This is a genomic window from Methylocaldum sp. 14B (assembly GCF_002005105.1).
GTDB lineage: Bacteria > Pseudomonadota > Gammaproteobacteria > Methylococcales > Methylococcaceae > Methylocaldum.
In genome coordinates this window covers 56329-171671 of sequence record NZ_MSCV01000009.1, presented here as the reverse complement: position 1 = coordinate 171671, position 115343 = coordinate 56329, and the positions used below count along the sequence as shown (strand labels likewise).

Annotated in this window: 91 protein-coding genes and 1 pseudogene (2 of these 92 only partly in view); 53 read left to right on the top strand and 39 right to left on the bottom strand. The window is 58.3% G+C overall.

The window, feature by feature from the left end:
* The 4 genes in view from B2A78_RS08910 to B2A78_RS08895 are tightly spaced (at most 10 nt apart) and all read right to left on the bottom strand, a layout consistent with a single transcriptional unit that may run on beyond the window.
* Positions 1–1225: the 5' portion of an NADH-quinone oxidoreductase subunit M gene (locus B2A78_RS08910; protein ID WP_077729633.1), read on the bottom strand. 305 nt of this gene lie to the left of the window's left edge; the window shows 1225 of its 1530 coding nt (coding positions 1–1225); the start codon lies at positions 1223–1225; its stop codon lies beyond the left edge, outside the window.
* 7 nt (positions 1226–1232) lie between these two features.
* On the bottom strand, positions 1233–2789 hold the full coding sequence (locus tag B2A78_RS08905) for a proton-conducting transporter membrane subunit (protein WP_077729632.1): 1557 nt from the start codon (positions 2787–2789) through the stop codon (positions 1233–1235).
* Positions 2782–6105 (bottom strand): DUF2309 domain-containing protein, encoded by a 3324-nt coding sequence (locus B2A78_RS08900; protein ID WP_077729631.1) that lies wholly within the window; start codon positions 6103–6105, stop codon positions 2782–2784. Before B2A78_RS08900 ends, B2A78_RS08905 begins: the two co-directional genes overlap by 8 nt.
* Before the next feature lie 10 nt (positions 6106–6115).
* A complete protein-coding gene (locus tag B2A78_RS08895) occupies positions 6116–7585 on the bottom strand; it encodes an NADH-quinone oxidoreductase subunit M (RefSeq protein ID WP_077729630.1) in 1470 nt (489 codons plus the stop codon).
* Between the two features lie 294 nt (positions 7586–7879).
* Between B2A78_RS08895 and gltX the strand changes: the two genes are divergently transcribed.
* The 4 genes from gltX (at position 7880) to B2A78_RS08875 (ending at position 12637) form a co-directional block, all read left to right on the top strand.
* Positions 7880–9280, top strand: a complete 1401-nt coding sequence (gltX, locus tag B2A78_RS08890; protein ID WP_077729629.1) for a glutamate--tRNA ligase — start codon at positions 7880–7882, stop codon at positions 9278–9280.
* The gene (cysS, locus tag B2A78_RS08885; RefSeq protein WP_077729628.1) at positions 9280–10719 is read left to right on the top strand and encodes a cysteine--tRNA ligase; all 1440 of its coding nucleotides are present in this window, start codon (positions 9280–9282) and stop codon (positions 10717–10719) included. Before gltX ends, cysS begins: the two co-directional genes overlap by 1 nt.
* A 134-nt stretch (positions 10720–10853) precedes the next feature.
* Positions 10854–12002 carry a PQQ-dependent sugar dehydrogenase gene (locus B2A78_RS08880; protein ID WP_077729627.1) on the top strand — a complete coding sequence of 383 codons (1149 nt, stop codon included), beginning with the start codon at positions 10854–10856 and terminating at the stop codon, positions 12000–12002.
* A 59-nt stretch (positions 12003–12061) separates the two neighbouring features.
* Positions 12062–12637, top strand: coding sequence for an NUDIX domain-containing protein (locus tag B2A78_RS08875; RefSeq protein WP_077729626.1), 576 nt, complete (start codon positions 12062–12064; stop codon positions 12635–12637).
* Between the two features lie 103 nt (positions 12638–12740).
* On the opposite strand, the gene B2A78_RS08870 is transcribed toward B2A78_RS08875, so the two are convergent.
* The 4 genes from B2A78_RS08870 to B2A78_RS08855 form a co-directional block, all read right to left on the bottom strand.
* Positions 12741–13253, bottom strand: coding sequence for an NUDIX domain-containing protein (locus tag B2A78_RS08870; RefSeq protein ID WP_077729625.1), 513 nt, complete (start codon positions 13251–13253; stop codon positions 12741–12743).
* A 78-nt stretch (positions 13254–13331) separates the two neighbouring features.
* Positions 13332–14756 (bottom strand): efflux transporter outer membrane subunit, encoded by a 1425-nt coding sequence (locus tag B2A78_RS08865; protein ID WP_086133155.1) that lies wholly within the window; start codon positions 14754–14756, stop codon positions 13332–13334.
* Positions 14757–14861: 105 nt separating this feature from the next.
* On the bottom strand, positions 14862–18059 hold the full coding sequence (locus tag B2A78_RS08860) for a multidrug efflux RND transporter permease subunit (RefSeq protein ID WP_077729623.1): 3198 nt from the start codon (positions 18057–18059) through the stop codon (positions 14862–14864).
* Positions 18060–18080: 21 nt separating this feature from the next.
* Positions 18081–19145 (bottom strand): efflux RND transporter periplasmic adaptor subunit, encoded by a 1065-nt coding sequence (locus B2A78_RS08855; protein ID WP_346425838.1) that lies wholly within the window; start codon positions 19143–19145, stop codon positions 18081–18083.
* A 295-nt stretch (positions 19146–19440) separates the two neighbouring features.
* Between B2A78_RS08855 and B2A78_RS08850 the strand changes: the two genes are divergently transcribed.
* Entirely contained in the window at positions 19441–20079 is a 639-nt protein-coding gene (locus tag B2A78_RS08850; protein WP_077729621.1) for a TetR/AcrR family transcriptional regulator, read from the top strand.
* A 139-nt stretch (positions 20080–20218) separates the two neighbouring features.
* Here the strand turns inward: B2A78_RS08850 and B2A78_RS08845 are convergent, their stop codons facing one another.
* Positions 20219–20455: a hypothetical protein gene (locus tag B2A78_RS08845; protein WP_077729620.1), complete on the bottom strand. Its 237-nt coding sequence runs from the start codon at positions 20453–20455 to the stop codon at positions 20219–20221.
* 336 nt (positions 20456–20791) lie between these two features.
* On the opposite strand from B2A78_RS08845, the gene B2A78_RS26285 reads away from it, so the two are divergent.
* Complete coding sequence (locus B2A78_RS26285; protein WP_205780714.1) at positions 20792–21166, top strand: hypothetical protein; 375 nt, start codon at positions 20792–20794, stop codon at positions 21164–21166.
* Positions 21167–21369: 203 nt separating this feature from the next.
* On the opposite strand, the gene B2A78_RS08835 is transcribed toward B2A78_RS26285, so the two are convergent.
* Positions 21370–21729, bottom strand: a complete 360-nt coding sequence (locus tag B2A78_RS08835) for a YMGG-like glycine zipper-containing protein (RefSeq protein WP_205780713.1) — start codon at positions 21727–21729, stop codon at positions 21370–21372.
* 131 nt (positions 21730–21860) lie between these two features.
* Positions 21861–23357 (bottom strand): glycerol kinase GlpK, encoded by a 1497-nt coding sequence (glpK, locus tag B2A78_RS08830; RefSeq protein ID WP_077729618.1) that lies wholly within the window; start codon positions 23355–23357, stop codon positions 21861–21863.
* 312 nt (positions 23358–23669) lie between these two features.
* Between glpK and B2A78_RS08825 the strand changes: the two genes are divergently transcribed.
* The 6 genes from B2A78_RS08825 to B2A78_RS08800 all read left to right on the top strand — a co-directional run bounded on the left by B2A78_RS08825 (position 23670) and on the right by B2A78_RS08800 (position 28343).
* Positions 23670–24008, top strand: coding sequence for a cupredoxin domain-containing protein (locus B2A78_RS08825; protein ID WP_077729617.1), 339 nt, complete (start codon positions 23670–23672; stop codon positions 24006–24008).
* A gap of 18 nt (positions 24009–24026) precedes the next feature.
* Positions 24027–24851 (top strand): FTR1 family protein, encoded by an 825-nt coding sequence (locus B2A78_RS08820; protein ID WP_077729616.1) that lies wholly within the window; start codon positions 24027–24029, stop codon positions 24849–24851.
* Positions 24852–24936: 85 nt separating this feature from the next.
* Positions 24937–26073, top strand: a complete 1137-nt coding sequence (locus tag B2A78_RS08815; RefSeq protein WP_077729615.1) for an ABC transporter permease — start codon at positions 24937–24939, stop codon at positions 26071–26073.
* Between the two features lie 2 nt (positions 26074–26075).
* Positions 26076–26843 carry an ATP-binding cassette domain-containing protein gene (locus B2A78_RS08810; protein WP_077729614.1) on the top strand — a complete coding sequence of 256 codons (768 nt, stop codon included), beginning with the start codon at positions 26076–26078 and terminating at the stop codon, positions 26841–26843.
* 1 nt (position 26844) lies between these two features.
* Entirely contained in the window at positions 26845–27759 is a 915-nt protein-coding gene (locus B2A78_RS08805) for an MlaD family protein (protein ID WP_077729613.1), read from the top strand.
* A complete protein-coding gene (locus B2A78_RS08800; protein ID WP_077729612.1) occupies positions 27756–28343 on the top strand; it encodes a hypothetical protein in 588 nt (195 codons plus the stop codon). The genes B2A78_RS08805 and B2A78_RS08800 overlap by 4 nt, the downstream gene beginning before the upstream one ends.
* A 720-nt stretch (positions 28344–29063) precedes the next feature.
* Here the strand turns inward: B2A78_RS08800 and B2A78_RS08795 are convergent.
* From B2A78_RS08795 to B2A78_RS08785, 3 genes are all read right to left on the bottom strand, one after another.
* On the bottom strand, positions 29064–31379 hold the full coding sequence (locus B2A78_RS08795; RefSeq protein WP_143735113.1) for a TonB-dependent receptor: 2316 nt from the start codon (positions 31377–31379) through the stop codon (positions 29064–29066).
* 79 nt (positions 31380–31458) lie between these two features.
* The gene (locus B2A78_RS08790) at positions 31459–32106 is read right to left on the bottom strand and encodes a response regulator transcription factor (RefSeq protein WP_077729611.1); all 648 of its coding nucleotides are present in this window, start codon (positions 32104–32106) and stop codon (positions 31459–31461) included.
* Positions 32103–33536, bottom strand: coding sequence for an ATP-binding protein (locus tag B2A78_RS08785; protein ID WP_240502454.1), 1434 nt, complete (start codon positions 33534–33536; stop codon positions 32103–32105). Before B2A78_RS08785 ends, B2A78_RS08790 begins: the two co-directional genes overlap by 4 nt.
* Before the next feature lie 580 nt (positions 33537–34116).
* On the opposite strand from B2A78_RS08785, the gene B2A78_RS08780 reads away from it, so the two are divergent.
* The 12 genes from B2A78_RS08780 to B2A78_RS08725 all read left to right on the top strand — a co-directional run bounded on the left by B2A78_RS08780 (position 34117) and on the right by B2A78_RS08725 (position 45896).
* Positions 34117–35922, top strand: coding sequence for a methanol/ethanol family PQQ-dependent dehydrogenase (locus tag B2A78_RS08780; protein ID WP_077729610.1), 1806 nt, complete (start codon positions 34117–34119; stop codon positions 35920–35922).
* A 170-nt stretch (positions 35923–36092) separates the two neighbouring features.
* The gene (moxJ, locus tag B2A78_RS08775) at positions 36093–36962 is read left to right on the top strand and encodes a methanol oxidation system protein MoxJ (protein WP_077729608.1); all 870 of its coding nucleotides are present in this window, start codon (positions 36093–36095) and stop codon (positions 36960–36962) included.
* A gap of 340 nt (positions 36963–37302) precedes the next feature.
* A complete protein-coding gene (gene moxG, locus B2A78_RS08770) occupies positions 37303–37776 on the top strand; it encodes a cytochrome c(L), periplasmic (protein WP_077729607.1) in 474 nt (157 codons plus the stop codon).
* 32 nt (positions 37777–37808) lie between these two features.
* On the top strand, positions 37809–38084 hold the full coding sequence (locus B2A78_RS08765) for a methanol dehydrogenase [cytochrome c] subunit (protein WP_077729605.1): 276 nt from the start codon (positions 37809–37811) through the stop codon (positions 38082–38084).
* A gap of 135 nt (positions 38085–38219) precedes the next feature.
* On the top strand, positions 38220–39239 hold the full coding sequence (locus B2A78_RS08760; RefSeq protein ID WP_077729604.1) for a MoxR family ATPase: 1020 nt from the start codon (positions 38220–38222) through the stop codon (positions 39237–39239).
* Positions 39240–39460: 221 nt separating this feature from the next.
* Positions 39461–40318 (top strand): vWA domain-containing protein, encoded by an 858-nt coding sequence (locus B2A78_RS08755; RefSeq protein WP_077729602.1) that lies wholly within the window; start codon positions 39461–39463, stop codon positions 40316–40318.
* Positions 40315–41298 carry a hypothetical protein gene (locus tag B2A78_RS08750; protein WP_077729601.1) on the top strand — a complete coding sequence of 328 codons (984 nt, stop codon included), beginning with the start codon at positions 40315–40317 and terminating at the stop codon, positions 41296–41298. The genes B2A78_RS08755 and B2A78_RS08750 overlap by 4 nt, the downstream gene beginning before the upstream one ends.
* Positions 41295–42287, top strand: a complete 993-nt coding sequence (locus B2A78_RS08745) for a vWA domain-containing protein (protein ID WP_077729600.1) — start codon at positions 41295–41297, stop codon at positions 42285–42287. The genes B2A78_RS08750 and B2A78_RS08745 overlap by 4 nt, the downstream gene beginning before the upstream one ends.
* The gene (locus tag B2A78_RS08740) at positions 42272–42838 is read left to right on the top strand and encodes a hypothetical protein (RefSeq protein WP_077729599.1); all 567 of its coding nucleotides are present in this window, start codon (positions 42272–42274) and stop codon (positions 42836–42838) included. Before B2A78_RS08745 ends, B2A78_RS08740 begins: the two co-directional genes overlap by 16 nt.
* Positions 42799–43785 (top strand): vWA domain-containing protein, encoded by a 987-nt coding sequence (locus tag B2A78_RS08735; protein WP_240502453.1) that lies wholly within the window; start codon positions 42799–42801, stop codon positions 43783–43785. The genes B2A78_RS08740 and B2A78_RS08735 overlap by 40 nt, the downstream gene beginning before the upstream one ends.
* A 102-nt stretch (positions 43786–43887) precedes the next feature.
* Entirely contained in the window at positions 43888–44421 is a 534-nt protein-coding gene (locus B2A78_RS08730; protein ID WP_133715940.1) for an SRPBCC family protein, read from the top strand.
* 257 nt (positions 44422–44678) lie between these two features.
* On the top strand, positions 44679–45896 hold the full coding sequence (locus B2A78_RS08725) for a PAS domain-containing sensor histidine kinase (RefSeq protein WP_077729598.1): 1218 nt from the start codon (positions 44679–44681) through the stop codon (positions 45894–45896).
* 112 nt (positions 45897–46008) lie between these two features.
* Here the strand turns inward: B2A78_RS08725 and B2A78_RS08720 are convergent, their stop codons facing one another.
* A complete protein-coding gene (locus tag B2A78_RS08720; RefSeq protein ID WP_077729597.1) occupies positions 46009–46665 on the bottom strand; it encodes a response regulator transcription factor in 657 nt (218 codons plus the stop codon).
* Between the two features lie 200 nt (positions 46666–46865).
* Here B2A78_RS08720 and B2A78_RS08715 point away from each other — a divergent pair, with 200 nt between their 5' ends.
* The 3 genes from B2A78_RS08715 to B2A78_RS08705 all read left to right on the top strand — a co-directional run bounded on the left by B2A78_RS08715 (position 46866) and on the right by B2A78_RS08705 (position 49136).
* Complete coding sequence (locus B2A78_RS08715) at positions 46866–47261, top strand: response regulator (RefSeq protein ID WP_168175378.1); 396 nt, start codon at positions 46866–46868, stop codon at positions 47259–47261.
* 323 nt (positions 47262–47584) lie between these two features.
* Positions 47585–48688 carry an ABC transporter substrate-binding protein gene (locus tag B2A78_RS08710; RefSeq protein WP_077729594.1) on the top strand — a complete coding sequence of 368 codons (1104 nt, stop codon included), beginning with the start codon at positions 47585–47587 and terminating at the stop codon, positions 48686–48688.
* Positions 48689–48737: 49 nt separating this feature from the next.
* A complete protein-coding gene (locus B2A78_RS08705) occupies positions 48738–49136 on the top strand; it encodes a hypothetical protein (RefSeq protein ID WP_077729593.1) in 399 nt (132 codons plus the stop codon).
* Between the two features lie 43 nt (positions 49137–49179).
* Here the strand turns inward: B2A78_RS08705 and B2A78_RS08700 are convergent, their stop codons facing one another.
* From B2A78_RS08700 to B2A78_RS08680, 5 genes are all read right to left on the bottom strand, one after another.
* Positions 49180–50967: a glycoside hydrolase family 15 protein gene (locus B2A78_RS08700; RefSeq protein ID WP_077729592.1), complete on the bottom strand. Its 1788-nt coding sequence runs from the start codon at positions 50965–50967 to the stop codon at positions 49180–49182.
* A gap of 84 nt (positions 50968–51051) precedes the next feature.
* Entirely contained in the window at positions 51052–52200 is a 1149-nt protein-coding gene (ugpC, locus tag B2A78_RS08695; protein ID WP_077729590.1) for a sn-glycerol-3-phosphate ABC transporter ATP-binding protein UgpC, read from the bottom strand.
* 15 nt (positions 52201–52215) lie between these two features.
* Entirely contained in the window at positions 52216–53052 is an 837-nt protein-coding gene (locus B2A78_RS08690; protein WP_143735111.1) for a carbohydrate ABC transporter permease, read from the bottom strand.
* Between the two features lies 1 nt (position 53053).
* Positions 53054–53917 carry a sugar ABC transporter permease gene (locus tag B2A78_RS08685; protein WP_077729588.1) on the bottom strand — a complete coding sequence of 288 codons (864 nt, stop codon included), beginning with the start codon at positions 53915–53917 and terminating at the stop codon, positions 53054–53056.
* Positions 53914–55245: an ABC transporter substrate-binding protein gene (locus tag B2A78_RS08680; protein ID WP_240502452.1), complete on the bottom strand. Its 1332-nt coding sequence runs from the start codon at positions 55243–55245 to the stop codon at positions 53914–53916. The genes B2A78_RS08685 and B2A78_RS08680 overlap by 4 nt, the downstream gene beginning before the upstream one ends.
* A 550-nt stretch (positions 55246–55795) precedes the next feature.
* Between B2A78_RS08680 and B2A78_RS08675 the strand changes: the two genes are divergently transcribed.
* From B2A78_RS08675 to B2A78_RS08650, 6 genes are all read left to right on the top strand, one after another.
* Positions 55796–57718, top strand: coding sequence for a PrkA family serine protein kinase (locus B2A78_RS08675; RefSeq protein WP_077729586.1), 1923 nt, complete (start codon positions 55796–55798; stop codon positions 57716–57718).
* Between the two features lie 23 nt (positions 57719–57741).
* Positions 57742–59004, top strand: a complete 1263-nt coding sequence (locus B2A78_RS08670; protein ID WP_077729585.1) for a YeaH/YhbH family protein — start codon at positions 57742–57744, stop codon at positions 59002–59004.
* The gene (locus tag B2A78_RS08665) at positions 59001–60491 is read left to right on the top strand and encodes a SpoVR family protein (RefSeq protein WP_077729584.1); all 1491 of its coding nucleotides are present in this window, start codon (positions 59001–59003) and stop codon (positions 60489–60491) included. The genes B2A78_RS08670 and B2A78_RS08665 overlap by 4 nt, the downstream gene beginning before the upstream one ends.
* A gap of 154 nt (positions 60492–60645) precedes the next feature.
* Positions 60646–62163 (top strand): R3H domain-containing nucleic acid-binding protein, encoded by a 1518-nt coding sequence (locus tag B2A78_RS08660; protein ID WP_077729583.1) that lies wholly within the window; start codon positions 60646–60648, stop codon positions 62161–62163.
* Positions 62164–62184: 21 nt separating this feature from the next.
* Positions 62185–63117: a diacylglycerol kinase family protein gene (locus B2A78_RS08655; RefSeq protein WP_077729582.1), complete on the top strand. Its 933-nt coding sequence runs from the start codon at positions 62185–62187 to the stop codon at positions 63115–63117.
* 39 nt (positions 63118–63156) lie between these two features.
* Positions 63157–63999 carry a metallophosphoesterase family protein gene (locus B2A78_RS08650; protein ID WP_077729581.1) on the top strand — a complete coding sequence of 281 codons (843 nt, stop codon included), beginning with the start codon at positions 63157–63159 and terminating at the stop codon, positions 63997–63999.
* A gap of 70 nt (positions 64000–64069) precedes the next feature.
* On the opposite strand, the gene B2A78_RS08645 is transcribed toward B2A78_RS08650, so the two are convergent.
* Positions 64070–64372: a BON domain-containing protein gene (locus B2A78_RS08645; RefSeq protein WP_077729580.1), complete on the bottom strand. Its 303-nt coding sequence runs from the start codon at positions 64370–64372 to the stop codon at positions 64070–64072.
* 662 nt (positions 64373–65034) lie between these two features.
* Between B2A78_RS08645 and B2A78_RS08640 the strand changes: the two genes are divergently transcribed.
* Positions 65035–65391: a multidrug efflux SMR transporter gene (locus B2A78_RS08640; protein WP_346425837.1), complete on the top strand. Its 357-nt coding sequence runs from the start codon at positions 65035–65037 to the stop codon at positions 65389–65391.
* 424 nt (positions 65392–65815) lie between these two features.
* On the opposite strand, the gene B2A78_RS08635 is transcribed toward B2A78_RS08640, so the two are convergent.
* Together B2A78_RS08635 and pyrC are read right to left on the bottom strand one after the other, a co-directional pair.
* Positions 65816–67015, bottom strand: a complete 1200-nt coding sequence (locus tag B2A78_RS08635) for a transglycosylase SLT domain-containing protein (protein ID WP_077729645.1) — start codon at positions 67013–67015, stop codon at positions 65816–65818.
* A gap of 124 nt (positions 67016–67139) precedes the next feature.
* Positions 67140–68183: a dihydroorotase gene (pyrC, locus tag B2A78_RS08630; RefSeq protein ID WP_077729579.1), complete on the bottom strand. Its 1044-nt coding sequence runs from the start codon at positions 68181–68183 to the stop codon at positions 67140–67142.
* 429 nt (positions 68184–68612) lie between these two features.
* Between pyrC and parC the strand changes: the two genes are divergently transcribed.
* The gene (parC, locus tag B2A78_RS08620) at positions 68613–70847 is read left to right on the top strand and encodes a DNA topoisomerase IV subunit A (protein WP_077729577.1); all 2235 of its coding nucleotides are present in this window, start codon (positions 68613–68615) and stop codon (positions 70845–70847) included.
* A 248-nt stretch (positions 70848–71095) separates the two neighbouring features.
* Here parC and lysM read toward each other — a convergent pair whose 3' ends face one another.
* Positions 71096–71557: a peptidoglycan-binding protein LysM gene (lysM, locus tag B2A78_RS08615; RefSeq protein ID WP_077729576.1), complete on the bottom strand. Its 462-nt coding sequence runs from the start codon at positions 71555–71557 to the stop codon at positions 71096–71098.
* 101 nt (positions 71558–71658) lie between these two features.
* Here lysM and B2A78_RS08610 point away from each other — a divergent pair, with 101 nt between their 5' ends.
* The 6 genes and pseudogenes from B2A78_RS08610 (at position 71659) to B2A78_RS08585 (ending at position 79800) form a co-directional block, all read left to right on the top strand.
* Complete coding sequence (locus B2A78_RS08610; protein WP_077729575.1) at positions 71659–73377, top strand: autotransporter assembly complex family protein; 1719 nt, start codon at positions 71659–71661, stop codon at positions 73375–73377.
* Positions 73374–76823, top strand: a complete 3450-nt coding sequence (locus tag B2A78_RS08605) for a translocation/assembly module TamB domain-containing protein (RefSeq protein ID WP_077729574.1) — start codon at positions 73374–73376, stop codon at positions 76821–76823. Before B2A78_RS08610 ends, B2A78_RS08605 begins: the two co-directional genes overlap by 4 nt.
* A gap of 204 nt (positions 76824–77027) precedes the next feature.
* The gene (locus tag B2A78_RS08600) at positions 77028–78188 is read left to right on the top strand and encodes a hypothetical protein (protein WP_077729573.1); all 1161 of its coding nucleotides are present in this window, start codon (positions 77028–77030) and stop codon (positions 78186–78188) included.
* Positions 78189–78737: 549 nt separating this feature from the next.
* Positions 78738–78845: pseudogene (locus B2A78_RS26565) on the top strand (DUF2934 domain-containing protein); the annotation flags it as partial.
* Between the two features lie 262 nt (positions 78846–79107).
* Positions 79108–79416 carry a DUF2288 domain-containing protein gene (locus B2A78_RS08590; RefSeq protein ID WP_077729644.1) on the top strand — a complete coding sequence of 103 codons (309 nt, stop codon included), beginning with the start codon at positions 79108–79110 and terminating at the stop codon, positions 79414–79416.
* Between the two features lie 195 nt (positions 79417–79611).
* Positions 79612–79800: a hypothetical protein gene (locus tag B2A78_RS08585; RefSeq protein WP_077729570.1), complete on the top strand. Its 189-nt coding sequence runs from the start codon at positions 79612–79614 to the stop codon at positions 79798–79800.
* Positions 79801–79808: 8 nt separating this feature from the next.
* Here B2A78_RS08585 and B2A78_RS08580 read toward each other — a convergent pair whose 3' ends face one another.
* Positions 79809–80189, bottom strand: coding sequence for a DUF423 domain-containing protein (locus tag B2A78_RS08580; protein WP_205780711.1), 381 nt, complete (start codon positions 80187–80189; stop codon positions 79809–79811).
* A 327-nt stretch (positions 80190–80516) separates the two neighbouring features.
* A complete protein-coding gene (htpG, locus tag B2A78_RS08575) occupies positions 80517–82418 on the bottom strand; it encodes a molecular chaperone HtpG (RefSeq protein WP_077729569.1) in 1902 nt (633 codons plus the stop codon).
* 344 nt (positions 82419–82762) lie between these two features.
* On the opposite strand from htpG, the gene motA reads away from it, so the two are divergent.
* The 3 genes from motA to B2A78_RS08560 are packed head-to-tail and all read left to right on the top strand — an operon-like array spanning position 82763 to position 85345.
* The gene (motA, locus tag B2A78_RS08570; protein WP_077729568.1) at positions 82763–83617 is read left to right on the top strand and encodes a flagellar motor stator protein MotA; all 855 of its coding nucleotides are present in this window, start codon (positions 82763–82765) and stop codon (positions 83615–83617) included.
* Positions 83618–83638: 21 nt separating this feature from the next.
* The gene (motB, locus tag B2A78_RS08565; protein ID WP_077729567.1) at positions 83639–84583 is read left to right on the top strand and encodes a flagellar motor protein MotB; all 945 of its coding nucleotides are present in this window, start codon (positions 83639–83641) and stop codon (positions 84581–84583) included.
* Positions 84584–84595: 12 nt separating this feature from the next.
* On the top strand, positions 84596–85345 hold the full coding sequence (locus tag B2A78_RS08560; RefSeq protein WP_077729566.1) for a class I SAM-dependent methyltransferase: 750 nt from the start codon (positions 84596–84598) through the stop codon (positions 85343–85345).
* A gap of 26 nt (positions 85346–85371) precedes the next feature.
* Here the strand turns inward: B2A78_RS08560 and B2A78_RS08555 are convergent, their stop codons facing one another.
* From B2A78_RS08555 to B2A78_RS08545, 3 genes are all read right to left on the bottom strand, one after another.
* Positions 85372–86391: an FAD-dependent oxidoreductase gene (locus B2A78_RS08555; RefSeq protein WP_077729565.1), complete on the bottom strand. Its 1020-nt coding sequence runs from the start codon at positions 86389–86391 to the stop codon at positions 85372–85374.
* A gap of 71 nt (positions 86392–86462) precedes the next feature.
* Positions 86463–87179 carry a DUF2459 domain-containing protein gene (locus tag B2A78_RS08550; RefSeq protein WP_077729564.1) on the bottom strand — a complete coding sequence of 239 codons (717 nt, stop codon included), beginning with the start codon at positions 87177–87179 and terminating at the stop codon, positions 86463–86465.
* Positions 87180–87244: 65 nt separating this feature from the next.
* Positions 87245–88261: a tryptophan--tRNA ligase gene (locus tag B2A78_RS08545; protein ID WP_077729563.1), complete on the bottom strand. Its 1017-nt coding sequence runs from the start codon at positions 88259–88261 to the stop codon at positions 87245–87247.
* A 174-nt stretch (positions 88262–88435) separates the two neighbouring features.
* Here B2A78_RS08545 and B2A78_RS08540 point away from each other — a divergent pair, with 174 nt between their 5' ends.
* From B2A78_RS08540 to B2A78_RS08515, 6 genes are all read left to right on the top strand, one after another.
* Positions 88436–88735, top strand: coding sequence for a PilZ domain-containing protein (locus tag B2A78_RS08540; RefSeq protein ID WP_077729561.1), 300 nt, complete (start codon positions 88436–88438; stop codon positions 88733–88735).
* Between the two features lie 30 nt (positions 88736–88765).
* A complete protein-coding gene (locus B2A78_RS08535; protein WP_077729560.1) occupies positions 88766–89170 on the top strand; it encodes a 6-carboxytetrahydropterin synthase in 405 nt (134 codons plus the stop codon).
* Positions 89171–89189: 19 nt separating this feature from the next.
* Positions 89190–89639, top strand: a complete 450-nt coding sequence (locus B2A78_RS08530; protein ID WP_077729558.1) for a DUF1249 domain-containing protein — start codon at positions 89190–89192, stop codon at positions 89637–89639.
* 395 nt (positions 89640–90034) lie between these two features.
* Positions 90035–91060, top strand: coding sequence for a chemotaxis protein CheB (locus tag B2A78_RS08525; protein WP_077729557.1), 1026 nt, complete (start codon positions 90035–90037; stop codon positions 91058–91060).
* A gap of 932 nt (positions 91061–91992) precedes the next feature.
* The gene (locus tag B2A78_RS08520; protein WP_240502451.1) at positions 91993–94755 is read left to right on the top strand and encodes a SpoIIE family protein phosphatase; all 2763 of its coding nucleotides are present in this window, start codon (positions 91993–91995) and stop codon (positions 94753–94755) included.
* The gene (locus B2A78_RS08515; protein WP_077729556.1) at positions 94727–95866 is read left to right on the top strand and encodes a PhnD/SsuA/transferrin family substrate-binding protein; all 1140 of its coding nucleotides are present in this window, start codon (positions 94727–94729) and stop codon (positions 95864–95866) included. Before B2A78_RS08520 ends, B2A78_RS08515 begins: the two co-directional genes overlap by 29 nt.
* A 300-nt stretch (positions 95867–96166) precedes the next feature.
* Here B2A78_RS08515 and recQ read toward each other — a convergent pair whose 3' ends face one another.
* From recQ to purE, 3 genes are all read right to left on the bottom strand, one after another.
* Positions 96167–98320, bottom strand: a complete 2154-nt coding sequence (gene recQ / locus B2A78_RS08510; RefSeq protein ID WP_077729555.1) for a DNA helicase RecQ — start codon at positions 98318–98320, stop codon at positions 96167–96169.
* Between the two features lie 35 nt (positions 98321–98355).
* Positions 98356–99486 carry a 5-(carboxyamino)imidazole ribonucleotide synthase gene (locus tag B2A78_RS08505; RefSeq protein WP_077729554.1) on the bottom strand — a complete coding sequence of 377 codons (1131 nt, stop codon included), beginning with the start codon at positions 99484–99486 and terminating at the stop codon, positions 98356–98358.
* A gap of 113 nt (positions 99487–99599) precedes the next feature.
* Positions 99600–100088 (bottom strand): 5-(carboxyamino)imidazole ribonucleotide mutase, encoded by a 489-nt coding sequence (gene purE, locus B2A78_RS08500; RefSeq protein WP_077729553.1) that lies wholly within the window; start codon positions 100086–100088, stop codon positions 99600–99602.
* A 107-nt stretch (positions 100089–100195) separates the two neighbouring features.
* Here purE and ubiG point away from each other — a divergent pair, with 107 nt between their 5' ends.
* The 3 genes from ubiG to pntB all read left to right on the top strand — a co-directional run bounded on the left by ubiG (position 100196) and on the right by pntB (position 104202).
* Complete coding sequence (gene ubiG, locus B2A78_RS08495) at positions 100196–100936, top strand: bifunctional 2-polyprenyl-6-hydroxyphenol methylase/3-demethylubiquinol 3-O-methyltransferase UbiG (protein ID WP_077729552.1); 741 nt, start codon at positions 100196–100198, stop codon at positions 100934–100936.
* Between the two features lie 287 nt (positions 100937–101223).
* Entirely contained in the window at positions 101224–102786 is a 1563-nt protein-coding gene (locus B2A78_RS08490) for a Re/Si-specific NAD(P)(+) transhydrogenase subunit alpha (protein WP_077729551.1), read from the top strand.
* 15 nt (positions 102787–102801) lie between these two features.
* On the top strand, positions 102802–104202 hold the full coding sequence (gene pntB, locus B2A78_RS08485) for a Re/Si-specific NAD(P)(+) transhydrogenase subunit beta (RefSeq protein WP_077729550.1): 1401 nt from the start codon (positions 102802–102804) through the stop codon (positions 104200–104202).
* A gap of 195 nt (positions 104203–104397) precedes the next feature.
* Here the strand turns inward: pntB and B2A78_RS08480 are convergent, their stop codons facing one another.
* The 7 genes from B2A78_RS08480 to B2A78_RS08450 form a co-directional block, all read right to left on the bottom strand.
* Positions 104398–105666: an alginate export family protein gene (locus B2A78_RS08480; RefSeq protein WP_077729549.1), complete on the bottom strand. Its 1269-nt coding sequence runs from the start codon at positions 105664–105666 to the stop codon at positions 104398–104400.
* Between the two features lie 288 nt (positions 105667–105954).
* Positions 105955–106533, bottom strand: coding sequence for an ANTAR domain-containing protein (locus tag B2A78_RS08475; protein ID WP_077729548.1), 579 nt, complete (start codon positions 106531–106533; stop codon positions 105955–105957).
* Positions 106530–107855 (bottom strand): CmpA/NrtA family ABC transporter substrate-binding protein, encoded by a 1326-nt coding sequence (locus B2A78_RS08470; RefSeq protein ID WP_077729547.1) that lies wholly within the window; start codon positions 107853–107855, stop codon positions 106530–106532. Before B2A78_RS08470 ends, B2A78_RS08475 begins: the two co-directional genes overlap by 4 nt.
* A 506-nt stretch (positions 107856–108361) precedes the next feature.
* Positions 108362–111088 (bottom strand): nitrate reductase, encoded by a 2727-nt coding sequence (locus tag B2A78_RS08465; protein WP_077729546.1) that lies wholly within the window; start codon positions 111086–111088, stop codon positions 108362–108364.
* Positions 111089–111151: 63 nt separating this feature from the next.
* On the bottom strand, positions 111152–111472 hold the full coding sequence (gene nirD / locus B2A78_RS08460) for a nitrite reductase small subunit NirD (RefSeq protein WP_077729641.1): 321 nt from the start codon (positions 111470–111472) through the stop codon (positions 111152–111154).
* A gap of 5 nt (positions 111473–111477) precedes the next feature.
* Positions 111478–113916, bottom strand: a complete 2439-nt coding sequence (gene nirB, locus B2A78_RS08455) for a nitrite reductase large subunit NirB (RefSeq protein WP_077729545.1) — start codon at positions 113914–113916, stop codon at positions 111478–111480.
* Between the two features lie 359 nt (positions 113917–114275).
* Positions 114276–115343 carry the 3' portion of a bifunctional protein-serine/threonine kinase/phosphatase gene (locus B2A78_RS08450; protein ID WP_077729544.1) on the bottom strand. Its footprint extends 654 nt past the window's final position, so 1068 of the gene's 1722 nt are visible here — the last part of the coding sequence; its start codon lies beyond the right edge, outside the window; it ends in the stop codon at positions 114276–114278.

Sequence of the window (115343 nt, the reverse complement as noted above, 5' to 3'; positions counted from 1 at the left end):
GATGGGCAGCGTCGAAACCGGGAGTCCCTGGCATCGCCATGGTGCTCAATGCGGAGACCAGGAACGTGATACCCAATAGCGGCATGAGATCGAACAGTCCTCCGAGACGTGGCAGCAGGGAGCTTCCGGCGCGACGAAACATCAAGCCGGTGGCAAATAGCAGCCCGCTAGCCGCGATGCTGAAATTCACCGACAGCAGCAAGCTGCCCGCGAACCCCTCCGAGTTCAGGCAGAATACGCCTACCACCAGCATGCCGGTATGGCTGACCGCCGCGAAGGCCAAGAGCCGCCTCAGATTCAACTGCATCAGCGCCATCAGCGCACCGTAGAACATGCCCGCCAACGCCAGAACGATAACAGCCGGCTTCAGGGTTTGGACCGCATCAGGCAATAGCGGCAGCACGAAGCGCAATAATCCGTAGATACCGACTTTCGCTCCGATCACAAATACGCCTATGGTGGCCAGGGTTCCATGTTGAGAAACCTGGGGCAACCAGGCATGAAAAGGAAATTGCGCCATCCGTACGGCCAAGCCGTAAAAGAGAAGTACGAAAGCCGCGGATTGGGCCGCAGGGGAAACCGGCGTTTCGAGCAGGTTTCCGAGCGCGAAAGTCCATTCACCGGCGGCTCGGGCGTGATTCCACCCTAAGATCAAAATGCCGAGAAATAGCATCAGCAAGCCGGTGAACATGAATTGGGTATAAAGCCGGGTCGTTTTGGGAGCTTCCGCGGAAGCGGTACTCCACCGGAGCAGGATGAACGAAACCGGTACGAGTTCGAGACAGCTCAGTAACCAAAACTGGAGCAGATCGACGGTGAAGAAAAGCGCCGTGAGCACGGCCTGGAAACCGAACAGACTGGCGACGTACAGCCCTGGCGACCGACGTTCCGGCGTAATTTCCCCATACAGCATTAACAGAAAGCTCAACAGCGACGTGACGAACACGAACAGTATGCTGAGGCCATCGACACCAAGGTGATAATGAAGGAACGGCAGCAGCGCAAAGTCTTCGGTGAACTGCAAGTGAGTGGCGCTCGAATCGAAGGCTATCAACAGATAAACCGTTAGAGCGAGTTCGAGGCCGGAGCCGGCTAGCCCGATAAAAAACGAACGCTGCTGCGACTGGGCGAAATAAGCGGCGCCCATTGCAATCAACGGCAGAAAGATCATCGTGCTGAGGATAGGAAAGGCGGATTGCGTCGCCCAGTTGATTTCACCGACCATAGGGTTCTCACACAGTTGCTAGCAGGGTGAAAAGGACGAAAAGAATCAGATAGCGCGGTTGAGCCAGAATGGATTCCAGGCGGTTGAACCGCATGCCGAGACGGCGTCCCAGGGTCACGAGGTCCATACCCAAACCTTGTAAGACCAGGCGCTCTTCGAACCAGTGGAATGCGGAAGCGAAAAGATCGGTCACGATTCCGAGCACACCGCCGACCCGGCGTTCATTGGCGCCATAACCGGCGCCGAGCCGATGTTCCTCCCGCTCGGCCAACGCAGACAGTCCCCGCATGGCGGGCGCGGGTAGTCCGACGATTTCTTCCACGACACGGCGGTCGAAAACGTTCAAATCGGCGGCGAAGCGAGCTATTGGCTTGACGAGGGCTTGATGGCCGAAATGTTCCAGCCAAAAACGCTGTAACGAGGCCGTGTAGAGCCAGCGAGAACGACCCGCGAACTCCGGAACGGGCCGGGTCGGCTGACCGAAAATGCGATGCATTAGTGCCGGCGCGGCCAGGAATTGGTAGCCGCGTAACATCGTATGAGCAGCTAGATGCCAAGCCGCCAATTGCCACCAGCCGAGGCCACAAGCCAAAAACATCAGGCCGACCTGTGCGGTGGTGGAGAAAATCAGTGCGGACTTGACGTCGGTTTGCGTCAATCCGCATGCGAAACCATAAAGAGCCGTCACCAGACCCATGGCCGCCATGATGCCCATGGCGGCTGGCGCCGCTTCGAAGACCGGTTGCAGCCGCAACACCAGGAAAACACCCGCATGAATCATCACGGCGCCGTAAAAGATGGCACTGGATGGTGTTGGTCCTTCCATGGCGCGAGCGACCCAGGGCGCCAGAGGCACTTGGGCCGACTTGGCGGCGGCCGCCAGCAGGAAGCAGATAGCCATCAGACCGGCTTGGAGACCATCGAGACCTGCGGCACCTCGGGTAATCTGAGGCCATTCGACGCCGCCGGTCCAAGCGAAAGCCAAGAAAATCCCCAAGGTGAAACCGGCATCGCCGATCCGGTTGGTTACGAAGGCGTAGGTTGCGTTGGCGGAGGCCACCGGCCGGTCATAGGCGTAGGCGATGAGTAGATAAGAGCACACCCCGGCCAATTCCCAGCCGATAAAGGTAAAAACGGCGTTGCCGGCCAACACCAGCAACTGCATGGCGCCGGCGAAAAGAGACAGGACGAGAAAAAAACGATGGAAGCCGGCTTCGCGGTGCATGTAATTCACCGAAAATCTGGCAACCATCAGCGAAAACAATGCGAACAGAGATGACAATGCCAGGGCGAGACTAGTCAGTGCAAAGCTGACGTTGACGAGATAATCGCCACTAGCCAGCCAGGTGCCCAGAACGAGCTGATCCGGGATGAGGTCCACGTGACGGCACCAAAAGACCGCGATCGACACGACAAAAGACACTAGGGTTGCGCCGACTGCGATGGCTGCGGTAGAGCGCTCTCCCGCTTCTCCAGTGATAAATCCCGATATGATGCCAATGCCGATGGTCAAGGCCGCTAAAATCGGCAATCCCGGGATCAGTGTTACCAACCAATCAAGCATAAGAAATCCCCGAAGACTTTTGTTGAATCAATGCCGGCGGCAGTGGTCCCGCGTGTCCGGCATACCAGTCGGGGGAACGCTCGACGATAGGCAAGGGACGAAGCTCCCGATTCCACACCACAAAACCGGCGCCCGGCGTGAACATGGAAATTTCTCCGGTATCCGGATCGATAGCGGACAGAAGCACCCAGCCGTTCCCGATCAGTTCCTGCAATGAGGGCTGACGCTCGTAAATCGCGGTTAAAACTTCCGTTTTGTGCTCCACGACGATTTGCAGCCGCATCGCCTCGTGGATTTCGATCATCTGCCGGGGAAGCCCGGTTCGAAGATCGCTGGCCGCACCCTCCATAACGCCGAAAAGTCCGGTGACGTTATGGGGCACTTTGGTGCCGCAGCCGAAACGCTCGTTGTTCACGGTGGAAAAGTAATACTCGAGGTTGATGCCGGCACCAACGGGGCCCACCGCCAACAATACGCTTTCGAGAACATTGCCGAGGGGGTCCTGAGTCGGATCGTAAGAGATCAGAAATACCCGGCGGTCGAAAAAGCTTCCCTGACTGAAAGAGCGCCTCCCGACGAAGGCGGCGGCATTGGTGGCATGCCCGAGTTCAGGGCGCGCTTGGCTAAAGTCGGTGGCACGCTCGGCGATATGGGCGAGCGCCGTGTCCGGAGTCGGATTGCGCGGAGCGGAGGCAAGTCGCCGGCAACGCTCATGGGCCGAGAGGCGCCTTGCGGCATCCAGATCGTTCTTGAGCTTGCCGAATGCGAGGCGCGAGACTGGAGGGAGATCCGTCAGGTCGAACCAGAGGATGTCTTCATTGCAGGTATTGTGTTCCGCACCGACGAACCAGGTGTCAGCCGGAATGCTTATACCTTTTTCGGCGAGCAACCCGCGCACTTCCGGTCGGTTGGCCATGGCAGCAAAAGCGCGGGCATTGGGTCCTCCGTGGCGTCCGCTGCACGCACCGCAGTCGTAAGCGGCGAGATGCGGATTGTTTTGGCTGATTGATCCGTGTCCCATCAGGACCACCAGCGGAGCAAAGCCATAGGTCAAACCGGTGGCGCGCAAAAATGCCGCAACGCGATCGGCTTGTTCCGAGTCGGTAAAGCCGAGGCGGGGATTTTCCGGGGTCGCGGGAGCACTACCACTTGCCGCGGTAATAAATAACTCGGTGGCTACCTCGGGAACGAGCAGGGCATCCGCTCGTTGAGCAAGAGCGGTTTGCCGGGCGGGGAAAAACACTTTGCCGATCAGCGCCAGAAACACGCCGGGCGAAAGCAGGCCGATCAAAAACTGAGAAGAAACGAGATTCCGGCGGATTTCCTGGTTGAATATCGCGCCGATTCGATGACGAAGGGCTCGGCGCCGATCATGTTTGGTGCACAAATCGTCCTGGCCCTGGCGGGGGACTTCGCGCACCTCGTGTGCCGGCGTGACGACCACGGGACAGAGCGGCGTGACCTTGTCATCGTCGAGAGCGCGCCAGTTGATCGGCACACCGAAAAAGCCGGCGGCGCCCAAGGTTTCGATGCGCGGGTTCAATTCCTCTAGGTGGCGTCGAATGCCTTCCTCGCGGTCGTCGATACAGAAGACCACTTGGGCGTCCGGGCGATCGTCACGCTTCGCCCAGCGGCCCCGGCCACGATTATTGGCGAGGGCATTGAACAGTTCCTCTCGATAACGCCGCTCATAGGCGGAGAGCCAAAGATAACCGCGCTGTGACGGAGATAAATCATCCAGCGCGGCGAGGAGGATTTCACAGGTCTGCAAAGACAGGGCGCGAACGTCATGGCTCGAGAGGCCCAAATGCTGAGCCAGACGGAACAAGCGCCAGCCGCTGTTGTAGATGGTCAGCCGTTGAGTTTTTTCCGCTAGCGCGCTGTGCTTCCAGGTAGAAATCATATCCGCTACCGACCACCAGCGCTCTCGATCGAAGTTTCCCGGGCTGGATTCGGCTACCAACTGCTGCGCGCAGTCCGCCAGATACTCGGGCAGACGGCCCTGGCACAGAGCATGACGCACCAGGAATTCGGACGGATTCCGTTCGAAATAGGCGCGCAGCGACGGCAAGGTGCCGGCTATGCCCCAGATTTCGCGGCATAGTCCTTCGATTGCCAAACGATCCAGAACCAGTCGGATGGCCAGATAATCCATGAGCGAGGCGGGCGCTTCCCGGTTGGCCTCGTAATCGGGATGGTGCTGCCGCCAATTGATGATGCCCGACCAGCCGGGGAGTTCCAGGGCGAGCCGTTCCAAATAGGTTTCCCAGCGATTCTCCGGGAGTCCGATCCGAATCAGTTCGGCATGCACGGCGTCGACCGCCTGTTCCGGTAAAGCCGACACGGTTTCCCTCCAATCCGGAAAATCGCAGAGACCCAGCGATAGATCGTAGGACGCCGAACGGCGCCATGTCGAGTACAGTCCTTCCCGACGATCGGCTGCATGCCAGGCGGCCAGTCCTTCGTCCAAATGGGAGGCGCTGAAGCGGATCAGTATCGGACGGACGATGTCGAGCACGTCCCGGCCCGTCAACGCGGCGAGCAGTCCGCGCAATGAGATGCCGCGGCCGACGTCGGCGAAGGCGGATTCCGTGAGTGCGCGAGCCTCTGTTCTCATCTTTTGGCGGGCAAGGGTAGTGCTTGCCGCCGCATCGTTCGACGACCGGTTGGTGTGATTCAATAAGTTCTCCGCTTGCCGAACGGTGAGATCGGTCAGATCTTCGGGGTGCAGGGCTGCCTGCTCCAGTCCGAGGACCGTCAGTCCGGCATCCCACAAGTCGCGGATCAAGCCGGCTTCCTGGAGCGCCTCTGCATTTCCCGTTATTCGCTTGACGGAGTCCATGAGGCGATGGCGCGCTTCGGGGGGAATATCGCTTTGAAACCGGTCGATCGCCGCCATTTCTTCGATTTGCCAGTTCAATTGGCTCGGCGTTACCGCGTCCACGCCATAAACCATGGCGATGCGATAGACGTCCCGGCGCAGAATCTCTCGATCGCCGATTCGCAGCAGTGCCTCTTCGCCTCCAAGTTCCGGCATTTCGGCAAAGGCGGCAGCGAGATCTTCATCGAGAATGCGGCCTTGGGCATAGAACTTCCGGAACTCTTCCTCGGGCAGGTAGCCTCGGACGCCGGTCAGTCGCTCGACGGATTCCAGGGCCTCTTGAAACGGAAGATGCTGATAACCGTGCAGCGTATTGTGGTGCACGAAATTCAGAATAGGCGCTTGTCCCGGCAACACATGATCGAGGTGGCAGACCGCTTCTTGCAGCCGCCGGCGAACGTCGGGCTTCGAACCTTTCGATTGGGGCGATAGCACGCTGGCCTCCTTAGAAGTTCTTGTGGCTGAAGATCATGCTGAGTTCATTGACGGAAGCGTTCATCAGCTCCACGATGGGGCCCGGCACGAGCCCCAGAGCCATGATGCCGACCGCCAACGTTCCCGCCGCTATCAGTTCGTGGCTGTGCAGATCGCGGACATTCTGCATTTCCGGGCGCATCGGACCGGTGAACAACCGGGCGGCGGTTCGGATGGCGTAGGATGCGCCGATGAGTACCCCTAGACTCGCAAACACCATGACCCAGCCGAAACTCTGAAAGCCCCCGATGATGGCGTGAAGTTCCGCCACGAATCCGGCCGAGCCGGGCAGTCCCATGGACGCGAGAAGCGCTAGGGTGGTGAAGAAGGCGAAGCGTGGAGTCACTTGGACCAGTGAGCTGTAGTCCGAAATTTCCCGGGTGTGAGTGCGTTCGTACAACAGTCCGATCAAGAGAAACAGCGCCCCGGCAATGAGGCCATGGGCGGTCATCTGCAAGACGGCTCCCAGCAATCCGGCTTCATTGAGCGCCGCTATGCCGAGCAGCACGACGCCCATGTGACTGATCGACGAATAGGCGATCATCGCCTTGAGATCGGTTTGCCGCCACGCCAGCAAGGCGCCGTAGACGATGCTGACCAAGGCGATGCCGGCCAGCACGGATTGAAGCGCCGAAGCGGCCTCAGGCAGCATGCCGGTCGCTTTGAGCAAGCCATAGGCGCCCATCTTGAGAAGCGCACCCGACAGTAGAATACTCACCGGACTCGGCGCTTCAACGTGGGCGAGCGGCAACCAGCCGTGGATGGGGAAAACCGGCATTTTTACGCCGAAGCCGATCAAGAACCCCAGAAAAATCCAGATCTGCTGCTCCCGGGGCAAGCTCCGCGCGGTAGCCAGCATGGATTCCATCGTGGTGGAGTGTTCGGACGATGCGGTGAAAATCATTAATAGGCTGACCAGCATGAACACCGATCCGCCCATCGTGTACAGGACGAAATTGAGGCTCGCCGTATGTTTGCGCTTGCCGCCCCATTGGTCGATGAGAAAAAAGAGCGGTATCAGCGTCAGTTCCCAAAATACGTAGAACAAAGCCCAATCCTGAGCAAGAAAGACGCCGATCATCCCGAATTCGAGGGCGAGAAGCCAGAAATGATATCCCTTGACTCGCGTATTCACGCTTTCCGAGGCCAGCATCGCCACAAGACAGAGCAGAGCCGACAACACGACCATGGGCAGGGAAAAACCATCGACGCCGAGAGCGTAGTAACTCCCCAGTTCGGCGTTCCAGGGCAGGCTTTCCGGAAATTGAATCGCCGATGAAGACGTATCGAAATGAAACAAAAGCCAAACGGTCAACATCAGTACGACCACCGACGAGGTTATCGCGGTAGCCCGAATGGAGCGGATTTGCTGCGCCGGCAGAGCCAAAATGGCTAATGCACCGACGACCGGTGTCCAAAGGATCTGACTGAGGATATACATGATCAAACGCTCGTTTTGGCTGGCTGAGGGCCGAGTCTTGTGGTTCGATCAGCCGCGTGCCAGGAACGGTTAGTTGTTTTGGGTCGACACTATAAATGAAAATTTCAGTGGAGGTAAGCTTAACATGCGATATTCATGCAAATGGTCGCTTGATTGAAATGTCATCTAGGCCGCAACTGACCGGCAAGGCGCCGCAGCCGGAGCTTTTGCGGGGTTGCGGCGGGTTCGGCCTTGCTCTAAATTGTCCTATTCGCAAGAATCTTGCCGAATATAATCCCCCAATTTGCGCTCAATATGACATCGACCAAAACCCGCTTCGCTCCCAGCCCGACCGGACTCATGCACCTCGGTAACGCACGCACGGCGCTGTTCAGTGCGTTATTTGGAGATCGTTTTCTGCTTCGCATCGAGGATACCGATAGCGAGCGGAGCCGCAGCGAATTTGTCGATGAACTGATAAGCGATTTGCATTGGATGGGTTTGAATTGGGACGAAGGTCCCGAAACCGCCGAGCCGGATGAACGATACTTTCAATCCTGCCGCGGAGCCATTTATCAGCGGTATTATGAGGAACTGGAACAACAGGGTAGAGCGTATTTCTGCTTCTGTTCGCCGAGGGAACTGGAAATTTCCCGCAAGATTCAGTTGAGCTCCGGGCAGCCGCCGCGTTACACGGGCAAGTGTGCGCACCTGAGCGCGGCGGAGGTGAGTCGCAAATTCGAGGAAGGACTTCAGCCGACCTTGCGCTTCCGGGTACCGAAGAACGAAACGGTGGAATTCGAGGATCTCGTTCGCGGGCCGCAGAAATTCGCGACCGACGATATCGGCGACTTCATCATCCGCCGCGCCGACGGGAGTGCGGCGTTTTTCTTCTGCAACGCGATCGACGATGCGCTGATGGGCGTCACGCACGTGCTCCGGGGCGAAGACCATCTCGCCAATACGCCCCGGCAAATGCTGATTCTTGCGGCGCTCGATCTGCCGATACCCCAATATGCCCATATTTCGCTGATTTTGGGCGACGACGGAGCGCCGCTGTCCAAGCGCAACGGCAGCCGCAGCCTGAATCAATTGCGCGAAGAGGGCTATTTTCCGGCGGCCCTGTTGAACATGCTGGCCCGGCTGGGCCATCACTATGAGAGCGATGAGATTATGGATTTCCAAGCGCTCAAGGCGCGTTTCGATTTGTCGCACCTCGGCAAATCGCCGGCACGGTTCGACGTTGCTCATCTGGATCACTGGCAGCAATTGGCGGTGCGTTCGGCTGACGACGATACGCTCAGGGGATGGCTGCGCAGGGAGACCGGCGCCATCGTGCCCGACGAGCATCTCGTGGCGTTCATCGAGATCGTGCGCAGCAACTGCGTTTTCCCGGAGCAGGCCGACCGGTGGGCGCGCATTCTGTTTACGGATGAATTGCAGCTCGACCCGGAAGCCGCCGAAGCCGCGAAGCAAGCCGGAGAGTCCTATTATCTCTCGGCCATCGATGCGGCCAATGCGGCTCAGGCCGAGTTCGACATATTCATGCGCGAGCTGAAAGCCAGGACCGGAGCGAAGGGCAAGGCCCTCTTCATGCCGCTACGCGCCGCATTGACCGGGCGTCTGGACGGACCGGAGCTCGGAACGATTTATCGCCTGCTGGACCCGCACCGCCTGCATCGCCGCTTGGCCGAATTCACCTACGAGTCCGAATGATGCTGAAGATCCACAATAGCCTGACCGGGCGCAAGGAAGTCTTTACCCCCATCGAACCGGGCAAGGTCCGGCTCTACGTGTGCGGCATGACCGTATACGACTACTGCCATCTGGGGCATGCCCGCGTCATGGTCGTATTCGACATGGCGGTGCGCTATTTGCGGCATCTTGGGTTTAAGGTTATTTATGTCCGGAATATCACGGATATCGACGACAAGATCATTAAGCGGGCCAACGAAAACGGCGAGTCCATTTCGGCGCTGACCGCGAGGTTCATCGATGCGATGCACGAAGACGAGCGGGCGCTGGGCGTGCTTCCGCCCGATATCGAACCGAGGGCGACGCAATCCATAGAAGACATGCTGGCCATGATTCAGGCCTTGATCGACCGTGGCTATGCCTATGTCGGCGACAACGGCGATGTCTTCTACGCCGTGTCCAAATTCGAGGGTTACGGCCGTTTGTCGGGCAAGAACATCGAAGATCTCCGCGCCGGCGAGCGGGTGGAGGTCGAGGACGCCAAGCGCGATCCCTTGGATTTCGTTCTGTGGAAAATGGCGAAGCCGGGAGAGCCGGCCTGGGATTCGCCTTGGGGCAGGGGACGTCCCGGCTGGCACATCGAATGCTCCGCCATGTCCACCCGTTGTCTCGGGCATCATTTCGACATCCACGGCGGCGGCATGGATTTGCAGTTCCCGCACCATGAAAACGAAATCGCGCAAGCCGAAGGGGCAACCGGCGAAAAGTTCGTGAACCTGTGGATGCACAATGGATTCGTGCGGGTGAACGAGGAGAAAATGTCCAAGTCCCTGGGCAATTTCTTTACGGTACGCGAAGTTCTGGCCCGGTATCGTCCCGAGGTCGTGCGGTTCTTCATTCTCAATAGCCACTACCGCAGTCCGCTCAATTACTCCGATGAAAATCTCGACGATGCCAATGCCGCGCTGACGAGGCTTTATACCGCCTTGCGCGGACTCCGCTGCGATCTGCCGGTTTCCGAGGGAGAGGGCAGGAGCAAGGACTTCATCGCCCGTTTCGAAGAGGCGATGAGCGACGATTTCAATACCCCGGAAGCGATTGCTGTGCTGTTTGATCTGGCGCGTGAGATCAATCGGGGGCGGAATTCGAATGTAGAGGAAGCGGAAACTTTAGCGCGAACCTTAAAGCAACTCGGTGGACTTCTTGGCCTGTTGCAGACAGATCCGGAAGAGTTTTTCAAATCGGGAGTTGGAGCAGTGAGGCTCGGTGTTACCGTTGGCGCTCAGCTCGATGCGATGCTTATTTGGAGTGACGAACGCATCGAGCAAAAAATTCAAGAGCGCTTAGACGCCCGCAAGAACAAAGACTGGGCCACCGCCGACCGCATTCGGAATGAACTCAAGGAGCAGGGCATTGTGCTGGAAGATACGGCTGGCGGTACCACCTGGCGGCGAATTTGACTTGAACCGACTGGCTGCTTGAGGCTATATCCGAAGGAGGGTGTTTCGTCGGTCCGGATATAAGGCGGGGAAAAGCATAATCCGTTGAAAGAGACGGACAGGCGGTTTGGATCGGAAATTCCAAGGGAGGAGTCGTGAAACTTGAAGCCGACAAGATGAGGACTATCGGAATTCGCGCAGGATTCCTTTTGGCGATTATTGCCATGGGAATCGTTGCTTTTCGGTCTTCCGGAGGCGCGTATGAGTCCGAAGGGCAACCGTTTTCAGTGGAAGTCATCGCCCAACAGGAAGACGTGGTCTGGGGTTTCGATTTTTTGCCCGACGGACGGATCGTATTCACGGAACGAGACGGACAGCTGCGCATCCTCGATCCGAGTACCAGATCGGTGCAAACCGTTCAGGGGGCGCCGGCCGTGGTTCAGGCCGGACAAGGCGGACTGCTGGACGTGAGGGTTCATCCCGAGTTCGACAAGAACGGCTGGATTTATCTGACCTATTCGGAAAAAGCGACCCACGGAATGACCACGGCCCTAGGCCGCGGCCGGCTGGAAGGAACGGAGCTGAAGGATTACCGGAAGCTTTTCAGTGCCTTCGAGCCGAATGGAAATAACATTCACTTCGGCTCCCGCATCGAGTTCGATGGGGCCGGCAAGCTCTTCATCTCGGTTGGCGATCGCAACGAGCGGCATAATGCGCAAGACTTGCGCTACCACAACGGCAAGATCCTGCGTCTGAACGAGGACGGCAGCGCGCCCGTCGACAATCCGTTCGCGAATAATCCCGACGCCAAGCCGGAGATTTGGAGCTACGGTCACCGCAATCCGCAAGGCCTGGTGAAGCATCCGATTACCGGCGAGTTATGGGAGAGCGAGTTCGGTCCGCGCGGCGGCGACGAAATCAATTTGATCCGTCCGGGAGCGAACTACGGCTGGCCCGTAATCACGTATGGACGCGAGTATTGGGGACCGAAAATCGGCGAAGGCACCGAAAAAGCCGGTATGGAACAGCCTGTGGCGTATTATGTGCCGTCCATTTCCCCGTCCGGAATCGCTTTCTATTTCGGCGACGCCTTCCCGAGATGGAAGGGCAATCTGTTCGTGGCCAATTTGAGCGGTCAGCACCTTCGCCGACTGGTGATAGACGACAACAATAGGATCGTGAAGCAGGAGGAACTGCTGAATGACCTTGGCGTTAACTTTCGCCATGTAAGAACGGGACCGGAAGGGTTTCTTTATTTTTCGACCGACGACGGAAAAATCGCCCGCTTGGTGCCAAATCTCTAATTTAGTCCGCTATTTGTCGCGGAAAGGCAAACTGAGTATCGTTCAATTTCGATGAGACTATGAAACTACAGAGTTCTGAGGATTTGTCATTCGGTGACTTCGACCCAGGCCCCGGACCGTACGACGCCTTTCGGTTTTGTCCCCGGTGCGGCGGTGAGCATTTGAGCGTTCAGGAGCAGCGCGCGATAAGATGCGGCCGCTGCGGGTTCTTGTACTTCTTCAACACGTGCACGGCTGCGGGCGCGTTCGTTTTTCACCAGGATCAGCTCATTCTATGTGTGCGTGCCAAGGACCCGGCGAAAGGCAAGCTGGACCTTCCCGGCGGGTTCATCGAATTCAACGAAACCGTGGAAGATGCGTTACAGCGAGAAATCGGAGAAGAGTTGAACATCCAAACGACCAATTACCGCTATCTCGCCAGCGCGCCGAATGATTACCTATACGGCGGCGTACTTTACAAAGTAACGGATATGTTTTTCCTTTGCGATGCGCCGCAGATCGACACGCTCAGGGCAGCGGACGATGTAGCGGATTATCGGCTGGTATCGCCTGACGAAATCGAGCCCGAAGAATTGGCATTCAACTCGACCAGACTGGCGCTCGTAAAGCTTCGGGCGTGGCTGGATCAGAACTGAAAACTATTAGAGCATTTTCCGGTTTGGTGTAGCGCTAGTAGGTCGGCAATCCTCTGCCGACACCTTCGTCGGCAAAGGATTGCCGACCTACCACTGAAAACCGTTAACCTGCGGTCTCCGGATTGCGGTAGGTTTGCCAGATCAGCCGGAACGACGAAGTCAATTCGATTCCGGAACTGCTGCCCCACGCATCCAGCTCGTTCATGCCGAACCATCGGCACTCGTCTATTTCGCTGGGATCGGGTTGCAGAGCGCCGGAATGAACGACCCGATAAACCTGAATGAATTCCCACCCGGTTTGCGCTGAGGCGGGCAGCTTGAACAAGAATCGAAGAGGCGAGCGGCTCGCGATTCCGAGCTCTTCGCCCAATTCCCGCATCGCGCAGTCATCGTAGCTTTCGCCCCAGTCGACGTGCCCGGCGGCGGACGTGTCCCAGAGTCCGGGATTGATGTCCTTGGTCCGCGAACGCTTTTGCAGAAGTATTTCCTCGAGATCGTTGAAAACCAGGATGTGCACGGCCCGATGCCGCAGTCCGAGCTCATGGACTTCGCCGCGCACACGCGGGCCGACAACGCGATCGTGCTCGTCGACTTCATAAAGTAGTTCGTCGTTCATAGAAAGTCACATGTCGGTTTTGCCGTGAATGCCGCGACGGATTCACGGCGGCAGCGATATGAGATGGACCATGGAACGCTATCGCGCCGAGGCTGGAACCGCCGCGACGGCATTCCGGCCGGACTCGTAAACTTCCCATCCGCCGCCGAGCGCCTTATAGACTGCGATCAGACTGGTTGCAGTGGCGGTCTGGCTTTGGGCCAGCAGTTCCTGATCCAAGAGCAAGCGGCGTTCGGCGTCCAGCACGGTGAGGAAATCCGTAATGCCGTCCTCGAAACGAAGATGCGCGAGCTGATGAGCGCGCTCGCTGGAGGTCGCGGCCGAAGCCAGCAGCCCGCGGCGGGCGCGCTGCCGATTGTAACTCACCAATGCATTTTCGGTTTCCTCGAGCGCCGTGAGTACGGTTTGCTCATAATTTGCGAGGGTGGCATCCGCGCTGGCGTCCGCCGCCCTGATGCGGGCACGGACGCGCCCGAGATCCAGGAACGCCCACGAAATCCGTGGCCCCGCCGAGAAAGCCTCCGTACCGGACGCGCCGAGGCCCGACAGAGTTCGGGATTCCAAGGCGATCGTGCCGTTGAAGGTCACTCGTGGAAAAAGATCGGCCGTAGCGACGCCGATCCGGGCGGTAGCCGCGGCCAAATTGCGTTCGGCAACGCGAATATCGGGGCGGCGGCGCATCAGATCGGCCGGCGCCCCGATATGGATCGTTTCCGGAATCTTGGGCATCGGGGCCGGTTCTGACAGGCGCGCGGAGAGCGTGTCAGGAAGCTGGCCGATCAGCACGCCGAGGCGATGGATGTTTTCGCGAATCCGGGTTTGAATCGGCGGAATCGTTGCCAGCGTGGAGTCCAATTGGGCCTTGGCGCGCGAGGTGTCCAGCTCCGTGCCGCGTCCGGCTTCCAGTCTGGCTTGAGTCAATTCCAAGGTCGCGGCCTGGTTGTCGGCGTTTTTTTGAGCGACGTCCAGTTGATTCTGCAGACCGCGCAACTCGAAGTAGTTAAGCGCTACCTCCGAAATGACGCTGACCAGCAGGTCGCGCAGATCGGCCTCCGCGGCATCCACCTCGGCATCACGCGCCTCGACGCTACGCCGTATCCTGCCGAAGAAGTCCACTTCCCAAAAAGCGTCGAAACCGACATTGAAGAGCTCGAGCTCGCGCGGCGCGAAGGTCCGGCGGTTCATGGCGTCGAAACTTCGCTTTTGCGTCGTGTAATTGGCGTGGCTCGTAATGGTCGGCAAGAGATCCAGCCCGGCTTCCAGGTAAAGGGCGCGCGCAACGCGGAGATTCGCCTCTGCCGCCTTCAGATCACGGTTGTTGCTCACTGCTCGGTCGATGAGGTCCGACAGAACCGGATCGTCGAACTGCTTCCACCAAGCCACTTCGATGCCGTCGCGTTTGAACTCGGGAAGCACGGCGTTGGCGAACTGCGCTCCGGGCGCCGCGTCCGGTTTCGTGTAGTCGGGACCGACTGCACAGGCGGAAAGAAGCGCAGCGATCATGATCGGGACGACATTGCGCGCGGACGCGCCCGAAAAACGATCGCGCCTTTCAAATCGCTCGGACTGGACGGAAGAGCAAGGTATAGACATATTTTTTTTGCGAAATTAGGGACTGTTATTCGGCGTGGAGTGAGTCTTGGTATCGGTAGGTTCGGGCGATGGCCGCTGACGGCGCTCGACCAGTCTCCGCATGACGACATAGAACACTGGAGTCAGCAACAGACCGAAGAACGTGACTCCCAGCATGCCGCTGAAGACGGCGGTGCCGAGTATCCGCCGTGATTCGGCACCGGCGCCGCTGGAAATGACCAGCGGGAATACGCCGAGAATGAAGGCGAAGGAGGTCATCAAAATGGGCCGAAGGCGGAGGCGCGCGGCTTCGATGGCGGCTTGATAGCGGTCCCTGCCCTTATCTTGAAGATTACGGGCGAACTCGACGATCAGGATCGCATTCTTGCTGGCCAATCCGACCAGAACGATAAAGCCAACCTGAGTGAAGATATTGTTGTCCATGCCGCGGAGCGATACGCCGGCCATAGAGCTCAAGAGGCACATGGGCACGATGAGAATGACGGCGAAGGGCAACGACCAGCTCTCGTACTGCGCAGCCAGGGCAAGAAACACGAAGATCACGCTCAGCGGAAATATGATCATGGCGGTATTGCCCGCGAGAATCTGCTGAAGGCTGAGTTCGGTCCATTCGTAGCCCATGGTGAGCGGGAGCTCTTGATTCACCACCTTTTCCATCAAGGCGATGGCTTGGCCCGAACTGACGCCGGGCAAGGTGCTGCCGTTGATTTCCGCCGACGGATACATGTTGTAGTGCGCCACCTTGTCCGGACCCACCGTTTCGCGAATATCGACCAGGGTACCCAGCGGAACCATATCGCCGTTCCGGTTGCGGGTCTTGAGATTGGCGATATCCGAAGGCCTCAGTCTGAACTGCGAATCGGCCTGCGCCGTGACCTGGTAAGTTCTGCCGAACCGGTTGAAATCGTTGACGTACAGCGAGCCGAGATAAATTTGGAGCGTGTCGAAGACGCTGCCCAAAGGAACATCATACGACTTGGCCTGAGTCCGGTTTACGTCCACGTAGACTTGCGGCACGCTGGACCGGAATGTCGTAAATAAGCCGACTAATCCGGGTTGCTGGTTGCCCTTGGCAACGACTTCGCTCGCGATACGTTGCAATTCGTCCGGGCCGACGTTGGCGCGGTCCTGGATTTGCAGCTTGAAGCCGCCCACCGAACTGAGGCCGCGAACCGGCGGAGGAGAGAATACCGCGATATGAGCGTCCTCTATCCCCGAGAGATTCTGGCGCAGCTTGTTTATGATCGCTTCCGCGGAAAGTTCCGGATGGCCGGCGCGGTCGTCGAACGGGGCGAGACGGGCGAACATGGTGCCGGCGTTGGACTGGCTGGCTCCGGCCAGCACCGAATATCCAGCGTATGCGTTGACATGCGAGATGCCCTCGGTTTTCAGGATGATGTCCGTGGCGCGCTTGATCACCGCGTCGGTACGTTCCAGCGAGGCGGCATCGGGGAGCTGTGCGTACAGAATGAGATAGCCTTGATCCTGTTGAGGGATGAACCCGGTCGGCACCTTGGAGAAAGCCAGAAAATTGAGTCCGTTGAGCACGACATAGAGCACCAGAACCACACTTGTGATGCGGATCAGTCGGCCGACCAGTCGTGAATAGCCCTCGCTGAAGGCGCCGAAAATCCGGTTGAAGCCGCGGAAAAACCAGCCGAAGAGCCGGTCGAACAGGCGCGTGAACCAATCTTTGTCACCGTGGGCCCGGTCCAGAAGCAGGGCGCAGAGAGCCGGACTCAAGGTGAGCGAGTTGAATGTGGAAATGACCGTGGACACCGAAATGGTCAGGGCGAACTGCTTGTAGAAAGCCCCGGACACGCCGGTAATGAAGGCCGTCGGTACGAACACCGCAACCAACACCAATGAGGTTGCGATGATGGGACCGACGACTTCTTCCATGGCGCGCCGGGTCGCTTCCCGTGCCCTGAGGCCGAGTGCGATGTTCCGTTCGACGTTCTCGACCACGACGATGGCGTCGTCTACCACGATACCGATGGCGAGAACCAGTCCGAACAAGGAAAGCGTGTTCAGCGAGAGTCCCATGGCCGCCATGACCGCGAAGGTGCCGATGAGCGACACCGGTACCGCCAGGAGCGGGATGATGGTGGCCCGCCAATTCTGTAGGAATATCAGTACGACGACGACGACCAGCAGAATGGCTTCGAAGAGGGTCTCTACGACGGCAGCGATGGATTGGGTGACGAACACCACGGTGTCATAGACGAGCAGGTAATCGAGCCCCTCCGGAAAGCGCTGCTTGAGCTTCTCCATGGCTTCCACTACCGCTTTCTTGGTCTCGATCGCGTTGGATCCCGGCAGTTGGAAAATAGCCACGCCTACCGTTGCTTTCCCGTCGAGGTTGAGCGACGAACTGTAATCTTTGGCTCCCAGTTCGATCCGTGCTACGTCCTTGAGTCGTGTCACCTGGCCGTCTTTTCCGGTCTTGATGATGATGTCGCCGAACTGGCTTTCATCCGTCAGCCGGCCCATGGTGGTAACGGTAAGCTGAAATTCGATTCCTCCCGGCGTAGGCGGTTGCCCGACGACACCGGCTGCCACTTGGATGTTCTGCTCGCGTATAGCGTGTACCACGTCGGTGGATGTCAGATTGCGGGCGGCTACCTTTTCCGGGTCCAGCCAGATCCGCATGCTGTATTCGCGGCCGCCGAACAGCACGATGTCGCCTACGCCGGGCAGGCGAGCCAGCACATCCCGGATTTGCAGCAGCGCGTAATTGCTGAGATACACGCTGTCGTAGCGCCCGTCGGGGGAAATCAGGTTCACCACCAGGCTCAAGTCCGGACTGCGTTTGCGCACGGTGATGCCTTGCCGGCGCACTTCTTCAGGCAGCCTCGGCTCGGCCAAAGCCACACGGTTCTGGACCAGCACCTGCGATTTGTCGAGATCGGTGCCCGGTTTGAACGTGATGGTCAACTGCATCACGCCGTCGTTGGTGGACTGGGACGACATGTACAGCATGTCCTCGACGCCGTTGACCTCCTGTTCGATGGGAGTCGCCACCGTTTCGGCCAGCACTTTCGCATTGGCGCCCGGATAGGTCGCGCGCACGACGACGTTGGGCGGTGCGATCTCGGGGTATTGGGCGATGGGCAGCGCAAGCGACGCCAGCCCTCCGACGAGAACGATGAGAATCGAAAGAACCGACGCGAAGATAGGGCGGTCGATGAAAAAGTGAGTAAATCTCGTCATGGCCGGACGTCGTGTCTCCGATTAAGTACCGTCGGTCTCTGAAAGCGTGACTCGCTCCGCCTCAATTTTGGTGCCGGGACGTATTTTTTGAATGCCTTCGATGATTACCCACTCGCCAGGCTGCAAACCTTCCGATATCACCCGCATCTGGCCGGCGGCAGTGCCCGGTACGATCCGACGGTATTCGGCCGAGCCATCGTCTTTCGCGATCCAGACGAACTTCTGGCCTTGATCGGTGCCGATGGCTCTGTCGGGAACCAGAAGGCCTTGATAAGGTGGGCTTCCGGGCACGCGAAGCCGAGCGAAGAATCCGGGGCTCAGGAGTTCGTTGGGATTGCTGAAAACGCCTCGGGCGCGCAAGGTGCCGGTGCTCGGATCCATGCGCGGTTCGATGTAATCGATGTAACCCTGATGAGGAAATTCGGACTCGTCGAGCAGCGCCAATTTCGCTGGAATTCGAGTTTCGCGAGCGCTCGTCCGTTTCCCGGCTTCGGCCAAGCGCCTGTATTTAAGGACCGCCCGTTCGTCTGCGTCGACATAAACGTAAACCGGATCGATGGATACAATGATCGTCAGCAAAGTCCCGCCGCCGCCGCCGCCGCTGACCAAGTTGCCCGGGGTGACAAGCTCGCGTGCGATTCGCCCGCCGATAGGCGCTCGCACCTCGGTGAATTCCAGGTTCAACCTGGCTGTCTGAGCAGCCGCCTCGGCCGCACGAACGGCGGCGATGGCTTCACGCTGACCCTTGCTGCGGGCGTCGTATTCTTCTTCGGAAATGGCCTTGGCCCGTCTTAGATGCTCCGCCCGCTGCAAGTCGTTTTTGGCAAGTTCGAGCCGAGCCTTGGCCCGTTCGAGTTCTCCCTCCGCCCGGTTCAGCTCGGCCCGATAAGGTCTCGGATCGATGACAAACAATAAATCGCCCTTTTTTACCTTGTCGCCAGCCTTGAAGTTCACTCTGTCCAGATAGCCGTCGACTCTCGCACGGACTTCCACGGTTTCCATCGCTTCTATGCGTCCGGTGTACTCGTCCCATTCCAAGACTTCCTTTTGTAGCGGTTGGGCGACTTTGACTTTCACCGGCGGCATTTGACTCTCGGCCGCTTGGTTTTCCGAGCGGTTGCTACAGCCGAAGAGCTGTACGATCAGCGCTGCGCAAAGGAGGAGCCACAGCGCGATGCGGCGAAAAGTAGTGCGGGGAGAAGTTCGGTATGACGAACGGCATGCTCTAGCGGCAGCAAACGAAACTAGCATAAGTTTGGCGTATTAAGCGGGAGCGATCGGGAGTAGCGACACGGCACGAAAAGAAAGGGTAAGATATCGTTTCATTATTCTCGCTAAACTGGACGACTGTGTCCATCTATTAAAGTGAAAAGTAACGATAATGAATCGAATAGGCCGACCTAGGAAGGGTGAATCTGCCATCCGCCGTGATCAACTTCTGGATCATGCACTTCGGCTATTTGTAGAGCGAGGCTACGGCAATGTAAGCCTGGAAACTATCGCCCGCGAGGCTCGCGTGTCTCTCCGTACCATTTATCGATACTTTGGCGGTAAGGCAGATTTATTCGGAGCGGTCATTCGCCACTATAGCGATCTGTTGGTGGCGACGTTGCCGTTAGACCAAGCCTTGGCCAAACCGTTGGAGGAAACACTGATCGTGTTCGGAAAGCATTTTCTTTTTCGGCTTTCCCGTCCGGAAATCATTCGCTTGCGTGCGCAATTGATAGCCGAGGCGCATCAGTTTCCGGAGCTTGCAGCGGAGTTTTATGAGCAGGGACCGCAGCGGACGCTGGATCGGCTCGAGAAGTTTTTCGGCATGCATCAGCAAGTAGGTCATGTGATCGCCATGGATCCGGCATTTTTAGCCGGACAGTTTGTCAACGCACTCCGCGGCGAGCGCTTCCAGCGACAACAACTAGGCTTGGAGAGCGCTCCTACCGAAGATGAGGTCGAGCATTGGACAGAACAAGTGGTGAAATTATTCCTGCGGGGCTGTTTAAACAGAACGGACGCAGGTTGATCGGCCGAGACAATGCGGTACAGCTCCGCTTATCGAGCTGGGGGCGCTTTTCATACTGTTCATTGCTTGGTGAATGGAGCAAAAAATAAAGCTGCCTTTTCAAGCAGCTTAGAGAGGAGGTAGGTAATGGGATTCGATGTCAAAAATAGGCGCGATAGTGGTCAGTTTTGATGCTCGTCTTGCTATATTCCGCCATCGCGTACACTTTAAGAAGCTTCATCGCGTTTTGTTCGCCGTACCATTGCCCGGTCATCGGGTCTTGCCATTCGATTCGATAACTTTCGCTGCCGGATTGCCTTCGCCGTTTCCAGCCGCATCCCCAGAGCATGAAGACGGTTAGAAAGCGTTCCAGAAAAACTCTTAGCGATGTTTTCATGAGTGTCCCTCACTGCGATGATGGTGAAGCCAACTTCTGAGTGGTCACGGTCACTCCGCGTTTTGGAAATGCCTTTGCCAGTAGAAAATCACGCTTATTCATCTTTAAGCAGAATTCATGCCATTGATCGAGGGCGTTAATTCGCTCGAAAATTCATCAAAATGATGGTCGAAATTTCGATTTCTTTCCCGAGAGGTGCAAATCGAAAAGATATTGCACCAAGATGTGGCTTTTTCAGCGGTTTGAGGCGATTCTAATGTTGCGGTCCCGCCGTTTAGGGAAGCGCGTTGACATGGCAACAGCAGGATTAAAGAATTTGGGATACTTTAATGAGTCATGCTAGATCAGTTTGTTGTGATAAGGGGTCAGCTTGACGGCACAGGGGTGAGCATCGTGAGAAATGCAATTATCTTCGGCGGATTTTCGTTGGTGGTTTCTTCTGTAGGTTGGGCTGGCGACGACCCACGGTATCCGGCCTATGATTTCGAGCCCAAAGTGATCATTTCGGCGCCCGAAGGGGCAACGGGTGATTCATCGAAAGCAGAAATTCCGGAGCCGGATCCGAGATACCCAGCGGCTTACTTCGAACCGAAAGTGATCATACCGGCGTCCGAAGAGGCGGAAAAAAAAGTTCCGGAGGAGAGCCCGCAACCGGATCCTCGATATCCAGCCTATCACTTTGAGCCGAAAGTCATTTATCAGGAGAAATAGGCGACCGATAAAAGACCGAGACTCGGCGATTGCCGTTTAAGCGGCGAGCGGCCGCGCCAGTCGTCGGCCAAGCCGGTCGCCACTTTAGGATGCCCCGGTCTCGGTTGACCGGGCGCTATCCACGCAAGCCGAGAAGGCGGAGCGATCATAAATTTTTCGTGGGCGTAGTTTTTTGCCGCTTCGGCAGTGATTATCGCTGCGGCTCAGTACGGGTACGGATAAGTGCGGGGCTGCTGTTCGCCATACGGAGAGGGGCGGTACCCATCGTTGTAACTGCTGTAACCGGGCTGACGGTTGTAGTAAGACTCGCGTTTTTTCTTCTGGTCCATGTAATAGCCAGCTGCTCCGCCGACGACGGCCCCGACCGCGCCGCCCACGAGCGCACCTCGTCCGCCATCGTCGGCGGCATGTCCTAGCAATGCGCCGCCGGCAGCACCGATTGCGGCACCGGTGACCGTATTGCGATACGCATAATCGCCATGGTTGTGATATCCGGTAGACGCACAGCCCGTTAGCGCAATCGTAAAGGCCAGCACCATTAACCTATTTCTTAGCTTGTTCACGGCATTCGCTCCTTTTCTGAGAAGGCGCGATTAGTATTGTTCCGGTTTCCTGAACGGAGGCTGAACACCGCAGCTCCGTCGAGAAAGACCAGGACTGCGGAGGCGGAAGCCCGCAATGAAGATGTTTTCGTTCAGTCGAGCCAACCGAAGGTTCGTTCGACCGCCTTGCTCCAGCCGGCATAGAGCCGCTCCCGAGTCTCGGCCGTCATTCGCGGTTGCCATTCCTTGTCTTTTCGCCATAAGTCGCGCAGTTCCTTGATGTCGGTCCAAAAGCCAACAGCGAGACCGGCTGCGTACGCTGCTCCGAGTGCCGTCGTTTCGGTCACGATGGGGCGAATAACCGGAGTGCCGAGTATGTCGGATTGGAATTGCATGAGGGTCTCGTTGACGACCATGCCGCCGTCCGCTTTGAGAGCATCCAGATTCAGGCCCGTCTCCTGCCGCATCGCGTCAACGATGTCGCGGGTCTGATAGGCCGTGGCCTCCAGTGCGGCTCGGGCAAAGTGGCCCTTGTTCACGTAGCGGGTCAGCCCGATTACGATTCCCCGTGCGTCGCTGCGCCAGTAGGGCGCGAATAGGCCGGAGAAAGCCGGGACGATATAGATGCCGCCGTTGTCCTCGACGGTATTGGCCAGCGACTCGACTTCCGCGGAGGTCCGAATGAGCTCCAGATTATCCCTGAGCCACTGCACGAGAGCTCCCGTGACCGCTATCGAGCCTTCAAGCGCGAAGATTGGAGCTGCGCCGCCGAGTTGGTACGCTACTGTCGTGATGAGCCCATGGCGGGATTGCACCGGCTTAAGGCCGGTGTTCAGAAGCATGAAGCATCCGGTTCCATAGGTGTTTTTTGCTTCCCCCTCGGCGAAACAGGTTTGCCCGAATAAGGCGGCTTGTTGATCGCCTAAAATACCTGCGACCGGAACGCCGGCGAGTGCCCCTTGGGCGACGCCGTAAATTTCGGATGAAGAACGGATCGTCGGCAGGATGGAAGCGGGTATATTCATGGCGGCGAGCAGTTCTTCGTCCCATGCCAGGGTTTCAAGATTCATCAACAGCGTGCGCGAGGCGTTGCTTACGTCGGTGACATGTGCGCCGCCCTCCTTACCGCCGGTTAGGCTCCAAACCAGCCAGCTGTCGATCGTGCCGCACAGCAACTCGCCGCGTTCGGCCTGAATCCTGGCCTCTTCTACGTTATCCAACAGCCATTGAAGTTTGGGCCCCGAAAAATAGGTGGCGATCGGCAGTCCGGTTCTTGCGCGAAATCTATCCTGTCCGCCTTCGATGGCAAGCCGCTCGCAAATTTCGGCGCTGCGCGTATCTTGCCAAACGATGGCGGGATATACCGGTTTCCCGGTGATTTTATCCCAGACGACAAGCGTTTCGCGCTGATTAGTCACTCCGAGAGCTACGATTTCATCGGCTTCGACTTCCGCTTTTCGCAAGGCCTCTACGACCACCGCTTGGGCGTTTCGCCAGATTTCCAGCGGATCGTGTTCAACCCAGCCGGGCCTAGGGTAGAACTGCCGGTGCTCGGCTTGAGCCATCGCTCCCGCACGTCCGGTGTGATCGAAGAGAATGCACCGAGTACTGCTGGTGCCTTGATCGATGACGGCGATATAACGGGGCATGGTGTGACTTCAAAAATAGTTGGCTTCCGGGATGCGTGCCTGATGCCACATCCCGTGATTGCCTACCTATCACGGCCTCATCATGCGGGCAAGTAAAATTTGAAGGATGCCGAACGGAAATCCGCGAGTAAAAGAGGCCGATCGAAAGAAACGCTATCGACGCTTCGGTCATTTTTCCAATCCAAACCGGCCCATAAAGTCAGCCTACCCGGTTTGCCTAATCAATTGATAAGGATTATCATTTAGCTTTCTGAAAAACCGTAGCAATCGCGCGGTTGACTTACTTCTTCGAACTTGAGAGGACCGAACATCATGCAGAACAGGACTTACTCGGGCCGGTTTGTCGTTTTAAGCGCACTTTTGATGGTTTGCGGCTCGGTTTCGGCGGCTGAGACCTATACGCTGATCATTAAGGAGCATCGTTTCGAACCGGCAGAGCTCGAGGTGCCTGCAGGCCAGAAGATCAAACTGGTCGTGAAAAATGAAGACCCGACGCCGGAGGAATTCGAGAGTCGATCCTTGAAGAGGGAAAAGATCATTCCAGGCAAGAGTCAGGTCACCGTATCGATCGGTCCACTTGATCCGGGTACGTATGATTTTTTTGGCGAATTTCATGAGGAATCCGCCAAAGGGCACATCGTTGCAAAATAAAGCGGTATTGGTCAGAACATGTTAGCCACTGCACTCATCGTATTCCGAGAGGTCATCGAGGCCGCATTGGTGATCAGTATCGTCATGGCGGCCAGCCGCGGCGTTGCCGCTCGCAGTTGGTGGATATGGAGCGGCGTCGGAGGCGGGCTTATAGGCGCCTGCGTGGTTGCGGGTTTTGCCGATACCCTCGCGGAAGCGGCATCGGGTGTCGGGCAGGATCTTTTCAACGCGGCCGTGTTGTTTACCGCGGTCGCGATGCTCGGTTGGCACAATATCTGGATGCAGCGTCACGGGCGAGAGCTCGCCCAGGCGATGAGCCAGGTCGGAAAAGCCGTGCTGTCGGGCGACCGGCCGCTCTATGCTCTGGCAGTCGTGGTGGGGCTCGCGGTGCTACGGGAAGGCTCGGAGGTCGTTCTCTTTTTATATGGGATCGCGTCAGCAGACGGAAGCCATACGGGATCGATGCTGACGGGCGGAGTCGTCGGCATTTCGCTCGGCACAGCCGTGGGCTTGGCGATGTATTATGGTTTGCTTCGTATTCCTACGCGTTATCTATTCAAGGTTACCAGTTGGCTTATTTTATTTTTGGCCGCCGGCCTGGCTTCTCAGGGAGCGGCCTATCTGGTGCAGGCCGATCTGCTTCCGCCTTTGGGTCACGAGGTGTGGAATACCTCCAATTGGTTGTCCGAAGACAGTTTGATCGGTCAAGTCTTGCATACTCTGTTGGGTTACGTGTCCCGTCCGGACGGCGTGCAAATCCTGTTTTATCTCGCGACGCTCGCCACTATCGCAAGTTTGATGCGGGTATTCGGCGACAGACCGGCACGGCCGGCCGGACACTGACGAGCGTCTCCGAGACCAAACCCGCAGCGATGTCGATTAGGCTGCGGCCTTGTGCGTAGGCACTAAAGGCGATTGAATACCCGGCATGGTAAAGCAGTCGCCCGGTGAGTCATTCACGCCGTCTATCGAAAAAAGGACAGTATCCGGCCGTTATATTCTCGTGCTGAAGGGGGGCTGGAATTTGCGCGGCCTGTCGGCGGAGGGGGCGCGTCTTCGCGAACAGCTTCAGGTCTATGCCCGCGATGAAGCAAGCGAGTGGGACATCCGCGAAGTTGCCGCCTTGGACAGTGCGGGGGCATTTTTGCTTTGGCGAGCCTGGGGTGGGCAGTTGCCAGGCAAGGTCTATTTGCGCCCCGAGCAGGAGTCTACGTTCATCCGGTTGCAGAACTGGTCTGCAACCTCCTTCGGGCCGATAGTCCGGCATGCGAAACCGGTCGGCGAGCGCGTTCGAAGCTTCTTTTCCGTTGGAACCGAACATTTAAGGGCGCTTGTCTCGATACTCGGACAATTGATCTTGGATGTGGGGCATGTGCTGCGCCATCCTCGGGACGTGCCGTGGCGGGAAATCTCGGCGGCGATTCATGAGACCGGGGGACGTGCGTTGGGCATTACCGCTTTGGTCGGGTTTCTCATCGGAATCGTGGTTAGCTACCTCTCGTCCCTGCAATTACAAACCTTCGGCGCTCAAATCTACATCGTCAACATACTCGGGCTGAGCATTATCCGAGAACTCGGTCCACTGCTTGCGGCCATTCTCGTGGCGGGACGCTCGGGATCGGCCATGACCGCGCGTATCGGTGTGATGCGAGTCACTCAGGAATTGGATGCGCTCGAAGCGCTAGGTATTTCCCGTTCGCTACGCCTTATTTTTCCAAAAGTCGTCGCCCTGATGGTTGCCTTGCCGCTCCTGGTCGTTTGGACCGATGCGATCGCATTGATCGGCGGAGCGATCGCCGCGCATTTCGAACTGGGAGTTGGTTATTATCAATTCTTCATGAAATTACCTGATGCGGTACCGGCGGCCAATTTCACGATCGGGTTCGGCAAGGGAGCGGTGTTCGGGCTGTTCATCGCACTCTTGGCTTGTCATTTCGGCTTACGCATAGAGCCGAACACCGAGAGTTTGGGCAATGAAACCACCCGCTCGGTGGTCGCATCAATTACTCTAGTAATCTTGATAGACGCTGTTTTCGCAATCCTGTTCCGCGGGGTAGGGCTGTAATCATGAGCGATCCCGTCATCCGAATGGAACGGATTTGGACCTGTTTCGGAAAAAACGTGGTGCATCGGGACATCAGCCTGACGCTGGGCAAGGGGGAAATCTTCGGATTGGTCGGCGGCTCTGGGAGCGGCAAGACGGTGCTGATGCGGGAAATGATCGGACTCCAGGAGCCGACCCGTGGCAAAGTCTACCTCTTCGGCGAGTGTCTGCAGGACGCCGCGGCCGATCGTCACCAGCGGCTCCGCAACCGTTGCGGCGTGCTTTTTCAGGGAGGAGCTTTATTCAGTGCCCTGAGCGTTTTCGATAACATCGCATTCCCATTGCGTGAATTCGGTCTTTTCGATGAAGAACTCATCGGCCATTTGGTACGTATGAAGCTTACTATGGTGGGGTTGACCGAAAACGCCGGTTTGTTGATGCCATCCGAACTGTCCGGCGGCATGATCAAGCGGGTCGCCTTGGCGCGGGCGCTGGTGATGGAGCCTGAATTGCTGTTTCTCGATGAGCCGACCTCGGGGCTCGATCCCGTGCTGAGCGAAGAGTTTGTCGATCTACTGAGCGGGCTGCATCGGGAACTCGGCTTTACGGTGGTCATGGTGACGCACGATTTGGACACGGTAAAAGATTTATGCACGAAGGTCGGCGTACTGGCCGATCAGCAGCTAGTCGTGTGTGGTCCGGTTGAGGATGCGTTGGCTTCCGAACATCCTTTTGCCCGGCATTATTTTCATGGAAAGCGCGGTCACCGCGTTTTCGAGCGGATCGGTTGATATGGGTAGAGAAACCTATGCATTCCTGACCGGATTGTTCGTAATCATTTTGGGTGCGGCGTCGATCATCGCCGCCTTATGGTTGGGGAACTACGGCGAAGAATACAAGAGCTATTATGTCGTCACCCAGGGAGCGGTTTCGGGGCTCAATCCCGAGTCGACCGTCCTTTTTCGCGGCGTGAATGCCGGCAAAGTGTCATCCATCAGTTTCGATCCTGAAGACCGCCGGAACATTCTCGTCCGGGTCGAGTTGAATGAGGATCTGCCGATTACCCATGGCACCTACGCCATGCTGCGCGTTCAGGCGCTGACCGGCCTGGCGCAGGTGGAACTGTTCGACACCGGCGAACAACCGGAGCCTTTACCTACGGATCCCGACAATCCCGCGCGTATTCCGCTACGGCCTTCGCTGTTCGATAAGCTGACCGAATCGGGGCAAGACATCCTCTCCCAGCTCGGCGTGTTGGCGAACCGGCTCAACAGCGTGCTGAACGAAAGCAATCGCGAACGGATTCAGCGTATTCTGGAATCGGTTGCGATCGCAGCCGAACAATTGGCTACATTAGAGGAAAGCATGGACGAGATGCTGGCGGAAATGCCCGCTTTGACCGGAGAGGCGCAGCGGATGATGGCGGGAATCACGCGCCTGACTGATGACCTGGGAATCGCTGTCAAGGAAATCCGAGGGCTCGCCAGGAACACGGAAGACTTGATCACCGCCGGTAGCTCGGCGGGAGATGTGGTGGTGCAATCCACTCTGCCTAAGGTAAACGCATTGCTCGACGAGACCCGTTCGATCGCCGTCAACGTTCGACATCTGTCCGATATGCTGAGAGATGACCCGCGGATCCTGTTGCTCGGGCCGCCCAAGCAAGTGCCTGGACCGGGAGAGCCGGGCTTTCAGGAGCCGAAATGAAGAGATTTCTTTTCGCAAAGCTGTTTCTTGTGATCTTGATCGCCTCGGGTTGTACCTTCACGCCTGAAAAATCACCTCCGCCTAGGCTTCATGATCTGGGACCGCTGCCGCACGGTTCGGACCGTCTGCCGGCACCTTGGTCCAAAGTGGACGTGACCGCTCCGGAGTGGTTGAAAGACGACCGAATTCGTTATCGTCTCGTGTATTCGGATGCCACACGGGTTGGAGTTTACACTTTGGACCGCTGGATCGCGCCTCCGCCTGAACTTCTGGAACTGCGCTTTGAACTTTCGGGCGATGGCGGACCACTACGGGTTCGAATCGAACTTCAGGAGTTCGAGCAGATTTTCGACCGCCCCGACCACGCCAAGGCGCTGATTCGCTTTCGCGCGTCGGCTTACGATCGCAGCAGTAAGAAGCTTCTGGCCGAACGGACCTTCGAACTCGACAAGATCTCGCCTAGCGCCGATGCCGCAGGCGCGGTAGTGTCCTTGGCGGATCTGGCCGACGACGCCATAGCGGCGGTCCGGACCTGGATGGAAGGGATGGATCTCGCGCGTGGGGCCGCTGGGGGAACTCCTTGAGCCGTTTTTTGCGGTCGTATCCATATCCCATCCCCGGTTACCGAGGGGCGCCATCCGATAGCACCTCATCTCGCATGTCTCAAAATGAGATTTGTGTGTTGGACGCGAACTGTATCGACCTGATCATTTTTGGAAACATTGCGGATACTCAGCGATACTTAAATCCTTAGTAATTTGCTTGGGTATTAGAAAATACTTCTATTCGAATACAAATAGGTTTCAGATTTTTAAAGAAAAAATTGTGAGGGTGTTCATAGATCAAGGGACGGGTAAAAAAGTGTGGACACACAAAATTTTTTCTTTAGACTGTGCCGCAGCTTTACGGAGGAAGCGCGAAAACATAGAGTCGTCAAAGAGGAGGAAAGACCCCTTAGGGGGCGATATAACTACTATAAAAGCACTAACAAGATGCGTCGCCGCTAGTGGCCGACGCGTTACGCTACAACAACAATAATAATGATATTGCCCGCGTACTGCGGGCTTTTTTTTGCCTGCCGTCGGGCAAAAAAAAGCGACCACTAGGGTCGCCAAGAGGAGGAGAACTTTCGGCCGGACTCAATCGAAGTTTCGAACTAAATCACACCAAGTTCTATTGAGGTTGGTATAAAGTATACAGACTTATACTCGCCTTTGTCATAAGACATTCTTATGAATTAAATAGGGCCCGGTTATTACCGTCCGGAAAACAATATGTAAAACAGCGGATGGTAAACGCCGAACTCATAGGGACAGCTTAAGCCCGACCCAACCAGCCCTCGGAGAGCCGATGCCCACGAAACGTGGATCGGTAAAGCTATCACCAAGCACTTCGTCAGCTTCGCCATATAGTCCGAAAGTGTAGTACCGTTTGTCGAACAGGTTGTCGATACGGCTGAATAATGCCACGTGCTTGTTGAAACGGTATTCGCCATGTAGGTTGAACACGGCATATTCCTCAAGCGGCTTGTTTAGATTGGCTTCGTCGCCACGGAAGTACTGACCGCTGTTGTAAATCATGTTTACGCCCACGGTCAGTCCTTTAACGACCTCCACGTCCGTCGAGACTTTCAGCATGTGCTTCGGAAGGCCGGGGACGCGGTCGCCTTTTTCCACCTGGATCTGGCCGTTATCATCAGCGGACGGGTTATTCGGGCTGCTAGCAAGAAATGGCGTACGGAAGGTGGCATCGAGCAGTGTGTAATTGATTCCGAACCGCACCCGCTCGAATGCCCCGGAAAGCCCAAGTTCGATACCCCGGCGCCGGGTGGTCCCGACGTTGTCGAAGTAACCCTGATTGGTGAGATTGCCGCTGCTGATGAAAAGAATGTCGTCGTGGTTTTCAGTTTGGAACAGGCCAGCGTTCCAGTTGATATTTCCGCCCCACAGTCGAGCGAATTCGCCCCGGAAACCGGCTTCCCAAGTTTTGGCCACCACCTGATCCAGCGGCGGGTCGGCAAGAAACGCGTTCGGTAGCTTGCAAGGGGCTTCCGGATTGGCGCAGGTCAGCTCAACCGGAGTCGGTGCCCGGTTCGATTCGCTATAGCTGCCGTAAGCGGTGAATTCCGGTAGGAAGGCATAGGTCAGTCCGGCCGAGGGGTTGAACCGTTCGAACTTGTGAAAGCCGTTCAAGTCCTCGCCGTACTGATCGTCGAGCCGGACGAAAGACAGGTTGTAACGGCCCGCTGCCGTCACCGCCAGTTTGTCGGTGACCGACAAGGTGTCGCTGAAATAAATTCCGTGGTGACGAACATGGGCGTGGACTCTCACCCGCGATTCGCCCACCAGGACTCCGCTGCCTATGGTGCCTCGGTCGTCGGTGAGAGAAGCGAGCTCCGTATCCGAGCTGAAATGAATGCGTCCTTCGTCATAACTTCCGCCGGCGACGATTCGATTGTGCATGGCGAAGAGATCGTGCTCGAAAGCGCCCTGCAAGCTGCCGCCGTAACTGCGCTGGTTGGTTTGGCTGGTGTTGTTGGTCGCCCCCTCGACCGCGTCGCTGGCCAAGACGTTACCGCCGTTGACATCTTCGACGATCTCTTCTTCATCGCCTTCCTCCTCGCAAAGGAAACCTTCGTTGGCCTCGTCCTCGCATTCCTCGAAATCGGAATCGTCGCCATTGAACGTCTTGATCCGGTTTTGCCGGAAATAAGCGTTACCCGACAGCTCGAAGTGATCGGTAAGCCAGGTGCTGCCGTCCAAGGACGCCAGGAACAATCGGGTGATGGTACGGTCCGGATGGGTGAAAATCGCTTCCGGATCTTGCTTGGCCAGTTGAAGCGGCAAAGCACCGTTGCCGATCAATCGGTTATTGTTGGAAGCCAGGGTGAGGTTCAACTTGGACCGTTCGTTTTGCCAGCTAAACGTTCCGAATCCCTGCTTGACGTCGGTGGGCGAGTTATCGCGCCAGCCGTCTTCATAGAAGCTCTTGAGATCGACGAAATAGCCGACCGTGCCGTTGTTCCATCCGCTGGTAATTTCCTGCCAGTGCCGTCCCCAGGAGCCGCCTGCCACCTCGAGCGTGTGGCCCGGTGCACTGAAACCGGTCTTGGTGCGCATGGAAATAGCCCCACCCAGGCTGTTCAGGCCGTAAACCGGATTCGAGCCCGAGTGCAGCGTCATTCGTTCGATGGCGCCTTCGGGGATCAAGTCCCAGTTGACGGTATCGCCGAACGGTTCGTTGAAACGAATGCCGTTGACATAGACCGATAACCCTTGGGGTAATCCCAGCAGCGGCGATGCGGTAAACCCCCTGAATTGAACATCGGGCTGGAACGGGTTGTTTTGGGCATCGTTGACGTTGACGCTGGCGAAGTTCCAACGCATGTAATCCGCGAGCGAAAAGCTCTGATAGTCATCGAGTTGCTTGGACGTGGCCGTCTGCACCGGCGACGGAATTTTCTCCGCCGGTACGCCCGAGACCATCAGCGGCGTTTCACCCACAATTTCGACCGTACCCAGATTTACGCTGCCGTCTTCGTTTTCCGCGGCAACGGCAATTTCCGTACTCACGAGGACCAGCAGAGAGGTTCCCGTGTAACATATTCTTCTTATAAACATAAAAACCCCCACACATTCAGCAGAACAGGGAATGGTAAGGGAGTTTAACCGGATGGAATATGGGAAAAATTCCCGACGTTTAAGCCTTCAAGAGGCCGTATTGATAGGCGAGGCGAGCCATTTCCGCGGTGGTGCTTACATTGAGCTTGTTCTTGATCAGAGTGGTGTAATTGCCGACGGTTTTATAGCTGAGGCGGAGTTCGTCAGCGACCTCTCGGGTCGTATAACCTTTGGCCAACAGACAAAACACGTCGAATTCGCGGGCGGAAAGCGAGTTCAAATCGGTGGAAGCGTCTTTTCCGGTGATGGTTTGAACCAATAGTTTCTGAGCGATTTCCGGTTCCACATAAGTTTCGCCCCCGGCCACTTTCTTAACGGCCTCGACCAAGGTCTCCGGAGCGCTGCTCTTGGTGATGTAGCCCTTGGCGCCGGCCTCCAAGGCCCTAAGGACATAAACCAGTTCGTCATGGATGCTGAACACGAGTATTTTGGCTCCGGGATCGCGACCGGAAATGCGGCGGATCGAGGCAAGCCCGCCTATCCCCGGCAGGCTGAGGTCCATGACGATCACATTGGGTTGCGACTCGGAATAGTATTGGCAGGCTTCCTCGCCGCGTTCGGCTTCGCAGATCACCTCGATATTTTCGCTTTGAGACAGCAGGAGGCGATAGCCCGCACGGACCACGGCATGGTCATCGACCAGCATAACGGTGATTTTCGGATTCATCGGGAGGCTTCTCCGCAAGGTACGCAGACTTCGAGCGATACGCCTTCGCCGGAGCGGGTGTTCAGGCTGAATTGCCCGCCCAGGCTGGCGACGCGTTCACGAATGCCGATCAATCCGAAGCCGCGCCTAGGTTGGTTCGGATCGAATCCGCATCCGTTGTCGCTGATTTTGAGCTGGATCCAGCTTCGAGAACGGGTGTCCATTTCCTTCAGTCGAAGTTCTATCCAAACGCCGTCGGCTTCGGCGTGTTTAACGACGTTCGTAAGACATTCCTGCACGATACGAAACAGATGGATTTTCCCGGCACCGGCGAGTTCGTCGACATCGTCTTCACAATCGAAGTGAAGACTGACGCCGGGATTGCGGCTCCGCCAGCTTTCGATCAGATCTTCCAACGAGGCGATGAGCCCCAGTTCGTCCAGCATGAGAGGGCGCAGACGGCGCATCATTCCGCGCACGACGCCGAACAGCCGGTCGCAAACGCCCATGATGCACTCGATGGCTTCATTATCCTGAGGGCGGCTGTCCCGCTTGCGCAGCGAGGCTGCCATGACCTTGATCGCGCTCAAAGATTGTCCGAGCTCGTCGTGCAGTTCCTGAGCCAGATAGCGCCGTTCTTCCTCCTGTATGGCCAAGGACTGCTGAGTGAGCGCGCGGTTTTCGTCGCGGGCCTTTTCCAAAGTCGAGGCCATATGGTTGAACGCTCGAGAAATCCGCGCGAATTCAGGCAAGGAAAAGCTCGGCAGACGCCTGCCGTAATCGCCTCTCTCGATGTCTTCCAGACCGTCGAGAATCACGCCTACGCACCGGAAGGCCCTGCCTACCGTAATGTGCACCAGGGCATAGATCGTCACTGCCAGGACCGCTATGAGCGTCAAAAAGCCCAGAGCTTCGTTCCAAGCTTCGGCAATTTCGTCCTCCGGGTTGGCTTCGATAAGAATGCTGATGACATCCTTGCCGTCGGTTTCTACCCGTTTTTCGGCGACGATGGAACTGGAATCGGGCTTGACGGCCCAGGCAAACCAGCCGGGCACTTCGGATGTTCGTGGATTCCCTCGTGCCGCCGAGTCGGTGAGAGAGTGCTCGCCCCGTCCTTGGGATTCGCCCTTCGGGCCAGCCTGAGGCTGTCCAAATGTGCTTCCATCCACTCGATCCGGGGTTTGGCGGACTTGAATGCGAAGGTGCCGGGTCTTGTCCAGTCTATTCAACTGGGAGAACCAATTGCCTAGCGAATCATCCGTAGAGTTTCGACCTTCGGACAAGCTGACTTCGATCAGTTGCAGGGCTAGATTGACCGTGGAATCGATTTCCTCTGCTACCGATCGGCGGGCGTTGTGGACGGCGAATAAAGTGCCGAGGCCCAGTATCGCCAGCATGGTCAGCACGATCATCAGGTTCAGGCGAAAACGTAAGCTAAGGCTTTCGTGCATGATTTTTATCGGCGCGGCTGTGAATCTTCAGCCTTTTCATAGAAACGAAAACGGGCTCCAGCGAGCCCGTTCGAGAGTAAATCAAAACGGATGAACGTCATTCTTTAGCAATTCGGTAACTCTCTTCATCTTTTTCAACGGGAATTTGAATCGAATCAAGCTAGAGAACACGAATTACCCTGTCAAGAGCGTGAACCAATACTTGAAAAAAAAGGAATTTTTCCCGAGATCGTACCGTTTTTTGATTTATTAGCCCGGCCTCTAAATTAGGCCGGGTTAATCCGGGGCAGGGATGGCCCGGCGCGGCGACAAGCCGCCTGCGCCAAGGCCGGGCGTGTACCCGTGGCCTTGGCAGCGGCCCGAAACACCAGGAGGGTATTTATGGGCCTGATTAACAAAACGGAAACCCGTAAGGGAGCGGGAGATCTATCGCATTTCTTCCTGATTTTTTCCTGTCCCAATTCGGGCTTATTTCACTACAGCCCGCCATGCGATTCTTCCAAAATTCGCCGCCGTGATCATCGATCCGTGATCGCTCTGTCTCAGGACAGTCCGAACAAGTATTCAGCGAGGAGAAAACATGCAAAAACGCAAACTGGCGGCGGCCGTCAGCGGCGCTCTGATGGCAGGCGGGCTTTTGGCCGTCTCCGGCACCGGCTCCGCAAACGACGCTCTCATCGAAATGGCTAAGGATCCGAAGAACTGGGTCATGCAGACCAAGGATTACAGCGCCACCCACTACTCCGAGATGGACCAAATCAATGTAGAGAACATCCATCACCTCAAGGTGGCGTGGACGTTCTCCACCGGCACACTGCATGGTCACGAGGGTGCCCCCCTAGTAGCGGACGGCATCATGTACGTCCACACGCCGTTCCCCAACAACGTATACGCCCTCGATCTCAACGATCCCGGCAAGATTCTCTGGCAATACAAGCCGAAGCAGAATCCGGCGGCCCGCGCCGTTGCCTGCTGCGACGTAGTGAACCGAGGCCTCGCCTACGTACCCGCCGGCGACCACGGTCCGGCCAAGATTTTCCTGAATCAGTTGGACGGCCACGTCGTCGCCCTCAACGCCAAGACCGGCGAAGAAATCTGGAAGATGGAAAACTCCGACATCACCATGGGTTCCACCCTGACCGGCGCGCCCTTCGTGGCTAAGGACAAGGTGCTGGTCGGGTCCGCCGGAGCCGAGCTGGGCGTGCGCGGCTACGTGACCGCCTACAACATCAAGGACGGCAAGATGGAATGGCGTGCCTACGCCACCGGTTCCGACGAAGATCTGCTGTTGGACAAGTCGTTCAACGTACATAACCCTCACTACGGCCAGTTCGGGCTCGGCCAGCAAACCTGGGAAGGCGACGCCTGGAAGATCGGCGGCGGCACCAACTGGGGCTGGTATGCCTATGATCCCAAGCTGGACATGATCTACTACGGTTCCGGCAACCCGGCGCCCTGGAACGAAACCATGCGCCCCGGCGACAACAAGTGGACCATGACCATTTGGGGTCGTGATCTCAACACCGGCAAGGCCAAGTTCGGCTATCAGAAGACGCCGCACGACGAATGGGATTACGCCGGTGTCAATTACATGGGCTTGTCCGAGCAGGAAGTGGACGGCAAGATGACGCCGCTTCTGACCCATCCCGACCGCAATGGCATCGTCTACACCCTCAACCGGGAAACCGGCGATCTGGTCAACGCCTTCAAGATCGACGACACCGTGAATTGGGTGAAAAAGGTCGATCTCAAGACTGGCTTGCCGATCCGCGATCCGGAATACTCCACCCGCATGGACCACGAAGCGAAAGGGATTTGCCCCTCGGCCATGGGTTACCACAACCAGGGTATCGAATCCTACGACCCTGAAAAGAAACTGTTCTTCATGGGCGTGAACCACATCTGCATGGATTGGGAACCGTTCATGCTGCCTTACCGTGCCGGCCAGTTCTTCGTGGGCGCGACCCTCAATATGTATCCGGGACCGAAAGGCACCTTGGGTCAGGTCAAGGCCATGAACTCGGTCACCGGCAAGATGGAATGGGAAATTCCGGAGAAGTTCGCCGTCTGGGGAGGCACCCTGGCGACCGCCGGCAATCTGGTGTTCTACGGTACGCTCGATGGCTACATCAAGGCGCTGGATTCCCGCAACGGCAAGGAGGTCTGGAAGTTCAAGCTTCCTTCCGGCGTTATCGGCCATCCCATCACTTATAAGCACAACGGCAGACAGTACGTCGCCATCTACTCGGGCGTCGGCGGCTGGCCTGGTGTCGGTCTGGTGTTCGACCTGAAGGACCCGACCGCTGGTCTTGGTGCGGTAGGCGCGTTCAAGGAGCTGGCTCACCACACCCAGATGGGCGGTGCGCTGTTCGTGTTCTCGCTATAAGTACCGCATGGTCGTAGGGCGGGTTAGCGTACTCGCGTAACCCGCCGTCCGCGACATCCGGCGGGTTACGACGCGCCGGACTGCCGTGGAATCCGGATGGCAAGGTGGGGCTGCGCGTCTAACCCGCCCTACGTCGAGCGACTCTTTATTTATTGGGAGGAAATCACCCCATGCGTTTGACACGCATAGTCATTTGCGCCTGGCTGTTGGCCGATATCGGCAGCGGACCTGAGGCGGCCGCAGAGCCCCTCAAAGTTTGTGCTGCGGAAAACGAACTGCCTTATTCAAACAAGGACGGCGAAGGCTTCGAAAACAAGCTGGCGGAACTGATCGGCAAGGAATTGGGAAGGCCGGTGGAATACGTGTGGTGGCAAGATCCGCGGTACTTCATTCGGGACCAGCTGGATCGGGGCTTGTGCGATGTCGTTATCGGCGTGGATACGGACGATCCGCGGATGTCGACGTCGAAGCCGTATTATCGTTCCGGGTACGTGTTCATATACCGCAAGGAAAAAGGAGTAAAGGTCGCCGATTGGGACAGCGACTTTCTGAAGAAGGCCGAACGTATCGCGTTCATGCCGGATACCCCCGCGGAGACCATGCTCAAGAAGGTCGGACGCTATTACGACCAGTTCAACTACCTGCAATCCCTGGTTGGTTTCAAGGCGCGCCGCAACCAATATGTTCGCTACGACCCCGAAAAACTGGTTCGGGAAGTCGAGTCCGGCAGCGCCGACCTGGCGGTGCTTTGGGGGCCCCAGGCTGCCCGTTATGTCAAAAACGCGGACAGACCTCTGGAGATGCGAGTGATCCCGGATCATCAGGCCCGCTCGGACGGGGAAAAGGTGCCGCACCACTATTCCACCTCCGTTGGCGTGAGAAAAGGTGAGGAAGCCTTGCTGGCGGACATCAACCGGGTGTTGAAGAAGCGCGAGAAGGAGATTCGCGCGCTGCTCAACGCGGAGGGAGTTCCGCTATTGCCCGTGGAGGAAACGGGAGCGGCTGCGAGGGAGATCGCCAAAAAAGGCAAATCGACGTAGCACGGATGCGGCGGACGAGTGGTGGCTAATGAAAAACATTCCCGTTTTTCAGTTTGGCTGACCGTTCGCGTCAAACCCCTCTTCCCGAGGGCTGTTCTGCCGGCTGGTCCGCAGAGTACATGGAAGGTGCGGCAGAGGGATCTGCCGCATGACAAGTCGGCCTGGCGATCGGCGAGGCAGCACTGAGTAGCGGAGCGAGGCTGACTTGCACACGCGGCACCCTTAGGGGGGGCCGCACAGGGATGTGCGGCAGGAATCCGTGAGCGGAATTCCTGGGCGCTGCCAGGTTTCAGCCGGCCACGAATTAAATGAATAAAAAAACGAAGAGGACACAAGCTTCATGAAATTACGAATCAGTATGGCTGCGCTCGCCGTGGGCGTGGCCCTCGTATCCGCCGAAAGCTGTGCGGAAATCACTTTTCGCCACGCCGTCACCGGCGAGACCCTGGATTTCGAATACGGTAAAAAAGGCGGCGATACGGACGCTTTCAAGAAATTCAAGGAAACAGGCAAGAACCCCTACAACGGCGACAAGGAAGCCATCGAAAAAGGCCATAGCCTGTATCTCACCGCCTGCTCCGGCTGCCATGGTCACGAGGCCGAAGGCAAACTGGGGCCGGGACTGGGAGACGACTACTGGACTTACCCGAGAGCCGCTACCGATGTCGGCTTGTTCGAAGTTCTCTGGGGCGGTGCCCAAGGCATGATGGGGCCGCAGAGTACCAATCTGAACGCCGACGAAATGCTTCGAGTCATGGCTTGGCTGCGCGACATCTACAAAGGCGATCCCGCCAAGGCCGAATGGCTCAAATAGCTTTCCCCACCACCGAACAGGAGACTCGACCAATGAAACTGAAAACTTTAATCCTGAGCGCCGGGCTGTTGTCCATAGCCGCTTTCAACGCGAGTGCCTACGACGGCACCAAGTGCAAGGCACCGGGCAATTGCTGGGAGCCGAAACCCGGTTATCCCGAAAAAGTGGCGGGCAGCAAATATGATCCGAAGCACGACCCGGCGGAGCTGAACAAGCAACAAGAGGCCATCAAGGCCATGGAAGCCCGCAATCAGAAGCGCTGGGAACAGTTCAGCAAGACCGGGAAGTTCGTCTACAAGGTAGATTGAGTTGGCTGGCGGCTTGGGAGTTGTAGGGCGGGTTAGCGTACTTGCGTAACCCGCCGCCTCGCCTCGTAAGGCGGGTTACGCCGGAATACCGGCTAACCCGCCTTACGATAGGTTGGCTATTCCAATAATTCAAACATGCATTCCGAACAACTATTGGCCGACTGGCGAGAAAAAGCTTTTCGCTTCGAGTCGGAAATCGAAAAAGCCATCATCGGCCAGCCGCGAGCAATCCGGCTGATGACCATCGCCGTGTTCGCCCGCGGCCACGTGCTGCTGGAGGGCAACGTCGGTGTGGGCAAGACCACTTTGCTGAGAGCCGTGTCACTCGCCATCGGGGGCGAGTACGAACGGATCGAAGGGACCATCGATTTGATGCCCGCCGATTTGATCTATTACACCTACCTCGACGAGAACGGCCGGCCGCGAGTCGATCCAGGTCCCGTGCTCAAGCACGGTGAGGGGCTTTCGACCTTCTTCTTCAACGAAATCAACCGGGCGCGTCCCCAGATTCACTCGTTGCTGCTGCGCATCATGGCCGAGCGCAGCGTCACCGCATTCAACCGCGAGTTCCGATTCCCCTATCTTCAGGTGTTCGCCGACCGCAACCGGGTGGAGAAAGAGGAAACCTTCGAGCTTCCGGCTGCCGCCCGCGATCGGTTCCTGTTAGAGATCGCAATGGACTATCCGAGCGACGCGGATATCCTGGATCAGCTGACCTTTGATCCGCGGTACCACGATGCCAACCGTCTGCTCGGGGTGGTGACGCCGGCCGTGCTGCCTTATCGCGAGCTCGACGAGATCGCCGCGGCCATCCAGAGCGGCATTCAGGCCAGCCCGACGCTGCGTGCCTATACCCGCGACTTGTGGCGCGCCAGTCACGAACCGGAGCGGTTCGGCATCTCCGTGGCCGACGCCGACATGTCCGAGCTCATCCAGGCCGGGGCGAGTCCCCGCGGCATGAGTTATCTGATTCGCGCCGCGCGCGTCCATGCCTGGCTCAAAGGCCGCGACCGGGTCATTCCCGAGGACATACAGGGCGTATTCTATCCGGCCATGGCTCATCGGGTGTTCCTGAAACCCGCTTACGAATACCGGCGCGATGAACTGGTGCCGGGATTGGTGGATAAAATCCTCCATTCGATTGCCGCACCGTGATTGCTAGCCTGCATTTCTCACACCCCTTCTACTGCGGACGCCGATTCGCTCGCCGTGGCGCACCGTACTCTTTCGCGCCGGCTCGACGTCGTAGGTCGGCAATCCTTTGCCGACGAGCGTGTGTCGGGAAAGGATTCCCGACCTACCACGACGCCGCCACTCAGTCCGTGCGGCGCGCCGCACCGACGCCTCGACGTCCTCGCTACGAAGGGGTGTGAGAAATGCAGGCTAGGCATACCGAGGAATTCCATTACCGGGTTTCCTGGCGTTCCGATGCCGTGCGCCCCGGCTTTCATCCGAGCCGGCGCTCCGGCAGCGGCGAGCGCTTTCATGGGCTCGCGCCCTTGCTGAAACACCCGGATCCGCGCCGGATCGATCTCCGGGCCAGCGTGCTCGATCCCTTCGGCGGCTATGCCGTCCGGATCTACGAGCAACGCAGTGCCATCAAGGTGTTCGCCATCGTGGATTTGTCGGCGTCGATGGAGTTTCGCGGCACCGGTTCCAAAATGGACACGCTGGCCGATTTCCTGGCGTCTTTGGCCTTGTCCGCGTACCGCACCGGCGACTCCTTGGGAATCATCGGTTGCTCGGAAAAGATCCACGCCGAATTTTCCCTGCCGCTGTGCCGTCACCCCGCCATGGCTTTGAACCTGGTGAGGCGTCTGCGCCGGTTTCGACCCAAGGGGACAAACGCCCGTGGCCTGGTGGAAGCGGCGCGATGCGTGCCCAATTCGCGTTCATTGGTTTTTCTCGTCTCCGACTTCCACATGCCCTTGACCTTGGTCAAACGGATTCTGGTGTCTCTGGGGCCGCACGATGTAGTGCCCTTGGTATTTTGGGACGCGAGCGAGATGGGGGGCGAGGCTACGCTCGGATTTCGCCGTATGCGCGACCTGGAAGACGGTTCGGAGCGCTTGCTGCTGTTACGCCCGAAGCTTCGTGCGCGGCTGGAAGAATCCTACCGGGATCGGCGGGAGCGTCTGGTTCATCTGTTCCTCAGTCACGGGCGGGAGCCGCTGTTTCTCGAAGAAGGATTCAAGGCCGACTATCTTACCCGGTATTTTCAGCGCGCCTTATGAAAAGGACGTACCTCGCTTTTCTGCTGCTTTTTTTAGGCGCTGCTGTTTCGCACGGCGGCGAGACTCCCGGCCCGGTCAGGGACTTTCAGGTCTCGACGCCGCGTCCATTCGGCTATGCCATCGGTGATGTTATCCTGCAGACGCTGAATGTCGCGGTCGATCGGGAAGCCTTGCTCGACCGAAATTCGCTTCCTCCGAGCCGAATCAATCGCTGGCTGGAACTGCGGGAGGCGAACGTACGGGAGTCGGAGCACGACGGTCTGCGCCGCTATTCGATAGAACTCGCCTATCAAAGTTTTTACGCGCCATTGGAGGTCAAGAATCTGGCGATTCCCGCCTTCAAGCTGGCCTTTACCCACGGTGAGGATGTCTTCGAACTGGAAGTGCCGGCCTGGCGTTTCACCACGGCGCCGATTCGCGAGCTTTCGATTCTTCGGGAGGAAGGGCTGGAGCCGATGCAGCCTGATGCGCCTCCCGCGCTTCCGAGCCGAACCGGTCCGCTCCGAGGACTGGCTTCGGCCGCCGCCGCCGGCGCGGGGGCTGGATTGTACCTCGTTTATCTTTACGGCTATCTTCCCTGGCAGCAGAGAGGCCGCCATTTCAGAGCGGCCTGCCGCTCCGTCCGGACCTTGAGCCGAGCATCCGGGACGCCGGACTATTCCTCCGCCTATACCGCCATCCACCGGGCGTTCAACGGCGTAAACGGGCAGCCGCTATTTTCGGATCATCTGGAGGCATTCTTTGCCGATCATCCGGCATTCGAGCCTTTGCGCGAGGAAATTGCCGCCTTTTTCGCGAGCTCCTACGATTTCTTTTTCACCGAACGGCCCAAGGACAAGTTCGTCGGGAACGAACTTGGACCGCAAAGCGGGCCCCGAAGGGGCGAACCCCAGAGAGGGGGGGCGCAGACGGAATTTCCGATGCCCAGGCTCTTCCGCCTTTGCCGGGACTGTTACGACGTAGAGCGGAATCTTCGATGAATCTGGCGGTCGATCATGCCTGGGTTCTGCCGTTCCTCGGCCTCGCTCTGCTGCCGCTGGTCCGTTTGCCGGTGACTGGCTTCGATGCGCCGTGGAATGCGTTGCTGCCCGCCGATGCGCAATCGCGCGTCTGGACCTGGCTGATCAAGCTGATGGGCGTCGTCGCCATCACCGGTCTGGTGCTCGGACTCGCCGGGCTGCATCGGGAGGAATATGCGGTCGATCGAGTCGGTAACGGCGCCCATATCGTGTTGCTTCTCGACCGCAGCCAGAGCATGGACCACAGTTTCGCGGGGCGTGCGACGTCGGGCGCCGAAGAGGCGAAATCAGCCGCGGCAGAGCGCTTGCTCAGCGAATTCGTCAGCGAACGAAAGAACGACCGGACCGGCGTCGCGGCCTACAGCACAGGCCCCTTATTCGTACTGCCCCTGACCGACGACCGCGAGGCGGTGCTGGCCGCGGTGCGCGCCTTGCGTTTGCCGGCCCTGGCGCAAACGCACATCGGTAAAGGCTTGCTGCTGGCGCTGTCGTACTTCGCCGGCCAGGCGCTCACCGGGTCTCGCATCGTGCTGCTGGTGTCCGACGGCGCGGCGGTTGTCGATCCGGACAGCGAGCAGAAACTGCGCAAGCTGTTCAAGGAGCATCAAATCCGCCTGTACTGGATTTTTCTCCGGACTCTCGGAAGTCCCGGCATCTTCGAAATACCGGAGTATCCGCGCGACGATAACGCGAGCGTCCGGCCCGAGCGTTATCTGCATTTGTTTTTCGAAAGCCTCGGCATCCCGTACAAGGCATACGAGGCGGAAAATCCGGCTGCCCTGCGTCAGGCCATAGCCGATATCGACCGGATCGAAAGCCTGCCGATCCATTATCAGGCACGCATTCCGCGCCTCGATCTGACGCCGCTCTGCTACGGCGCGGCAGGTTTCGCGTTGCTGCTGTTGATCGGCGTGAAACTCTCGGAAGCTGAATCATGGGAAAAAGCCTAGAGCTGAAAATCGCGCTGCTGGCGCTAGCCGTTTCGACCATCGCCGGAATATTGGAATGGCAGGAGCTCCGGCGGATCGAGCTTGCCGGGGAGCAGGTTCGAAGCTTGCTGAGCGGCACCGATATTTCCCCGGACGATCGAGTCCGTGCGGCGCCGGAAGTGAGGCTGGCTCGGGCGGTTTATCTCGCCGGCAAGGATCGTCATGAAGAGGCCCTGGATGCCTACGGCTATCTGGTCGACCAGGGCAATACCCGATTTCGCGTTACGGCCCTGTTCGATCTCGGGAACCTGCACCTGCGACGCGCCTTGACACACGTGGAACAAAACGAAATCAACCGGGCGCTGCCGCTGGTGGAATTGGCCAAGGATGCCTACAAGAAGGCGTTGCGCCTGGACCCGAACCACTGGGACAGCAAATACAACCTGGAAGTCGCCATGCGGCTTCTGCCGGAAATGGACAGGATTCGCCGCGAGGACGGAGAAGAGGAAAACGATGAAGAAGAGGGGGCGCTGTGGACCACGGTGCCGGGTTTTCCGCGGGGCCTGCCTTGAAGTTGTCCACCCGCGCACGCGACCCGCGCTTCGTCTGTCTGGCTCTGGCCTTGCTCAGCGTCGGGGTTACGCTTTTCCATCCCACCCTGAAGCTGTCGCGGCCGGTATTCGATCACATCGTCGTCGTCGACATTACCCGGAGCATGAACGTCGCCGATTATCGGGTAGAAAGCCGGTCGACGAGCCGCTTGGAAACAGTCAAGTCCGCCTTGCGCTCGGCCCTGCGGGAATTGCCCTGCGGTTCTCGGTTGGGGCTGGGGCTCTTCACCGAGCGAAGATCCTTCCTGCTGTTCGAGCCCATCGAAGTCTGCCGCGGGTTCGAAGCGGTCGATACCGCCATTGAGCACATCGATTGGCGCATGGCCTGGGGTGCCGACAGCCGCATCGCCGATGGACTCTACGATGCCTTGAATCAATTTCAGAATTACGGTTCGAACCTGGTTTTCGTTACCGACGGCCAGGAAGCCCCGCCTCTCAATCCTCGCTACAAGCGGGAGTTCGGCGCTTTCAAGGGCAAGCTCAGGGGATTGATCGTTGGAGCCGGGGGGCTGAGCCCGGCGCCCATTCCGAAATTCGACGAACGCGGCGAAGCCGTCGGTTTCTATTCGGAGGACGACGTCCCTCACCGATCCTCGTTCGGGCTGCCGCCCAAGCCGCCTTCCGAGATCGAGGGCTATCACGAGCGGAACGCGCCGTTCGGCAGCGAGCGGGTGATCGGGACCGAGCATCTGTCCTCGCTCAAGGAAGACTATCTTCGCCAACTAGCCGACGAGACCGGACTCGTTTACCGGCGGCTGGAGAAACCCGAGGAATTGAGCTTGGCGCTTAAGAGCCCGGAGTTCGCGCGCCTCGAAGCGGTTGCCGCGGATATTCGCTGGCTGCCTGCCGGCCTGGCTCTGGCCGCGCTGGTCGTGCTTTACGGCATTCTGCCGTTTAGGCTCCGCTGATGGATAGCACGGTTTATATCGCGGGGTGAAACCTGTCTTGAGCTATGTCGAAAGGCGCGCTCCCACCATTCTTTTTCATTAACCCGAGGAGTTGTGTATTCCATGAAAATGATCGTTCCTGCCTTGTTGACGCTCGGTTTGGCTTTTTCCGCCGGAGTTTCGGCCCATGGTCCGACACCCCAGAAAGTGGTCGAAACCGTCGAAATCGACCGCCCCATCGAAAAAGTCTGGGAGACGGTCAAGGAGTTCGGCGCCGTCGCGCAATGGAATCCGGCCATCTCGAAAAGCGAAGCCCAAGGCGGCAACAAGCCTGGCGAAAAGCGTACCCTGACTTTTCCGAACGGCGAACAACTGGTGGAGGAACTCGACTTTTACGACGAAAAAACCTACGAGTACGACTACCGGCTGATGGAAGCCAACGTCAAGGCGCTGCCGGCGAGTTCCTATTCCGCTGTATTGAAGCTGACGCCGGCGGGGCAGGGGACCAAGGCGGAATGGAAAAGCCGTTTGTATCGCGGAGACACCGGCAATTTCCCGCCCGACGAACTGAACGACGAGGCGGCCGTTCAGTCGATGCAGGCTTTATTTAAAGCCGGCCTGGAAAATCTCAAGCGCATCGCCGAATCCGATCACTGATTTTCAAGAACGTCAGGTACGTTTGTCGGCAAGGGATTGTCGACCTACGGAGCTACCGATCCGAGGCTGTCGCAAGGCCTTCCGAGGCCCGCCGGCTACGCTTTGCAAACAGGATCTCCTTTCGTTTATATTTCGTTACCGCCACTTGGAGGAGAAGGGATGCCGTCCAAGGTTATGGAGGCACGGCAAAGGCGGAGTGCACGATTCTCCGATGGTTGGCCACTTTATGGATTACAGCGAACGAGCGGAGGGCAAGGATGGCCGAAAAGAAGAAACCCGTCGAATGGCTCCGACGAATGGTCGAGGCCGCGCATCGAGGCGTTTTGGTACCGCACGCCAGCGAACCCTTTCCCCACGCCTATCGGCAGCCCTCCGACGCCGGAAAACTTAGTCGAAATATCGCTGATTCCCACAAGAAAGCCGAGAAATCGGAGCATCTGGCGATCAGGCATGTCTTCGACGACTGTTTGCTCATCGGCATCTACGTCACCCAGTATGGAGAGATCGTCTATGCCAACGACAAGCTGGCCAAAATTCTCGGATATCCCAAGGATCAGCTGATCGGCATGTCACCGGTGAAATTGTTTCATTCCGATCGTCGGTCATCTCAACAAGGCGTGGTCATACATCAGCGAAGACTGGCCGTTACACCATCGGTGCCCAAAGCCAGAGCCGTCAGGAAAGATGGCGAGATCATCTGGATCAAGCGGAGCGAAGTCTTGATCTCGTATAACGGATCGAGCGCCGTCTTTGGGAATGTCGTCGACCTAACTCCGAAGAAACGGCTGAAGGAAATCGTCTGGCAGTCGAAACGGGAACTCCGCCTATTGTCCGCAAAGCTTCTCAGCGCTCAGGAGCAAGAGCGCAAGCGAATCGCTTCGGAACTTCACGACACGGTCGGACAATACCTGAGCGCCATCAAATTCAGCTTGGACAACGTCAACGTTCTGCTTGAAAACAACCAGATCGCATCCGGCCAGAGATCCTTGCGGGCTATTCTTCCCGTGATCAAGGAGGCCATTTCCGAGGTGAGGCGCATCTCGATGGATTTAAGACCGGCGATTCTCGACGACTTGGGTCTTCTCGCAACGCTGAGCTGGCATTGCCGTACATTTCAGGACATCTACGCCTACGTCGCAATCGAAAAACAAGTGGATATACGAGAAAACGACCTGTCCGGAGGATTGAAAATTTCGATCTACCGAATAGTCCAGGAAGCTCTGAACAATGTCGCCAAGCATGCCAAAGCCGATCGCGTCGTTCTTCGTTTGATAAAAACCGACTCTGCGATCGAACTGACCGTCACCGATAACGGTTGCGGATTCGAGGTGAGCGAGGCGCTGGAAAGGGAAATACGACAACGCGGTCTGGGGCTCGCAAGCATGCGTCAGCGGAGCGAAAGCTCGGGCGGGTCCTTTTACATCGAATCCGCTCCAGGCATCGGAACGACCATTCGCGCGGTGTGGACCGGGTAGAATCTTCTTCTCCGTTTCCGGTCGGCGACGCTTGGGGGCGAAACCGCCCGGACGTGTAGCGCTCGCTGCCGAGGGCGCAACCATAAGCCGGAAACGCTCCCGGATGCAGTCCCTATCTCAGAACTAACCCTTTCTCTATAGCATATGCAGTCAGTGCCGCCGCGCTATGAAGATCCAGCTTTTTCATTAAGTTCGCGCGGTGGGTCTCCACGGTCTTCACGCTGAGGTGCAGATATTGCGCGATTTCCTTGTTTTTATGGCCCTCGCCGATCAATTTCAAAAGCTCTCGCTCCCGATGGGTCAAGCTGTCCCATGCTGACCGAGGCTCTTCCGCGCTCTTGACTTGCAGATACCCCTTTATGATTTTCCCTGAGACGCTCGGACTTAAGTAGGTCTTCCCGATCAATACACTGCGGATGGCGATGCGTAGTTCCGCATGAGTGGCATCCTTTAGAACATAGCCATCTGCGCCGGATCTCAGGGCCGCAAGGATGTATTCTTCGACATCGTGCACGGTCAGTACCAGGATCTTCGATTGCGGCGCTCGTTTTTTGATTTCTTGGATGGCCTCCAAGCCCCCTAGCTTGGGCATGGACAGGTCCAGCAAGATGAGATCCGCAATGATTTCGCGACACCGCCGGATGAGTTCGATGCCGTTATGGACTTCGCAGACGACTTCCAGATCCCGATCTTGCGACAAGAGCATCCGTAATCCTTCCCGCAAAATCGTATGGTCTTCGGCTATGCAGATTCGTTTTTTTTCTTCCATGGCAAAACGCTACTTTGTTTTCGCTCATCTTCTACGGCGAAGAAGCCGAACCAAATAAGCAAAACTCCTTAGTGCCGGAAACAAAGCGAGCGTGTACGGTCAAATGATCGGATAAGCAGCGCGTTGGATGCTTGAACAGGATTTCTTTTCGACGCACAAAGGGATATGTGCTTTCCGCATTTTTCAAGGAACTCGCGGTCGTGTGCAAAATATTAATCGTCGATGACAACGCGTCTTTTCGGCGCTTTCTTAAAGCGTTTCTCAGCGATCAGTTCGCTCACCTCGGCATTGTCGAAGCCGAGAACGGTGCAGCAGCGATGAGAATAATCGACGGAGTCAGGCCCGACCTGATTTTCATGGATCTCAAGCTGCCCGGCGAAAACGGTCTCGTACTGACCCGCAAGATAAAGACAATTTATTCTCCCGCCATCGTCATTCTGACCAGCTACGACGCGGTCGAGTATCGTGAAGCCGCTTCGGCATGCGGCGCCGATTATTTCCTGGCCAAGGATGCGGCAAGCGGCGCTGAAGTCTTCTCGTTGACCCAGTCGTTTTTGTCGGGTTCTAGTCTTATTGTTTTCTCACAGCTCTACTAACGGCTGCCCGGCAGCCGGCAGCTATTCCATTGCCCCCTCAAAGGAGAGCATCAATGGGATAGGCTCGAAAATGCGGACCTTATCGATGAGATGGATCGATAAGCGGCGTTTACTCTTGATCGGCGACGGGCGCCGACGGCTGTGGACTCGTCTCTATGGCTTTCAAGGCGTGAAAAAAGTCATGGCCAGATCGACATGCTCGCGAGGTCAGGTTCGCTAGCGCGGGTTGAGGTGAAGCCCGATACATTAGCGGACCGACTATCGCAATAAAGATATAAGAGGACGCGATTTGGCTGGCGTCGTGATTAAGCCTTGTGAGCAGCATGCAAAGGGATAGGCTCCGAATCAGCATCAGGGCGTACCTGGCAACTATATCCCTGTTCCTTTTCGAATCGGCTGCCGGCGCGCAGCAACTGACGCCGGCGGAAACGCGCGGAACGCACATTTATCTCCGAGGCGAAAGTCTGTCCGGAACGCCTGTTACAGCGCTGATGGGCGACGACGATGCGGAACTGAACGGACGCGCGCTTCCTTGTGCCAGCTGCCATGGCAAAGACGGACTCGGGCGGGCCGAAGGTGGCCTGACACCGTCCAACATCACCTGGACCAATCTCGCCAAACCTTACGGCCACGCCCATTCCTACGGGAGAACACATCCGCCGTTCACCGACGAAACACTTGCACGGGCTATTACGCAAGGCCTCGACCCGGCGCGCAACAAGCTTGATAAGGGAATGCCGCGGTACCGAATGTCGGCTCGGGATCTCGCGGATTTGATCGCTTATATCAAGCGCATCGAGGGCGACCACGATTCTGGGCTGAGCGACAGCATCATCCGTGTAGGAGTGTTGATTCCGGCCGATCAAAAGGGCGAGAGAATACGGCGGGTCATTACCGCCTATTTCCGAGCGCGAAATAACGAGGGCGGCTATTTCGGCCGAACCGTAGAGCCGGTGTTTCTTGACGGCGAAAAATCTGGCTCCGGGTTAAGAACATCGATCGAGGAGAAGGATGTGTTCGCCATTTTCGGATTCGCTTCCCCTCGAGCACAAGCCGATCTTGCCGATATAGCAAAAGCGTTGCGCATCCCGGTAATCGAGCCTTCTCCGGAGTTTCCGGATCCCGAGCGCGCAGTCAATCCGTTTACGTTTTATCTGCTGTCCGGGATAAGCGAGCAGAGTCTACTGTTGGCTGATTACACGGCTCGCGTTCTCGCCAAGCGCGGCTTCGTTCTTGCGATCGTTCACGGTCCGGGAGCAGCATCGAGTATGCTGACTCAGCGCATTCTTAAACGCATTCGAAGCAAAAACCTCGGAACTCTGGAACCTATCGAATATGTCGGAACCCGCGGGCACGCCGAGGAGACTGTCAACGCCCTTCGCCAGCGTCGCGTGCGGGCCGTCATTTTTTTTCGGTACGGACGATGAACTCGGGGAGTTTTACCGGAGTGCACTGAAAACGACCTGGAGACCATGGGTGTTACTGCCCGGTGCCCTGGCCGGGACGTCGGTGCTTCAGGCACCACCGGATTTTCGTCAACGTCTGCTGATCGGTTATCCGACACTTCCCCGCGACCGTGCGCCCGAGAAGATCGCCGAACTTGCGGTCCTCGCCGGTACGCAGTCGCCTGAGCATTCGGAGGTCGTCACCTATGTTATGGCCCGCTTATTCGAAGAAGGGCTGCGGCGTGCCGGCCGGCGCTTGGGAAGAGATAGCTTCATGTCCGCACTGAAAAACCTGAACGGCTACGATACCGGTTTGCTCCCGCCAATTTCATTTGGGGACCGTCGGTGGCTCGGGGTGGCCGGAGCATACGTCGTTTCTCTTGACCCGGCATCGCCAACACAGGCGACGTGGGTCGAAGACGACAACTGATCATGCACGAGTTCCGGGAGAACGCTTTCATTAAGAAGCCTTGTTAAAACGCTTCCTCCCATGACTTGGACAGAACCATGGCCGAGTGAATGATCCCGACCATGGAATAGGTCTGCGGGAAATTGCCCCACATTTCGCCGGTTTGCGGATCGGTGTCTTCGGACAAGAGCCCAAGATGGTTCCGGCAGTTGAGCATTTCCTCGAATATGGCGCGGGCGTCTTCCTTTCTGCCGATGGCCGCCAAAGCGCCGATCATCCAAAAGGTGCAGATATTGAAGGCGTTTTGCGGTGCGCCGAAGTCGTCCGGTTCCACATACCGCATCATGTGATTGCCGCGCCGCAATTCCTTTTCCACCGCCTCGACGGTACCGATGAAGCGGGGATCATTCGCAGCGAGGAACTGAAGGTCGTGGAGAAGCAAAAGGCTCGCATCGAGTTCGGAGCCGCCGAAGCTTCCGACGAAGGTATTGCGTCCGGGATCGTAGGCATGCTCCATGATTTCGGTCCGAATCCGCTCGGCCTGGGAGCGCCAATATTGAGCGCGGTCGTGCAGCTCCATGTGATCGGCGATGCGGGCCAAACGATCGCAGCCGGCCCAGCACATCACTGCCGAAAAGGTATGGATGCGGGCGAACCCGCGGAACTCCCAGAGACTCGCATCCGGTACGTTATACAGCCGGGTGCATTGGCGGCCGAGATTTTCCAGGCGTTCGAAAAGACGCTGATCTCCGGGATGCGCGAGGCGGCGGTCGAAGAAGGCCTGGGTGGCGGCCATGATCACGCTGCCGTAGATGTCGTTCTGGATGTGCTCATAGGCCTGATTCCCGACCCGTACCGGCCTGTGATTCCGATAGCCCCTGAGAGAGCTGATCCGGCATTCGATCAATTTTTTCTCCAGGGCGATGCCGTAGACTGGCTGAAGCAGGCTATCGTCGGCCTCGGCCGCGATATTCGAGATATAGTCCAGATATTCCTCCATGGTTCCGGTCGCGCCAAGCCGGTTTAGGGCGCTCACGACGAAATAGGCGTCGCGCAGCCAGCAATAGCGATAATCCCAATTGCGTTCCGTGCCGGCCGCTTCGGGGATGGATGTGGTCATGGCGGCAATGACGGCGCCGGTTTCCTCGAAACAGCACAGCTTGAGGGTGATGGCGGCGCGGATCACGGCCTTCTGCCATTCGAAAGGAATGGACAGCGATCGGGTCCATTCGCGCCAATACAGCAGGGTTTGCTCGTAGCTTTCGCGGGTTGCTTCGGCCACCGTATAACGCAGCGGTTCGTCGGGACCGAAGGTGATCGCCGAAGGTTCCTCCAGCAGAAAGGGCGTCTCGTCCAATATGTAGGAAACCGGCATGTCGGTGCTCATGCGGAAACACATACCGGGAGCGACGAACTGGATATAGTTGGACCCCTGGATGGTTTGCATGGGTTTGACGCCGTAGTCGTAGGTCGGCCGCACTCTGACGGAAATCCGCGGCGTGCCGTTGATCGGCTGAAGCCTTCTGATCAGCCGTTGCGAACGATGCATATGGCCGTACCGTCGGAAACGCGGGGCAAAGTCGGTAATTTGCACCGCAGCGCCGTGCTGATCGTAAAGCGTGGTTACCAGGATAGCGGTGTTGTGCTCGTAGTGCTGTTCGCTATGGGAGAAATCATCGATCACGATGTCGAAGAACCCTTCCTGCACCTCGTCCTCATCGCCGTTGATCAGGCTGCAAAAAATCGGATCGCCGTCGAAACGGGGCAAGCAGCACCAGACGACACGCCCCTTGCGGTCGATCAGTGCGCTGTACATGCAGTTGCCGATAATGCCGAGTTCGAGGTTGCTCATAGCGGTTCCCTATACGTTTTGATCGTTTCAAACATGCCCGTCGCGGGCGCCACATCACCGAAGGCGCTTCGACAGACTGTCGTTTCAATGGTTCCGCAAAAAATTTTCGCCGGTATCGGCGTCGAACAGTTGAATCTTCGTGGCGTCGTAAGTCAGCTCGATCCTATCGCCGCGTTTCAGCCGGAGGTCGGGAGGCACTCGGACAATCAGAACCAGTCCAGCTGGATGAGTTCCCGGCTCGACAACCGCCGATTTGTCCCTGGATGGCCGGAGTGACGGGGCCGGCTGAACATGAAGATAAAGATCCGCGCCCAGCCATTCGACCGAAATGATTTCAGCCGGAAAAACGGGGCCGGCTTTACGCGACGTTCCCGGCAAACAAAAATGTTCCGGACGGATGCCGGCGACGACGTAGCGGTTGCTCAGGCGCTCTAACGGAAAGGAAGGCGGCAGGGGGCAAGGCCCCATAGGCAGCAGCACGCCGGTATCGCCGATCTCGGCATTCAGGAAGTTCATCGACGGCGATCCGATGAAGCCCGCCACGAATTCGTTACGGGGCGTCTCGTACAGTTCCTTCGGCGTTCCGATCTGCTGGACTTCTCCGCTTCGCAATATCGCCACACGATCGCCCAGCACCATGGCTTCGGTTTGGTCGTGAGTGACGTAAACGGTCGTGATGCCCAGCCTTTCCTGGAGGGCCGCGATCTCGGTGCGCATTTGAACGCGCAGCCGAGCATCGAGATTCGATAGGGGCTCGTCCAACAAGAACACCTGGGGTCTTCGCACGATCGCTCGTCCCATGGCTACCCGCTGGCGCTGTCCTCCGGACAGGTCCGAAGGTTTGCGGTCGAGCAGCGGGTCCAGTTGGAGGATGGCCGCGACCTCGTCCACCCGCCGCTTGATTTCGTCCCGCGCCAGTTTGGCCAATTTGAGCGGAAACGAAATGTTTTCCCTGACCGTCATATGGGGGTAGAGCGCATAGCTTTGGAATACCATCGCCATGTTGCGGTCCTTGGGGTCGAGTTCATTGATCCTGTTGCCGTCGACCCGGATTTCGCCCTCGGTGATGTCTTCCAGACCGACGATCATGTTCAGCAGGGTCGACTTGCCGCAGCCTGACGGCCCCACGAGAATGAAAAACTCGCCGTCCTTGACGGTGAAATTTGCCTTTCTGACCGCCCAGGCCCCGCCGGCAAAGCGTTTGCTCACGTGATCGAAGACGATTTCGGCCATTCTTGCTTCTCCCGGTCATCCTTTGACGGCACCGGCCGTGAGTCCGGCAATGATGCGGCGCTGGAACATCAGGACCAGTGCGATGATCGGTATCGTGACCACTACGGAAGCGGCGGCGATGGAACCGGTAGGCAGCTCGAATTGGGAACTTCCCGTAAAAAACGCGATGGCGACCGGCACGGTGCGGGCCCGATCCGTGGACGTGAGGGATGCGGCGAACAAAAAATCGTTCCACGCGAAAATGAAGACCAAGATGGCCGAAGCGACGATTCCCGGCGCCACCAGCGGCAAGATGACCAGCCGAAAGGCTTGCGACGGGGTGGCGCCGTCGACTCGTGCGGCTCGCTCCAGGTCCCACGGGATTTCGCGGAAAAAAGCGGTCAAGGTCCAAATGGCGAGCGGCAAGGTGAAGCTCAGATAGGGAAGGATCAAGCCCGGCCAGGTGTCGAAAAGACGCAGCGTGCGCCAGAGTTCGAACAAGGGACCGACCACGGATATCGGCGGAAACATGGCTACCGCGAGCGTGCCGTAAAAAATCCAGTGTTTGCCGCGAAAGTCGAGCCGAACGATGGCGTACGCCGCAAAAATGGCGATTGTTATGGACAACCCGGTGGCGATCGAAGCGATGCCCACGGAGTTCAAGAGCGCCGCCGGAAATTGCGGGTCGTTAAAGACCGTTCGGTAGTGCTCGAGACTGAGCGTGTCCGGGAAAAAACGCGCATTGCCGAGTTCGCGCCCAGGCTTGAGCGACAGCGATATGATCCAAATCACGGGCAACAAGGCGTAAGTAACAACGAGGAGACTTCCCAAGGCACCGAGGAATCCGTCCATACCTGCGAATCGTATTCGCATGTCACCGTCCCGTGCGGAGCAAGGGCGTTCCGAAGCTCTTGGTGAAGAGCAGAGCGATCGCGAGCGTGCACAGAAAAATCAGCACCGATACCGCCGAACCCAAACCCAGGTTGAGACGGGCAATCAGCGTGTTGTATCCAATCACCGATACCGATTCGGTGCCATGCGCGCCGCGTGTCAGAACATAGACCGAATCGAAGATGCGAAAAGCATCCAAGGTCCGGAACAGCAGCGCCACCAAGATGGACGGTTTCATCAAGGGCAGGGTAATGAGACGGAAGCGCTGTAAGGCGGATGCTCCGTCGACCCGAGCCGCCCTGAGCACATCATCCGGAATGAGGCTCAGGCCGGCCAGCAGCAAAAGAGCCATGAACGGTGTGGTTTTCCAGATCTCGCTGAGTATGATGACGCCGAATGCCGACCAGCGTTCGTTGAGCCAGGCTCGATCGACGCCGAGCAGGCTGTTGACGAATCCGGTGGTCGGATCGAATGCGAACTTCCAGGCGAGAGCTGCTACCACGGTGATGATGGCGTAAGGCACCAAAGCCGCCGAACGGACCGTTCGGCGTCCGAACACGGCTTTATGCATGAGCAGTGCGAGAGCGAAGCCGAGCACCAGCTCGAAAAAAACCGAAATGGTCGTGATCAGAAGCGTATTTCCAAGCGCCTGCCACCATACTTCCGAACTTAATACGCTGAAGTAGTTGCCGATGCCTATGAAATCGGGCGGAGCCGCGTGGCGTAGGTCGTAGCGGTAAAGCGAGAGCCGGACGGCATCGAGAATGGGATAGGCCGTAACCAAAGCCATCGCGGCTAGAGCCGGGGTGCAAAAAAGCCATCCTTTGACGTTCTGGGCACGCCTCATAGCAAGCCTTCCGAACGCAATGCTCGTTGCACGGCTTTCCGCAAGCGAGTCGTATCCCGGTCCGGCTCGATGTCGCGCATGGGATGAAGGGTGCGGCTGATGGCGAGGGACACGTCGGCGTAGAGCGGCGTTTGAGGACGTTCCACCGCATCGTTCAAGGCCGCTCGCAGCACATCCGCGAACGGCAGCCGGCGACGCACGGCCGGATCGTTATAAAGGGCGGACACGGTGGGTGGAAGTCCCCCGCGTTGTGCGGCGATCCGCTGATTATCCCTGCTTGCTAGGCATTCGGCCGCGTTGAAGGCGAGTTCGGGATAACGCGAGTAGGTGCTGACGGCGAGATCGATGCCTCCGACCGTCACCCGGCTGGGCCGGCCGGGCAGAACCGCGGGCCAGCGTGCCCAGCCCATGTTCGCCGCGACGTCGGGCGCGTTCTGCCGAGCGCTGGGCCAGACGAAGGTATAGTTGAGCATGAATGCCGAATTGCCGGTTTCGAAAGCCAGCCGCGCCTGGTCTTCGCGGCTGGTGGACAGCCCCGGATCGGCCGCGGGAGAAGTCGCCAACCGCTTCATCACCTGAAGAGCTTTACGGGTGGGTTCGGGCTCCAGGGAGACCTGCTGTCCCCCAGCATCCAGGACCGTGCCCCCGGCCGAGGCGAGCAGGGATACAAAAAGGACGGTCAGCCCCTCATAGCGTTCGCCCTGAACCTGAATCCGGCCATTCCTGCCCAACTTCTCGGCCGAATCGATCATCTCGTCCCAGGTATCCGGCGGTGTCGGGACACGGTCGGTTCGATACCAGAGCAATTGGACATTGGTCGTGAAAGGCGTCGCCCAGAACACATTCTTATAAGTAGCGGTTTGAACCGTTATCGGAAACCGACCGGCTGAAGCCCGGCGGGTCGATCTCATCGGCCATTCCCGTATCCAGCCCGCTTCGGCGAATTCGGCGGTCCAGATCACGTCCATCCCGATGATGTCGATAGATTCGTCGCCTGCAGCCAGGCGGCGCGTCAATTGCTCCCTTTGCTGATCGGCATCGGCCGGCAGAGAGACGACATCGATGCGATAGCGGTCTTTTGCGAATTCGGTGCAGCGCCGGGCGGCTTCTCGGAAGGCGCCGGAAGGTTCGTCGAACACATACCAGGTCAAATGAGGCGGTCCGACGGGTTCCGGATTGCGGCAGGACCACACCGGCAAACCGAGGGACAGAAGAAACAGCAGGCGCAGTAGCGCGATCGAGCACCGCGACGAGATGCGGGCCGGCCACTTGTTGACTTGAAAAAACCGTCCCGCTCTCAGGCGGTAGACGCCCATCCGGAAGTCCATTCTCCTCGGAGTTCAAACGTGCTTGTGGCCCGAAGTGGAACATCGGCACAGGTTTCGTGTCAAGTGTGGCTGAGCATTGCAAATGATCGAGAAGATGGTGCCGTTTATTGGAAATACGCTTCCCGGCATAAACTCGGGTGTTTAGCGTCGAACGTATGGCCGACGATTAATTCTAAACTAATAAGAGGACAATACAGCGGAGTGGGCTCGAGTTCGGCCATCGCTAAGTATTGTGTATCGCTCGGCAAGCAGTGCGAAACAGTTTTGTTACATGCTCGATGAGGTTCTCTTTGGCATAAAGTTTTTCTTGGGTGTCTCGCAGCCGAGGAACCGAAATATGTTAGGCTACGTCTTAGCGGTAAGAGCCGCGAGCGCCGCATTTATTGCATAGTGCGGATGGATGAGAAAGCCACGTTCGCTATGATAGGGACAGTTAATACGCTCGTTGTCTCAACCAGCAAAATATCGAACGAGGCAGCTTGCGGTCCTCTCGCCGGAGACGTTAAGACCTTTTTGAGCATCTGCTGATTGCAGAGGAGACCTCGCATCTATGGGTATCTTCGATCACTATCAATCCCGCTATGAAAAAGCGCGCGAAGAAGAGTATTCGCTTCAGGAATATCTAGAAATTTGCCGTAAGGATCCGACGGCCTACGCCAGTCCAGCCGAGCGTATGCTGATCGCCATCGGCGAACCCGAACTGGTCGACACCCGGCTCGATCCGCGCCTTTCACGCATTTTCGCCAATAAAGTCATCAAGCGCTATCCGGCTTTTGCCGATTTTTACGGCATGGAGGAAACCATTGAGCAGATGGTGGCATTTTTCCGCCACGCCGCTCAGGGGCTGGAAGAGCGCAAACAGATTCTGTACTTGCTGGGCCCGGTCGGAGGCGGCAAGTCTTCGCTGGCCGAGAAGTTGAAGCACCTCATGGAGCAGGTGCCGTTTTACGCCATCAAGGGTTCGCCCATCAACGAATCGCCGCTGGGACTGTTCGACCCCGAAGAGGACGGTCCGATTCTCGAAAACGAATACGGTATCCCGCGCCGTTACTTCAATACGATCATGTCGCCTTGGGCGGTGAAACGCCTGCACGAGTACAACGGCGATATCACCAAATTCCGCGTCGTCAAGGTGCGCCCGTCCATGTTGGATCAGCGGGCGGTGTCGAAGACCGAACCGGGCGACGAAAACAACCAGGACATCTCGTCCCTGGTCGGCAAGGTCGACATCCGGAAGCTGGAGCGCTTCAGCCAGGACGATCCGGATGCCTACAGCTTCTCGGGCGGCCTTTGCCTCGGCAACCGAGGTATCATGGAATTCGTGGAGATGTTCAAGGCGCCGATCAAGGTGCTGCATCCTCTCCTGACGGCGACCCAGGAGGGCAATTACAAAGGTACCGAAGGGCTTTCGGCCATTCCGTTCGAGGGCATCATCATGGCCCATTCGAACGAGTCCGAGTGGTTGCAGTTCAAGAACAACAAGAACAACGAGGCGTTTCTGGACCGTGTCTATGTGGTCAAAGTGCCTTATTGCCTAAGGGTTTCAGAAGAGATCAAGATTTACGAGAAACTCTTGATCCACAGTTCGCTGTCCGATTCGCCCTGCGCACCCCACACACTGAAAATGCTGGCGCAGTTCGCGGTGCTGTCGAGGCTTAAAGAACCGGAGAACTCCAATGTTTACTCGAAAATGCGGGTTTACGACGGCGAGAACCTGAAGGACACCGATCCCAAGGCGAAATCCTATCAGGAATACCGGGACTTCGCGGGCGTGGACGAAGGGATGACCGGTCTTTCCACGCGCTTCGCGTTCAAGATCCTGTCGAAAGTGTTCAACTTCGACCATTCCGAAGTCGCGGCGAATCCCGTTCACTTGCTGTATACGCTGGAACAGCAGATCACGCAGGAGCAATTCCCGCCGGAGGTGCAGGAGCGTTATCTGCGCTTCATCAAGGAATTCCTGGTGCCGCGCTATGTGGATTTCATCGGCAAGGAAATCCAGACCGCTTACCTGGAATCGTATTCCGAGTACGGACAGAACATCTTCGACCGGTATGTTACGTACGCCGACTACTGGATACAGGATCAGGAATACCGCGATCCGGATACCGGCGAGAGTTTCGACCGCAGGGCGCTCAACGAGGAACTCGAAAAGATCGAAAAACCGGCAGGCATCAGCAATCCCAAGGATTTCCGCAATGAAGTGGTGAACTTCGTGCTGCGTGCCCGCGCCAAGAACGCCGGCAAGAATCCGGCCTGGACCAGCTATGAAAAGCTGCGTGCGGTCATCGAGAAGAAGATGTTCGCCAATACGGAAGAACTGCTGCCGGTGATCTCCTTCAACGCCAAGGCGTCGCTGGACGATCAGAAGAAACACGAGGAATTCGTGAACCGCATGGTTCACAAAGGGTACACGCCCAAGCAGGTGCGGCTGTTGTGCGAATGGTATCTCAGGGTGCGCAAGTCCTCTTAACCGAGCGATAGGTATTCAAGCCCATGAGTCAATTTATAGACCGCCGCTTAAACCCCAAGAACAAGAGCGCTGTCAATCGGCAGCGCTTTCTCCAACGCTTCCGCGGTCAGATTCGCAAGGCCGTTGCCGATGCCGTCGCGAAGCGGTCGGTAACGGACGTAGACCGTGGCGAAAAGATTCAGATTCCGACCAAGGATATTTCGGAACCGACGTTTCGGCATGGCCAAGGCGGGCGGCGGGAGGTCGTTCAACCCGGCAATAAGGAGTTTATAGCGGGCGACAAGGTACCCCGTCCGGAAGGCGAGGAGGGCGGTTCGGGCAACCGTGCCAGCGATACCGGCGAGGGCATGGACGAATTCGTTTTCGAATTGTCGCGCGAAGAGTTTTTGGAATTCATCTTCGAAGATCTCGAGCTGCCGAACATGGTGAAGCGGCAACTGGCGAGAGAAGCCACTTTCAAGAGTCAGCACGCGGGTTTTACCAGCGACGGATCGCCCTCGAACCTGCACGTCATCCGCTCGATGCGGGAGGCCTTGGCGCGCCGCACGGCCTTGCGCGCGCCATCGGCGGACCGGAAGCGGGAGCTGGAAGTCGAACTCGCGGCTTTGCTAACTGGCGGTGAGCCTGACGAGGAGCGTATCGCCGCATTGAGCGAGGAGATCGCCCTGCTGGAGCGCAGGATTCGGGCAGTGCCGTTCCTCGACACCATCGATCTCCGTTACCGAAACCGCATTCAAGTTCCGAAGCCCAGCACCCAGGCCGTGATGTTTTGCCTCATGGACGTCTCCGGTTCCATGGACGAGGTGAAAAAGAATCTTGCGAAACGTTTTTTCTTGTTGCTTTACTTGTTTCTTACGCGAAATTACGAAAAGACGGACGTGGTTTTCATTCGTCATCATACGGTGGCGCTGGAGGTGGATGAACAGGATTTCTTCTATTCGCGGGAAACCGGTGGGACCGTTGTGTCGAGCGCACTCGAGTTGATGAAGGACATCATCCGCGACCGCTACCCCTCGGGCGACTGGAACATCTACGGCGCCCAGGCGTCGGACGGCGACAACTGGCCCGAGGACTCGACGAATTGTTCGCGCTTGCTGATCGAAGACATCATGGCGAGCGTGCAGTATTACGCCTATATCGAGATCAACAACCACGAGCCCCACAGCCTGTGGATGGAATACGAAAAAGTGGCGGAATACTGGCCCAACTTTGCCATGCAGCCGATTTATAGCGCGGCGGACATTTATCCGGTCTTTAGAGAACTCTTCAAGAAGCAGCAGGCATGAGCCGCAAACCCCTTTCAGAAGGCTCCGAATGGACTTTCGAACTCCTTCAGAGCTATGACACCGAGATCGCCCGAATCGCGGCTGGTTTCGGCCTGGACACTTATCCCAACCAAATCGAGATCATCACCTCGGAACAGATGATGGACTGCTATTCGAGCACGGGCATGCCGGTGTTCTACCCGCATTGGTCCTTCGGCAAGCAGTTTCTGACCGTCGAGAAAAGCTATCGGCGCGGATACATGGGGCTGGCCTACGAGCTGGTCATCAATTCCAACCCGTGTATCGCCTATCTCATGGAGGAGAACAGCATGACCATGCAGGCGCTGGTCATCGCGCATGCCTGTTATGGCCATAACTCCTTCTTCAAAAACAATTATTTGTTCAAGACCTGGACCAATGCCGACGCCATCATCGATTACCTGGTGTTCGCCCGGAACTACATCGCGGAATGCGAAGAACGTTACGGCGTCTCGGCCGTAGAGGAGCTGCTGGATTCCTGTCATGCCTTGATGAACTACGGCGTGGACCGTTACCGCCGGCCGCCGGCGCTTTCGATAACCGAGGAGAAGCATAGGCAGAAAGAGCGGGAGGAATATCTTCAGTCGCAGATTAACGATTTATGGCTGCGCACCGTTCCAAAGAAGGAAAGATACTTCCAGGAGCAAGCCCATCAGTTTCCGGCCGAACCCGAGGAAAATCTCCTTTATTTCTTCGAGAAGAACGCGCCGCTGCTGGAGTCTTGGCAGCGGGAAATCATTCGAATCGTCCGCAAGATCGCGCAATATCTCTATCCCCAGCGTCAAACCAAGGTAATGAACGAGGGTTGGGCGACCTTCTGGCACTACACCCTTCTGAACAGGCTCTATGACGAAGGCTTGGTGACCGACGGATTCATGCTGGAATTCCTGCAATCGCATACCAACGTCATCAGCCAGCCGCCGTATTACAGCAATCACTTTTCGGGACTCAATCCTTATGCCTTGGGATTCGCCATGATGAGCGACATTCGGCGGATCTGCGAACATCCCGCCGACGAAGATCGGAAATGGTTCCCCGATCTTGTGGATACCGATTGGACCAAGACGCTGGACTTCGCCATGCGCAATTTCAAGGACGAGAGTTTCATCGCCCAATACCTCTCGCCCAAGGTCATTCGGGATTTCAAGCTGTTCAGCGTGCTGGACGACGATTTGAACGACGAACTGGAAATCACCCACATTCACGACGAGGACGGCTATCGAGCCGTTCGCCACGTGCTTTCGGATCAGTACAACCTCGGCAACCTGGAACCCAGCATTCAGGTCTACCGGGTGGACACCCGAGGAGACCGGTCGTTGACCCTGCGGCATTATCAGCATCATCGCCGCCCCTTAGGAGAGAGCACCAACGAGATGCTGCGGCATGTGCGCCGGCTGTGGGGATTCAAGGCGAGACTCGAAACGGTGGACGAGAACGGACGGATCCAGAAATCGTACGAATGCGACTGACCAGGAGGCGTCCGCGGCCGGACGGGCGGGGAAGGTAATGGTCGATAGAGATGTTCTCGAATCATCGACCTGACGGCTCGGCGGAGCTGCGGACACGCGATTGGATGCCGTTACGGCGTCGGACAGGGCTTGAAAGAACACCCCGTGCAAAGATGTGACCGCCAAGACCCATCTCGATGATCTCCACCTGCTCATAAAGCTCCTTCCACCGGAGCTCCAGAAATCCCTAGCGCTGCAAGGCCAGGGGGAATTGCTCGAAATCATCTTGGACTTAGGGCGCCTGCCCCAGGCACGCTATCCCCACGCCGCCCTGAACTTATCGAATCAACCGGTTACCCGCGAAGACCTTGATGCCGTAATCGGCGCCTTGGGTGAATTCGGCGCGGACAACCGCGCCGGCATCGAGGGGACTTTGCACCGCATTTCCGCCATTCGCAACCGGCGGGGCGAGATCATCGGTTTGACCTTGCGCGTGGGGCGCGCGGTATTCGGAACCATCGATCTGATACGTGATCTCGTCGAGAGCGGCAAGAGCCTCGTATTGCTCGGCCGGCCCGGCGTCGGAAAGACGACCAAATTGAGAGAGGTGGCGCGCGTACTGGCCGACGATTTCGGCAAGCGCGTCGTCGTGATCGATACATCCAATGAGATTGCCGGCGACGGCGATGTCCCGCACCCGGCCATCGGCAGCGCCCGGCGAATGATGGTCGCGCATCCGGATCGACAACATGCAGTGATGATCGAGGCGGTGGAAAACCATATGCCCGAAGCGATCATCGTCGACGAAATCGGCACGGCCACGGAGGCAATGGCCGCGCGCACCATCGCCGAGCGTGGCGTTCAGCTGATCGGCACGGCTCACGGCAACACGCTGGAGAATTTAGTTCTGAATCCCACGCTGTGCGATCTGGTCGGCGGCGTGCAAACGGTGACTCTCAGCGACGAAGAGGCCCGGCTTCGGGGCACGCAAAAAACCGTAAGCGAGCGGAAGGCTCCGCCCACCTTCGATATCGTCGTAGAGATTACCGCCAGGGACGAGGTGGTCGTGCACCTGGACACCGCGCAGGCGGTCGATGCCATCCTGAGCGGCATACAGCCCAAAGGCATACGCCGCCAAGGCCCGGTTGCCGTTCAGTCGCCGGTGACGGCGAGCGAACCCGAGTCGGCCGTGGAAATCGCGAGAGAGGTCTTATTCGTCCGCTCCGACCGGCAGCGTCCGGTTCGCATCTATGCTTATGCGCTCAGCCGGGACTCGGTGGAACGCGTGATCCGCGACCTCCACTTGGAGGCCCGCACGGTGAGATATCCGGACCAGGCCGATCTTGTCGTGACGCTGCGCGCGCGGGAAGACGATGCAAGCCTGCAACGCATCGTTCAAGGCGGTCAATTGCCGGTGCATGCCGTCAAGAAGAACACGACCGCTCAGATTCGGCAGCTCCTGCGCAGTCTGTTTCACATCGTTCCCGGCGACAAACAGGACGAGGTCGGGGAAATGGTGCGCGAGACCGAGCGTGCCGTGCAGCAGGTCAAGGCCGAAGGCGTCATGGCGGAACTCTCGCCGCGTTCGGCCGCCTTGCGCCAGATGCAACATCGCATCGTTACCCGCCACGGCTTGGTCGCCGAAAGCATTGGCTGTGAACCACACCGGCATTTGGTGATCTATCCCATGTAATTCCCCCGGTAAAATCAGCTTATGGCCGCCCGTTTGGCGATTATCGTTAGCACTTCTGCGGGTAGTGACGAAAAAAAGGGACTGGAAAAGCGGCTCGAAGAGTTCTTCGTCTCACGCAACCGGGATGCCCGGATATGGGTTGCGAACAGCGGCGATGAAGTTCCGGACCTCGCGCGGCGAGCCCTGGCCGAGAACGCCGATCTGATAGCGGCAGGCGGCGGAGACGGCACCATCAATGCGGTTGCCTCGGTGCTCGCCGAAACCGGCAAGATACTGGGCGTACTGCCGCTCGGCACGCTCAACCACTTCGCCAAGGATCTCGGGATTCCCCTGGATTTGGAGCAAGCCGCGCAAATTCTTGTCGACGGCACGCCCGCCCGGATCGATGTCGGAGAGGTCAACGGCAGGATTTTCGTCAACAATTCCAGCCTGGGGCTGTATCCCAGCATCGTACACGGTCGGGAGACCCTGCAGGACCGCCTGGAATACGGCAAATGGCCGGCGTTTCTCTGGGCATCTCTGTCCGTCTTGCGCCGGTATGCCATTCTGGAAGCCCGATTGCGTGTCGACGACCGGGAACTCGTGCGGCACACGCCTTTCATTTTCGTCGGGAACAATCGGTACCAGGTCGAAGGATTCAATATCGGAGCGCGGACCACCCTCGATTCGGGCTGGTTGTGGCTGTATACCACTCGAGAAATCGGCCGGCTCGGCCTTTTGCGATTCGGGCTCCGCGCGCTCTTGCGGAGTTTGCGTAAAGACAAGGACTTCGACATGATGCGGACCAAGGAGATCGTTATCGAGGCTAGGCACAGCAGCCGCCTTCGGGTCGCTACCGACGGCGAGGTGATCGTCATGCAGACTCCGCTGCATTATCGAATTCGGCCGGGCGCTCTACGGGTGATAGTGCCGAACACGAAGGTCGAGTCTCGCGGAAGCGCCATTGCGAGCTAGGTCCGGCTGCCGATCGGTCGGCGAGGCGTAACGCGGCGCATGCGAACCATCGTCCATCTTTCGGATCTGCACTTCGGCCGCGTCGACAGCTCCTTGGTCGATCCGCTGATCCAATCGGTTCGGGAGATAGGGCCCGATCTGGTCGCGATCTCTGGCGATCTGACCCAACGCGCACGAACCGCTCAATTTCTCGAAGCCCGGCGCTTTCTCGATGCGCTGCCGAAGCCGCAAATCGTGGTGCCCGGCAATCATGACGTACCCCTCTATAATCCGCTGGCCCGTTTTTTCCGGCCGCTGGTCAAATACCGGCGCTATATCGGTGAAAACATCGAGCCCTTCTATGCCGATGAGCAGATCGCCGTGGTCGGCGTCAATACGGCGCGCTCGCTGACCGTCAAGAACGGGCGGGTCAATCGAAGGCAGCTGGACCGCATTCGGGAACGCTTGTGTGATTACCCCGGTGCGGTCATCAAGATCGTGGTGACCCATCACCCTTTCGACCTGCCCGAGGGCTTCCGTGAGGGCGATCTTGTCGGCCGGGCGCGGATGGCCATGGAAGCGCTGGCGAGCTGCGGAGTCGATATGTTCTTAGCCGGGCATCTCCATGTCAGCCATTCGGGGCACACGGGAGAACGGTATCGCATCGCCGGTTACAAGGCGCTCGTGATCAGCGCCGGAACCGCGCTTTCGGTCCGCACGCGAAAGGAAAAAAACGCGTTTAACGTGCTCCGGATCGAGCATCCGAAGGTTGTCCTGGAGCGTTGCACATGGGAATCCGAAAATGCGCGTTTCGTTCCCTCTGCCGCGGAGTATTTCGAGCGCCGCGCGGATGGTTGGATGCGTATGAAGGATGATGCCGCCGGGCCGTGCCGGCGCTCCTGACACTGGATCGAGTTTGAGACGATGTTGCGTCGGCCGTTGAATGTGAGTCGGCCACGGCTTACGGTAGCGGTTATTGCATCACGCGGATATCGTTCTTGACGGATCGAACGCCGGCGACGTCTCTCGCGATCGCTTCGGCGCGCTGCTTTTCCGAGGCCGTGTTGACGAAGCCGCTGAGTTGCACGGTACCTTTGAACGTTTCGACCTGGATGTCCAGCCCTTTGACCACTTCATCGCGCAGCAGAGCCGATTTGACCTTGGTGGTAACGGCCGTGTCATCGAGATATTCGCCGGTGCTCTCGCGGGTCTTCGAACCGGCGCACCCGACGACCATTGCGGCTGCGGCCAGGGCGAGAAACTGTCTTCTTTTCATCACGCTGTTCACTCCTTCGATGAACGGCCAAGGATTTCAGGCAGCTATGTCAGAAAGGGATTTCCGACCTTGGATGGCGCCGGACGCAACATCGAAAACGAGGATACGTTTTTGACGGAACGGCAGGGCGCCTGGCGACTTTGCCGGCCGTGAAGCTGGATGAGCAAGTGTGTGAACGACGGGAGAAAGAAAAATGGAACTTCCGTGTTCCCAAAAATACATCCCAGCCAAATTCGGATCAGTCCAGTTACATGCGGAGCATTCCATTTCCGTGTCGAGCATCCTGGCCCGAGGATAGGGAGCGTCCAGAATCCGTTGAAACACTCCAACTCCCTTCGCAACATCCTGGTTGCGTTTGGGAACGTCCTGTTCTTGGCGACATCCTTAAGTCCATTCGCCGTAATCCCGTCCTGCGGGAGCATCCATGTTCCGGACCCGAGATCAGCTCAGGTGGATGTATTTAAGCTCACCACCCCCAAATTAAACATACGTACATTTCCGTACCTTTTGAAAGGACTTGGGAGCAGTTAACCGAATCAGCGGAACGGAAGATCAGCTGGCTCGAAGATCGGGAATCAACGTATGCGAGTCTTGTGGAAAATCAAATCTCGCAAACCGACTCGGCAGAAAGATCGGGTAATATCGTCTGTCTAAACTAGGCTATGGCTTCGCTGCGTAGCGACATTCTTTTAAGCATGGGTTGGACATATTTACTTGTTGCGGGGATATTCGAGATCGTCTGGGCGGTGGGATTGAAATTCACCGAGGGCTTTACGCGTTGGTGGCCGAGTTTAGGCGTAGGCGCCGCCATGATAATCAGTCTGGTGTTCTTGTCCCTGGCGCTGAGGACGATACCGTTAGGCACCGGTTACGCCGTTTGGACTGGAATAGGCGCCGCCGGGACCGCGATTATCGGCATCATACTGTTCAACGAATCCACGGACCTGGTCCGGATCGTCTGCATTCTGCTAATCGTCTTGGGCGTCGTAGGCTTGAAGCTGCTCTACACGGAAAACTGATGCCCGGCTTTGCTTCCGGGAGCGGACGATCGATTCGAGCATTTTCATGCCTACTGTACGGGCACTCGCGCGTAGGTCGGGAATCCCTCCCAATCGCAAACGGTCGCTTTAGTCGCGACCCTTCCAATCGCAAACGGCGTCTTCGGGAGCGCCGAAGCCGCCCTTCCCGACGGTGCCGTTGGGGTAACGGGTTCGTCGGCAAAGGATTGCCGACCTACGAATGCTTGAATCAATTTACCGTCGCCGAAGGCGCCAATGACGCCCGCCGAGCCGGTTTTGCCGTACGAGCGAGATGAAAACGCTCGAAGTACATTCCGCAAATATTTGCGGAATCTCGACAGATTGGCTTGATTGGCGGGGTTGTCCGGCAGGTTGCCTATGCCGCAAGACTTCCCTGAATGTACTTAGCCGGTTTCGCCACTTTTTAGGCTGCTTTGTCCTTGCCGATGCTTATTTTCGGCGAGAATCCCTGATTCAAGCCGGGTATGCCGACGCTCTGGATGTGCATGGCGTTGCTGCCTTCCTCATAACGCGGGAGCCGCCCTTCGGTGTGCCACAACCGATAAGCCAGGGCGGCCGTCAAAACCCGGATCGGATAATCGCGCGGAAGGTTTTGCAGATAGGGCTGGATCGTCACGAAGTCGCGCGCGCCGTACTGCGTCATGATCGAGCGCAAACCGCCGTTGGCCGGCCCGATATTGTAGGCGAGAAGACCGAGGAACAAATCGCCGCGCATCTCCGCCAGATAAAGACGCAGGGTCGCCGCGGCTACGAAGGTATTGTGGCGCTGGTTGAGCATGTCCAGATGGTCGACATCCAGATGTTTCTTGACGACGCTGACCGCCGACTTCGGGGCAGCGGTGATCTGGAAGAGTCCGCGGCCTCCGTCTTTGCTGTCCCGCGGATAGAATGACGATTCCGTAGCGCCGATGCCGACCATGACTTCGGGGTCGACATCGAAGGCCTTGGCAGCTTCGTGGATCGTCGGCAGATAGATTTGGGCTCGCTCGATGATGCGCTGCATTTGAGTCAGATCGGAACGCCGATAGGCGGCAAACACCTGATGCGCAATCGTGTTCCGCTCGGCCTCCTGCATGCCGCCGACCAGGCTGCGAAGCTTGCCGAGATCGCGGCCGAATTCTTCCTGGGCGGCGAACCAGCCGGCTGCGACGGCGACGAAAACCGCCAGGATCGCAGGCAGAATCATGCCTTTGAGCACCAGCTTGGCGCGCATGCCCAGCCAGAGGCGCAACAGCACCGCATTCGCGATCCCTACGGCGAGTACCATTGCGGCGAACGGAAGCAGATTGGACCATAATCCGGTTCCGGCAAACCAATCCACCGAGCGTCCGAATACCGCGATGATTCCGATGAGGGCGGACGCAGCCAATGCCAGGATTTCGGTGCCGATAACGGCGACCCATCGCCACGGGTTCAGTTTTGCCGCGGGCTCGGCGCCTTTCTTGGCCTGTGTCCGTTTCTTTTTCGGCTTGGCCGCGTTATTGGATCGCCGCTTTTTGGGAGGGGATGAGGCAGGAGGGACCAAGTCCAGCTCGCCTTGTACGGGCTTGAGTGGCTTGCTCGGCGCCGCCAGGAATGAATCGGAGGACGAAGCAGGAGGCATCGAAGATTTCTCTTTGGAGATCGACTTGGGACCGGACACGAATCACCTGTTAGTGGAAGTTCCGAATTCCGTCCATGGACTGCCTCGATTCCAGCAATGGAGTGTCTGACGCGTGATTTATCGTTTATCGTAGCCGCTCGACAACACGCCAGCCTATCGTCTCGCCCGCCCTGAGCGGCACCAGGGTATCGTCACCGAATGGGATGGCCTCGGGCATCTTCCACTCGGATTTCTCGATCGCGATTTTTGCCTGATTGCGCGGCAGACGGTAAAAATCCGGGCCGTTGAAGCTCGCAAACGCTTCGAGCTTGTCCAGGGCACCGGCGGATTCGAAAACCGTCGCATAGAGCTCGAGCGCCCCGCGGGCGGTATAACACCCGGCACAGCCGCAGACCGATTCCTTTTGACTGCGTGGATGAGGCGCGCTGTCGGTTCCCAGGAAAAAATTTGGGTTGCCGCTGGTTGCCGCCTCGACCAAGGCCAGGCGATGAGTTTCGCGTTTCAATACCGGCAGGCAGTAAAAATGGGGACGAACGCCTCCGGCCAGCAGGGCGTTGCGATTATAAAGCAGATGATGGGCGGTAATGGTAGCCGCGATGTTCGGCCCGCCATCCTGCACGAATTGGACGCCGTCCCGTGTGGTGACGTGCTCCAGAACGATGCGGAGCGCCGGAAATCGGCTTGCGATGGCGGTCAGATGCCTGTCGATGAACGCTTTTTCGCGGTCGAAGATATCGACCTCGGCATCCGTCACTTCGCCATGCACCAGCAAGGGCACATCGTATCGCTCCATGGCTTCGAACACCGGATAGATCTTTTCGAGGGTGGCGACCCCGGCTTCCGAATGCGTCGTCGCGCCGGCGGGATAAAGTTTCAGCGCCACGATCTCGGGTTCCTCGGCAACCCGCCGAATTTCCTCGGGCGAGGTTCCCTCGGTGAGATAGAGCGTCATCAGCGGATCGAATTCGAGCCCGCCGGGCAAGGCTTCCAGAATGCGGCGGCGGTAGGCGAGGGCGTCCGCCACGGTGGTGACCGGCGGCTTCAGATTGGGCATGATGACGGCTCGGCTGAATTGCCGTGCGCTGTCCGGCAGCACGTCGCGCATGGCGGCGCCGTCGCGGAGGTGCAAATGCCAGTCGTCAGGGCAGGTGATGGTCAGTCGTTGCATGGATGGCAGTGGATGTTTAAAGACGCAATCTTACAAGATTCGGCGCTGCCGTGGTTTGACGGGCAGCACAAACCCACGATGTGCCGGTTCCCGAGCTCCGGTTTGGGAACCGGGTTTTGCAAGCTCCTGCTTGCCGTATTTCGCGAAGCCGGAGCTTCCAAGGCAGCGTTCCCAATCCGGAGATTGGGAACGAGCGTAACCGTGATAAGGCAGGCGGCTGCGAAAGGACTTAAAATGATCAGTTAAGGAAGCTCTGATTAAGTCCTTCGACGGGCTCAGGACGAACGGTAAGGTATTGATTCCGCTCGTGGTGAGCTTGTCGAACCATAATCGAAATCCACTTACTCAGAGCTTCCTTAACACATCGGCGGAGATGCAACCGCCCAGGCTCTTCTGTTTATCAATCGCTCACTCTCTACCGAAAAAACCGTGAATTCCGTTTCCCACGAACGCATACCATTGAAAGATTTCACCGAGAAGGCGTACCTGGATTATTCCATGTACGTCATTCTCGACCGTGCCTTGCCCAATATCGCCGACGGACTCAAGCCGGTGCAAAGACGCATCGTCTACGCCATGTCCGAGCTGGGTTTATCGGCCCAGGCCAAATATAAAAAATCCGCCCGCACGGTCGGCGACGTATTGGGTAAATACCATCCCCACGGGGATTCGGCCTGTTACGAGGCCATGGTGTTGATGGCCCAGCCGTTTTCCTACCGCTATCCCTTGATCGACGGACAGGGGAACTGGGGCTCGCCGGACGATCCCAAATCCTTCGCAGCCATGCGCTATACCGAGGCGCGCCTGACGCCGTACGCGCAGACCCTGTTGTCGGAGCTGGAGCAGGGTACGGTCGACTGGTTGCCGAACTTCGACGGCACCCTCGACGAACCGGCCCTGCTGCCGGCGCGCTTGCCGAACGTGCTGCTGAACGGCTCGACCGGCATCGCGGTAGGCATGGCGACGGATATTCCGCCGCATAACCTGCGCGAGGTGGTCGGAGCCTGCATTCGTTTGTTGGACGACTCCCGGCTCAGCGTCGAAGAGCTATGCGACTCGATCAAGGGTCCGGATTTCACGACTGAAGCCGAGATCATCACCCCGCGCCAAGATATCGTCCGCATGTACCAGACCGGGAACGGTTCGATCCGCTTGCGGGCGCGGTGGGAGCTGGAAGAAGGGAATATCGTCGTCACCGCATTGCCCCACCAGGTGTCCGGCAACGCGATCATGGAACAGATCGCCGCCCAGATGCAGGCGAAGAAGCTCCCCATGGTGGAGGATCTCCGCGACGAATCCGATCACGAGAACCCGACCCGGCTGGTCATCATGCCGCGCGGGCGGCGCATCGACGCGGATCAACTGATGTCGCATCTGTTCGCGACCACCGATCTGGAGAAGACCTACCGGGTCAATCTCAACATGATCGGGCTGAACGGCAAGCCGCAGGTCAAGAATCTTCAGGAAATCCTGCTGGAATGGCTGAGCTACCGCACCGAGACCGTGCGCCGGCGGCTTCAGTACCGGCTGGACAAGGTCATCGCGCGTTTGCACATCCTCGAAGGCTTGCTGATCGCCTACCTCAATATCGACGAGGTGATCGCGATCATCCGGAACGAAGACGAACCTAAGCCCGTGCTGATGGAGCGTTTCGGGCTGAGCGACGTGCAGGCCGAGGCCATTCTGGAACTGAAGCTGCGTCATCTGGCCAAGCTCGAGGAAATCAAGATTCGCGGCGAACAGGACGAGCTGGAAAAGGAACGGGCCAGCCTCGAAGCCACGCTAGGGTCGCAGAAAAAGCTGAACGCTCTGATCAAGAACGAGCTGAAACAGGACGCCGAAAAATACGGCGATGCGCGCCGTTCCCCCATCGTCGCTCGCCAGGCGTCCCAAGCCCTGGACATTACCGTGGTGATCGGCAGCGAGCCGGTCACGCTCATTCTTTCCGAAAAAGGCTGGATTCGCGCCGCCAAAGGGCATGATATCGATCCGACCACGCTCGCCTTTCGTTCCGGCGACAGCTTTCTCTCTGCCGCGCTCGGGCGCAGCAACCAGCCGGCCTATTTCCTCGATTCAACGGGCCGAAGTTACGCCGTGCCGGCCCATGAGTTCCCATCCGCCCGCTCCCAGGGAGAACCCCTGACCGGACGGCTCAACCCGCCGCCGGGTGCGCTGTTCAAGGCAGTGCTGGCAGGTGCGGACGACGACTGGTATCTGTTCGCGACCGACAGCGGCTATGGTTTCATTACCCAGCTCAAGGAGCTCCACACCAAGAACCGGGCGGGCAAAGCCCTGCTGACGGTACCGGAACATGCGAAGGTCCTGACGCCGGTACTGGTCGGTCAACCCGAGTCCGATCTGGTGGCGATCGCCACCGCGCAAGGCCGGTTTCTGGTATTCCCCATCAGCGAGATCCCGGTCCTCAACAAGGGCAAAGGCAATAAGCTGATCCAGATTCAACCGGCGGATCTGGCCGCGCGGCAGGATTACGTAGTAGCCATGACTGCCGTGCCCCCCGACGCCGGTCTGAAGGTTCACTGCGGCAAGCGTAGCCTGAGCGTGACGGCCAAGGATCTGGCCCATTACCAAGGATCGCGCGCGCGGCGCGGAAATCCGCTGCCGAAAGGCTTTCAGCGGGTGGAGCAACTGACGCTCCTAGTCTGAGGGACGTGGCCGGAAACAAGGTTCCGATTGGCGCTCCTGGTGTAGGGTGGGTTAGGCGCGCATGACCACGAACGATGCCGTGATCGCAGGACTCTCAGCGCGCCGTAACCCACCGACACCGCGGCCTTGTCCGGTGGGTTACGGCGCGCGGAAACTCCGCTGGAACTTTGTGGATTCCGTGCGATGCGTGCCTAACCCACCCCACAATCGGTTTCGAGGAGAACGAGGCGTTATCGGTCGCCAGCTCTCTAATGCTCGGTCGGAATCCGTATCTTCTGCCCCGGAAAGATCAGGTCGGGGTTCTTGATGACCTCGCGGTTCGCTTCGAAAATCTTCGAATACTTGTTGGGATCCTTGTAGAACTGCTGCGCGATTTTGGAAAGGGTGTCGCCGGACTGGATGACGTAGTACTGCGTGTCGCCGTAGGTCTCCGCCGCCTGGGGGCTAGCTACGCCTGCCGGCAGCTTGACGCCTTCCACCTTCACCGCTTCGACGCCCTTGATGTTGCCGGCCATCAGTGCGGCTTTCTGCAAAGCCTCCGCCGAGTCCGCCTCGCCGGAGAGATAGGCGACGGAATCACGGTAATCCACCTTCAGGTTCTTGATGCCGGGATTGTTTTCGTTGATGTGCTCTTCTATTTTTCGGGCGGCCTGGCCTTCCTCGCTGAAGAGCCGATGTCCGATGTCCTTTGCAAAATCGAAAAGTCCCATGATTGTTACTCCTTTGCTTTTCCGTGTTTGTAGCCTCTGCGATCATTAGACCATCTGTGCTGCGAGTTTATTCGGCGCAAACGGGATTACGGGGAACAGGGGTGCGGTGGATCTTATTGCTCAGTTGCTTGCTATGTTTCGCATCCGCATGGAGCGCCGAACAGGTTGCGATCAGAATCGAGGGGCTCGACGAGAGGCTGGAAAGAAACGTCCGTGCGCTGCTGACCATCGCCCAGGCGGAAAGCATGAGCGACCCGCACAGGATTCGCATCGCTCACGAGCGCGCGCCGGACGAGATCCGAAGAGCGCTGGAACCGTTCGGGTACTACCGCCCGAAAATCGACGCGGCGTTGACGCGCGAAGGGCCGGGCTGGCTGGCGGTCTACCGAATCGATCCGGGAGATCCGATCAAGCTGAGCGAAGTGGATGTCCGCTTGACGGGCGAAGGTCTCGAACTGCGGGAATTCAAAACCTTGATTGCACGCTTTCCGCTGAAGGAGGGTGATGTTCTCGACCATACCCGTTACGAAAAGGGAAAGGAGGCGTTCTCGGAAGCCGCGACCGAGTTCGGGTTTTTCGACGCCAGCTTCAGCCGTGCTGAAATTTTGGTGCATCTTTCGGATTACCGATCCGAGATCCATCTGCATTTCGATACCGGCAAACGTTACCACTTCGGCGAAGTCTCGTTCTCGGAGACACCGCTCAAGCCGTCGCTGCTCGAACGCTTCGTGAATTTCCACGCGGGCGAACCTTTTCGTTCTTCGACCCTGGTCAGGCTTCAGAAGAACCTGCTCGACAGCAGTTATTTCAGCAAGGCCGACGTCATCCCGCACCCCGAGCAGGCGGATGCTCGACAGGTCCCGGTTTCGGTTTCATTGGCGATGCAGCCGAAAAACCGGTTTCAGGCCGGTGCGGGATACGGCACTGACACTGGCCCGCGCTTAACCCTGGGCTATCGCAATCGTTACCTGAATCGCCATGGACATAGCTTCTACGCCGACCTGCGGCTGTCGCTCATCCGTACCGAACTCGACGCGCTATACGCCATTCCCTTGAAGCGTCCGGAAAAGGATCAGCTCGGCTTTGCCGCGCAAATCGGCACCGAGGATACCCTGGCCGGTACAGCCGAAGTCGCACGCATCGGCATCAGGCATTCGACCGCCCGTTGGGGTTTGCGGGAAGTATTGTCGCTGGATCTGCAGCGCGAGCGTTTCGATGTGGGCGAGGGTCCGCAGACCGCGGTTTTGTTGCTTCCGAGCCTGGGTTATACCTGGTTGAGCTCGGAAAACGTGCTGAATCCCGAGCGCGGGGCGCGTATCGACCTGATCGGGAACGGAGCTTCGAAAGACCTGCTATCCGATGTTTCGTTTTTCAAGCTGCGGCTCAACGCCAAGGGGATCTACAGCCTGGGGGAGCGCAACCGGCTGATCGCGCGCGCCCAGCTCGGCTATATCGCGACCGACGAATTCAGCGAGCTGCCGCTTACGCAACGCTTTTATGCCGGCGGCGACAGGTCCGTGCGCGGTTATCGTCTGAACGAGATCAGCGCGAGGAATGCGGACGGGGACCGCATAGGCGGGCGCTACCTGACCGTCGGCAGCATCGAATACGAGCGGACGCTGTTCGGCCCTTGGGGCGTGGCCGTCTTTTACGATGTCGGACGTGCCGCCAATCATTTCGACGAACCGTTCAGTCATGGTGTCGGCCTGGGAGCCCGCTGGCGTTCGCCCATAGGTCCGGTTCGGCTCGATTTTGCCGTGCCCCTGTCGAGGGCGGAGGACTCGTTTCAGGTGCATCTGATTCTGGGTCCCGATTTATGAAGCGCCTGACGGCAGCCGTACTGGTCGTATTTCTTGTTCTCGCCGCCGTCGGCTACGTGCTGCTCGCGACCGAGATCGGCCTAACATGGCTGGTTCGCGGGGTGGAGCGTGGGGTCGGCGGTTTGAAAATCGGCCCTGCCTCAGGCTCGGTGCTGGGCGGATTTTCGCTTAAGGATCTGAGTTACCGGGATGAGCGATTGAGCATAGACCTCCGGGAACTCGAGATCGAATGGCGGCCGAGGGCCTTGCTGCATCGAACCTTGCATCTTGACGCGGTTCGCTTGAGGGATGTCCGCGTCTTGCAGATCGCCGAAGCCGCGCCGGAGCCGAAAGCCGCCCGGTTGCCCGATTTACGTCTGCCGCTGGATATAGCGATCGACGAGATCGAGATTCGCGATGCAAGCTGGCAATCGTCCGAATCGGCGGAGCCGATCCGTCTGGAACGGATCGATGCGGGCCTGAAACTTCGCGAAGGCCGCATGATGGTCGAACGGTTCACGGTGAAAACGCCCAAGGTCAACGCATCGCTCGGCGGAACCATCGCTCCCGGCGAAGAACGACCTATCGACCTCGATACCGCATGGAACGTCGAGCTGCCGGACCGGCCGAAAATCGCCGGGGGCGGAAGGATTACAGGAGACCTGGAGCGGATTTCGACGGTCCAGCGGATTACGGCTCCGACGGCAATGCGCGTGACGGCGGAGGTCTTGATCCGAGAAAATTCCCGCGCTTGGAATGCCGAGGTCGATCTTCCCGAATTTCCGTTGGACCGGCTCGATCGGGACTGGAAGGCGTGGCGGTTCTCCGCACAGTTGAAAGGCGAGGGCACCAGCCGCACAGCCAAGGTTTCCGGAGATTTCGCGTTGACCGTGCCGGACGTGGGCCAAGCGCGAGGGCGCTTGGACCTAAGCTACCGGGGCCCCGGCGAACTTGCGCTCGAAGCGCTCATCCTGAGGCTCCCCGAGACCGGAACGGAGATCGCTATCTCGGGGCAGGTTCGCGGTCTTCAGGAAACACCGGAAATCGATCTGGAGGCCCGATGGAAGAACCTGCTCTGGCCGCCGCAAGCGGATGGCGCATGGCGGAGTCCCGAAGGAAGGTTGACCGTTGCCGGAACCCGCTCGGATGTCCGGGTCGAACTTGACGGGCTAATAAGGGATCAGCGGGTTCAGGCGAAAGGAAACATCGGATTTCCGGAAGACGCCGTCGTGTTCCGGGATTTTCGCGTGAACAGCGTGTCCACGGCCCTGGTGGTGGACGGCGCTTGGGGGCCGCAGTTGAATCTCCGCTGGACACTGAGGTCCGACGATTTGGGAATCTGGCTGCCGGGCGCCAAAGGCCGGATGACGAGCAGCGGAAAGCTGGAAGGAGCCCGATCGGCGCCTGCCGTCGAAGCGGAGCTCAATGCCGCCGGCTTGAAATACCAGGAGTACGGCGTACGGGATTTGAGCCTGACGCTCAATGCGGGCGCCGCTCCCAACGCGCCGTTGACCTTCGATCTACAAGGGAATTCGGTCCGCTTCGACACCTATACCATGGATATCGGACTTTCCGGACGCGGCAGCCGGGAAAGACATGAATTGACCGGACGGATCGACAGCCCGCCCTATGCGCTAGCCTTCGAAGCGGAAGGCGGGTTGCGCGAAGATGCCTGGAGCGGCGTACTGAGCAGGTTCGATCTCAAGGAACCTCGATCGGGTTCCTGGACCCTGCGCGAGCCCGCAAGATTGAAGCTCGGGCGAACCCGAAGCGAGATCGAGGAAATCTGTTTGACCAACCGGGACGCACGCTGGTGTTTCGAAGGAGAGATCGCCGAAGGCGGCGAATGGTGGGCCGCCGCCCGCGTGTCGGGTGTTCCCTTAAAGCTATTCGGGGCTGAATTGCCGGAGCCGATGCCTATCTCGGGCATGCTGGAAGGCAGCGCCGTACTTCGCGGCAAAGACGATCTGATAGATCAAGGCATTCTGGATCTCGATGCGGAAGGCTTAGCGTTCGATCTTACCGTTAACGAGTCGAAGAAGGTTCGGATAAGACCGGAAACGGCATCGATATACGCGGATCTTTCCGGCCAAATATTGACGATGCAAGTCGGAATACGTCAGGCGGGACTCCTGGACATCCAAGGGGCGCTGGAGAGCCGGGGAACCTTCCGATTGGCCGAGCTTCAGGATCTGCCGGTGTCGGGACGTCTGACCGTCGATTTGGAAACCTTGGCGGTGTTCGAACCCTGGCTGGCGCAAATCGAAGGCTTGAGCGGCTCGTTCCGGGCGGATTTAGGGATCGAAGGCACAGCGAGAGCGCCTTTGTTGGATCTCGAGGCCAGCGTGCCGGATGCCGGTTTTCGCGTACCTCAATTGGGCATCGGTATCGAACATCTGACGCTGCGGGCGAATTCGGTAGACCAACGACAAATCCGGCTCGAAGGGAGCGCGATGTCGGGTGGCGGAACCGTACGGATGAGCGGCCTCTGGCGGCTTGACGGTACGGCGGGCTGGCCCTTGAACTTGAATCTGGACGGAACCCGGTTTCTCGGCGTCGACACGCCGGAAGCCAAGGTCTACTTGTCGCCGGATATCAACATCATGACCGAACGGCAGCGGATCGATATGCGGGGACGGGTAGATGTTCCGGAAGCGTTTATCAACGTTCCCAAGAAGGAACAGGCCGTGACCCCGTCCGAGGACGTCGTGCTGGTCAACGGCGAACCGGGCGAGGAGGAAACAGAGTTTCGACTGCATAGCGACGTTCAAGTCGTCCTCGGCGACAAGATTCAAGTAAAGGCCGCCGGCTTCCAAGGCGAAATCGGCGGCAGGGTAAGAATCGTTCAGGAGCCGAACGAAGAGGCGCGCGGAACCGGGCAGATCGTGGTTCAGGACGGCACCTATTCCTTCTATGGGGTTGACTTGACCATAGACGATGGGCGTTTGATTTTCACGGACACGCCGGTGGACAACCCCGGATTGGACGTTACCGTCACCCGCAGGCTGGACCAGGTAGTCGCCGGCGTGCGCGTGCTCGGCTCCCTCAAGAACCCCAACGTTTCCTTGTACTCCATACCGCCGTTGCCCGAAGCGGACATTCTCGCCTACCTGATCGCCGGAAAACCCATGGACTTTGCGCCGCGCGAGGAAGGCGACAGGCTGAGAAATGCCGCTTCTTCCCTGGGCGGGGCGGCCGGAAGCCTGCTCGCGAGAGAAATCAGCAGCCGGTTCGGACTGGGGGGACTATTGGACGAGATCGGAGTCGGAACACCGAACGGCACCGAAACCACATCGCTATTCTTGGGGAAATACCTAACGCCGCGGCTTTACCTGCAATACGGTCTCGGCATATTCCAGTCGAGCAACGTGTTCAAGCTGCGCTATAAGCTCAATGAGCATTGGCGGCTTCAATCGGAGACCGGAGAGCAGAGCGGGGCGGACATTCTTTTCGAATGGGAGAGATAACGCTCCGGAGCCATCGACTCGTCGACGAGCGATATCGGATTTCTTGCGTCGCATCGGCCAATGCGTCGAAAGGGGACAAGCTTGCCGTTGGCGCAATCGGTTCGCTAGCATTCCTTTCCATGAACCCCGGTAGCGGTAGGGTTATTTAAAGAATAAGCTTGTCATCGGTATTGCATCGAAACGCTCAGGAATTCTGTTTCAATCATGAACGCGTTGTTGTCGTTTATCCAAAAACTGCTCATCGGATTGTTCGTACTAGGCCTTGCGGTGCTGGTACTGGTCGCGCTGATTCGTTACCAGAGCGATGAAGGTGAGGATCGAAAATCCTGGAAGCAGGCCAAAACCCAGAATACCATCGAGGGATACTTGGACTATCTGCGGGATTGCCAAGCGTGTCCACACGAGCAGGATGCGGAAAAAGCATTGGATCAGCTTCAGCGCCAGCGGGGATTGGTCGCCCGGCTCGAGCGCACGCACTTGCCGCCACGCGCCGGCATCGCCCTTCCCATTTTTTCGCCTGACGGACGGGACATTCTGGCGGTGGGCGGAACCAGCCTATATTTTTGGGATTCGACCACGGGACGGCGGTTGATCCGGGACAAGAACGGCTTTCAGACCCGCGGCGGTCGCTATTTGGAGGCTTTGGCATATTCTCCGGACGGCCTCCGGATCGCGGCCGGAATGTCCGGGCACGAAGGCGGGTATCTCGTGTTGTGGGATCAAAAAACCGGAGAGCTGCTGGCGGACTACGCCGTGGAGTGGTACGACGTGAAGTCCGTCGCATTTTCGCCGGACGGCAAATCCGTGGGGTGGATCGCCCGTGGACCGGCCGGAATCTGGGAACCGGGCAGCGGAAAATTCTTGCGCGCTACGCATGAGGGATCGGACGCTTTGGCGTTCGTTCGCAGGGACGACGGCAAGCCCCTTTTGGTCACTGCCTCGGGCAGGGAAGTTTGGTTTTGGGATGCGGCGTCCATGGAGATCGCCAAGCAATCCGAGCTCAATACCGACCGATCCCTTCTGGGTTTGAGTCAGGACGGTTTCTTGGTGGCGTTTCGCGAGGGGCCTGTTCTCGAACTCTGGGATACGCGATCAGGCACACTCATCGCCAGCTTGGGAGATCATGACAGCGAGATTGCGGGTTTCTGCCGCGAAAGCCGGAAAGGCTGGATAGCGGTGGGTACGAAAAGCGGCAATCTATACCTTTGGGATATTGCGGAGGCCAAAAAGCTGGGAAGTGTGCTCGCACACGAGGGTTCCATCGAGCAGATCGCATGCTCGAGGCAGGGCAAGGTGGTAACCGTCGGTTGGGATGCCGCCAAGGTGTGGGATCTCGAGAAGCTGCGCCATGCGAGCCAGGAGTAAAGGGTAGTCCGGCTGTCCTCCTGCGAGCGGAAGCCCACGACCGCGAATCGTAGCAATCTAATCCGGCAGGATACGAACTCTTACGTATTCTCCACACGAAACCACGACGGTTAAATACACCCACTCGAACGACAGCCGTAGGCTGGCAAAACCTCCGAAGGATGACGTCGAGTTCGGAACCGGAACGTTCCAACAAGGACCGCAATACGGCTTAGAAGCAGAGGGATTTTTGCCGAAGGACAGGACGTTCTTGACGGATCCGGGATGTTCCGTAGGAGATTGAGACAATTCTTAATCCAACCGGGATGGTTGCAATGGATTTGAATTGATCCTATGTGACCGGACAATCCGAGTTCGGCTGGGATGCAATTTCGAACAGGGAGGTTCTCGTTTCCCTTCTGTCTTTAAGGAAAAAGAAATTAGAAATTAGGAGGTTCTCTTGCTATGGCTAGGAAAGCGCTGAAAGCCGTGGATGACATGTCGGAAGATTTGATGTCGGATGCTCCGAGCAATCCGGTTCCATTTCCCGATGACGAGATAAACCAAAAGATTGCCGAAGCCGCGTATTACCGTGCTGAAAAGCGGGGCTTTGTTCCAGGTTACGAAGTCGAAGATTGGCTAGAGGCTGAAAAGGAAATCAGAGCGGGTTCCCTTTAAGCAGGTTTTTCGACTCTCTAGATTCGGTTTCCCCAGAAGGCAGAAATATCCCCCACCCAAATATACCGTTTCTGCCTTCTTCTTTTTTTATCCCCACCGCATGTGATGAGGATAAAAACAGGACTCTCTTTTATCCCTCCATTTCTGCGATCATAATCGAGCGATTCGACCGATAGGCGAAGCTTGGCGGCTGCCGGTTCAGTGAATTCGCGAGCGTTTCTCGATTCCAATCCTTTATTTGATGATTTTAAAAACAGCCAAAATGCACGATACCGAACTGCGCCAGAAACTTGCGGCGGAAACCGGACAAATCGGCTGGCAGGAGCTGGAGCGCCATTTCGCCAGAGGCGTCTTAATCGTTATTGGACCGGAATTGAACTTGGTCGAGGCTGCGGCAAAGATAGCCGAAGACGATAAAAGCGCTTTGCAAGAGTGGATCCAAAGAGGGCAGGTTGCGCGGGCGACCGACGATCACGCCAGGCGATGGGTCGATTCGAAGTGCACCTTTTGGGCCGTGGTCGTTGCGCCGTGGGTGTTGGTGCAAGAGAGTCGACCGCCCAAAGCGCACTAGAGTCCTTGGTCAGACTATCGATCTTATTAATCAGGCCCGTAAATACCCTCCTGGTATTTCGGGCCGCCGCCCAGGCCCGGTACACGCCCGGCCTGGGCTCACGCGGCTTGTCGCCGCGCCGGGGCATCCCTGCCCCGGATTAACCCGGCCTATATTTATAGGCCGGGTTAATAGTAAGCGTCTGGATCCGAGATTATGAGCACCAGAGCGAAATGCTTCATCACGCTGATAGGCTTGATGATATTGGATATTTTTCCGATACCGGTCGTCGGGCTGATCGGATTGTACGTCATCATCAACCGCCCGCGATGGTTCCTCGAAACGGTCAACCGATTGTACGACGAGCGAGGCAAAACCACCGTGAGCGCCGACGAGGAGATCTGAAGGGTCGGTTATTCCCGTCCGAGCCGCCAGGCTGAAAGCCCTAGCAGGAACCAGCCGGTGAGAAACGACAAGCCCCCGAAGGGGGTAATCCAGCCCAGCCAGCGAACTCCGGTGATACTCAAGACATAAAGGCTTCCGGAAAAAAGTACGATTCCCGCGAACATGAACCAGCCGGCCTTGACAAGAAGGCGCGTATCGGGGAGTTGTTTGGCCGTTATGCCGATCAAGGCAAGACCCAGCGCATGCCACATCTGATATTCCACGCCGGTGCGGTAAATCGCGAGGTGGTATTCGTCCAGAACCGCTCGTAATCCGTGAGCTCCGAATGCGCCCATGGCAACGCCGAGGAATCCGGCAGCAGCGCCGAGAAGAAGAAAGGTCCTGTGCACAATAACTCCTAGTACGGGTTTTTAAAGCGTTTTCCGGTTCGTCCGCAAGGGATTGCCGACCTACAAGAGCGTTGCGAATAGGTCGGGAATCCTTTCCCGACGCAGCCGTTCGGCGATTCGCTGAGTCGGCAGAGGATCGCCGAACGGCTAAATCCATCGTCGCGGTCAGCGCCGCCTTATGGATTATTAATCAGGCCCGTCAATACCCTCCTGGTATTTCGGGCCGCCGCCCAGGCCCGGTACACGCCCGGCCTGGGCTCACGCGGCTTGTCGCCGCGCCGGGGCATCCCTGCCCCGGATTAACCCGGCCTATATTTATAGGCCGGGTTAATAGTGCATGACAGCTTGAAGCAAGCCGTTCAAGCGGCGGACGAAGGCGGCGGTATCGTCCAGCTGGCCGCCTTCGCTGAGGACCGCCTGGTCATAAAGAATATGGGTCAGATCGGCGAAGCGCGATTCGTCCGCCTCGTCCTTGAGCCTTGTCACTAGGGGATGATCGGGATTGATCTCGAAAATCGGTTTGCTGGCCGGTACGTCTTGCCCGGCCGATTTCATGATGCGTTCCATGGTACGGCTTAGCCCGTAGGTTTCGCTGACCAGGCAAGCCGGAGAGTCGGTCAGGCGAGCGCTGATTTTCACATCGCTGATCTTGTCGCCCAGCGTTTGCCTGATTTTGTCGATAATGGGCTGGAACGCCTTGCTGGCTTCTTCGGTATGCTTCTTGTCCGCTTCGTCGGCAAGGGTGCCCAGGTCCAGATCCCCCTTGGCCACCGATTGCAGATGCTTTCCTTCGAAATCGGTGAGATAGCTGACCAGCCAGTCGTCGACCCGATCGTGCAGCAGGAGTACTTCCAATCCCTTGCGACGGAAGATTTCCAGGTGCGGACTGTTTTTGGCCGCGGCGTAATTCTCGGCGGTAATATAGTAAATCTTGTCCTGCCCCTCCTTCATGCGGCCGACGTAATCCTCCAGGGAAACGTTCTGGACATCGGAATCGTTATGAGTGGAGGCGAAGCGCAGCAGTTTGGCGATGCGGTCGCGGTTCTTGAAGTCTTCGATCGGACCTTCCTTGATGACCTGGCCGAATTCCTTCCAGAAAGCTTGGTATTTTTCCCGCTCGTTCCTGGCCACGTCCTCCAACAGACCGAGAACCTTCTTGACCGCGCCGGAGCGGATTTTTTCGAGCAGCGCGTTTTCCTGAAGAATTTCCCGCGAAACGTTCAAGGGGAGCGAATCGGAGTCGATCACGCCGCGGACGAAGCGGAGATAACGGGGCATCAGCTTCTCCGATCCTTCCATGATGAAAACCTTCCGCACGTAAAGCTTTACGCCGTGCTTCGCGTCGCGGTCCCACAGATCGAACGGCGCATGCGACGGAATGTAGAGCAGAAGGGTGTATTCGTTGGTGCCCTCCACGCGGCTGTGGAGGCGAGCCAGAGGCTCCTGAAAGTCGTGGGAAACGTGCTTGTAGAATTCGTTGTATTGCTCGTCCGAAATCTCATCCCTGTTCTTTGCCCATAAGGCGGAAGCGCTGTTGACGGTTTCCCACTCGTCCGCTGCCGGCTTTTCGTCTCCGTACCCTTCCTTCTTCATCAGGATCGGCAAGGAAATGTGATCGGAGAATTTGCGTATGATCGACCGGAGTTTCCAACCGTCCAGGAACTCGTCCTCGCCTTCGCGGAGGTGCAGCGTAATCTTCGTTCCGTGCTCGGGTTTTTCGATGGTTTCCAGCGTGTAATCGCCTTCGCCCTTGGATTCCCAGCGTACCCCTTGGGCCGCGTCCAGACCAGCCTTGCGGGTTTCCAGGGTGACTTTGTCGGCAACGATGAATGCGGAATAAAAGCCCACGCCGAACTGGCCGATGAGCTGGCTGTCCTTCGCCTCGTCCCCGGTCAGCGACTCGAAGAACTGGCGGGTGCCGGAGCGGGCGATGGTCCCGATGTTCTCGCGGACCTCGTCGCGGGTCATGCCGATGCCGTTGTCGGTAATGGTCAAAGTCCGGTTCGTTTTGTCGTGTTCGATCCGAATCTTCAGCTCGCTGTCGCCCTCGTACAGCGCATCGTTTCCCAGTGCCATAAAGCGGAGCTTGTCGGCAGCGTCGGATCCGTTCGAGATGAGCTCGCGCAAGAAGATTTCCTTGTTGCTGTACAAGGAGTGAATCATCAGGTGCAGAAGCTGTTTTACCTCAGCTTCGAACCCAAAAGTTACCTTGCTTTCTGCTACGGTCATGGCAGTGACTTTCCTCCGGAGGTTTAAGTGGATCGACTCTATTAATCAGGCCCGTAAATACCCTCCTGGTATTTACGGACCACCGCCAAGGCCGGTTACACGTCCCGCCTTGGCTCACGCGGCTTGTCGCCGCGCCGGAACATCCCTGCCCTGGGTTAATAAGATGACGATGAGAATTTGGGGCGATCCTTCCCGTTTTCAAGTCTGTTTCGTTTTTTGAGACGAGCGCCACGTTTTTTTCGTCTAGACTTTTTTCGAGCCTGCTGTGGCTCGGACAACCAGCACCAAACTTCGACCGGCTATCCGTGCCGCCCTTCAGTCAAGTATCTCCAAAGAGTTAAAGCATGTTCGTCATCATCGGTTACATCATCGTCGTGGGCGCCATTCTGGGCGGGTTTGTGATGGCGGGAGGCCATATCGGCGTTCTTATTCAACCGAACGAGGTCATCATCATTTTCGGCGGCGCGCTCGGCGCATTCGTCGTGTCGAACAATCCCAAGGTCTTGAAAGCCGTTTTCGGCGCGTTGATGAGCTCCCTGAAGGGTTCCAAATACAACCAGGCGCTTTATCTTGAAACCTTGACGCTCTTGTATCGGATCTTCAACAAGATCCGTCAAAATGGGCTGTTGTCCATCGAAGGGGATATCGAGACGCCGGATCAAAGCGAATTGTTCAAATCCGCGCCCAAGGTGCTGGCCGACCATCACGCGGTCGAGTTCATCACCGATTATTTGCGCTTGATGACGAGCGGCAGTTTGGACGTCCATCAAATCGACAATCTGATGGACATCGACATCGAAACCCATCACGAGGAAGGCCACCTGCCCATACAGGCGCTGCAGCGCCTCGCGGACGGCATGCCGGCGTTCGGCATCGTCGCCGCGGTCATGGGCGTGGTGCATACCATGGAGTCGGTGGGTTTGCCGCCGGCGGAACTCGGCAAGCTGATCGCCGCGGCACTGGTCGGCACATTTCTGGGTATTTTGGTTGCCTATGGTTTCATCAGTCCCCTGGCGGGTCTGTTGGAACAACGTTTGGCGGAATCGACGAAGTATTATCAAAGCATCAAAGCCGGGCTGATCGCCTCGATAAACGGTTACGCCCCATCCACCGCCGTGGAATTCGCCCGCAAAGCGATGTTTTCCGCGGAGCGTCCGGAATTCTCCGAATTGGAGAAGCATCTCAAAGAAAGCCGTTAACGAGCTTATCCGGATAAGACCATGGCCGATAATTCGAACCAAATCGTCATCAAGAAAATCAAGAAAGGCGGTCACGGCCATCATGGAGGAGCCTGGAAGCTGGCCTACGCCGATTTCGTCACCGCGATGATGGCGTTCTTTTTGCTGATGTGGCTTTTAGGTACGACCGAACCCGCTTTCAGGCAAGGCATCGCCGAGTATTTCAAGGATCCCTGGAAACCTTCCCGGCAAGGCGGTCCCAACACGGGCGATGCAACCAGCGTGATCAAGGGAGGAGGGGAGGACATCACTCAATCCGAGGGTCAAGTCAAACTGACCGACCAAGGGAAGGAAGATATCGTCGGAGAAGCCGCCGAATCGGAAAAGGAGATGGAACAACTCGAGGCGCTGAAGGAAAAGATCGAGCGGATGATCGAAACCAGCCCTTTGCTCACACAGTTCCAGAATCAACTGAAGATCGACATCACTCAGGAGGGGCTACGTATCCAGATCATCGATTCGGAAGGCCGGCCCATGTTCAATTCGGCGAGCGCCAAAATGGAAGGCTATGCATCGGAGATACTTCGCCAAATCGCGCCGGTCATCAACGAGTTGCCGAACAAGATCAGCATCGCCGGACATACGGATGCAAAGCCGTTTCCGGGCAAAGGACAGGGTTATACGAATTGGGAATTATCCGCCGACCGTGCCAATTCCGCCCGCAAGGAGCTGATCAAGAGCGGCCTCAAGGAAGAAAAAATGATGCGGGTGGTGGGGCTCTCTTCGAGCGTTCCTTATGTCAGGGAAGACCCCTTGGCCGCCACCAATCGGCGCATTTCCATCATCGTGATGAACAAGCATACGGCCGAAGAAATCATTACCGGCGGTTCCGGGATAGATATATCTATGCAAAAGCCGCTGGACAAAGGGGCGATTACGGGCCAAGGCATGGTGCCGGCCGTCAACAAGGCCGCGTCCGCACTCTAGGGCACCATATTCATGGTCGAAGCGCTGCCGGTTTGGTTCAGGGCCGTCCTGAGCCAACTCTTGGCCATCTTAGGCACATTCCTGCTTCTAAAGAGCGGCGGCCTGTTCTGGGCATCCCTCGGCTTCGCCGTGGCATTTGAAGGACTTCTCGCCATGGCCTTCGGCTGGATGCTGAGACTTCCTTATTGGTGGCTGCCGATCCAGGCGCTGTTCGTTCCCGCAATCGTTATCAGCTGGCGGCTGAATCTCCCGCCGGTCCTGTATTTGGCCGGTTTCGTCCTGATGTGGCTGGTTTTTCGCAGTAATCTTCGCGAGCGGGTTCCTTTTTATTTGACCGATCGCGAAACCTGGCTTGCCGTTTCCGAGTTGTTGCCGCGGAACGCCGCGTTCAAATTCATCGACCTCGGTTGCGGCTGGGGCGGCGGCCTGGCGGTTTTAGCCGGGCAATGCAAATCCGGCGAATTCCGGGGCGTCGAATCGGCGCCTCTGCCGGCCCTGCTCGGCCGGTTTCGATTGCGGAACGAAAAGAACTGCCGTATCCGTTTCGGCGATTTTTGGATCGAGGATCTCGGCCGTTTCGATGTGGTTTACGCCTTTCTATCGCCGGCACCCATGCCTCGCCTGTGGCGCAAGGCGCGGAAGGAAATGAAGCCGGGGTCGCTTTTCATCAGCAACACGTTCGAGGTACCGGGTGTCGAACCGGATCAGACCTTGATCCCGCGAGATGGCCGCTCCGGCAAGCTGTTGGTTTGGCGGATGTGACCTTCGGTTTCTCGACCCGTGCCCCATCAAAAAATATAAGGGTGCACTGCATTGAAACCGTGCACTTTGGCGCGCGGTTTGAAATCGGGCGGCTGCCATGGCTCGTTGGTTTGCCCGGCAAGAAAACGGGCCAGCCAGAAGGCTTGATGCCGTATCGGCATGATATAGGCGTACAAGCGGCCGTCCACGAATTCGGCGGCATCGCCTATGGCGTGGATGTCGGGGTCGTTGGTGCGCAGGAACTCATCGACCAATATGCCCCGATTGGCATTTAACCCGATGCGCCGCGCCAGTTCGGTTCGCGGCTTGAAACCGCAGGCGACGATGACGCCGTGGAAACCGCTCGCCGTTTCGTCCTGCAACTTCACCGCGTAAAGGCTGCCGATTTTTTCGAAGCCCTGGACCGAGGCATTCAAGCGAACCTCTATCCCGTGGCCCTGCAATACCTGCAACAGAGTTGCCGAATCTTCCTCGATCAACTGACGTTCCATGAGTCTTGCCAAGGCATGAAACAAGACCATCCGATCGCCGGCCTTGGCCAGATCGGAAGCGACTTCGCAGCCGATCAGCCCGCCACCGATCACCGCCCACAGGGGCTTTGCCGAGGTCTCGACGATTTTTTCCCGATGCCGCCGGAGTTCGATCAAGTCGTCGAGGCTGTTGACGACAAAGAACAAATCGCGGCTCGCCTGAAACGGGGGCGGAATCAGCGCATCCGAGCCGGGCGCGAGCACCGCCTTGTCGTAATTCAGGGTAAATTCGCCCGAACTGTTCCGGCAGACAATGGTTTTGTCGTCGCGGTTGAGTGTCAATACGCTGGTTTCGCGATAGATCGCGATGCCGGCATCGTGCAGTGCATCGAACGGCTTCAGAATGATCTTGGTTTCGATGTCGTCCCTCGAAAAGCCGTGGGATAGCATAGGCCGCGAATAATAGCCGTGGCCTTCCTGAGTTACGACGGAAATTCGGCATTCCGGCGCGAGTTTCCGAAGTTCCTCCGCGAAAGTGATGCCCGCGATACCTGAACCAATGATGACGACGTGCATGGAGTTTCCTCGCGATAACCGGTAAGCGTGAAATATCAAAAAGAGCCTTGAAGCGATTCTTACGCCGATACTTAGCGACCTTCCGACTCCGGCCGAACGATCTTGCCGAACTCTCGCACCTGGGACAAGAGCCCCCGCGACGTGACCGCGAAAAACGGCACGACGGGCAGGCCCGCATCGCGCAGGATTCGCGCAACCCAGACATTGCAGGTATTGAACAGATGGAATTTGCCCTCGGCTGCGTAAAAGCGGCTGTCGGGATATAGACCCGGGCCGATGGCTTGCGCTCTGGCCGTATTCTCGCGGGCGTAGGTGTTGTGAATGGATACGATGAGTTGCCTGAGCTGCTGTTCCGACAAGGGGACCTCAACGATCTCGGCGGCGGGGAAATAAGCGGTCGGATGAACGGGGACTCCGACAACGTGCAGAACGCTGGCGGTGGGGGCCACGACGGCTTTGAACCCGTACCAGAGGTTGAAGCCGGCGGCCTGATAAAAATCGCGGTCTCCCCAGCCTACTTCGAGATACTCCGCTTTCGGAAAGTCTTGGCTTTCCGGCCACAACCCGGGCGGGATATCGGCTCGTTTGACGGCTAGGCCGGTGTGCCAGCCCAGATCGACCAAATAGATAGTGCGTTCGGCGCCGGCCTCTTCCATGGCCAGCGCCTCGTCCAGTCGGTTCGGCGCACAGCCGGCGAGCAGCGCCAGCAGGACCAGCAGCCGGAACAATCTTAATGGGCCGGCTGCCTCGAGATATCCTTTTGCCCAGTATCTGGGATCGTGCGACATGTCATTCCCGACGGTAAGGCGCGGGATAAGCGGCGGCGACGCCGCATCCGAACGGCGCGCAAAGGTCAGAGACTCAGGCTTCGGATTCCGATGCTGTGGCGGACCTTCCGTATCAGCGGGGCGCTGTAGCTTCGGGCCTTGCGGGCGCCGTCCTGCAATGCTTCCTCGATTTTGTCGGGTGCTTGTAGCAGTGCTTCATAACGTTCCCTCGCGGCTTTCAGATGATCGTCCAGATACTCGAACAAAATGTTTTTCATTTCTCCCCACGCAATGCCTTCCGCGTAGCGGCGCCTTATCGCCGTAGTCTCCTCCTTTGTCGCGAACGCCCTATAGATGCCGAACAGGGTGCAGGTGTCCGGATCTTTGGGTTCGCCCGGCAACAGAGAGTTGGTCTTGATCTTCATGATCAGCTTGCGCAGCTGTTTTTCGGGTGCGAACAGCGGGACGGTGTTGTCGTAGCTCTTGCTCATCTTACGCCCGTCCAATCCGCATAGCACAGCGGTATCCTCGCTGACGTCCGCTTCGGGAAGCACGAAATGCTCGCCGTAAATATGATTGAAGCGTCCGGCGATATCGCGTGCCATTTCGATATGCTGAACCTGATCCTTTCCGACGGGAACTTTATTGGCGTTGAAGATCAGAATATCGGCCGCCATCAGGATGGGATAATTGAACAATCCCATGGTGACGCCCTTATCGGGGTCGCTTTCGCCACTTTCTTCATTAGCTTGGACCGCGGCCTTATAGGCATGGGCGCGATTCATCAGTCCTTTTGCAGTGACGCAACTGAGTATCCAGGCCAGCTCCGTGATCTCGGGGACGTCCGACTGGCGGTAAAACACGGCGTTTTCCGTATCCAAACCCAAGGCCAGCCAGGCGGCGGCGATTTCCAGTGTCGATTGGCGGACGCGTTCCGGGTCCTGGCATTTGATCAAGGCATGGTAGTCCGCCAGAAAATAGAAAGGTAGGACGTTATGATCGCGGCTGGCTTCGATGGCAGGGCGTATGGCGCCCACGTAATTGCCGAGATGAGGTGTACCGGTCGTGGTTATTCCAGTTAGGACGATGGATTTCGTGCTCATAGGTTCAAGGTGTCGGATTACTGCGTCGTTCCAACAAGTTGTGTCGATTTAGGCGCGGCACTATGGCATAAAAGGGCGCGCATTGCCAAACCCGAAATCGGAATCGTCCGAACGACTTCGGCTATGATCTATCGGTTAGAATACCGGGAAACCTAAAGGGGGAGATGCACAGCTATGCTGGAGTACGACGAAAAGCGGGATTTCATCCGCATGCAGGCCGATTGCAAGATGACCTTCCGGCTGGCCGACAGCGATATTGTACATGAGGGGGTATGTGTAAATATCAGCGGCTCCGGCATCTTGTTCGAGGCCGATATTCCTTTAGATGTCGGCAAAGCCGTCGAAGTGCGCCTCGTTCCGCAGAACAAAATCACCCCGCCTTTGACCGCCTATATCGAAACGATCCGGTGCGCGGAGAGCGAAGCGGGCGGTTACCGAATTGCCGGCGCCATCAAAGGCATCAAGAGCGAGTGAAATCGCTGGTCAATATCCTTGTCGCAATTCATGTTTACGATTACCAAAGAAGTGTATTTTTGCTATGGACACCGTCTAATGGAACATACGGGCAAGTGCCGTCATCTCCATGGTCATAGTGTCAAGGCAGCAATTACCGTGATTGCCGAAAGTTTGAACGAACAGGGCATGGTCTGCGATTTCGCGGAGATCAGCGCCGTCGCGTCGGAGTATATCGACCGGCAGCTCGATCACAATCTGCTTCTGCACAAGGATGACCCACTCCTGCCGGCGCTAGTTTCGGCCGGAGAACGTTTTCTGGCGCTCGACGAGCATCCTACGGCCGAGTATCTGGCCAAGCTGATATTCGGACACGTCGCGAGCCGAGGATACAACGTCAGGAGCGTGACCTTATGGGAGACATCCAGCGCCTGCGCTACCTACAGTGAATTTTGAGAGATCGTTTTTACCGGTAATGAGCATTTTCCAGCCCGCAGAAAAATCCTTCTGGCTGCAAAAAGTCTGCGAATCGAACTACGAGAAACTGGCGCACCTGATTCCCGACTTGGACCGCATCGACGAGACCGCCGTCGCCCAAGTCAACGGCAAGCCGTCCCTGCATCTGAGGTTGCTCGAAAGGTCGCCTTATACCCTGACGCTGGAGCTTACCCACGATTTCGTGCGGGGTTTCGAGCCGGCGGTGAGAATCCGCGTCAGTCTGGACGCCAAGACCGCCGAAGCGCTCAGCGACCACTGCCGACCGGTGGTCCTCGATGCGGTGAGGGACCGGTCCAGCGCCAAGAGCGTGCTCGATTACAAATGGTCGCTGAACTACTTCCTCACCCGCTGGCTGGATCACTGCCTCCAAAGCGACTACCGATTCGGAACCGCCCGTTATTCGCGGGAAGAATTCGCCACGGTCTAATTCCATTCGACATTCGAGTGAACATTCATCGTAGGATGGGTAGAGCGAAGCGAAACCCATCGATGGCGGGTTAGCCCTAGTCTCCGCTCAGGACAGGCCCTTCGACAAGCCTGTCCCGAGCATCGTCGAAGGGCTCAGGACAGGCCCCGCGTAACCCGCCGATGGAAGGTCGCTCGGCGGGTTACGGCGCACGCGAAGCGCAGTGATCGGCAGTCGGCCGGTGCTAATGTGCGCCTAACCCACCCTACGAAAAACGATTCCTGATTGAAAGCGATTTGGAGGGGTGGTCGAGTTACTCCTATCCGTTGTACCCGAACGTCGATCCAATTTCGCCCTTGATCAACCATTCGGCGTCCTTCGGGTCTAAGTAAGTATTTGGAATAAAAACCCGTACGATGCATACCCGCGACATGATCGTCATCGGCGCCTCGGCGGGAGGCGTGGAAGCGTTGAAAAATCTGGTCGGCGATCTGTCTTCCGATCTTGAGGCGACCCTTCTCGTTGTCCTTCATGTCCCAAGTCATAGTACGAGCTTTCTGCCGAATATTCTCCAGCGAAATGGACCGCTCCCGGCCACCCACCCGGATGACGGCGAGACGATTCGGCGGGGGCATATCTACGTCGCCCCGCCTAACCGGCATCTGGTGCTGAGAGACGGGAAGATTCATCTTTCGGGCGGCCCCAGAGAGAACGGCTTCCGCCCCGCGATCGATCCGCTTTTCCACTCGGCGGCAAGGATTTACGACTCTCGCGTGATAGGAGTCATTTTATCGGGCACGCTCGGCGACGGCAGTTTCGGACTCAAATCCATCAAGAACGCCGGCGGGATAGCGATAGTCCAGGACCCACAGGAAGCCATTTTCTCCGAGATGCCGCTGAACGCCATCGAAAGCGTCGCGGTCGACTACATCCTGCCCGTCGCGGGCATTACCGCCACCATCAAGCAGCTCGCCGAACAGCCCGTGCGACAACGAAGAGGTGCCCCCATGCCGGATGAAACAGAAAAAGAGCGTGAGATGGTCAAAAAGGACATAAGACAGTTCGAAACGGGGGGAAACCCGCGCCTTGCCAGCGTTCTGACCTGTCCGGAATGCGGCGGGGTGATGTGGGAACTCGGCCACGGCGAAATGGTTAAGTACCGCTGCCATGTCGGACATGCGTTTTCCACGGAAAGCCTGCTCAATGAACAGGCCGAAACGCTTGAGGTCGCCCTTTGGTCCGCAATCCGTTCCCTGGAGGAACGGGCAGCCCTGCTAAAGCGCATGGCCGCGCAATGCCACGAGCACGGCAGCGTCTTTTCGGAGCAAAGGTTTTCGGATCAGGCGAAGGAAACCGAACAAAACGCCGACGTGATCCGTACCGTATTGCTCAACGGCAGAAAAAACATAGCCAGTCTCGACGAAGAAGCCGGCAACGAGTGAGTCGGGCGTTTGCCCGTGCGTTACGGCCCACTTCTCATTTCAATAGCAAGGGGTCGTTTTAATCGGGATGCTTCTAACAGGGCTTTCGCTGGCTTCCAGGCTCCCGCTTGGAAGCCATATCCGAGACGCCCGAGTTGGCACTGGGTTCCCAAGCTGGAGTTTGGGAACCAGCACAATTCTGAGAAGGTTTTGCTGCTCCTTGAAAGCTTCGAAGCCGCCGGCAGAGGCACCGGTGCCGACGATCATGAGCGGGTGCTTTGGGGACAAGGCGACATGCGTTGCCGGTGAGGTTTTCTTGGACTGTGATTCGTCCCGTGTTTTTTGAGTGCGTTTCTTTGCCATGACTGCTTGACAATGGAACTATCTTGGCCTTGTGCGCGAGTCGTTCGCTGATGCCAAGAGCGCATACTCCGTTTTTCACGGATTCGCGAACGTGGCCGAGCGGTCTCTGGCAATTGGATGCTAATTCTGCGGGAACGTCAGACAAATCGGCAAAAAGTACGTGATGGGCAAACAAGCCGGTCCGCGTAGGAAGCGCTGTGGCGAAGTTGGTTTCCCGCCGAGTGACCGTCGGCCGATGCCCAATCGACTATCCGGGCCAGGGTTCCGTGATTGGCTTTCGATGTCGGATCATTCCGGCCTTTTTAGGAGGTGAGGGTTATCCATACTAAGACCGAAGACTAGCAATAAGATCCTGCAACCTCCCCATATTCCCGTTCACCGCGCTGTGCTTCCGCTACGCTCCTCGACACCGGCGCCGTGGTCCCATGAGGCGCCATTCTGACGCAAAAATTCTCAAATATATTGGAGCTGTGAGCATCAGTTACTGATCTAGATCAACATTTCGGGCGAAGTTTACAAATCCATCTACTATTAATGAATGCCCTACAAGGGGGCATTCATTAATAGAACGGAAAGAGGAAGGAGAACTTATGGAGCCCGGAAAGTTTCCCTTGTCCCAGCAAACACCCTCGAAAATGCAAGGTTTTTTTCGAGAGTCTCTCGGCTGGGCATTGGACCAGTACGGCACCGTGCTGGGCCTTCTGGCGATGACGGCCGTCGTGAGCTACGCCGTTCTGATCGCCGACCTTCGCAGTCAGGAGGGCAGCGCCGCTGCCTTGAACCTGGCCGGCCACGAGCGCATGTTGGTGGAGCGCGGCGTGGTTCTGGCGATGAAAATGACAGCCACCGAAAGCCATGTCGAGCGCCAGGCCATCCGACAGCAGATGGTGGATACCATCAGCCTGTTCGAGAACATGCACGGTTATCTCAGGAACGGCGATCGCCTGGTGCGCCAGGGGCCGCGTCTACTGGCCGAGCCGGGCGAACTGGCTCCGGAACTGCGCCTCATCTACTTCGAAGATCCGATCAAACTCGATCAACAGATCAATGCTTACATCGAGGCGATACGTAAGCTATTGTCGCGGCCGGTGGATGCCGTCAATTCGGACGATCCGTATTTTCAGTATCTCACTTCCGACGCCCCCGAAAAGATCCTCTCCGGCCTCGACAAGGTGGTGGCGTATTACCAGCAAAATGCCGACTTCCGCCTGCAAAATACCCAAGACCTACAAGGCGTGATGCTGGCGCTGTTCCTGTTTGCCTTGGCTTTCGGCGGCATGGGCCTCTTGAATCCTCTGGTCAAGCGCCTCAAGGACAGCATGGCGAACCTACAGGCCCAGAGGGACTTCAACGAAAACATCATCAATACGGCTCAAGCGCTGATCATCGGTTTGGACACCCGAGGCAAGATCATCTTGTTCAACCGCTATGCCCAGGAAATCTCCGGCTGGACCGAGGACGAGGTGCGCGGTAGCGAGTTCTTTGCCATGCTCTTTACGCCCGAACAGCAGGGCCAAATGCGGGTTTTGTTCGACGATGTCGTGCAGGGCGGTCTGTCCGGCGAGACCGGGACGGAAGTTCCCATGCGAATCCGTAGCGAGGAACTGGTGGACATCATCTGGCATGCCACGGTGGTCCGCGATCAGGACAGCAAGCAGCCGGTCCTGTTCCTCATCACCGGCGACGACATTACCGAGCGCAAGCGGGCGGAAGATCGTCTGCAAGCCACCCTGGTGGAACTGGAAAAGCTGAGCAGCCGACTGCAGGAAGAAATCAACCTCGCCGCCGCCTTGCAGCATTCCATTCTGCCGAGCCCCGACATCGTTCTGCCGGGCGTACACGGCGTCGCCTCCTTGACTACTTCCAGCGAGGTGGGCGGCGACTACTACGACTATTACAAGGTCGGCGGCTATTACGCCGTTATGGTGATCGGCGACGTGAGCGGGCACGGCGTGGCGGCGGGCACCATGGTGAGCGCCGCCAAGGCAGGTCTCTATCCGCTGGCGAATGAAGGGGTGACCCGCCCCGCGGAGATCCTTCGTTCCCTCAACGAAACCATGTTGGCAACGGCGCACCAGTCGTTGCTGATGACCATGGGCTGTCTGAGTCTGGACAGCCGCACCGGTCACTTGCGCTTCGCCAACGCCGGACACGTGCTGCCTTACCTCAAGCGGCGCGGGGATAAGCACTGGACCATGATCGAGGGGGGCGGCTTGCCCTTGGGAAAGAGCCGCGATTCCGATTACCTCTCGGTAGAACTGGATCTGCAACTCGATATCGGCGACCGGATATTCCTCTACACCGATGGCGTGGTGGAACAGGAATCGGCGCGCGGCGAACCCTTCGGCTACGAGCGGCTAGAAGCCATTCTGAACGAAAACGCCGAGGCCGAGCCGCGCGTGCTGGAAGAAAAAATTCTCGCTGCACTCAAGGCTTACGGCGGACGCGACCATTTCGACGACGATGTGACCGTGGCCGTGCTGGAGCATACCGATCGCGTGGAGGTCCAGGCCGCGCGCGACGAGGACTCGGCTCAGCTCATCCGCATCACCGAGGGATTTTACCGAGGCCAAAGCGATCACTTTACCTCGCCGACCTCGCGCCAGCTGGTGGTTTTCCTGTCCGAAGGCGAGTTTCACGACCTCTTGCCGCGCCTCAGCGTGGACGGTATCCGCCGGGTATTGCCCCGCGACGATGCCTTTTACCATCGGCTCGGTTGGGAACATTTGCTCAGTCAGCATCAAGCATCGCCGGATGATGATATTTACTGTCTCGTCCCGGGGCGCGTCGCAGAGCGGCAATTCCAGCTCACCCACAGCGACGACAAACTGTTCTTCATGGAGGAAGGTCGCGCCTGGCTGGAGGAACTGGGCGTCATGGCGCCGGACCAACTCGAGTCTATCCTGTTGGTCCTCGACGAAATGGTGGAGAACTCGTTGTACGGCGCGCCCCGTGACGGCCAAAGCCGCCCGTTTTATCTGAAGGGAACGACGCGGAATCTGTCCGAGAACGAACACGTGCGCATCCACCTGGCGGTAGGTTCCGACACCATCGGTTTGTCGGTTACCGATAACTGGGGCACCTTGACCCCGGCAATCTTCCTGGACCATCTGACTCACACGCTTGCGAAAGGCGTCGAAGCCGGTATCGGTGGAGCCGGGTTATATCTGATGTGGCGTATGTCGGATTACTTGCAGGTGCGCGTCACACCGCATCGCCGTACCCAGATCACCACTCTGTGGGATCTGAGCCGGCCCTTGCAGGTCGGCTTGAAAACCGGATTCCAGTTCCTCTACCACAGCGAGCACGATGAGGTTGTAAGCCATGACTCTGGCAGATTCACTTTTCATTAACAGCCTGCCGTCCGGCGAGGAAGGCGTGCTGTGCTACGCCTTTGCCGGTTCGGTAGACGCCCATTCCGCGCAGACCCTCGGTCAGTTGAACGGCATTCCGGCCAACGCCCGCGTCAGTTTGGATTTCAAACAGGTTGAGCGGGTCAATTCAATGGGCCTGTCTCTGCTCCTCAAGCTGTTCGAACACTGGGAAAGGCAGGGTATCAAGATCGAAGTCAATAACCCCAATCGCATGGTGGCGATGCTGTTCAAGATTACGGGGCTAGGCCGTTTCCTCACCACCGATGTCAGCCTGCCGTCGGAGCGGGCCCAGCCGTCCGTGGTCAGCGCCGTACGAGCCGCACCCGAGCGTCCCGTCGAATCGGGTTCGCCGCATCCCCGGGGCAAACTGAATTTCGTGGCCAGTCTACAGGTCGGTGCTCAATTGAGCGGCTGGTACCTGCTCAACACCTATTTGCAACGGCACTTGCAGCGGGCGATCCATTTCGAGCAGCTGCCGGCGGGACATGAGATCGGCCACGAAACGGTGGACATTTTCTTCGCCAAGCCTTTCGAAGCCTGTGCCATGATTCGGCGGCAGCAGTTCGTGCCATTGCTGCGGCCCTTGGGGGAGGCCGACGAAGTAGTGATCGTCATGCGCGCCAACGACGAGCGGTCACTCGCCGACATGGGAGACGTCCGCGCAGTCACGGCTTCGCAGGGCAGTTTCGTCTACCTGCTGGGTCGTTTCCTCTGCGACGAGAACGGGCTGGACTCGTCCAAGTTCCAGCATCACTTCGCGGGCAACGAAATCAAAGCGCTGCAATTGCTTCTAAAGGAACAGTCGGATGTCTTGTTCATGCTGAAGAAGACCTATTACGGCCTGTCCAATCTCACTCGAAACAATACCCGTGTCGTGGACGAAAGCGACACCCAGTTTGCCTTCCATCTTCTTTGCGCGAGCCCGCAAATCGCCGACCTCGGGGAATCCGTCGCGAAAGTCTTTACCGGCATGGGCGACGACGAGCAGGGTAAGGGCATCCTAAAGGACATCCAGTTCGACGGCTGGTGCGTGCCGCAGGAAGGAGAGCTCGCCATGCTGATGCGGTTGTACGAGAGGTACGCGGAATAAGCGGAGCGCTGCCCAGTTTTTGATCTTCGGGCCGGATACAGCATGCACGCCGTCTGATCCGAGGAGGGCTTTTTCGGAATTTCCCCAGCGAAGTAAGTCGGCAATCCTTTGCCGACGTACCCGCTTGCCGACCTGTTACGTCGGGAAAGGATTCCCGACCTACGTCAGTTGGGTGGCTCCTGTCGCGGCCCGTTTGCGATTGAAAAGGGCCATGGAAGGGTGGTTAGGTGCGCCTTGAAAGACCGGATTTGCGCCGGCAGGTTTAGACGCGCACCGTAACCCACCGAGGGGGCGTTCACTCTATGCCTCGGAGTCAGGCGAGTTACGCAGCCTGTCGTAATAGGCCCGCACGCAACGAAGCACTTCATAGCTGTATTTGCCGTTCAGCGCCTGGTATAGCGGCTTGAGGGCGCGCCGTTGGTCTTCCGGCAGGCTCTGCCACGCTGCTTCTATTTCTCCGATTTCCGAATCGCTCAAACCCACCACCTCGCCGAGTTCCACGGCCCCGGTTTCGATGGCCCTGGCCAGATGGCCGTAGACGGTCGAAATCGTCAATCCGCGCTGATAAGCGATCTGTTCGGCGTTCATGCCGAGCCGGAATAGCGCCAGGCTTTCGTCTGCCGTCGTGCTGGCGGTCGAGGCCGAACCGTCGCCGCTTCCGTGCTCCAGGATGACCGACAGAAACTCGTCGCCGTAGAGCTCCAGCTTGCGTTCGCCGATGCCCGCCAGGCGGCTCATTTCGGTGCGGCTGGTCGGTCTCGACTGGACCATTTCCATCAGAACAGCGTCCTGAAAAATCACGTAAGCAGGCACGTCCTGCTCCTCGGCCAGCGTGCGCCGCAAGGCGCGCAAGGCTTGCCAGAGACGCTCGTCTTCCGGGTTGGAAAAGCGCTCGACGGCCTGGCGTCGGCCGCTCGAGGCCTCCTTGTAACTGTCCCGCCTTAGCCGAAGGTCGACTTCGCTGCGCAGTACCGGGCGGCATTCCTCGGTCAGACGGAGTGCGCCGTGAGCCTCCCAGTCCACCGTCAAATAGCCTTGGGCGATGATCTGACGGAATACCGAGAGCCACTGTTTCTCGTCCATGGCGTGACCGATGCCGAAGGTGCTGAGCCTGTCGTGACCCAGCCGCTGTATTCTCTCGTTGGACTTGCCGCGCAGTACGTCGATGATGTGGTGAACGCCGAAGCGCTGGCCGGTGCGGTAGACGCAGGACAATGCCTTGCGGGCGGCGTCGGTGCCGTCCCAGGTGTCCGGCGGGTTGAGGCAGTTGTCGCAATTGCCGCAGGGTTTGTCGGAGATTTCGCCGAAGTAGCGGAGCAACGCTTGCCGACGGCAACCGGTCAGCTCGCAGAAGCCGAGCATCGAATCGAGTTTGTGGCGCTCGACCCGTTTATGCAGTTCATCCGCTTGGGAGGCCTCCACCATTTGCCGCAAGGTGATCACATCCTGCAAGCCGTAAATCATCCAGGCATTGGCCGGCAAGCCGTCGCGTCCCGCGCGTCCGGTCTCCTGATAATAAGCCTCGAGGCTCTTGGGCAGGTCGAGGTGCGCGACGAAACGGACATTGGGTTTATCTATGCCCATGCCGAAGGCGATCGTCGCCACGACGATCACGCCTTCCTCCATCAGAAATCGCCGCTGGTTTTTCTGGCGTTCCTCGGCGGAAAGGCCGGCATGGTAGGGCAGGGCGGAGAATCCTTGAGCGCGGAGCCATTCCGCGGTCGATTCCACCTTTTTTCGCGACAGGCAGTAAACGATGCCGGCATCTCCCGGATGTTCGTTTCGGAGAAACTGAACCAGCTGCCGGCGCGCGTCCTGCTTGGGCGATATCCGGTAGCGTATGTTGGGCCGGTCGAAACCGCTGCAAAAGACCCTGGCCTCCTGCAGTCCGAGGCGCTCGACGATCTCCTGCCGGGTCCGCTCGTCGGCGGTGGCGGTCAAGCCGATTCTGGGAATGCCGGGAAAACGTTCGTGCAGCAAGGAGAGCTGCCAGTAATCGGCGCGGAAGTCGTGGCCCCACTGGGACACGCAGTGCGCTTCGTCGATGGCGAAAAGGCTGACTTCGGCCCGCCCGATGAGCGCCTGCACGCGCTCGGTCAAGAGACGTTCGGGCGCGACGTAGAGGAGGTCCAGTTGGCCGTCCAGAAAGTTCCGCTCGACCTGGCGCTGTGTGTCGTAAGCCAGGGTGGAATTCAGAAAGGCGGCTCGAACGCCGAGTTGGAGCAGGGTTTCGACCTGATCCTGCATCAGGGCGATCAGGGGCGAGACCACGACGCCCGTACCGGGGCGGATTAGCGCGGGAATCTGGTAGCAGAGCGACTTGCCGCCGCCGGTGGGCATCAGCACCAGCGCATCGCCCCCTGCCGTCAGATGATCGATGACGGCGCGCTGCTGGCCGCGAAACCGTTCGTAGCCAAAGACGCTGCGCAGGACCTGAAGGGGGTCTTTCGGCATGATCCGCCAGCTTGCCGGAAGCGCCGCTTTTCCGGCTAAGCCTGGAGCATCTGTTTCAGTTCCAGTGCCTGCGACAAAGCGGCTTCCACGTTTTCGGCCAGCACGTTGAAATGTCCCATTTTACGGCCGATGCGGGCGGTCTTCTTTCCATAAAGATGGAGCTTGACGTTGGGCTGGCTCAAGAGCTTGTCCCAGGCCGGCTCGTCGTCTCGCCAGATATCGCCCAGAAGATTGACCATCACCACCGGACTCAGCAAGCGGGTATCCGCGGGCGGCAATCCGCACAAGGTGCGGACTTGTTGTTCGAACTGGCTGGCGGCGCAGGCATCCAGCGTATAGTGGCCGCTGTTGTGGGGGCGCGGGGCGATTTCATTGATGACCAGGTCGTCGTTGTCCAGCACGAAGAATTCCACCGCCAGGACGCCGATATAGTCCATGGCTTGAGCGAGCTTAAGCGCCATGTCTTGCGCGTGTGTCGCGACGGCCGGCGCAACCCTGGCCGGCACGATGCTGACGTCGAGAATTCCCGATTCGTGCTGGTTTTCCGCCACGGGGAAGCAGACTACTTCGGTCGGCGAAGAACGGGCGATGATGACCGAAATCTCGGTTTTTAGATTCAGTTGCCGCTCCAGTACGCAAGACTTTCCGCCCAGTTCGGCGAATGCGGCTTTCGCTTCCTCGACGGTCTTCACCCGGATTTGGCCCTTGCCGTCGTAGCCGAGCCGCGCCAGCTTCAGAATGCCGGGCAAGTGGTCCGCCAGATTCCGATCCAGGTCGGTGGCGGTCTCGATCGCGAGAAACGGAGCGACTCCGAGCCCTGCCCCGGAAATGTATCGCTTTTCCGCGATACGGTCCTGAGCGATCGAAACGCATTCCGCCGAAGGGCTTACCCGTACGCGCTGTGCCAGGTAGCTGAGGCTTTCGGCCGGGACATTCTCGAATTCCGTGGTGACCGCGGCGCAGGTTTCGGCGAGTCTGTCGAGAGCCGCCCGGTCATCGTAGGCAGCGCGGATGTGCACATCGGCCAGTCCGCCGGCCGGACTGTCGCCGTCGGGATCCAGTACGGTGACGCGATAGCCCATGGCCCGCGCCGCCATGGTGAACATGCGGCCCAATTGACCACCGCCCAGGATGCCGAGCATGGCATTCGGTAGAATGTGTTTCATCGTCGATAGGGTTAATGTGGAACTACGGGAACGGGTCGATAGACGACAGCCGTTCTTATTCTAGTTAGCTTCAGGACGTCCTGTTTCGGAAAATCAGCGGCCTGCTTTCGGCATCATTCGATTTCCGGCAGCGTCAGCCCCAGCACGGCTTCCGTTTGCCGAAGGCGATAAGCCTTGAGTTTGGCGGCCAAGTCCGAATCGTGAACGGCGAGCAGCGCCACCGCGAACAGACCGGCATTCACCGCGCCCGGTTCGCCGATGGCGAAGGTCGCGACCGGTATGCCCTTGGGCATCTGGACGATGGAGTACAGGGAGTCCTTGCCTTTCATGTATGTCGTCGGCACCGGAACGCCCAGCACGGGCAGGTGGGTTTTCGCCGCCATCATGCCGGGCAGATGCGCCGCGCCTCCAGCCCCGGCGATGATGCATTTGAGTCCGCGATCGGCCGCCGTTTCGGCGTATTGAAACAACAAATCCGGCGTCCGGTGAGCGGAAACCACCTTCGTTTCGAACGGGACATTGAAATCTTTCAACTGACGGGCGGCATGCTGCATGATCTCCCAGTCGCTATTGCTGCCCATGATGATGCCGACGTGAACCATTGAATATCCGGTCTTTCCAATCAAAAAAGCGATTTTATCCCGATTCCTCGCCACGCGCTAAGACGAAGGCACGCATATCGGGCTTCCTTCCTCTGGAAAAATAAACCTTGAGCACAAAAACCACAATCGATCCCGCCGAGGCGGCGCATTTCGACCGGCTGGCCCATGCCTGGTGGGACCCCGACGGCCCATTCTGGCCCTTGCATCGCCTCAATCGGCTTCGAGCCGGTTACATCTCCGAGCGTTTGAGCGCACGCTTCGGTCGCAGCGCGAATCGAGCTGTGCCGCTTCAGGGGATTCGTCTCTTGGACATCGGCTGCGGCGGCGGGTTGCTGAGCGAAGCGATGGCGCGGCTCGGCGCGGAGGTGCACGGCGTCGACATGGTGGAAAAGAATATCCGCATCGCGCAGCAGCATGCAGAAGCGAGCGGTCTGGCGATCCGGTACACCTGCGGCACCGCGGAAGGTTTGGCCGAACAGGGCGAATCGTACGATGCCGTCTTGAATCTCGAAGTCGTCGAGCACGTGGCCGATTTGCCGCTCTTCATGAGCGCCTGCGGCCGATTGGTCCGGCCCGGAGGGCTGATGGTCATCGGCACGCTCAACCGGACGGCCGCATCCTTTCTTACCGCGATCGTCGGCGCCGAATACGTGCTGCGCTGGCTCCCCAAGGGAACCCATCATTGGCGGAAGTTTCCGAAACCGGAGGAATTGGAAGGCATGCTTCTCGAAAGCGGCATGCGTGTTTTCGATCGCACCGGCGTCAAGATCGATCCCTTTACTCGGAAATTCAGGCTAAGTCCCGGAATGAGCGTCAACTACATGCTGGTCGCCGAAAAATCCGGCTGATCGGCGGCGTTGCAAAGAGTTCCGCAGCCCAATCCGGATGGGTTGCCAGAGGCAAAATAAGTTGACCTCTCCCGGCAATTACTTTAAGAAGGTGCGGGGGTCGTTACGCCGGGCCAGAAAATTTTGTCAATTATCGAGACATAGATTGTGAATTTCTCATTGTCGCACGCAAGTTAGCTATTTCCGTCCCACCAGGAACGGGACTTCTGGCGCCCTGTTTTCGCCCTCTTGAACAAAAACAACGTTCGTAATTGTTGCGCTCGATAGCGCTAGGAGGAGTACGTTTTATGCGAATTGGGGTTCCCAAAGAAATACACGCCGGAGAGAAGCGTGTTGCAACCGTGCCGGAGGTGGCCGAAAAACTCATGAAACTCGGTTTCTCGGTGACCGTGGAAACCGGGGCCGGCGACAGCGCCAACTTTTCCGACGATGCCTACCGCGAAGTCGGCTGCGACATCGCCGATGATGCTAAATCCTTATGGGCCGGCTCGGACATCGTGCTCAAGGTGCGTGGTCCTCAAGTCCATCCCGAACTGGCCGTGGATGAAGTCGACTATTTGCGCGAGGGCGGCAATCTCATCAGCTTTATCTGGCCGGCCCAGAACCCCGATCTCATGGAACGGCTCGCGGCCAAGAAAGCCACCGTGCTGGCGATGGACAGCGTGCCCCGCATTTCCCGCGCGCAGAAGCTGGACGCCTTGAGTTCCATGGCGAATATCGCCGGCTACCGCGCAGTGATCGAGGCGGCCCAGCATTTCGGGCGGTTCTTCACGGGACAGGTGACCGCCGCCGGCAAAGTGCCGCCGGCGAAAGTATTCGTCATCGGCTGCGGCGTCGCCGGGTTGGCCGCCCTCGGCGCGGCGAACGGTCTCGGCGCCATCGTCCGGGCAACGGATACCCGCCCGGAAGTCAAAGACCAAGTCAAATCCATGGGCGCAGAGTTCGTGGAAGTCAACTATCAGGAGGAGGGCACCGGCGTCGGCGGCTATGCCAAAGTGATGAGCGAGGGCTACCAAAAGGCCCAAAAGGAAATGATCGCCCGCCAGTGCATGGACGTGGACATCGTCATCACGACCGCGCTGATTCCGGGCAAGCCCGCGCCCACACTGATCACCGCGGGAATGGTGGAATCCATGAAACCCGGCAGCGTCATCGTCGACCTGGCGGCCGAGCAGGGCGGCAACTGCGAGCTGACGGTCCCGGGCGAAGTCGTCGTCCGACACGGCGTCACCATCATCGGCTATGCCGATCTGCCCAGCCGGCTTGCCCGTCAGTCCAGCACGCTGTACGCCACCAACCTTCTGAGACTGATGGAAGAGCTGTGCCCGAACAAGGACGGCACGATCGACGTCAACATGGAGGACGAGGTCATACGCGGAACCACGGTGATCAAGGAGGGGGAAATCACCTGGCCGCCGCCACCGCCGAAAATCACCGCAGCCCCGGTAGGAGCCACCCCGGCACCGCCGGTCGAAATCAAGAAGGCGGAAAAGAAGCCGCTGCTGCCCGCCTGGGCGCAAACCGGCATCACGCTGGGCGTGGCGGGTCTCCTGTTCTACGGCCTCGGTTCTGTGGCTCCGGCGGCGTTCATGTCCCACTTCACCGTTTTCGTGCTGGCCTGTTTCGTGGGCTACATGGTGATCTGGAACGTCACCCCGGCTCTGCACACTCCGCTCATGAGCGTCACCAACGCCATTTCGAGCATCATCGCCATCGGCGCCTTGATCCAGATTTCCTCGCCCGGTGTGTTGATCACCATCTTGGCGGGGCTCGCCATCGTTCTGACCTCGGTCAACATGGCCGGCGGTTTCTGGGTCACCCAGCGCATGCTGCGCATGTTCAGAAGATAAGCGGAGAGAATAACAATGTCAGAAGGATTAGTTACCGTTTCCTATATCGGCTCGACGATACTGTTTATCTTGAGCCTCGGGGGGCTTTCCCATCCTGAATCCGCGCGGCGCGGCAATTTCTACGGCATCCTCGGCATGGCCATCGCCATCCTCGCAACCGTGTTCGGGCCGAAGGTGACCAGCTATGTTCCGATCATCGTCGCCATGGCTATCGGCGGCAGCGTCGGGGTCTACGCCGCGATCAAGGTCAAGATGACCGAAATGCCGGAACTCGTCGCGCTGATGCACAGCCTGGTGGGGTTGGCTGCGGTGCTGGTGGGTTATGCGAACTTCATCGATCCGACCGCTGCCTTTACCGGGGTGGAGAGAACCATTCATGAGGTGGAAATCTATCTCGGCGTTCTGATCGGCGCCGTGACCTTTTCCGGTTCGGTCATCGCATTCGGTAAGCTGTCGGGCAAGATCGACGGCAAACCCATGCTGCTTCCGGCCCGGCACTGGCTCAATCTGGGCCTTTTGATTCTAGCCATCATCTTGGGGGCCGGCTTCGTCAACGCGCAGTCCACTGCGGGCGGGTTCGTTCCGTTGCTGCTGATGACGGCCGTTGCGCTAGCTTTCGGCGTGCACATGGTCATGGCGATCGGCGGCGCCGATATGCCGGTGGTGGTGTCCATGCTCAACAGCTACTCGGGATGGGCGGCTTCGGCCACCGGCTTCATGCTGTCCAACGATCTGCTGATCGTGACCGGCGCTCTGGTGGGTTCTTCCGGTGCGATCCTGTCCTACATCATGTGCCGTGCCATGAACCGCCATTTCCTCTCGGTCATCGCCGGCGGGTTCGGTACCGGTACCGGCGTAGCGCCGGCGGCTGGGGCGGGGCCACAAGGCGAGGTGCAGCCGATCACACCGGAAGAAACGGCCGAACTCCTGCGCAACGCCAGCCGCGCCATTCTGGTGCCGGGCTACGGCATGGCGGTGGCTCAGGCCCAGCATACGGTGTACGAGATCACCAGGCTGCTGCGTGAAAAAGGCGTCGACGTGCGTTTCGCCATCCACCCGGTGGCGGGCCGCATGCCGGGCCATATGAACGTGCTTTTGGCCGAGGCTAAGGTTCCTTACGACATCGTGCTGGAAATGGACGAAATCAACGAGGACTTCCCGGAGACCGACGTCGCCATGGTCATCGGTGCCAACGACATCGTGAACCCGGCGGCGCAGGAAGACCCCAACAGCCCCATCGCCGGCATGCCGGTTCTGGAGGTCTGGAAGGCGAAAACCTCGATCGTCATGAAGCGCTCGATGGCGTCCGGCTATGCCGGCGTCGACAATCCGCTGTTCTACAAGGAGAACAATCGGATGCTGTTCGGCGACGCCAAGAAGATGCTGGACGAGGTGCTGAAGCACTTGCAGGGGTAGAAATACCGGTTTGCGTAGAATGGATTTCCCATGCGGCGCATTACGCTAAAGCTAATGCGCCCTACGCAAGCTCAAGCACTTGCAAGGATAAACGTAAATGACCGTAGGATGTGGCGACGTAGGAGCCGCATCTGTCGCGATCGATGCGGTTCGAATACTCACCGCATCCTACGGCCTTAAATTCCCAGCTTTCTTTTAGAAACTGATCCCCGCCTGCAGCCACCATTTTTGGGTATCGACGTTGCCGGCAAACGCTCTCGGGTTGGACGAGTTGTAGTCGGCGAACTTGAAGAGCAGGGAATAATGCTTGCCGAATTTCTTTTCCACCTGGACGTCGAACTCCTCGCCATAGCGGATGCTGCCGGTATCGTCCCGGAAATCGTGGTAGACGAACCATAAATCCAAGCCGTACAGGCTGGTCTTGAACGTGCCGTACACGTCCCGGACGCCGTCGGGCGGCGTCACCAGGAACTTGTCCGCCCAGCCCTGAAAGGCGTGCAGCGTCGCGAGCGGCGTACGGAAGCCCTGGCCGTTGTCCGAGCCCAGTTCCTCGAAGGACCCTTTAAAGACGAAGCCCCACAGATCGACCCCGCCTTCCGCCAGCCAGTAATCGACCTTGAAGTCCTTCGGGTTTTCCGCATAGTCCTCCTGCCAGGCGTATTCGGCCGTGTAGAGGGCCTTGATTTTGTCGGTGATGGGTGTCGCGCCGTCAAAGCGAACGCCTACCGTCTGGGTGGAATTGGTGAGGGTATTGAAGGTCCGCGTCGGAAAGCTTTCGTGTTGATTGTCGTAATCCAGCCACTCACCGTGGACGACGAGTTTGCCCCAAGGGAGACCGGTGTAGGCAATGTTGAAGATCGGCGAATTCATGCCGATGGTGCGGGAGGTGACGTCCTGCACTTTCCAAATATAACCGGCGGTGATCGTGGTGTCGGGCAGGCTGGCGTTGGTGATGGCCACGGCGTCATAAGTCTGTTCCAGCTGCCGCCAGATGACGTTGCCGATGAAACGATGGTTGTCGAAGATGATGCGTTGACGGCCGACTTTTAGGTTGGTCTGAGGTAAACCGCTGTAATTCAGCCATAACTGGTTGACCTCGTTCTTCTGGGGATCGGCGATGACGGGATGTCGAGTCTTGTTGTTCCAGGTACTGTTGTACTCGTTGCTGAAGATATCCTGGTTGCCTTCGTATTCGGCGAAGGCCTTGAGCCCGTGAAATTCCGGAGTCAAATAGCCGATGCGCGCCCGGATCATATCGGCCTTGGCGATTTCGGGCAGATTGGCCTGATCCACGTATTCGAACCGATACCGGATATCGATGTTGATCTTGCCGCCGCCGACGTTCAACGCCTTTTCGATACTCTCGTCGATACCCTCCGCAAAAACCGGGCTGGCCGTGCCGAGCCCCAGCATCAGAAGCCGCGCTAAGCTGCCGCCACTCAGCGGCTGCCTGATAATCCCCATGACTGTACCCCCATTCTGTTGTGATCCGATAAGCAATAAAAAAGGCGTCGCCCGCAGTTGAAGATCTGCGGGAGGACGCCTTTGTCCGGAAGTCGAGCGCCGCCGTCAGCGCGCGACTCTAGCTTTCATAGGACTAACAGGAAGCGTGCCAAGCTCGTTTAACGCGCTAAACAGCTCTGAAACAGCAGCTGGCGGCGCAGTGCGGAGGCGCCGGGCGGGTGGGCCGGTACATTGCGTGCGACAAAAGAGTGCGCGATGCGCGAAAGGCGGGCGGAATTCGCCCCGAAGTCAGTCCGTCAGCCCTTCCAGGGTAAGCAGGGTCCTGGCGACGTCCGCGATGCGCATGTTGCGGCTCATGGCCGTTTTGCGCAGCAACTGATAGGCTTCGTCCTCGCTCATTCCTTTTCGCTGCATCAAAATGCCCTTGGCCTTGTCCACCACTTTCCGGTCGGCTAGCTGGGTTTTGGTTTCGTGCAGTTCGCGCTTGAGCGCCTCGAATTCGCGAAAACGGGCCATGGCCACCTCGACGATGGGCATGATGCGTTCCTGGCTGAGGCCGTCCACCACATAGGCGCTTACCCCGGCCTGCACGGCCTGGCGGATGTAATCGCCGTCGCGCTTGTTCGAGAACAGGATGATCGGTCTCGGCTGGTCGCGGCTGATCTCCCGCATTTGCTCCAAGGTGTCGCGGCCCGGCGCCTCCAGATCCATGATCACCATGTCCGGCTGGCATTCCTTGAGTTCCCGAAGCAGGTTGTGGCCGTGCTTGATCCGGGCGACGACCTGATGTCCGGCATCGTGCAGCGCTTGCTCCAATATGGCGCTGCGTGCCGAATCCTGATCGACCAGCATGATTCTGAGGCTCATGGATTGACCTTGGCCAGTTCGTCCAGTGAAACCTGCCGATTGTGCAGTTCGAAGCGCTCCAGATAATCCACCGGACGGAGCGCATCGAAGGTGCCGCCGTCCAGGAACCGGTCCGTACCCAGGATCATCGGCTCGGTGGCTTCCCGAAGCGTCCACGGTTCGCCGTGCTGCCCCTCGGTCTTGTAGTCCGCGGTGGGGAAGGGCAGGCCCAGAGCCTGGGCGGCTTCGCGGTAAAGATCGGGCCGATAGACCTCTTCGGCAAGCTTTCGCATGTCTACGGGATCGCGGAGTTGTCCCCAACGGTACATCTGAGTGATGAACCAGACGGCATGGGAGCGCCAGGGAAACGTCGCGGCATAACGGAAGAACACGTTGAAGTCGGGAAGCGGCGCGGGCGCGGCGTCGACCTGGTAGCGAAACGAGCCGACCATGGACATTTTCACCACGTCAGCCGGTGCGTTGACGTATTCCTCCCGAGCCAGAATATCGGCCACTTCGATACGGTTTTCCGGTTGATCGATCCATTGCGCCGCCTCCAGCAGCGCCATCAGCATGGCGCGGTGAGTGTTGGGATGTTGTTCGGCCCACTCCCGGTTCACGCCCAGCACTTTTTCCGGCTTGTTGTTCCAGATTTCATAATCGGTGATCAGCGTGCGTCCGACGCCGGTGGCCACGGCCTGCGCGTTCCACGGTTCTCCGACGCAGTAACCGTCTATTTCTCCGCTGCTCAGGTACTTCACCATGTGCGGCGGCGGGATCACGACCAGGCGCACGTCGCGGTCCGGATCGATGCCGCCGGCGGCCAGCCAGTAGCGCAGCATGTAGTTATGGGGGGAGAACGGAAATACCGTTGCGAAGCACAAGGGCTCGCGCCCCGCGTGTTTGCCGGTATCGATGACTTTCTTCAGTGCACGGACGCTCATGGACCGCTCGGCTGCCGCCGCCGGATCGAGTTCGGCCATGCGCCGGTACAAGTCCAGGGAAACGGTAATGGCGTTGCCGTTGAGATCCAGGGACAGAGCGGCGATGGTCGGTTTTTTCAGTTCCCCGAGACCGAGCGTCGTGGCGATGGGCATGGGTGCCAGCATATGACCGCCGTCCAGCAAGCCGGCGAATACCTTGTCGCGGATATTGGCCCAGGACACCTCTCTGGAAAGTCTCGCCTCCAGCCCGTGTTTTCGAAAAAAACCTTTTTCGTAGGCGATGACGAGCGGTGCGCAGTCCGTCAGCGGGATGAAACCCAAGTCGATCTGGGTTTTCTCGAGTCCTTCGCCGCCTGCCGCATGAACGCCAGGGCGCAGCCATTGGGGAACCGAGGTCATGAGTTAAGGGTCTCCTTGTCCAAAATTCTCCAGGATGGATTGGATTGTGAAGCGTCAAGAGCGTATCGGCTCCGATAGCAGTTACGACGCGAGTAGCCTGCCACGACGTTATGGTTTCAGCAATGATCGTGCCATACGGTCCAGTGCTTGGCCGTAGCCCAGACAGTCGGCAAGGGATTGCCGACCTACGTCATTCCGTTCGGCATTCGAGTGAACATTCATCGTAGGATGGGTAGAGCGAAGCGAAACCCATCGATGGTGGGTTAGCCCCTAGTCTCCGCTCGGGACAGGCCCTTCGACAGGCTCCGCGTAACCCACCGATTCGAGGTCGCTCGGTGGGTTACGGCCTCCGGCCTAACCCACCCTACAAACATGAATTCTTTATTAAAAGCGATTTTGAATTAGGCCGAGATAAGCGATGCCTTAAATAGGAACATAGGCCGTTGAAGTGCACAAATACGAGGCAATGCTAGACGCCTTGTGCCGCCGCAGCGGCGCTGGTGTTTTTACCCCTGCAATAAGGACTTGAGCTCGGGAATACAGGAACCGCAATTGGTTCCCGCTTTGAGTGCTGCACCAATTTGTTCCGTTGTCGACAGATTTTGCTTCTGAATGGCGCGTTTCAAGGTATTGATGCCGACCCCGAAACAGGAGCAGACGATACGCCCCTGATCATCCTCGGCCGAAGCCGGTTTTCCGGCCAAAAGGCTCATGCGTGCCCGATCGGGCACTTCATCCAGTGCGAATAGACCGGCCAGCCAACTGCGCGGCGGCAGCTCGAAGCTCCGGTCTATGAAGGCGCAAAACTGCAAACGTCCGCCGAGGAGGCGTGCGCAGCGGTACCGGCCCGAGTGGATGTCGGCGAACTCCAGCCATTCTTCCCTGCCGGGCACCGGCTCGGCGGACGCGGATTCGCGCGAACCCGAGGGATGGGTGAACAAGCCGCGCATCCAGACAGGCCAGTCCGAAGGTGACTCGGAATGTGCCAGCTCGTAAAGCCAATGGCCGTCTCCCCGTATCGTGACGCGGTACTCGACCTCGATAGCGTCAAGCGGTTCGCGCGACAGCAAGAAGCCGTGCCACGCCGGCCGATAGGGCGCGATCCGGAGCGGCGTATGCTTGGATTCGGGTTCGCCGGACATCGGATCGGTTGCCGGGTTGACCAAGGCATTGATCAAGCCTTTGCTGGCATAGGGTCCGCTCCAGTGCATGGGCACGAACACCGATCCTGGCTGCTGGTCTTTACTGACGCGGGCGCGGACCAGGGCTTGGCCGAACCGGCTCTCGAGGCGAACCAGGGTTCCGTCCTGAATGGCGAATCGGGCCGCATCGTGGGGGTTCAGCTCGGCGTAAGGCTCGGGAACATGGTTGGTCAAGCGGGCGGTTTTGCCGGTGCGGGTCATGGTGTGCCATTGATCGCGGACGCGCCCGGTATTGAGCACCAGCGGATAGGCCGCGTCGGGCGGGTTGGCCGGCGCTTTGGGGACCACCGGCACCATTCCGGCGCGGCGGCCGAAGTTTGAAAGCCCGCCTGCGTCGAACAGGCGAGACGCGCCGTTCGGATGATGCCCATTTACCGGCCACTGGATCGGCTTCAAGGCTTCATAGCCGGCGCGATCGAGTTCCGCGAGACCGGAAATGTCGAACACCCGTTTGCCGTCATTCCGAAGGCCGGACAAATGGGCGTGCTCCAGGAAAATTTCCCAAGCTGACCCGTAGCGAAAACCTTCCTCGTATCCCATACGCTGGGCAACCCGGCTGACGATCCACCAATCCGGCTTGGCTTCGCCCGGCGCTGCCAGAAATGCCCGCTGGCGCGAAATGCGACGCTCCGAGTTGGTGACGGTGCCGTCCTTCTCACCCCAGGCCAGCGCGGGCAGGTTCACATGTGCGTAGGCGCCCAAGTCGGTGCCCGACTCGCATTCGGAAACCACCACGAATTCGCAGCGGCGGAGCGCGTCCCGCACCGCGTTCGCGTCCGGCAGGCTAACGGCCGGATTGGTGGCCATGATCCAGACTGCCTTGATGCGTCCCTCGGCGATCGCCTGAAACAGCTCCACGGCCTTGAGTCCGGACTTATCCGGCATGCGCGGCGCATTCCAGTACTCCTGCACGAGAGCCCGGTGTTCGGGATTCTCGATGTCGAGATGCGCCGCGAGCTGATTGGCGAGTCCGCCGACCTCCCGCCCGCCCATGGCGTTGGGCTGGCCGGTCAGGGAGAAGGGGCCCATGCCCGGCTTGCCGATCCGCCCGGTGGCAAGATGAACGTTGATGATGCTGTTGACCTTGTCGGTGCCGCTGGACGACTGGTTGACCCCTTGCGACCAGGCGGTGACGACTTTTTCGGTGCGGGCGAACCATTGGTAAAAGCTCGCGAGGTCCTCTTCGGGAATACCGCAGATCCTGGCAACAGCGGGCAGGGAGGGAGCCGTTTTGCGCGCGTTCTCGAACGCTTCGGCGTAGCGACCGAGATGATTTTCCAGGAAGGCGAAATCGATCCTGTCATCCTGGCGCAGATAATTCAGGAGTCCGTTGAACAGAACCACGTCGGTGCCCGGCCGTATCGGGAGATGCAGATCGGCGGACTGACTCGTGGCCGTTCGGCGCGGATCGATGTTGACGATCTTCAGGCGGGGATTTTCCCGTTTGGCCGCAACCAGACGCTGAAACAGCACCGGATGGCACCAGGCCGCGTTGGAACCGACCAGCACAACGAGATCGGCGAGTTCCAGGTCCTCGTAACAGCCGGGCACGACATCCTCGCCGAAGGCCCGTTTCTGCGCCGCGACCGTGGACGACATGCAGAGGCGGGAATTGGTATCGATATTTCCCGAGCCGATGAAACCCTTCATCAGCTTGTTCGCGACGTAATAGTCCTCGGTCAAGAGCTGACCGGAGACGTAGAACGCCACCGAGTCGGGACCGTGGATATCGATGATCCGTCGAAACGTGTCGGCGACGGTGCCTAGCGCTTCGTCCCAACTCACCCGCCGGCCCCTGATCTCGGGATAAAGCAGCCGAGTTTCCAGCGACAGGGTTTCTCCGAGCGACGAGCCCTTGGAGCAAAGCCGCCCGAAATTGGACGGATGTTCCGGATCGCCCTTGATGTCGGCCGATTCGGGACCACGCGGCTTGGCCAGCACGCCGCAGCCGACGCCACAGTAGGGACAGGTGGTGGCGACGGGCGCATCGTCCGCTGTTAAGGACGGATCTGAGAGCGGTGCAGAAGTCACGTTTCTCTTCCTTTTAATCACGAGGTGTGGCCGGAATAAGGGCAAGCGTTCACGGAATTCCGGCTATTCCGGCCTATCGAGTTGCAACCACAACCTTTCGTTTTCCAGCTTTACCGGAAAGCACGCCGTTCGGCCCTCGTCCGGCGGAGCGGCATCGCCGGACGCCAGGTCGATCACCCAGTTGTGCAACGGACAGGCCACCCGCTTTCCGCATACGATGCCTTGGGAGAGCGGCCCTCCTTTGTGCGGGCAGAGGTCGCGAACCGCGAAAATTTCGTCGTTCAGGGTGCGGAAGATGGCGACATTGCCAGCCGGCGTGGCGACGACGCGAGCGCCTTGGCGGGGAATGTCCTCGATTCGGCCGATTTCGATCCAGTCGCTCATGACATTCATCCTACTTTCCTCAAGGGTTCGAAGTGTTGCCGCTCGGATTCCTTGGCGAGAACCGCCCATGGATCGATCTGGGCGCTTTTCTGCGATTCGAGAAACCGCTCGTACAAGGCGCGTCGGCTTTCCGGATTCGAGACGATGCGCTCCTGGACATAAGCGAGACCGACGCGTTCGATCCAGTGCGCGGTCCGCTCCAGGTAGCGGGCTTCTTCCCGGTATAGCTGCATATAGGCGCCGCAGTATTCCTTCACTTCCTCTTCCGTATCGACCTTGCACAGAAAATCGGTGGCGCGGACCTTCACGCCGCCGTTGCCGCCGACGTGAAGTTCCCAGCCTGAATCCACCGCCACCACGCCGAAGTCTTTGATCGTGGCCTCGGCGCAGTTGCGCGGGCAGCCCGATACCGCCATCTTGACCTTGGCCGGCGTCCACGACCCCCAGGTCATTTTTTCGAGGTCTATGCCCATCTTGGTGGAATCTTGCGTGCCGAACCGGCACCATTCCTTGCCGACGCAGGTTTTGACCGTGCGCAGCGATTTGCCGTAGGCATGGCCGGAGACCAGACCGTGCTTGCCGAGTTCCGCCCAAACCGCCGGAAGCTGTTGTTTCGGGACGCCCAGAAGATCGATACGCTGGCCGCCGGTGATCTTGACCGTCGGAATCTCGAACTTTTCGGCCACGTCGGCGATGGCGCGCAGCTCCTTCGGATTGGTGACGCCGCCCCAAATCCGCGGCACCACTGAATAGGTGCCGTCCTTCTGGATATTGGCGTGGGCCCGCTCGTTGATGAAGCGCGACTGCGGATCGTCCCGGTATTCGTTGGGCCACTGGCAGAGCAGGTAATAATTGAGCGCGGGGCGGCAGGAATGGCAGCCGTCGACGGTTTTCCAATCGAGGAATCGCATCACTTCGGGAATCGTCTTGAGATTTTCCGCGCGAATGGCCTCTCGCACTTCTTCATGGGTATGGTCGGTGCATTTGCATAGCGGCTTTTTGGCCGGGCTGACCGAGTAATCGCTGCCCAGGGTGCTTTGCAGGATCTGCTCCACCAAACCGGTGCACGAGCCGCAGGAAGCCGAGGCCTTGGTATGGGTGCGCACGTCATCCAGAGTGAATAGCTTTTTCTGAACGATGGCGTCGACGATGGTCTTCTTGCAGACGCCGTTGCAGCCGCAGACCTCCGCCGTGTCCGGCATGAGCGCCGCGCGGTTGTCCGCCCCGTGGCCGGCATCGCCCAGATGCGCCTGCCCGAACAGGACGTTTTCCCGGAACGCGGAGATATCGGTGCCGTCCCGCATCAACTGGAAGTACCAGGCGCCGTCGCCGGTATCGCCATAAAGCACCGCGCCCTTGATGCGGTTGGACTCGACCACCAGCTTTTTGTAGATGCCCCGGGCGGGGTCCTGGAACAGCAGCTCTTCGTAGCCGTTTCCGCCCTGAAACTCGCCCGCGGAGAAAAGATCGATGCCGGTCACTTTCAGCTTGGTGGACGTCACCGAGCCCTCGTAGCGCGCGATGCCGTATTCCGCCAGGTGATTCGCGCAGACCTTGGCCTGCTCGAACAACGGGGCCACCAGGCCGAAAAGCTGCTTCCGGTGTTGCACGCATTCGCCCACGGCGTAAATGCGGGGATCGAAAGTCTGCAGGGTGTCGTTGACCAGGATACCGCGCTCGCAATGGATGCCGGCGCTCTTGGCGAGATCGACGTTGGGGCGGATGCCCACTGCCATGACCACCAGATCGGCCGGGGTTTCCGAGCCGTCCTTGAAGCGTACGCCGGTGACGCGATCGTGGCCGAGGATGGCTTTGGTCTGCGCTTCCATTCGGAAATCCAGGCCGCTGTCCTCGAGCGCCCGTTTCAAAAGGTCCGCGGCAGGTTTGTCCAGTTGCCTTTCCATCAGGGTATCGAGGAGATGCACGACAGTAACCGCCATCCCCCGCTTTTTCAGCCCATTGGCCGCTTCAAGCCCCAAGAGGCCGCCGCCGATGACGATCGCATGCCGGTACTTCTGCGAAGCCTCCAGCATCAGTTCCACGTCGCGGATGTCGCGAAAACCGATTACGCCCGGCAAATCCCTGCCTGGGACCGGCAGCATGAAAGGCATGGAGCCGGTGGCGAGCAGCAGGCGGTCGTAGCCGGCCTCCAGCCCGTCTTCGGTCCGAACCAGCCGCCGCCGGCGGTCGATCGCGACGACCTTCCGTCCCTTGTGCAGCGTGATGCCGTTCGACGCGTACCAGTCGTCATCGTTCAAGATGATGTCGTTCAGCGTCTTTTCGCCGGCCAGGACCGGGGACAGGAGGATACGGTTGTAATTGCAGTGCGGTTCGGCACCGAACACGGTGACGTCGTATGCGTCGGGAGCGATTTTCAGCAGCTCCTCGACTGTGCGTATGCCGGCCATACCGTTGCCGATTACGATGAGTCTCTGTTTTTTCATGGCTTACCTCCTCCGGGATGAATCCCATTCGTCAAATCAACTTTCGTAGGATGCGGGGACGTGAGATGAACCTCGTCATTCCGGCACGGATTGCTCGCCCCTTCCCAGGGGGCTCGTCCTTCAGACCAGCCTGCGGCTGTCCAAAACCGTTCCCGACGGTTTTGTGCCGGAATCCAGACGCCAGGGATGGCATCGGTCCGGATCACAATCCCTGTGCTCTGGATGCCGGCATTCCAATCGCAAACGGTCATCCAGGGAGCGCCCGGATGACCCTTCCAATCGCAAACGGTCATCCGGGGAGCGCCCGGATGACCCTTCCCTGCCGGCATGACGGCTTTACTTACTGCATTGATAAACACCTAAACCCTCCCGTAGACCTGAAACAGGCACACCATCAGCAATCCGAACAGGAGCAGCGCGGTCAGTTGCCAGAACAGAACCGGATTGCGCTGGTACAGGGGAAGGGGACGGGCGGAGACACGCTTGCCGCCGCCTTTCGATAATCCGGATTCCAGCTCGAAGGCCAGCTCGATGGCGTCGGCATAGCGTTCGCCGGGGTCGATCGCGACCGCGCGCGCCAAGGCGGCGTCCAGCCAGACCGGCAAATCCGGACGGCGGCTGGTCAGGGGTTTGGGTTTTCCGAATCGGGGCGTGCTGAATGGCTCGATCTCGCCGTAGGGATAGGCACCTCCGGAGAACACGCGATAGAGCGTTACCCCCAGCGCGAAGATGTCGCTGGCGACGCTGCCCCGCTCGCCGTGAAACAGTTCCGGCGCCATGTAGCTGGCGGTGCCCGGCATCGGATCGGCCTGGTCCTCGTCCCAGGCCGGCAACCGGGCGATTCCGAGATCCAGCAGTTTCAGGCCGCCGTCGTCCGGAAGCAGGATGTTGTCGGGCTTGATGTCGCGGTGCACGATCTGCTGGCGGTGCAGTGCGTGCACCGCCTTGCACAGTTTGAGAGCGAGGTCGATGCCCGGCTCCAGGCCGATGCGTGCGTTTCGCCGCAGGTGCCGTTCGAGCGTGGCGCCGCGATAATACGGCATGACCGAGTAGAGACGGCTTTGCCGCTCCGGCGGCTGTTCCAGAATTTCGGCCACCCACGGACTCTTCACCCGCCCGCCGATCCATGCTTCCCGGACAAAGGCATCGTGATATTGCCGCTCGCTGGCTACCCGCGGATGAGGGAACTTGATGACCACCGGGTTGCCGTTGCGCCGGTCGACCGCGCGGAACAGCGCGCTGTAGCGCCCGGAAGACAGCAGTTCTTCCAGTTGAAAATCATCCACCGTATCGCCGGGACGGGGTAGTTCCAGGATCGGCAAGGACTCGATGATTTCCCGCAGCGATTGCCGGTCGGCCCGGGGCAGGGCGATGACATCCACCACCAGCGCGGTGACGTTGTCGGTGCTGCCGCGCTCCAGCGCCGA

Bases quoted from the DNA above. Each gene is read 5' to 3' on its own strand.
- motA (WP_077729568.1), top strand. From the start codon at position 82,763: ATGTTCGTCATCATCGGTTACATCATCGTCGTGGGCGCCATTCTGGGC.
- B2A78_RS08765 (WP_077729605.1), top strand. From the start codon at position 37,809: ATGAAACTGAAAACTTTAATCCTGAGCGCCGGGCTGTTGTCCATAGCC.
- B2A78_RS08675 (WP_077729586.1), top strand. From the start codon at position 55,796: ATGGGTATCTTCGATCACTATCAATCCCGCTATGAAAAAGCGCGCGAA.
- moxG (WP_077729607.1), top strand. From the start codon at position 37,303: ATGAAATTACGAATCAGTATGGCTGCGCTCGCCGTGGGCGTGGCCCTC.
- B2A78_RS08640 (WP_346425837.1), top strand. From the start codon at position 65,035: ATGGCTTCGCTGCGTAGCGACATTCTTTTAAGCATGGGTTGGACATAT.
- B2A78_RS08895 (WP_077729630.1), bottom strand. From the start codon at position 7,585: ATGTATATCCTCAGTCAGATCCTTTGGACACCGGTCGTCGGTGCATTA.
- B2A78_RS08545 (WP_077729563.1), bottom strand. From the start codon at position 88,261: ATGAGCACGAAATCCATCGTCCTAACTGGAATAACCACGACCGGTACA.
- B2A78_RS08810 (WP_077729614.1), top strand. From the start codon at position 26,076: ATGAGCGATCCCGTCATCCGAATGGAACGGATTTGGACCTGTTTCGGA.
- B2A78_RS08680 (WP_240502452.1), bottom strand. From the start codon at position 55,245: ATGGACTTCCGGATGGGCGTCTACCGCCTGAGAGCGGGACGGTTTTTT.
- B2A78_RS08470 (WP_077729547.1), bottom strand. From the start codon at position 107,855: ATGACCTCGGTTCCCCAATGGCTGCGCCCTGGCGTTCATGCGGCAGGC.
- B2A78_RS08725 (WP_077729598.1), top strand. From the start codon at position 44,679: ATGGCCGAAAAGAAGAAACCCGTCGAATGGCTCCGACGAATGGTCGAG.
- purE (WP_077729553.1), bottom strand. From the start codon at position 100,088: ATGGTTCACGTCGGCATCATCATGGGCAGCAATAGCGACTGGGAGATC.
- B2A78_RS08845 (WP_077729620.1), bottom strand. From the start codon at position 20,455: ATGAAAACATCGCTAAGAGTTTTTCTGGAACGCTTTCTAACCGTCTTC.
- B2A78_RS08710 (WP_077729594.1), top strand. From the start codon at position 47,585: ATGCAAAGGGATAGGCTCCGAATCAGCATCAGGGCGTACCTGGCAACT.
- B2A78_RS08525 (WP_077729557.1), top strand. From the start codon at position 90,035: ATGCATACCCGCGACATGATCGTCATCGGCGCCTCGGCGGGAGGCGTG.
- B2A78_RS08795 (WP_143735113.1), bottom strand. From the start codon at position 31,379: ATGTTTATAAGAAGAATATGTTACACGGGAACCTCTCTGCTGGTCCTC.
- B2A78_RS08505 (WP_077729554.1), bottom strand. From the start codon at position 99,486: ATGAAACACATTCTACCGAATGCCATGCTCGGCATCCTGGGCGGTGGT.
- B2A78_RS08605 (WP_077729574.1), top strand. From the start codon at position 73,374: ATGAAGCGCCTGACGGCAGCCGTACTGGTCGTATTTCTTGTTCTCGCC.
- pntB (WP_077729550.1), top strand. From the start codon at position 102,802: ATGTCAGAAGGATTAGTTACCGTTTCCTATATCGGCTCGACGATACTG.
- B2A78_RS08750 (WP_077729601.1), top strand. From the start codon at position 40,315: ATGAAAAGGACGTACCTCGCTTTTCTGCTGCTTTTTTTAGGCGCTGCT.
- lysM (WP_077729576.1), bottom strand. From the start codon at position 71,557: ATGGGACTTTTCGATTTTGCAAAGGACATCGGACATCGGCTCTTCAGC.
- B2A78_RS08905 (WP_077729632.1), bottom strand. From the start codon at position 2,789: ATGCTTGATTGGTTGGTAACACTGATCCCGGGATTGCCGATTTTAGCG.
- cysS (WP_077729628.1), top strand. From the start codon at position 9,280: ATGCTGAAGATCCACAATAGCCTGACCGGGCGCAAGGAAGTCTTTACC.
- B2A78_RS08875 (WP_077729626.1), top strand. From the start codon at position 12,062: ATGAAACTACAGAGTTCTGAGGATTTGTCATTCGGTGACTTCGACCCA.
- B2A78_RS08690 (WP_143735111.1), bottom strand. From the start codon at position 53,052: ATGCGAATACGATTCGCAGGTATGGACGGATTCCTCGGTGCCTTGGGA.
- glpK (WP_077729618.1), bottom strand. From the start codon at position 23,357: ATGCCCCGTTATATCGCCGTCATCGATCAAGGCACCAGCAGTACTCGG.
- B2A78_RS08475 (WP_077729548.1), bottom strand. From the start codon at position 106,533: ATGAGCCTCAGAATCATGCTGGTCGATCAGGATTCGGCACGCAGCGCC.
- B2A78_RS08655 (WP_077729582.1), top strand. From the start codon at position 62,185: ATGGCCGCCCGTTTGGCGATTATCGTTAGCACTTCTGCGGGTAGTGAC.
- B2A78_RS08585 (WP_077729570.1), top strand. From the start codon at position 79,612: ATGAGCACCAGAGCGAAATGCTTCATCACGCTGATAGGCTTGATGATA.
- moxJ (WP_077729608.1), top strand. From the start codon at position 36,093: ATGCGTTTGACACGCATAGTCATTTGCGCCTGGCTGTTGGCCGATATC.
- B2A78_RS08755 (WP_077729602.1), top strand. From the start codon at position 39,461: ATGCAGGCTAGGCATACCGAGGAATTCCATTACCGGGTTTCCTGGCGT.
- B2A78_RS08520 (WP_240502451.1), top strand. From the start codon at position 91,993: ATGGAGCCCGGAAAGTTTCCCTTGTCCCAGCAAACACCCTCGAAAATG.
- B2A78_RS08555 (WP_077729565.1), bottom strand. From the start codon at position 86,391: ATGCACGTCGTCATCATTGGTTCAGGTATCGCGGGCATCACTTTCGCG.
- B2A78_RS08730 (WP_133715940.1), top strand. From the start codon at position 43,888: ATGAAAATGATCGTTCCTGCCTTGTTGACGCTCGGTTTGGCTTTTTCC.
- nirB (WP_077729545.1), bottom strand. From the start codon at position 113,916: ATGAAAAAACAGAGACTCATCGTAATCGGCAACGGTATGGCCGGCATA.
- B2A78_RS08645 (WP_077729580.1), bottom strand. From the start codon at position 64,372: ATGAAAAGAAGACAGTTTCTCGCCCTGGCCGCAGCCGCAATGGTCGTC.
- B2A78_RS08490 (WP_077729551.1), top strand. From the start codon at position 101,224: ATGCGAATTGGGGTTCCCAAAGAAATACACGCCGGAGAGAAGCGTGTT.
- B2A78_RS08635 (WP_077729645.1), bottom strand. From the start codon at position 67,015: ATGCCTCCTGCTTCGTCCTCCGATTCATTCCTGGCGGCGCCGAGCAAG.
- B2A78_RS08805 (WP_077729613.1), top strand. From the start codon at position 26,845: ATGGGTAGAGAAACCTATGCATTCCTGACCGGATTGTTCGTAATCATT.
- B2A78_RS08860 (WP_077729623.1), bottom strand. From the start codon at position 18,059: ATGACGAGATTTACTCACTTTTTCATCGACCGCCCTATCTTCGCGTCG.
- B2A78_RS08670 (WP_077729585.1), top strand. From the start codon at position 57,742: ATGAGTCAATTTATAGACCGCCGCTTAAACCCCAAGAACAAGAGCGCT.
- B2A78_RS08820 (WP_077729616.1), top strand. From the start codon at position 24,027: ATGTTAGCCACTGCACTCATCGTATTCCGAGAGGTCATCGAGGCCGCA.
- B2A78_RS08550 (WP_077729564.1), bottom strand. From the start codon at position 87,179: ATGTCGCACGATCCCAGATACTGGGCAAAAGGATATCTCGAGGCAGCC.
- motB (WP_077729567.1), top strand. From the start codon at position 83,639: ATGGCCGATAATTCGAACCAAATCGTCATCAAGAAAATCAAGAAAGGC.
- B2A78_RS08760 (WP_077729604.1), top strand. From the start codon at position 38,220: ATGCATTCCGAACAACTATTGGCCGACTGGCGAGAAAAAGCTTTTCGC.
- B2A78_RS08790 (WP_077729611.1), bottom strand. From the start codon at position 32,106: ATGAATCCGAAAATCACCGTTATGCTGGTCGATGACCATGCCGTGGTC.
- B2A78_RS08600 (WP_077729573.1), top strand. From the start codon at position 77,028: ATGAACGCGTTGTTGTCGTTTATCCAAAAACTGCTCATCGGATTGTTC.
- B2A78_RS08815 (WP_077729615.1), top strand. From the start codon at position 24,937: ATGGTAAAGCAGTCGCCCGGTGAGTCATTCACGCCGTCTATCGAAAAA.
- B2A78_RS08780 (WP_077729610.1), top strand. From the start codon at position 34,117: ATGCAAAAACGCAAACTGGCGGCGGCCGTCAGCGGCGCTCTGATGGCA.
- B2A78_RS26285 (WP_205780714.1), top strand. From the start codon at position 20,792: ATGCTAGATCAGTTTGTTGTGATAAGGGGTCAGCTTGACGGCACAGGG.
- B2A78_RS08515 (WP_077729556.1), top strand. From the start codon at position 94,727: ATGACTCTGGCAGATTCACTTTTCATTAACAGCCTGCCGTCCGGCGAG.
- B2A78_RS08855 (WP_346425838.1), bottom strand. From the start codon at position 19,145: ATGCCGCCGGTGAAAGTCAAAGTCGCCCAACCGCTACAAAAGGAAGTC.
- B2A78_RS08850 (WP_077729621.1), top strand. From the start codon at position 19,441: ATGAATCGAATAGGCCGACCTAGGAAGGGTGAATCTGCCATCCGCCGT.
- B2A78_RS08700 (WP_077729592.1), bottom strand. From the start codon at position 50,967: ATGAGCAACCTCGAACTCGGCATTATCGGCAACTGCATGTACAGCGCA.
- B2A78_RS08560 (WP_077729566.1), top strand. From the start codon at position 84,596: ATGGTCGAAGCGCTGCCGGTTTGGTTCAGGGCCGTCCTGAGCCAACTC.
- B2A78_RS08540 (WP_077729561.1), top strand. From the start codon at position 88,436: ATGCTGGAGTACGACGAAAAGCGGGATTTCATCCGCATGCAGGCCGAT.
- B2A78_RS08650 (WP_077729581.1), top strand. From the start codon at position 63,157: ATGCGAACCATCGTCCATCTTTCGGATCTGCACTTCGGCCGCGTCGAC.
- B2A78_RS08685 (WP_077729588.1), bottom strand. From the start codon at position 53,917: ATGAGGCGTGCCCAGAACGTCAAAGGATGGCTTTTTTGCACCCCGGCT.
- B2A78_RS08535 (WP_077729560.1), top strand. From the start codon at position 88,766: ATGTTTACGATTACCAAAGAAGTGTATTTTTGCTATGGACACCGTCTA.
- B2A78_RS08480 (WP_077729549.1), bottom strand. From the start codon at position 105,666: ATGGGGATTATCAGGCAGCCGCTGAGTGGCGGCAGCTTAGCGCGGCTT.
- pyrC (WP_077729579.1), bottom strand. From the start codon at position 68,183: ATGCAACGACTGACCATCACCTGCCCTGACGACTGGCATTTGCACCTC.
- B2A78_RS08590 (WP_077729644.1), top strand. From the start codon at position 79,108: ATGCACGATACCGAACTGCGCCAGAAACTTGCGGCGGAAACCGGACAA.
- B2A78_RS08865 (WP_086133155.1), bottom strand. From the start codon at position 14,756: ATGATCGCTGCGCTTCTTTCCGCCTGTGCAGTCGGTCCCGACTACACG.
- B2A78_RS08740 (WP_077729599.1), top strand. From the start codon at position 42,272: ATGGGAAAAAGCCTAGAGCTGAAAATCGCGCTGCTGGCGCTAGCCGTT.
- recQ (WP_077729555.1), bottom strand. From the start codon at position 98,320: ATGCCGAAAGACCCCCTTCAGGTCCTGCGCAGCGTCTTTGGCTACGAA.
- htpG (WP_077729569.1), bottom strand. From the start codon at position 82,418: ATGACCGTAGCAGAAAGCAAGGTAACTTTTGGGTTCGAAGCTGAGGTA.
- B2A78_RS08800 (WP_077729612.1), top strand. From the start codon at position 27,756: ATGAAGAGATTTCTTTTCGCAAAGCTGTTTCTTGTGATCTTGATCGCC.
- gltX (WP_077729629.1), top strand. From the start codon at position 7,880: ATGACATCGACCAAAACCCGCTTCGCTCCCAGCCCGACCGGACTCATG.
- ugpC (WP_077729590.1), bottom strand. From the start codon at position 52,200: ATGGCCGAAATCGTCTTCGATCACGTGAGCAAACGCTTTGCCGGCGGG.
- B2A78_RS08530 (WP_077729558.1), top strand. From the start codon at position 89,190: ATGAGCATTTTCCAGCCCGCAGAAAAATCCTTCTGGCTGCAAAAAGTC.
- B2A78_RS08870 (WP_077729625.1), bottom strand. From the start codon at position 13,253: ATGAACGACGAACTACTTTATGAAGTCGACGAGCACGATCGCGTTGTC.
- B2A78_RS08745 (WP_077729600.1), top strand. From the start codon at position 41,295: ATGAATCTGGCGGTCGATCATGCCTGGGTTCTGCCGTTCCTCGGCCTC.
- B2A78_RS08665 (WP_077729584.1), top strand. From the start codon at position 59,001: ATGAGCCGCAAACCCCTTTCAGAAGGCTCCGAATGGACTTTCGAACTC.
- B2A78_RS08720 (WP_077729597.1), bottom strand. From the start codon at position 46,665: ATGGAAGAAAAAAAACGAATCTGCATAGCCGAAGACCATACGATTTTG.
- B2A78_RS08785 (WP_240502454.1), bottom strand. From the start codon at position 33,536: ATGCACGAAAGCCTTAGCTTACGTTTTCGCCTGAACCTGATGATCGTG.
- nirD (WP_077729641.1), bottom strand. From the start codon at position 111,472: ATGAGCGACTGGATCGAAATCGGCCGAATCGAGGACATTCCCCGCCAA.
- B2A78_RS08825 (WP_077729617.1), top strand. From the start codon at position 23,670: ATGCAGAACAGGACTTACTCGGGCCGGTTTGTCGTTTTAAGCGCACTT.